This is a genomic window from Pseudomonas sp. M5, assembly GCF_016907075.1.
GTDB classification, from domain to species: Bacteria; Pseudomonadota; Gammaproteobacteria; order Pseudomonadales; family Pseudomonadaceae; genus Aquipseudomonas; species Aquipseudomonas putida_E.
Map to the genome: position 1 here is coordinate 1,924,943 of NZ_JAFBBH010000001.1, position 114,131 is coordinate 2,039,073.

At 62.4% G+C, this 114,131-nt stretch carries 111 protein-coding genes (2 of these 111 running past the window's edge); 23 read left to right on the plus strand and 88 right to left on the minus strand.

Annotation, left to right across the window (positions count from 1 at the left end; all coding sequences use genetic code 11):
• On the minus strand, positions 1–610 hold the 5' portion of the coding sequence (locus tag JOE27_RS08635; protein WP_046785309.1) for a GntR family transcriptional regulator. Its footprint begins 146 nt before the window's first position; 610 of the gene's 756 nt are visible here — the first part of the coding sequence; it begins with the start codon at positions 608–610; its stop codon lies off the left edge, out of view.
• Between the two features lie 314 nt (positions 611–924).
• Between JOE27_RS08635 and JOE27_RS08640 the strand changes: the two genes are divergently transcribed.
• On the plus strand, positions 925–2,244 hold the full coding sequence (locus JOE27_RS08640) for an NCS2 family permease (protein WP_223255092.1): 1,320 nt from the start codon (positions 925–927) through the stop codon (positions 2,242–2,244).
• 299 nt (positions 2,245–2,543) lie between these two features.
• Here JOE27_RS08640 and uraH read toward each other — a convergent pair whose 3' ends face one another.
• Positions 2,544–2,897 carry a hydroxyisourate hydrolase gene (uraH, locus tag JOE27_RS08645; RefSeq protein ID WP_012315443.1) on the minus strand — a complete coding sequence of 118 codons (354 nt, stop codon included), beginning with the start codon at positions 2,895–2,897 and terminating at the stop codon, positions 2,544–2,546.
• 377 nt (positions 2,898–3,274) lie between these two features.
• On the opposite strand from uraH, the gene puuE reads away from it, so the two are divergent.
• The 7 genes from puuE (at position 3,275) to JOE27_RS08680 (ending at position 10,226) form a co-directional block, all read left to right on the plus strand.
• Positions 3,275–4,201 carry an allantoinase PuuE gene (puuE, locus tag JOE27_RS08650; RefSeq protein WP_012315444.1) on the plus strand — a complete coding sequence of 309 codons (927 nt, stop codon included), beginning with the start codon at positions 3,275–3,277 and terminating at the stop codon, positions 4,199–4,201.
• Entirely contained in the window at positions 4,201–4,716 is a 516-nt protein-coding gene (uraD, locus tag JOE27_RS08655) for a 2-oxo-4-hydroxy-4-carboxy-5-ureidoimidazoline decarboxylase (protein WP_012315445.1), read from the plus strand. The genes puuE and uraD overlap by 1 nt, the downstream gene beginning before the upstream one ends.
• 57 nt (positions 4,717–4,773) lie before the next feature.
• A complete protein-coding gene (locus JOE27_RS08660) occupies positions 4,774–5,277 on the plus strand; it encodes an ureidoglycolate lyase (protein WP_012315446.1) in 504 nt (167 codons plus the stop codon).
• Between the two features lie 43 nt (positions 5,278–5,320).
• The gene (locus JOE27_RS08665; RefSeq protein WP_046785311.1) at positions 5,321–6,649 is read left to right on the plus strand and encodes a urate hydroxylase PuuD; all 1,329 of its coding nucleotides are present in this window, start codon (positions 5,321–5,323) and stop codon (positions 6,647–6,649) included.
• A gap of 158 nt (positions 6,650–6,807) precedes the next feature.
• Positions 6,808–8,163, plus strand: a complete 1,356-nt coding sequence (locus JOE27_RS08670) for a nucleobase:cation symporter-2 family protein (RefSeq protein ID WP_039601600.1) — start codon at positions 6,808–6,810, stop codon at positions 8,161–8,163.
• Between the two features lie 141 nt (positions 8,164–8,304).
• The gene (locus tag JOE27_RS08675; RefSeq protein ID WP_012315449.1) at positions 8,305–9,090 is read left to right on the plus strand and encodes an outer membrane protein OmpK; all 786 of its coding nucleotides are present in this window, start codon (positions 8,305–8,307) and stop codon (positions 9,088–9,090) included.
• A 353-nt stretch (positions 9,091–9,443) separates the two neighbouring features.
• Entirely contained in the window at positions 9,444–10,226 is a 783-nt protein-coding gene (locus JOE27_RS08680; RefSeq protein ID WP_039601601.1) for an outer membrane protein OmpK, read from the plus strand.
• Positions 10,227–10,338: 112 nt separating this feature from the next.
• Here JOE27_RS08680 and JOE27_RS08685 read toward each other — a convergent pair whose 3' ends face one another.
• Positions 10,339–11,250: a DUF808 domain-containing protein gene (locus JOE27_RS08685; protein ID WP_119687522.1), complete on the minus strand. Its 912-nt coding sequence runs from the start codon at positions 11,248–11,250 to the stop codon at positions 10,339–10,341.
• Positions 11,251–11,382: 132 nt separating this feature from the next.
• Here JOE27_RS08685 and JOE27_RS08690 point away from each other — a divergent pair, with 132 nt between their 5' ends.
• On the plus strand, positions 11,383–11,994 hold the full coding sequence (locus JOE27_RS08690; RefSeq protein ID WP_039604598.1) for a TetR/AcrR family transcriptional regulator: 612 nt from the start codon (positions 11,383–11,385) through the stop codon (positions 11,992–11,994).
• 105 nt (positions 11,995–12,099) lie between these two features.
• Here the strand turns inward: JOE27_RS08690 and JOE27_RS08695 are convergent, their stop codons facing one another.
• Positions 12,100–12,540: a heme-binding protein gene (locus JOE27_RS08695; protein ID WP_012315453.1), complete on the minus strand. Its 441-nt coding sequence runs from the start codon at positions 12,538–12,540 to the stop codon at positions 12,100–12,102.
• 257 nt (positions 12,541–12,797) lie between these two features.
• Here JOE27_RS08695 and gcl point away from each other — a divergent pair, with 257 nt between their 5' ends.
• The 8 genes from gcl to JOE27_RS08735 all read left to right on the plus strand — a co-directional run bounded on the left by gcl (position 12,798) and on the right by JOE27_RS08735 (position 22,368).
• On the plus strand, positions 12,798–14,573 hold the full coding sequence (gene gcl, locus JOE27_RS08700) for a glyoxylate carboligase (RefSeq protein WP_115274207.1): 1,776 nt from the start codon (positions 12,798–12,800) through the stop codon (positions 14,571–14,573).
• Positions 14,574–14,641: 68 nt separating this feature from the next.
• Positions 14,642–15,424 (plus strand): hydroxypyruvate isomerase, encoded by a 783-nt coding sequence (hyi, locus tag JOE27_RS08705; protein WP_012315455.1) that lies wholly within the window; start codon positions 14,642–14,644, stop codon positions 15,422–15,424.
• 180 nt (positions 15,425–15,604) lie between these two features.
• Positions 15,605–16,498, plus strand: coding sequence for a 2-hydroxy-3-oxopropionate reductase (locus JOE27_RS08710; RefSeq protein WP_039603965.1), 894 nt, complete (start codon positions 15,605–15,607; stop codon positions 16,496–16,498).
• Positions 16,499–16,664: 166 nt separating this feature from the next.
• Complete coding sequence (locus tag JOE27_RS08715; protein ID WP_115274206.1) at positions 16,665–17,939, plus strand: glycerate kinase; 1,275 nt, start codon at positions 16,665–16,667, stop codon at positions 17,937–17,939.
• Positions 17,936–19,351, plus strand: coding sequence for a pyruvate kinase (gene pyk, locus JOE27_RS08720; RefSeq protein WP_125924714.1), 1,416 nt, complete (start codon positions 17,936–17,938; stop codon positions 19,349–19,351). Before JOE27_RS08715 ends, pyk begins: the two co-directional genes overlap by 4 nt.
• A gap of 190 nt (positions 19,352–19,541) precedes the next feature.
• The gene (locus JOE27_RS08725; RefSeq protein WP_115274204.1) at positions 19,542–20,411 is read left to right on the plus strand and encodes an urea transporter; all 870 of its coding nucleotides are present in this window, start codon (positions 19,542–19,544) and stop codon (positions 20,409–20,411) included.
• A 45-nt stretch (positions 20,412–20,456) separates the two neighbouring features.
• A complete protein-coding gene (locus JOE27_RS08730; protein WP_046785318.1) occupies positions 20,457–21,281 on the plus strand; it encodes an ion transporter in 825 nt (274 codons plus the stop codon).
• Positions 21,282–21,369: 88 nt separating this feature from the next.
• Positions 21,370–22,368, plus strand: a complete 999-nt coding sequence (locus JOE27_RS08735; protein ID WP_204918542.1) for a sulfate ABC transporter substrate-binding protein — start codon at positions 21,370–21,372, stop codon at positions 22,366–22,368.
• Between the two features lie 57 nt (positions 22,369–22,425).
• On the opposite strand, the gene JOE27_RS08740 is transcribed toward JOE27_RS08735, so the two are convergent.
• Both JOE27_RS08740 and JOE27_RS08745 read right to left on the minus strand, forming a co-directional pair.
• A complete protein-coding gene (locus JOE27_RS08740; RefSeq protein ID WP_204918544.1) occupies positions 22,426–23,361 on the minus strand; it encodes a class I SAM-dependent methyltransferase in 936 nt (311 codons plus the stop codon).
• Positions 23,362–23,459: 98 nt separating this feature from the next.
• The gene (locus tag JOE27_RS08745; protein ID WP_204918546.1) at positions 23,460–24,356 is read right to left on the minus strand and encodes a DMT family transporter; all 897 of its coding nucleotides are present in this window, start codon (positions 24,354–24,356) and stop codon (positions 23,460–23,462) included.
• A 133-nt stretch (positions 24,357–24,489) separates the two neighbouring features.
• Here JOE27_RS08745 and JOE27_RS08750 point away from each other — a divergent pair, with 133 nt between their 5' ends.
• From JOE27_RS08750 to JOE27_RS08760, 3 genes are all read left to right on the plus strand, one after another.
• Positions 24,490–24,927 (plus strand): Lrp/AsnC family transcriptional regulator, encoded by a 438-nt coding sequence (locus JOE27_RS08750; protein ID WP_039603292.1) that lies wholly within the window; start codon positions 24,490–24,492, stop codon positions 24,925–24,927.
• A 450-nt stretch (positions 24,928–25,377) separates the two neighbouring features.
• Positions 25,378–26,910, plus strand: coding sequence for an NCS1 family nucleobase:cation symporter-1 (locus JOE27_RS08755; protein WP_204918548.1), 1,533 nt, complete (start codon positions 25,378–25,380; stop codon positions 26,908–26,910).
• A 16-nt stretch (positions 26,911–26,926) separates the two neighbouring features.
• The gene (locus JOE27_RS08760; protein ID WP_119687529.1) at positions 26,927–27,655 is read left to right on the plus strand and encodes an aspartate/glutamate racemase family protein; all 729 of its coding nucleotides are present in this window, start codon (positions 26,927–26,929) and stop codon (positions 27,653–27,655) included.
• A gap of 122 nt (positions 27,656–27,777) precedes the next feature.
• On the opposite strand, the gene JOE27_RS08765 is transcribed toward JOE27_RS08760, so the two are convergent.
• The 15 genes from JOE27_RS08765 to ccmA form a co-directional block, all read right to left on the minus strand.
• Positions 27,778–28,440, minus strand: coding sequence for a hypothetical protein (locus JOE27_RS08765; protein WP_046785324.1), 663 nt, complete (start codon positions 28,438–28,440; stop codon positions 27,778–27,780).
• Between the two features lie 211 nt (positions 28,441–28,651).
• A complete protein-coding gene (locus JOE27_RS08770; protein ID WP_046785325.1) occupies positions 28,652–28,990 on the minus strand; it encodes an FKBP-type peptidyl-prolyl cis-trans isomerase in 339 nt (112 codons plus the stop codon).
• Positions 28,991–29,062: 72 nt separating this feature from the next.
• Positions 29,063–29,470: a GFA family protein gene (locus tag JOE27_RS08775; RefSeq protein ID WP_119687530.1), complete on the minus strand. Its 408-nt coding sequence runs from the start codon at positions 29,468–29,470 to the stop codon at positions 29,063–29,065.
• Positions 29,471–29,647: 177 nt separating this feature from the next.
• Entirely contained in the window at positions 29,648–30,436 is a 789-nt protein-coding gene (locus JOE27_RS08780) for a PhzF family phenazine biosynthesis protein (protein ID WP_204918550.1), read from the minus strand.
• A 51-nt stretch (positions 30,437–30,487) separates the two neighbouring features.
• Positions 30,488–31,426, minus strand: a complete 939-nt coding sequence (locus JOE27_RS08785; protein ID WP_204918552.1) for a 2-hydroxyacid dehydrogenase — start codon at positions 31,424–31,426, stop codon at positions 30,488–30,490.
• A 115-nt stretch (positions 31,427–31,541) separates the two neighbouring features.
• Entirely contained in the window at positions 31,542–31,961 is a 420-nt protein-coding gene (locus tag JOE27_RS08790; RefSeq protein ID WP_039601243.1) for a lipoprotein, read from the minus strand.
• A gap of 12 nt (positions 31,962–31,973) precedes the next feature.
• On the minus strand, positions 31,974–33,164 hold the full coding sequence (gene ccmI / locus JOE27_RS08795; protein WP_046785329.1) for a c-type cytochrome biogenesis protein CcmI: 1,191 nt from the start codon (positions 33,162–33,164) through the stop codon (positions 31,974–31,976).
• The gene (locus JOE27_RS08800) at positions 33,157–33,633 is read right to left on the minus strand and encodes a cytochrome c-type biogenesis protein (RefSeq protein WP_161872769.1); all 477 of its coding nucleotides are present in this window, start codon (positions 33,631–33,633) and stop codon (positions 33,157–33,159) included. Before JOE27_RS08800 ends, ccmI begins: the two co-directional genes overlap by 8 nt.
• Positions 33,630–34,166: a DsbE family thiol:disulfide interchange protein gene (locus JOE27_RS08805; protein ID WP_012315479.1), complete on the minus strand. Its 537-nt coding sequence runs from the start codon at positions 34,164–34,166 to the stop codon at positions 33,630–33,632. The genes JOE27_RS08800 and JOE27_RS08805 overlap by 4 nt, the downstream gene beginning before the upstream one ends.
• A complete protein-coding gene (locus JOE27_RS08810; RefSeq protein ID WP_174142120.1) occupies positions 34,163–36,136 on the minus strand; it encodes a heme lyase CcmF/NrfE family subunit in 1,974 nt (657 codons plus the stop codon). The genes JOE27_RS08805 and JOE27_RS08810 overlap by 4 nt, the downstream gene beginning before the upstream one ends.
• Positions 36,137–36,147: 11 nt before the next feature.
• Positions 36,148–36,603 carry a cytochrome c maturation protein CcmE gene (gene ccmE / locus JOE27_RS08815; protein ID WP_177010796.1) on the minus strand — a complete coding sequence of 152 codons (456 nt, stop codon included), beginning with the start codon at positions 36,601–36,603 and terminating at the stop codon, positions 36,148–36,150.
• Positions 36,600–36,776 (minus strand): heme exporter protein CcmD, encoded by a 177-nt coding sequence (gene ccmD, locus JOE27_RS08820; RefSeq protein ID WP_039601249.1) that lies wholly within the window; start codon positions 36,774–36,776, stop codon positions 36,600–36,602. Before ccmD ends, ccmE begins: the two co-directional genes overlap by 4 nt.
• Positions 36,776–37,540 carry a heme ABC transporter permease gene (locus JOE27_RS08825; RefSeq protein ID WP_204918555.1) on the minus strand — a complete coding sequence of 255 codons (765 nt, stop codon included), beginning with the start codon at positions 37,538–37,540 and terminating at the stop codon, positions 36,776–36,778. Before JOE27_RS08825 ends, ccmD begins: the two co-directional genes overlap by 1 nt.
• A gap of 46 nt (positions 37,541–37,586) precedes the next feature.
• The gene (ccmB, locus tag JOE27_RS08830) at positions 37,587–38,255 is read right to left on the minus strand and encodes a heme exporter protein CcmB (RefSeq protein WP_039601257.1); all 669 of its coding nucleotides are present in this window, start codon (positions 38,253–38,255) and stop codon (positions 37,587–37,589) included.
• Complete coding sequence (ccmA, locus tag JOE27_RS08835) at positions 38,252–38,884, minus strand: cytochrome c biogenesis heme-transporting ATPase CcmA (RefSeq protein WP_046785334.1); 633 nt, start codon at positions 38,882–38,884, stop codon at positions 38,252–38,254. The genes ccmB and ccmA overlap by 4 nt, the downstream gene beginning before the upstream one ends.
• 133 nt (positions 38,885–39,017) lie before the next feature.
• Here ccmA and JOE27_RS08840 point away from each other — a divergent pair, with 133 nt between their 5' ends.
• The 3 genes from JOE27_RS08840 to JOE27_RS08850 all read left to right on the plus strand — a co-directional run bounded on the left by JOE27_RS08840 (position 39,018) and on the right by JOE27_RS08850 (position 43,821).
• Positions 39,018–40,574 carry a flagellar hook-length control protein FliK gene (locus tag JOE27_RS08840; RefSeq protein WP_204918557.1) on the plus strand — a complete coding sequence of 519 codons (1,557 nt, stop codon included), beginning with the start codon at positions 39,018–39,020 and terminating at the stop codon, positions 40,572–40,574.
• Complete coding sequence (locus tag JOE27_RS08845) at positions 40,571–40,903, plus strand: EscU/YscU/HrcU family type III secretion system export apparatus switch protein (RefSeq protein ID WP_046785336.1); 333 nt, start codon at positions 40,571–40,573, stop codon at positions 40,901–40,903. Before JOE27_RS08840 ends, JOE27_RS08845 begins: the two co-directional genes overlap by 4 nt.
• Before the next feature lie 122 nt (positions 40,904–41,025).
• Positions 41,026–43,821, plus strand: coding sequence for a DUF6543 domain-containing protein (locus tag JOE27_RS08850; protein WP_196996816.1), 2,796 nt, complete (start codon positions 41,026–41,028; stop codon positions 43,819–43,821).
• A 107-nt stretch (positions 43,822–43,928) separates the two neighbouring features.
• Here the strand turns inward: JOE27_RS08850 and JOE27_RS08855 are convergent, their stop codons facing one another.
• The 67 genes from JOE27_RS08855 to flgE all read right to left on the minus strand — a co-directional run.
• On the minus strand, positions 43,929–44,324 hold the full coding sequence (locus JOE27_RS08855) for a DUF2802 domain-containing protein (protein ID WP_119687533.1): 396 nt from the start codon (positions 44,322–44,324) through the stop codon (positions 43,929–43,931).
• A 1-nt stretch (position 44,325) separates the two neighbouring features.
• A complete protein-coding gene (locus JOE27_RS08860; RefSeq protein ID WP_003254393.1) occupies positions 44,326–44,805 on the minus strand; it encodes a chemotaxis protein CheW in 480 nt (159 codons plus the stop codon).
• Between the two features lie 42 nt (positions 44,806–44,847).
• Complete coding sequence (locus JOE27_RS08865; protein ID WP_115274189.1) at positions 44,848–45,723, minus strand: CheW domain-containing protein; 876 nt, start codon at positions 45,721–45,723, stop codon at positions 44,848–44,850.
• On the minus strand, positions 45,720–46,511 hold the full coding sequence (locus tag JOE27_RS08870; protein WP_046785340.1) for a ParA family protein: 792 nt from the start codon (positions 46,509–46,511) through the stop codon (positions 45,720–45,722). Before JOE27_RS08870 ends, JOE27_RS08865 begins: the two co-directional genes overlap by 4 nt.
• Before the next feature lie 91 nt (positions 46,512–46,602).
• Complete coding sequence (gene motD / locus JOE27_RS08875; RefSeq protein WP_046785341.1) at positions 46,603–47,460, minus strand: flagellar motor protein MotD; 858 nt, start codon at positions 47,458–47,460, stop codon at positions 46,603–46,605.
• A 3-nt stretch (positions 47,461–47,463) separates the two neighbouring features.
• Positions 47,464–48,204, minus strand: coding sequence for a flagellar motor protein (locus tag JOE27_RS08880; protein WP_012315493.1), 741 nt, complete (start codon positions 48,202–48,204; stop codon positions 47,464–47,466).
• The gene (locus JOE27_RS08885; protein ID WP_046785342.1) at positions 48,204–49,334 is read right to left on the minus strand and encodes a chemotaxis response regulator protein-glutamate methylesterase; all 1,131 of its coding nucleotides are present in this window, start codon (positions 49,332–49,334) and stop codon (positions 48,204–48,206) included. Before JOE27_RS08885 ends, JOE27_RS08880 begins: the two co-directional genes overlap by 1 nt.
• Before the next feature lie 46 nt (positions 49,335–49,380).
• Positions 49,381–51,618, minus strand: coding sequence for a chemotaxis protein CheA (locus tag JOE27_RS08890; protein ID WP_204918559.1), 2,238 nt, complete (start codon positions 51,616–51,618; stop codon positions 49,381–49,383).
• Between the two features lie 12 nt (positions 51,619–51,630).
• On the minus strand, positions 51,631–52,419 hold the full coding sequence (locus JOE27_RS08895; RefSeq protein WP_039601990.1) for a protein phosphatase CheZ: 789 nt from the start codon (positions 52,417–52,419) through the stop codon (positions 51,631–51,633).
• A gap of 18 nt (positions 52,420–52,437) precedes the next feature.
• On the minus strand, positions 52,438–52,812 hold the full coding sequence (locus JOE27_RS08900; RefSeq protein WP_115274187.1) for a chemotaxis response regulator CheY: 375 nt from the start codon (positions 52,810–52,812) through the stop codon (positions 52,438–52,440).
• Positions 52,813–52,916: 104 nt separating this feature from the next.
• Complete coding sequence (gene fliA / locus JOE27_RS08905) at positions 52,917–53,657, minus strand: RNA polymerase sigma factor FliA (protein WP_012315498.1); 741 nt, start codon at positions 53,655–53,657, stop codon at positions 52,917–52,919.
• Positions 53,654–54,487 (minus strand): flagellar synthesis regulator FleN, encoded by an 834-nt coding sequence (fleN, locus tag JOE27_RS08910; protein WP_011534890.1) that lies wholly within the window; start codon positions 54,485–54,487, stop codon positions 53,654–53,656. Before fleN ends, fliA begins: the two co-directional genes overlap by 4 nt.
• A gap of 93 nt (positions 54,488–54,580) precedes the next feature.
• Positions 54,581–55,888 carry a flagellar biosynthesis protein FlhF gene (flhF, locus tag JOE27_RS08915; RefSeq protein WP_046785345.1) on the minus strand — a complete coding sequence of 436 codons (1,308 nt, stop codon included), beginning with the start codon at positions 55,886–55,888 and terminating at the stop codon, positions 54,581–54,583.
• Between the two features lie 11 nt (positions 55,889–55,899).
• A complete protein-coding gene (gene flhA, locus JOE27_RS08920) occupies positions 55,900–58,029 on the minus strand; it encodes a flagellar biosynthesis protein FlhA (RefSeq protein WP_046785346.1) in 2,130 nt (709 codons plus the stop codon).
• A 185-nt stretch (positions 58,030–58,214) separates the two neighbouring features.
• A complete protein-coding gene (locus tag JOE27_RS08925) occupies positions 58,215–59,264 on the minus strand; it encodes a D-alanine--D-alanine ligase family protein (RefSeq protein ID WP_119689075.1) in 1,050 nt (349 codons plus the stop codon).
• 255 nt (positions 59,265–59,519) lie between these two features.
• Complete coding sequence (flhB, locus tag JOE27_RS08930; RefSeq protein WP_046785347.1) at positions 59,520–60,662, minus strand: flagellar biosynthesis protein FlhB; 1,143 nt, start codon at positions 60,660–60,662, stop codon at positions 59,520–59,522.
• A 2-nt stretch (positions 60,663–60,664) separates the two neighbouring features.
• On the minus strand, positions 60,665–61,441 hold the full coding sequence (gene fliR, locus JOE27_RS08935; RefSeq protein ID WP_012315509.1) for a flagellar biosynthetic protein FliR: 777 nt from the start codon (positions 61,439–61,441) through the stop codon (positions 60,665–60,667).
• A gap of 7 nt (positions 61,442–61,448) precedes the next feature.
• Positions 61,449–61,718: a flagellar biosynthesis protein FliQ gene (gene fliQ, locus JOE27_RS08940; protein ID WP_012315510.1), complete on the minus strand. Its 270-nt coding sequence runs from the start codon at positions 61,716–61,718 to the stop codon at positions 61,449–61,451.
• Between the two features lie 21 nt (positions 61,719–61,739).
• Positions 61,740–62,507 (minus strand): flagellar type III secretion system pore protein FliP, encoded by a 768-nt coding sequence (gene fliP / locus JOE27_RS08945; RefSeq protein ID WP_012315511.1) that lies wholly within the window; start codon positions 62,505–62,507, stop codon positions 61,740–61,742.
• Entirely contained in the window at positions 62,507–62,962 is a 456-nt protein-coding gene (gene fliO / locus JOE27_RS08950; protein WP_046785348.1) for a flagellar biosynthetic protein FliO, read from the minus strand. Before fliO ends, fliP begins: the two co-directional genes overlap by 1 nt.
• Entirely contained in the window at positions 62,963–63,427 is a 465-nt protein-coding gene (fliN, locus tag JOE27_RS08955; RefSeq protein ID WP_012315513.1) for a flagellar motor switch protein FliN, read from the minus strand.
• A gap of 47 nt (positions 63,428–63,474) precedes the next feature.
• Positions 63,475–64,443 (minus strand): flagellar motor switch protein FliM, encoded by a 969-nt coding sequence (fliM, locus tag JOE27_RS08960; protein WP_012315514.1) that lies wholly within the window; start codon positions 64,441–64,443, stop codon positions 63,475–63,477.
• 9 nt (positions 64,444–64,452) lie between these two features.
• Positions 64,453–64,950 carry a flagellar basal body-associated protein FliL gene (fliL, locus tag JOE27_RS08965; protein WP_204918561.1) on the minus strand — a complete coding sequence of 166 codons (498 nt, stop codon included), beginning with the start codon at positions 64,948–64,950 and terminating at the stop codon, positions 64,453–64,455.
• A 122-nt stretch (positions 64,951–65,072) separates the two neighbouring features.
• Complete coding sequence (locus JOE27_RS08970) at positions 65,073–66,380, minus strand: flagellar hook-length control protein FliK (protein WP_204918563.1); 1,308 nt, start codon at positions 66,378–66,380, stop codon at positions 65,073–65,075.
• Between the two features lie 72 nt (positions 66,381–66,452).
• Positions 66,453–66,800 (minus strand): Hpt domain-containing protein, encoded by a 348-nt coding sequence (locus tag JOE27_RS08975; RefSeq protein ID WP_177010789.1) that lies wholly within the window; start codon positions 66,798–66,800, stop codon positions 66,453–66,455.
• 48 nt (positions 66,801–66,848) lie between these two features.
• Positions 66,849–68,543: a fused response regulator/phosphatase gene (locus JOE27_RS08980; RefSeq protein WP_204918565.1), complete on the minus strand. Its 1,695-nt coding sequence runs from the start codon at positions 68,541–68,543 to the stop codon at positions 66,849–66,851.
• 5 nt (positions 68,544–68,548) lie between these two features.
• On the minus strand, positions 68,549–68,854 hold the full coding sequence (locus tag JOE27_RS08985) for an STAS domain-containing protein (protein ID WP_012315519.1): 306 nt from the start codon (positions 68,852–68,854) through the stop codon (positions 68,549–68,551).
• 77 nt (positions 68,855–68,931) lie between these two features.
• Positions 68,932–69,384, minus strand: a complete 453-nt coding sequence (gene fliJ / locus JOE27_RS08990; RefSeq protein ID WP_115274184.1) for a flagellar export protein FliJ — start codon at positions 69,382–69,384, stop codon at positions 68,932–68,934.
• 6 nt (positions 69,385–69,390) lie between these two features.
• Entirely contained in the window at positions 69,391–70,749 is a 1,359-nt protein-coding gene (fliI, locus tag JOE27_RS08995) for a flagellar protein export ATPase FliI (protein WP_046785353.1), read from the minus strand.
• The gene (gene fliH, locus JOE27_RS09000) at positions 70,739–71,503 is read right to left on the minus strand and encodes a flagellar assembly protein FliH (RefSeq protein WP_119687541.1); all 765 of its coding nucleotides are present in this window, start codon (positions 71,501–71,503) and stop codon (positions 70,739–70,741) included. The genes fliI and fliH overlap by 11 nt, the downstream gene beginning before the upstream one ends.
• A gap of 118 nt (positions 71,504–71,621) precedes the next feature.
• Positions 71,622–72,641, minus strand: a complete 1,020-nt coding sequence (gene fliG / locus JOE27_RS09005; RefSeq protein ID WP_012315523.1) for a flagellar motor switch protein FliG — start codon at positions 72,639–72,641, stop codon at positions 71,622–71,624.
• The gene (gene fliF, locus JOE27_RS09010) at positions 72,634–74,412 is read right to left on the minus strand and encodes a flagellar basal-body MS-ring/collar protein FliF (protein WP_115274182.1); all 1,779 of its coding nucleotides are present in this window, start codon (positions 74,410–74,412) and stop codon (positions 72,634–72,636) included. Before fliF ends, fliG begins: the two co-directional genes overlap by 8 nt.
• Positions 74,413–74,427: 15 nt before the next feature.
• Positions 74,428–74,760, minus strand: a complete 333-nt coding sequence (gene fliE / locus JOE27_RS09015; RefSeq protein ID WP_012315525.1) for a flagellar hook-basal body complex protein FliE — start codon at positions 74,758–74,760, stop codon at positions 74,428–74,430.
• A gap of 140 nt (positions 74,761–74,900) precedes the next feature.
• On the minus strand, positions 74,901–76,277 hold the full coding sequence (locus JOE27_RS09020) for a sigma-54 dependent transcriptional regulator (RefSeq protein WP_196998245.1): 1,377 nt from the start codon (positions 76,275–76,277) through the stop codon (positions 74,901–74,903).
• The gene (locus JOE27_RS09025) at positions 76,277–77,494 is read right to left on the minus strand and encodes an ATP-binding protein (protein ID WP_204918567.1); all 1,218 of its coding nucleotides are present in this window, start codon (positions 77,492–77,494) and stop codon (positions 76,277–76,279) included. Before JOE27_RS09025 ends, JOE27_RS09020 begins: the two co-directional genes overlap by 1 nt.
• 234 nt (positions 77,495–77,728) lie before the next feature.
• The gene (gene fleQ / locus JOE27_RS09030) at positions 77,729–79,204 is read right to left on the minus strand and encodes a transcriptional regulator FleQ (protein WP_115274180.1); all 1,476 of its coding nucleotides are present in this window, start codon (positions 79,202–79,204) and stop codon (positions 77,729–77,731) included.
• A gap of 165 nt (positions 79,205–79,369) precedes the next feature.
• Entirely contained in the window at positions 79,370–79,666 is a 297-nt protein-coding gene (locus JOE27_RS09035) for a flagellar protein FliT (RefSeq protein WP_119687542.1), read from the minus strand.
• Positions 79,667–79,679: 13 nt separating this feature from the next.
• Positions 79,680–80,075, minus strand: a complete 396-nt coding sequence (fliS, locus tag JOE27_RS09040; protein ID WP_039603508.1) for a flagellar export chaperone FliS — start codon at positions 80,073–80,075, stop codon at positions 79,680–79,682.
• A gap of 201 nt (positions 80,076–80,276) precedes the next feature.
• Complete coding sequence (gene fliD / locus JOE27_RS09045) at positions 80,277–81,692, minus strand: flagellar filament capping protein FliD (protein WP_119687543.1); 1,416 nt, start codon at positions 81,690–81,692, stop codon at positions 80,277–80,279.
• Positions 81,693–81,774: 82 nt separating this feature from the next.
• Positions 81,775–82,128, minus strand: a complete 354-nt coding sequence (locus JOE27_RS09050; RefSeq protein WP_119687544.1) for a flagellar protein FlaG — start codon at positions 82,126–82,128, stop codon at positions 81,775–81,777.
• Between the two features lie 71 nt (positions 82,129–82,199).
• Positions 82,200–83,054, minus strand: coding sequence for a flagellin domain-containing protein (locus tag JOE27_RS09055; protein ID WP_012315533.1), 855 nt, complete (start codon positions 83,052–83,054; stop codon positions 82,200–82,202).
• A gap of 218 nt (positions 83,055–83,272) precedes the next feature.
• Positions 83,273–83,521, minus strand: coding sequence for a hypothetical protein (locus tag JOE27_RS09060; RefSeq protein WP_125924739.1), 249 nt, complete (start codon positions 83,519–83,521; stop codon positions 83,273–83,275).
• On the minus strand, positions 83,518–84,810 hold the full coding sequence (locus JOE27_RS09065) for a 6-hydroxymethylpterin diphosphokinase MptE-like protein (RefSeq protein WP_125924740.1): 1,293 nt from the start codon (positions 84,808–84,810) through the stop codon (positions 83,518–83,520). Before JOE27_RS09065 ends, JOE27_RS09060 begins: the two co-directional genes overlap by 4 nt.
• A gap of 53 nt (positions 84,811–84,863) precedes the next feature.
• Positions 84,864–85,808: a ketoacyl-ACP synthase III gene (locus JOE27_RS09070; protein WP_119689077.1), complete on the minus strand. Its 945-nt coding sequence runs from the start codon at positions 85,806–85,808 to the stop codon at positions 84,864–84,866.
• Positions 85,809–86,088: 280 nt separating this feature from the next.
• A complete protein-coding gene (gene pseI / locus JOE27_RS09075) occupies positions 86,089–87,141 on the minus strand; it encodes a pseudaminic acid synthase (RefSeq protein WP_204918569.1) in 1,053 nt (350 codons plus the stop codon).
• 3 nt (positions 87,142–87,144) lie between these two features.
• On the minus strand, positions 87,145–88,620 hold the full coding sequence (pseG, locus tag JOE27_RS09080; protein WP_204918572.1) for a UDP-2,4-diacetamido-2,4,6-trideoxy-beta-L-altropyranose hydrolase: 1,476 nt from the start codon (positions 88,618–88,620) through the stop codon (positions 87,145–87,147).
• Positions 88,617–89,342 (minus strand): pseudaminic acid cytidylyltransferase, encoded by a 726-nt coding sequence (gene pseF / locus JOE27_RS09085; protein WP_119687548.1) that lies wholly within the window; start codon positions 89,340–89,342, stop codon positions 88,617–88,619. The genes pseG and pseF overlap by 4 nt, the downstream gene beginning before the upstream one ends.
• On the minus strand, positions 89,335–90,516 hold the full coding sequence (pseC, locus tag JOE27_RS09090) for a UDP-4-amino-4,6-dideoxy-N-acetyl-beta-L-altrosamine transaminase (RefSeq protein ID WP_204918574.1): 1,182 nt from the start codon (positions 90,514–90,516) through the stop codon (positions 89,335–89,337). The genes pseF and pseC overlap by 8 nt, the downstream gene beginning before the upstream one ends.
• Positions 90,513–91,514 carry a UDP-N-acetylglucosamine 4,6-dehydratase (inverting) gene (gene pseB / locus JOE27_RS09095; RefSeq protein ID WP_119687550.1) on the minus strand — a complete coding sequence of 334 codons (1,002 nt, stop codon included), beginning with the start codon at positions 91,512–91,514 and terminating at the stop codon, positions 90,513–90,515. The genes pseC and pseB overlap by 4 nt, the downstream gene beginning before the upstream one ends.
• A gap of 136 nt (positions 91,515–91,650) precedes the next feature.
• On the minus strand, positions 91,651–94,548 hold the full coding sequence (locus tag JOE27_RS09100) for a TIGR00180 family glycosyltransferase (RefSeq protein WP_204918576.1): 2,898 nt from the start codon (positions 94,546–94,548) through the stop codon (positions 91,651–91,653).
• A 54-nt stretch (positions 94,549–94,602) separates the two neighbouring features.
• Positions 94,603–95,337 carry a cephalosporin hydroxylase family protein gene (locus JOE27_RS09105; RefSeq protein ID WP_119687552.1) on the minus strand — a complete coding sequence of 245 codons (735 nt, stop codon included), beginning with the start codon at positions 95,335–95,337 and terminating at the stop codon, positions 94,603–94,605.
• A gap of 6 nt (positions 95,338–95,343) precedes the next feature.
• Positions 95,344–96,429 carry a class I SAM-dependent methyltransferase gene (locus tag JOE27_RS09110; RefSeq protein ID WP_119687553.1) on the minus strand — a complete coding sequence of 362 codons (1,086 nt, stop codon included), beginning with the start codon at positions 96,427–96,429 and terminating at the stop codon, positions 95,344–95,346.
• Positions 96,419–97,276, minus strand: coding sequence for an NAD(P)-dependent oxidoreductase (locus JOE27_RS09115; protein ID WP_204918578.1), 858 nt, complete (start codon positions 97,274–97,276; stop codon positions 96,419–96,421). Before JOE27_RS09115 ends, JOE27_RS09110 begins: the two co-directional genes overlap by 11 nt.
• Positions 97,277–97,281: 5 nt before the next feature.
• Entirely contained in the window at positions 97,282–98,505 is a 1,224-nt protein-coding gene (locus tag JOE27_RS09120) for a class I SAM-dependent methyltransferase (RefSeq protein WP_204918580.1), read from the minus strand.
• Complete coding sequence (gene rfbC, locus JOE27_RS09125; RefSeq protein WP_119687556.1) at positions 98,502–99,062, minus strand: dTDP-4-dehydrorhamnose 3,5-epimerase; 561 nt, start codon at positions 99,060–99,062, stop codon at positions 98,502–98,504. The genes JOE27_RS09120 and rfbC overlap by 4 nt, the downstream gene beginning before the upstream one ends.
• Positions 99,059–100,141: a CDP-glucose 4,6-dehydratase gene (gene rfbG / locus JOE27_RS09130; RefSeq protein WP_174142101.1), complete on the minus strand. Its 1,083-nt coding sequence runs from the start codon at positions 100,139–100,141 to the stop codon at positions 99,059–99,061. The genes rfbC and rfbG overlap by 4 nt, the downstream gene beginning before the upstream one ends.
• A complete protein-coding gene (gene rfbF / locus JOE27_RS09135; protein WP_119687558.1) occupies positions 100,123–100,896 on the minus strand; it encodes a glucose-1-phosphate cytidylyltransferase in 774 nt (257 codons plus the stop codon). The genes rfbG and rfbF overlap by 19 nt, the downstream gene beginning before the upstream one ends.
• Positions 100,897–101,021: 125 nt before the next feature.
• Positions 101,022–104,603, minus strand: a complete 3,582-nt coding sequence (locus JOE27_RS09140; protein ID WP_204918582.1) for a glycosyltransferase — start codon at positions 104,601–104,603, stop codon at positions 101,022–101,024.
• Between the two features lie 118 nt (positions 104,604–104,721).
• Positions 104,722–106,296: a flagellar hook-associated protein 3 gene (locus JOE27_RS09145; protein ID WP_119687560.1), complete on the minus strand. Its 1,575-nt coding sequence runs from the start codon at positions 106,294–106,296 to the stop codon at positions 104,722–104,724.
• Positions 106,297–106,309: 13 nt separating this feature from the next.
• The gene (gene flgK, locus JOE27_RS09150; RefSeq protein ID WP_119687561.1) at positions 106,310–108,358 is read right to left on the minus strand and encodes a flagellar hook-associated protein FlgK; all 2,049 of its coding nucleotides are present in this window, start codon (positions 108,356–108,358) and stop codon (positions 106,310–106,312) included.
• Between the two features lie 12 nt (positions 108,359–108,370).
• Positions 108,371–109,537: a flagellar assembly peptidoglycan hydrolase FlgJ gene (flgJ, locus tag JOE27_RS09155; RefSeq protein ID WP_119687562.1), complete on the minus strand. Its 1,167-nt coding sequence runs from the start codon at positions 109,535–109,537 to the stop codon at positions 108,371–108,373.
• A gap of 11 nt (positions 109,538–109,548) precedes the next feature.
• Positions 109,549–110,658, minus strand: a complete 1,110-nt coding sequence (locus tag JOE27_RS09160) for a flagellar basal body P-ring protein FlgI (RefSeq protein WP_046785428.1) — start codon at positions 110,656–110,658, stop codon at positions 109,549–109,551.
• A gap of 12 nt (positions 110,659–110,670) precedes the next feature.
• Positions 110,671–111,366, minus strand: coding sequence for a flagellar basal body L-ring protein FlgH (flgH, locus tag JOE27_RS09165; RefSeq protein ID WP_115274174.1), 696 nt, complete (start codon positions 111,364–111,366; stop codon positions 110,671–110,673).
• Positions 111,367–111,400: 34 nt separating this feature from the next.
• Positions 111,401–112,186, minus strand: a complete 786-nt coding sequence (gene flgG / locus JOE27_RS09170) for a flagellar basal-body rod protein FlgG (RefSeq protein WP_012315556.1) — start codon at positions 112,184–112,186, stop codon at positions 111,401–111,403.
• Positions 112,187–112,233: 47 nt separating this feature from the next.
• Positions 112,234–112,974, minus strand: a complete 741-nt coding sequence (flgF, locus tag JOE27_RS09175) for a flagellar basal-body rod protein FlgF (RefSeq protein WP_119687563.1) — start codon at positions 112,972–112,974, stop codon at positions 112,234–112,236.
• A 283-nt stretch (positions 112,975–113,257) separates the two neighbouring features.
• Complete coding sequence (locus tag JOE27_RS09180) at positions 113,258–113,443, minus strand: hypothetical protein (RefSeq protein WP_012315558.1); 186 nt, start codon at positions 113,441–113,443, stop codon at positions 113,258–113,260.
• 73 nt (positions 113,444–113,516) lie between these two features.
• On the minus strand, positions 113,517–114,131 hold the final stretch of the coding sequence (gene flgE, locus JOE27_RS09185; RefSeq protein ID WP_204918584.1) for a flagellar hook protein FlgE. The gene runs 741 nt beyond the window's last position; only the last 615 of its 1,356 coding nucleotides appear in the window; its start codon lies beyond the right edge, outside the window; its stop codon occupies positions 113,517–113,519.

Below are 114,131 nucleotides of genomic sequence, written 5' to 3' on the forward strand. Positions count from 1 at the left end.
CACGCGCCTCGATGGCATCGATCAGTTGCATGTGCTCGTCGTAAGAGCAGTGCGAGCGGTTGCCGCTTTCGTACTGGGCAATGATCAGCGACGTCTGCGACACCAGGCTGCGCTGGAAGCTGACCAGCGGGGCATTGCCGGCCGCCTCGGCCAGCTTCAGGTGAAACTCGCCGGACAAACGGATGCCGGCACCACGGTCGCCCCGCGAGAAGCTGTCACGCTCTTCACGCACCATGTGCCGCAGTTCGTTGAGCTGCTCGAGGGTGGCATGCTGTACGGCCAGTTCGGTGATGGCGCGTTCGACCATGCGCCGGGAGAAGAACACCTGGCGCGCCTCTTCGACCGTCGGGCTGGCCACCACGGCACCGCGGTTGGGCCGCAGCAGCACAACGCTTTCGTGGGCCAGGCGCGACAAGGCACGACGGATGATGGTACGGCTGACGCCGAATATCTCGCCCAGCGCTTCCTCGCTCAACTTGGTGCCCGGTGCGAGTCGCTGCTCGAGGATCGCCTCGAAGATATGCGCATAGACGATATCGTCCTGGGTACCGCTGCGGCCAGCCTTGCCGGTACGTGCAGGTTTCTTCAGAGGTTGCAGCTGTTCGTTCATGGGCTCTCGAGGCACGAAGGAAAGTATGGCGGCATTGTACACAGGCTGAGCCGTTTCTGCAGGTGGGCTTTTAGCTATATAGCCGATGCGCGGCATATTGTGCGCACAAAAGATAAAACATTATTTGCTTTCTTTGTACACAAAAGCATAATCCATCGAGCAACTTCTTGACCCGTAAGTCAACAAAGCGGCGTCAGACGTCTGCCATCCCTCGCGGAGCCACCAAGTGCATTGCGCAGGTCACTGGCTCCAAGAACAACAAGAAAGACTTGAGGAGTACCGCTGTGGAAAGCCGCAAATCCGACGCACCTACGCTGGATCTCGCTCCGCCGCTCGAAACGAGCTGGCTGGAGCGGATTTTCAAACTCAAGCAACACGGCAGTACCGTCAAAACCGAAATGATCGCCGGGGTGACCACCTTCATCACCATGGCGTACATCATCTTCGTCAACCCCAACATCATGGCTGACGCCGGCATCGATCACGGCGCAGCATTCGTCGCCACCTGCATTGCCGCAGCACTGGGCTGCCTGCTGATGGGCCTGTACGCCAACTGGCCGGTGGGCCTGGCGCCGGGCATGGGCCTCAACGCGTTTTTCACCTACACCGTGGTCGGGACCATGGGCTACAACTGGGAGACAGCGCTGGGCGCGGTATTCGTATCCGGTGTGCTGTTCATGTTTCTGACCCTGTCCAAGGTCCGCGAGTGGCTGCTCAACAGCATCCCGGTAAGCCTGCGACATGCCATGGGGGCCGGCGTCGGATTGTTTCTCGGGCTGATCGGCCTCAAGACCGCAGGCATCATCGTCGACAGCCCGGCCACGCTGATCAAGCTGGGCTCCATGCATGAACCAGGCCCGCTGCTGGCGGCCCTGTGCTTCCTGTCGATTGCCATCCTCAGCTACAAACGCGTGTTCGGCGCCATCCTGATCAGCATCATCGGCGTCACGCTGGCAGGCTGGGGCCTGGGCCTGGTGAAATTTGGCGGCGTGATGTCGATGCCTCCGAGCCTGGCCCCCACCTGGATGGCCATGGACGTGGCCGGCGTGTTCAACGTGAGCATGATCAGCGTGGTGCTGGCGTTCCTCTTCGTGCACATGTTCGACACCGCCGGCACCTTGATGGGCGTCGCCCAGCGGGCCAACCTGGTGGCACCGGACGGCCGCATCGAAGGCCTGTCGAAGGCATTGAAGGCGGACAGCGCATCCAGCGTGTTCGGTGCCGTGGTCGGGGTGCCGCCGGTAACCAGCTATGTAGAAAGTGCCGCGGGTGTTGCCGCAGGTGGCCGCACTGGCCTGACCGCGGTGGTGGTTGGCCTGCTGTTCGTGGCGGCGATGTTCTTTGCACCGCTGGCCGGGATGATTCCAGCCTACGCGACTGCAGGTGCACTGATTTACGTGGCCATGCTGATGATGGGCAGCATGGCGCACATCCATTGGGATGAAGCCACTGACAGCATCCCGGCGATCGTCACGGTGATCATGATGCCGCTGACCTTCTCGGTGGCAGACGGTATTGCCATGGGCTTCATCACCTATGTGGCGCTGAAGGCCGGTACCGGCAGGTACAAAGAGATTTCGGCCAGCCTGTGGGTGCTGTGCGCGATCTTCATTGCCAAGTTCGTGTTCCTCTGAGCTGACAATTGCACCAGAACAGGGCGCTTCGGCGCCCTTTTTGTGCTGTTAGCACCGCCCTCATCGCCGGCAAGCCGGCTTCTACTGGAGTGGCGTCAGCTTTAGAAGTTGAATAGGTCAGTGCCCGGGAGAGTGGCGAAATCGCTTGGATGCCATTCGATAAGGCCGGCGCCGTACCTTTTGTGGGAGCCTGCTTGCCGGCGATGAAGCCAGTGGAGAGAACACAAAACAGCAGACGAAAAAAAGCCCGCCAGTGTGAGAGCGGGCCAAGGACCTACGAAGATTCTTCTAGCGACCAACTAGCTCCCGCGATAGGTCGAATAGCTATACGGCGAGATCAGCAGCGGCACATGGTAGTGCTCCTGCTTCTCGTCGATGCCAAAGCGCAGCACAACAACATCCAGAAACGCCGGCTCCGGCAGTTGTACGCCGCGAGCACGGTAGTAGGCGCCAGCACTGAACTGCAGCTGGTAAACGCCAGTACGGTAATCGTCACCCTGCAACAGCGGCGCATCGACGCGGCCATCGCTGTTGGTCAGGGCAGTGTTCACCAGCTCAAGCTGCTGGCCTTCGACACGGTACAGCTCGACCTTGATCGCGCTGCCCGGGCAGCCGTGAGCTGCATCCAGTACGTGTGTAGTCAAACGTCCCATTGCTTGTCGCCTCTTGTTCAATCTGTGGGCAAAAAATACACAGCCATTCGCACGGCAAGGAACCTGCGATGGGCGGGAATGCCGTTATTAAGACATTTCGTCGGCAGATTGTACACAATTTTTTGAGCCCTTCCGTCGAGGCCCGCTCGAACGGGTCAATAGTCGCAAATACAGGCGCTGTGCCGACGCCAATCTCATTAACTGACCAATCAGGCAGGTTTCTTGCAACAGATTCTCAGGCGACAAAAGGGAAGAAATGCGGAAAAACAGGCTTACAAATGATTTCAGAAGTTGTATACAATCAGCCCATCCGGTGGTGCGACATCCCGACGCGGCCCGCCCACCCCCCGCACTAACGCACAAGAAGGAAGACTGCAGTGAGCGCTGACTATCCTCGCGACCTGATCGGTTACGGCAACAACCCACCTCACCCGCAATGGCCGGGCAATGCCCGCATCGCGCTGTCTTTCGTCCTGAATTACGAAGAAGGTGGCGAGCGCAACATCCTGCACGGCGACAAAGAATCCGAAGCCTTCCTGTCCGAGATGGTCGCTGCCCAGCCGTTGCAGGGCCAGCGCAACATGAGCATGGAGTCGCTGTACGAATATGGCAGCCGGGCCGGCGTATGGCGCCTGCTCAAGCTGTTCAAGGACAGCGGCGTGCCGCTGACCGTGTTCGCCGTGGCCATGGCTGCCCAGCGCCATCCGGACGTGATCCGCGCCATGGTCGAAGCCGGCCACGAGATCTGCAGCCACGGCTACCGCTGGATCGACTACCAGAACATGGATGAGGCCCAGGAGCGCGAGCACATGCTCGAGGCCATCCGCATCCTCACCGAACTGACCGGCGAACGCCCGGTAGGCTGGTACACCGGCCGCACCGGCCCCAATACCCGCCGCCTGGTCATGGAGGAAGGTGGCTTCCTCTACGACAGCGATACCTACGATGACGACCTGCCCTACTGGGAACCGAACAACCCGACCGGCAAGCCGCACCTGGTGATCCCCTACACCTTGGACACCAATGACATGCGCTTCACCCAGGTACAGGGCTTCAACTGCGGCGAGCAGTTCTTCCAGTACCTCAAGGACGCCTTCGATGTGCTGTACGCCGAAGGTGCCGAAGCGCCGAAGATGCTTTCCATCGGCCTGCACTGCCGGTTGGTCGGCCGCCCGGCGCGCCTGGCCGCGCTCAAGCGTTTCGTCGACTACGCCAAGAGCCATGACCAGGTCTGGTTCGCCCGTCGCGCGGACATCGCCCGCCACTGGCACGCCACCCACCCGTACAAGAAAGAGAACGCCTGATGACCGCCTTCAAGACCCTCAAGCCATCGACCTTGGACCGTGACACCTTCGTCAAGGTCTTCGCCGACATCTACGAGCATTCGCCATGGGTCGCCGAAAAAGCCTACGACCTGGGCCAGCTGGACGAGTTGAACGAGATCGAAGCGCTGCACCAGCGCATGAGCGACATCCTGCTCAGTGCCAACCACGCCGACCAGTTGGCGCTGATCAACGCTCACCCGGACCTGGCCGGTAAAGCCGCCATCCAGGGCGAGCTGACCGAATCGAGCACTAACGAACAGGCCGGCGCCGGTATCCACCAGTGCACCGCCGAAGAGTTCGCCCGGTTCACCGAACTGAACGATGCCTACAAGGCCAAGTTCCAGTTCCCGTTCATCATGGCAGTCAAGGGCAGCAACCGGCACCAGATCCTCGCCGCTTTCGAAAAGCGCATCCACAACGACACCGATGCCGAATTCAAGGAAGCCCTGGCGCAGATCAACCTGATCGCCCTGTTCCGTCTGCTGCAGCTGTAACCGGCGCGGCAACGTTAGAGCCTTATCCAGAACAACGAACATAGAAGAGATAACCGCATGCGCACCCTGATGATCGAGCCCCTGACCAAAGAAGCCTTCGCCCCCTTCGGTGACGTGATCGAAACCGATGGCAGTGACCACTTCATGATCAACAACGGCTCGACCATGCGCTTCCACAAGCTCGCCACGGTCGAGACCGCCGAGCCTGAAGACAAAGCGATCATCAGCATCTTCCGCGCCGACGCGCTGGACATGCCGCTGACCGTGCGCATGCTGGAACGCCATCCGCTGGGCAGCCAGGCTTTCATCCCGCTGCTCGGCAACCCCTTTCTGATCGTGGTCGCGCCCGTTGGCGATGCACCTGTATCAGGCTTGGTCCGTGCCTTCCGCAGTAATGGCAGGCAGGGCGTCAATTACCATCGCGGCGTTTGGCACCACCCGGTGCTTACGATCGAAAAGCGGGATGATTTCCTGGTGGTTGATCGCAGTGGTTCCGGCAACAACTGCGATGAGCATTACTTCACCGAGGAACAGATGCTGATCCTCAATCCCCACCAATAAGAAAAGGTCGATCATCGTTCGGTGATCGGCAGAGGTACATACTGTGGAAGCACACCTTCACGAATGGCTGAACCTGAGCATTCGCTGGGTTCACATGATCACCGGCGTGGCCTGGATCGGTGCATCGTTCTACTTCGTCTGGCTGGAAAACAACCTGAACCGGAGCAATCCGCGTGACGGGCTGTCGGGTGACCTTTGGGCCATCCACGGCGGTGGTATCTACCACCTTGAGAAGTACAAGCTGGCGCCGCCGAAAATGCCCGAGAACCTGCACTGGTTCAAATGGGAAGCCTACTTCACCTGGATGTCCGGTATCGCCCTGCTGTGCGTGGTGTTCTACTGGAACCCGACCCTGTACCTGCTGGCCCCTGGCAGCACCCTGAGCGGTGCCGAGGGCGTGGCCATCGGTATCGGTTCGCTGGTGGCCGGCTGGTTCATCTACGACCTGCTCTGCGATTCGCCACTGGGCAAACGCCCGGCACTGCTTGGCGCCGTGCTGTTCGTACTGATCATCGCCGCCTGCTGGGGCTTCAGCCTGGTGTTCAGCGGCCGTGGCGCGTACCTGCACACTGGCGCGATCATCGGCACCATCATGGTCGGTAACGTGTTCCGCATCATCATGCCGGCCCAGCGCCAGCTGGTGGCAGCGATCGAGAACAACACCACCCCCGACCCGCGCCTGCCGGCCAAAGGCCTGCTGCGTTCGCGTCACAACAACTACTTCACCTTGCCGGTGCTGTTCATCATGATCAGCAACCACTTCCCGAGCACCTACGGTAGCCAGTACAACTGGCTGATCCTGGCCGGCATTGCCGTAGCCGCGGTACTGATCCGCCACTACTTCAACACCCGCCACGACAGCAGCAAGTACGCCTGGACCCTGCCGGCCGGTGCCCTGGCGATGATCTGCCTGGCTTACGTCACCGGCCCGAAACCGATGGCTGTTGCCCCTGAGCAGGCCGCAGCGAAGGTCGAGTACCAGCCACTGCCAGCGACGGCAGTAGGTGGCAAGACCGCTGCCGAACAGCGCGCCGAGGACGCTGCCAAGGCGGCCCAAGCGCCTGCCGCACCGGCTCAAGCCCCAGCCCAGGCGACTGCGCAGGCCGGTGGCGGCGCCTTCGACAAGATCCACACCGTCATCCAGGAACGCTGCACAGTGTGCCACTCGTCGAAACCGACCAGCCCGCTGTTCAGCACCGCCCCTGGCGGCGTGGTGTTCGACACCCCGCAGCAGATCCAGGCCCAGGCCGCGCGCATTCAGGCGCAAGCGGTCGCCAGCCAGATCATGCCGCTGGGCAACATCACCCAGATGACCGTCGAGGAGCGCAAGCTCGTCGGTGACTGGATCGCCAAAGGTGCCCAGGTCAACTGATCGAAGCCGCACGCTTCAAGCTTCAAGCTGTAAGTCCCAAGTAACAAGCAAGCATCGAGCGTCAGGCTCCAACGCGGATCACCAAGCTTCTTCCTGAAGCTTGCCGCTTGGAGCTTGCCGCTTGGATCCGAGAATAAAAACAAAACTCGAGGTGCTGCATGTCCGAGTCACGCAAGGCGTACATTCCTGTGGCGCCACCGCGCGAACCTCTGCCCCTGTTCCAACTGATCCTGGTCGGCCTGCAACACGTTCTGCTGATGTACGGAGGCGCGATTGCCGTGCCTTTGATCATCGGCCAGGCAGCCGGATTGTCCCGTGAAGAAGTCGCTTTCCTGATCAACGCCGACCTGCTGGTCGCAGGCGTAGCCACCATCATCCAGTCGTTCGGTATCGGCCCGGTAGGGATCCGCATGCCGGTGATGATGGGCGCCAGTTTCGCTGCCGTCGGCAGCATGGTGGCCATGGCCGGCATGCCTGGCGTAGGCCTGCAGGGGATCTTCGGTGCGACCATCGCCGCCGGGTTCTTCGGCATGCTCATCGCGCCGTTCATGTCCAAGGTCGTACGCTTCTTCCCGCCGCTGGTCACAGGTACCGTGATCACCTCGATCGGCCTCTCGCTGTTCCCGGTCGCAGTCAACTGGGCCGGTGGCGGCCATGAGGCAGAAGCCTTCGGCTCGCCGATCTACCTGATGGTGGCAGGCCTGGTGCTGGCCGTGATCCTGTTGATCAACCGCTTCATGCGTGGCTTCTGGGTCAACGTATCGGTGCTGGTAGGCATGGGCCTGGGTTACATCCTGGCCGGTTCCATCGGCATGGTCGACCTGTCCGGCCTGAGCCAGGCACCGTGGCTGCAAGTGGTGACGCCACTGCACTTCGGCATGCCGACCTTCAGCCTGGCACCGATCCTGTCTATGTGCCTGGTGGTGGTGATCATCTTCGTCGAGTCCACGGGCATGTTCCTCGCCCTGGGCAAGGTGACCGATCGCGAAGTCACCCCAGGGATGCTGCGCCGGGGCCTGCTGTGCGATGCCGGCGCGTCGTTCATCGCCGGGTTCTTCAACACCTTCACCCACTCCTCGTTCGCCCAGAACATCGGCCTGGTGCAGATGACCGGGGTACGCTGCCGCTATGTCACCGTGGTGGCAGGCGCGCTGCTGATCCTGCTCAGCCTGCTGCCCAAGGCGGCTTACCTGATCGCCTCGATTCCGCCTGCAGTGCTGGGTGGTGCGTCCATTGCCATGTTCGGCATGGTCACCGCCACCGGGATCAAGATCCTTCAGGAGGCAGACATCGGCGACCGCCGCAACCAGCTGCTGGTTGCGGTCAGCGTCGGCTTCGGCCTGATCCCGGTGGTCCGCCCGGAGTTCTTCGCACAGATGCCGCAGTGGATGGAACCCATCACCCACAGTGGTATCGCCATGGCCACGGTCAGTGCCTTGGTGCTGAACGTGCTGTTCAACATCCTCGGTGGTGCCGACCGCGCGGCGCACAACGACGCCTGTCACCAGCATTGAGCCAAGCGGGGCGGCGCCGTGCGTCGCCCCTGCTCTTGTCCGTTGTAACTGCCACACCGTCGGCCCGCCGGAATGGGCCGCCCGGGGCGCCTGCGCGCCAAAAAATCCGCCAACAAAAACAATAAGTCCGGGAATCACAACATGAAGCGCATCGCATCAACCCTGTTGCTGGGCAGCAGCCTGCTGGCCACCCTCCCCTCGCATGCAGGCGAATGGCTGCTGTGGCACGGCGAAAGCCTGACCTATCTGTATGGCAAGGACTTCAAGGTCAACCCAGACATTCAGCAGACCATCACGTTCGAGCACGCCAACAAATGGAAGTACGGCGACACCTTCCTGTTCGTCGACAAGATCTTCTACAACGGCAAGCCCGATGCCAGCAAAGGCGTGACCACCTACTACGGTGAGTTCAGCCCGCGACTGTCGTTCGGCAAGATCTTCGACCAGAAGCTCGCCTTCGGCCCGATCAAGGACGTGCTGCTGGCAATGACCTACGAGCGTGGCGAAGGCGACAACGAGGCCTACCTGATCGGCCCCGGTTTCGACCTGAACATTCCCGGCTTCAACTATTTCACCCTCAATTTCTACCTGCGCAACACCGAAGGCGGCCGCCCTGGCGATGACGTCTGGCAGATCACCCCCGGTTGGTCGTACACCATTCCCGTGGGCAGGTCGGACATTCTGATCGACGGCTACATGGACTGGGTGCCCGACAACGACCAGAACAGCCGCGGCACCTATCACGCCAACCTGCACTTCAACCCGCAGGTCAAATACGACCTGGGCAAGGCGCTCAACCTGGGCGCCAAACAGCTGTATGTAGGCTTTGAGTACAGCTACTGGAAGGACAAGTACGGCATCGACAGCCGCGGCAATCTGGAGAGTAACCAGAGTGTCGCCAGCGCCCTGATCAAGGTACATTTCTGAAAACCTGATCAAACGCCCAAGTTTGATACACGCTGCTCCAGGACGGAGCACTTGAGGCCAGGCGCGCAAGCCAGTAATCTGCGCGCCCCCTCGAACAGGGCAGGATGGATCCTGCCCGCGTTTACTGACCGCTCAGTCAATGAATTCGGGCGGTTGGCCAACGCGTTGCCAGCCGGAAATACCCATTTTCAGCCGTTCAGAACGAGTCGAGCAGGAAGGTTGTAGCCAATCTGGGAAGTTGGCGCAGCTCTTGCCAAACAACTGTGGCCAATCGAAAAAAGCTGACTCAAAAGACAAAAAAAGCGCCAATACCGAGCGCTGACAACAGACCAATCAAGGGAGCGACACTCGCAATGCGTACCATCAATAGCCTGATTCTCGCGGGCGGCCTGCTGGCCTGCGGCACCACCTACGCCGATGACCTGCTGCAGTGGCAGAACAACAGCCTGACCTACCTGTGGGGCAAGAACTTCAAGGTCAACCCGGCGATCCAGCAAACCGTCACCTTCGAGCACGCCGATGGCTGGAAGTACGGCGACAACTTCGTCTTCGTCGACAAGATCTTCTACAACGGCAAGAAGGACTCGGGTAACGGCGACAACACCTACTACGGTGAAATCAGCCCGCGCCTGTCGTTCGGCAAGATCTTCGACCAGAAGCTGGCATTCGGCCCGGTCAAGGACGTGCTGCTGGCAATGACCTATGAGTTTGGCGAGGGTGATACCGAGTCCTACCTGATCGGCCCTGGCTTCGACCTGGACATCCCGGGCTTCGACTACTTCCAGCTGAACTTCTACCAGCGCACCACCGACGGCAGCCGGGCCGGTGACAACGTCTGGCAGATCACCCCGGTGTGGTCGTACACCATCCCTGTGGGCTCCTCCGACATCCTCATCGACGGCTTCATGGACTGGGTGGTCGACAACGACGAGAACCGCCGCGGTACCTACCAGGCCAACCTGCACTTCAACCCGCAGGTCAAATATGACCTGGGCAAGGCGTTGCACCTGGGCGAGAAGCAGCTGTATGTGGGCTTTGAGTACGACTACTGGAAGAACAAGTACGGCATCAAGGATTCCGACGGGTTCACCACCGACCAGAACACTGCAAGCTTCCTGGTCAAGGTTCACTTCTGATCCTGGGGGCTGCTGTGCAGCCCCATCGCGACACAAGGCCGATCCTACAATGATCGCCGTAGGAGCGGCCTTGTGTCGCGAAAGGGCCGCAAAGCGGCCCAATTCACCTTCATCAAGCCGGGCGCAGTACCCGCCACAACTTGCCCAATCCGCTGACCACCGCCAACACCACGGCCCCCGCAACAATCCCCACCCCACCATTGAGCAACGCTCCAGTAAGCGCCCCACCCCGCCCTTCACTGAACGCCTCGATGGCATGATGCAGCGGCGCAACACCGTGTACCAGAATCCCGCCACCGACCAGGAACATCGCCGCAGTCCCGATCACCGACAGGCTTTTCATCATGTAGGGCGCCGCCCGCAGAATGCCGTTGCCCACCACCTGGGCCGCTTTCGAGGCTTTCTGAGTCATCCACAAGCCCAGGTCATCGAGCTTGACGATACCGCCCACCAACCCATAGACACCCACGGTCATGACGATCGCAATGCCCGACAGCACGATGATCTGCTGAGTCAGCGGCGCATCGGCCACAGTGCCCAAGGTGATGGCGATGATTTCTGCCGATAGGATGAAGTCGGTGCGCACCGCCCCCTTGATCTTGGTCTTCTCAAAGGCCACCAGGTCGACGTTCGCATCGGCAACGGCTTCGCTGCGCGCACTGTGCTCGGCAGCATCCTCCTCCTTGCTGTGCAAGAACTTGTGCGCCAGCTTTTCGAAGCCTTCGAAACACAGGTACGCACCACCGATCATCAGCAGCGGCGTCACCGCCCATGGGATGAACGCGCTGATCAGCAGCGCCGCCGGCACCAGGATCGCCTTGTTGACGAACGAGCCCTTGGCCACCGCCCACACCACCGGGATCTCGCGCTCGGCGCGCACACCGGTGACCTGCTGGGCGTTGAGTGCCAGGTCGTCGCCCAGCACACCTGCGGTTTTCTTCGCCGCCACCTTGGTCATCAAAGAGACATCGTCGAGTACCGTGGCAATGTCGTCGATCAGTACCAGTAAACTGCTTCCTGCCATGTCTGCCTGTTTCCCGTGAAATGAATGGGCCGGAGTCTAGCCCAAAGTCGCTGCCTTGAGCGCCCCTCGAGCCCGGTGCTACCATGCCCGATCCCTCTTAGAGGTGGCCAGACACGAGGAAGATCCCTGACCATGAGCACCATTCGCGAGCGCAACAAGGAACTGATCCTGCGCGCGGCCAGCGAGGAATTCGCCGACAAGGGCTTCGCCGCCACCAAGACCAGCGATATCGCGGCCAAGGCCGGCCTGCCCAAGCCGAACGTGTATTACTACTTCAAGTCCAAGGACAACCTCTACCGCGAGGTCCTGGAGAGCATCATCGCGCCGATCATGCAGGCGTCCACGCCGTTCAATGCCGACGGCGACCCCAAGGAAGTGCTGAGTGCCTACATCCGCTCGAAGATCCGCATTTCGCGCGACCTGCCGCATGCCTCGAAGGTGTTCGCCAGCGAGATCATGCACGGTGCGCCGCACCTCTCGCCCAACCAGGTGGAACAGCTCAACGAGCAGGCCCGCCACAACATCGAGTGCATCGAGCGCTGGATCGAGCGCGGGCAGATTGCCAAGGTCGACGCGCACCACCTGATGTTCAGCATCTGGGCGGCGACTCAGACCTATGCCGATTTCGATTGGCAGATTTCGGTGATCACCGGCAAGGCCAAGCTGGCCGACAGTGATTACGAAGCAGCAGCCGAGACCATCATTCGGCTGGTGCTCAAAGGCTGTGAACCCGAGGCGGCCTGACAAGGCCAGTGGGGCTGCTCTGCAGCCCTCTCGCGACACAAGGCCGCTGTAGGAGCGGCCTCGTGTCGCGATAGGGCCGCAACGCGGCCCCGGCAATTTAAAGCCTTACGCAGCTACACCGGCATCCGCCGTCAACCCCGCCTCTTCGATCGCACTGATCGCACACTGCTCGTCGATATCCGACGTATCGCCGCTGATCCCTACGGCACCCAGCACCTTGCCGTCCTGATCGCGGATCAGCACGCCACCTGGTGCCGGCACCACCGGCCGCTCACCCACACCATTCAACGCAGCAAAAAACGCCGGCCGCTGCTGCGCATCCAGCGCCAGCAAGCGCGAGCCCTTGCCCAGGGCAATCGCGCCCCAGGCCTTGCCCGTGGCCACCTCAGGGCGAATCAGGCTGGCGCCATCTTCGCGCTGCAGGGCCAGCACATGCCCACCGGCGTCCAGCACCACCACCGTCAACGGCGCAGCATTGATCTTGCGGCCCGCCGCCAGCGCTGCGTTCACCAGGCTGACAGCGACTTTCAGGTTCAAAGCGTTCATGGAAAGGTCCTCTTCTTGTTGTGAGAAGCCCGGAGGGCAGTTGAAAATCGATCACTCAAATAGAACACAACTGCAACCACTTTTGTATACAATAAATTGAAACGATCGTATGCGATGACGCAAATCGCCGTTTTCATGGGCGCTCGGACGAAAGCAACCTCCCCCGATGAAAACCCATTGACCTGAACCGCCAGCCGTGAATACACTCTGGCACAAAGCAAGTTGTATACAATTACAAAATCGATGAGGCACAACCCATGAGCAAAATGAGAGCAATCGATGCAGCCGTTCTGGTCATGCGCCGTGAAGGTGTAGATACCGCGTTCGGCATCCCAGGGGCTGCCATCAACCCGTTGTACTCGGCCCTGAAAAAAGTCGGTGGCATCGATCACGTCCTCGCTCGTCACGTTGAAGGCGCCTCGCACATGGCCGAGGGTTACACCCGCGCCAACCCAGGCAACATCGGCGTGTGCATCGGCACCTCCGGCCCCGCCGGCACCGACATGGTCACCGGCCTGTACAGCGCATCGGCCGACTCCATCCCGATTCTCTGCATCACCGGCCAGGCGCCACGTGCCCGTCTGCACAAAGAAGACTTCCAGGCTGTCGACATCACCAGCATCGTCAAGCCCGTCACTAAGTGGGCGACCACCGTTCTGGAACCAGGCCAAGTGCCTTATGCCTTCCAGAAAGCCTTCTACGAAATGCGTACCGGCCGCCCAGGCCCTGTGCTGATCGACCTGCCGTTCGACGTGCAGATGGCCGAAATCGAATTCGACATCGACGCCTACGAGCCGCTGGTCGTCAACAAACCGTCCGCCACTCGCGTACAGGCTGAAAAAGCCCTGGCCCTGCTCAACGACGCCGAGCGCCCGCTGCTGGTGGCCGGTGGCGGCATCATCAACGCCGACGCCAGCGACAAGCTGGTGGAGTTCGCCGAACTGACCGGCGTGCCCGTGATCCCTACCCTGATGGGCTGGGGCACCATCCCGGACGACCACGCCCAGATGGTCGGCATGGTCGGCCTGCAGACCTCGCACCGCTACGGCAACGCCACCCTGCTCAAGTCCGACCTGGTGTTCGGTATCGGTAACCGTTGGGCCAACCGCCACACCGGTTCCGTTGACGTTTACACCGAAGGCCGCAAGTTCGTTCACGTCGACATCGAGCCCACCCAGATCGGCCGCGTGTTCACCCCGGACCTGGGTATCGTTTCCGACGCAGGCCTGGCGCTGGACGTGTTCATCGAAGTGGCCCGCGAGTGGAAAGCCGCCGGCAAGCTGCAGTGCCGCAAGGCCTGGCTGGAAGACTGCCAGCAGCGTAAATCGAGCCTGCAGCGCAAGACTCACTTCGACAACGTGCCGGTCAAGCCGCAGCGCGTTTACGAAGAGATGAACCAGGTGTTCGGCAAGGACACCTGCTACGTCAGCACCATTGGCCTGTCGCAAATTGCCGGTGCACAGTTCCTGCACGTGTACAAGCCACGTCACTGGATCAACTGTGGCCAGGCCGGCCCGCTCGGCTGGACCATCCCGGCGGCACTGGGTGTGGTCAAGGCCGACCCGAAACGCAAGGTTGTGGCACTGTCGGGTGACTACGACTTCCAGTTCATGATCGAAGAGCTGGCCGTGGGCGCGCAGTTCAACCTGCCGTACGTACACGTGCTGGTGAACAACGCCTACCTGGGCCTGATCCGTCAGGCGCAGCGTGGCTTCGACATGGATTACTGTGTACAACTGGCGTTCGAGAACATCAACTCCACCGACGCCGCCACCTACGGTGTCGATCACGTCGCCGTGGTCGAAGGCCTGGGCTGCAAAGCCATCCGTGTCTTCGAGCCAGGTGAGATCGCCCCGGCCCTGCTCAAGGCACAGAAGATGGCCGAAGAGTTCCGAGTACCGGTCGTGGTGGAAGTGATTCTGGAGCGTGTGACCAACATTTCCATGGGCACCGAGATCAACGCGGTCAATGAGTTCGAAGACCTGGCGCTGGTCGGCAACGACGCGCCAACCGCCATCTCGATGCTGGACTGATCGCCTGACGCCCCCGTGCTGCGCCCTACCTGAGGGCGCCGGGGGCCTTCATCGCAAGGAGACACATCATGCCTCGCTTCGCTGCCAACCTGTCCATGCTGTTCACCGAACAGGACTTCCTGGCCCGCTTCAAGGCTGCCGCCGATGCTGGTTTCAGCGGCGTCGAATACCTCTTCCCGTACGACTTCAGCGCTGCCGAAATCAAGCAGCAGCTCGACGCCCACGGCCTGACCCAGGTGCTGTTCAACCTGCCGGCCGGTGATTGGGGCAAAGGTGAGCGCGGAATCGCCTGCCATCCCGACCGCGTCGAAGAATTCCGCGCCGGTGTCGACAAGGCCATCGAATACGCCAAGGTACTGGGCAACACCCAGGTCAACTGCCTGGCCGGCATTCGCCCGCAAGGCCTGCAGTGCGCCGACGTGCGCAAGACCTTTGTCGACAACCTGAAGTTCGCTGCCGACAAGCTCAAAGCCGCTGGCATTCGCCTGGTCATGGAAATGATCAACACCCGCGACATCCCGGGCTTCTACCTGAACACCACCCGGCAGGCCCTGGAAATCCAGGCCGAAGTGGGCAGCGACAACCTGTTCCTGCAATACGACATCTACCACATGCAGATCATGGAAGGTGACCTGGCTCGCACCATGGAAGCCAACCTGAAACTGATCAACCACATCCAGCTGGCCGACAACCCGGGCCGTAACGAACCGGGTACCGGCGAGATCAACTACCGCTTCCTGTTCGAACACCTGGACCGCATCGGTTACCAGGGTTGGGTAGGCGCGGAGTACAAGCCGCTGACCACCACCGAAGCAGGCCTGGGCTGGCTGAAGACACACAACGCAATCTAAGAACGCTCGCAGAACCTGCTGTAGGAGCGGCCTTGTGTCGCGAAGGGCTGCAAAGCAGCCCCGGCAGATTGCCTGCGCAACTGAGATCGAGGGGCCACTGCGCGCCCCTTCGCGACCCAAGGCCGCCCCTACAGGGGGCCGAGTCGCCTGCTTACATAAATATAAAAGAGGTAATTTCTCATGGCTAAAATCGGTTTCCTCGGCACCGGCATCATGGGCAAGCCCATGGCTCAGAACCTGCAAAAAGCAGGTCACAGCATTTTCGTTTCCACCCACCACGAGGCCGCACCGGCTGACCTGATCGCCGCTGGCGCAGTGGCGCTGGCCAACCCGAAAGAGGTTGCCCAGGAAGCCGAGTTCATCATCGTCATGGTGCCGGACACCCCGCAGGTCGAAAGCGTACTGTTCGACCAGAACGGTGTCGCCGAAGGCGTGGGCCCGAACAAGGTGGTGATCGACATGAGCTCGATCTCGCCGACCGCCACCAAGGCCTTTGCCGAGAAGATCAAGGCCACCGGTGCCGCCTACCTCGACGCACCAGTGTCCGGTGGTGAAGTCGGTGCCAAGGCCGCGACCCTGAGCATCATGGTCGGTGGCTGCCCGAACGCCTTCGAACGCGCCCTGCCGCTGTTCGAAGCCATGGGCAAGAACATCACCCGCGTCGGCGGCAACGGTGACGGCCAGACGGCCAAGGTCGCCAACCAGATCATCGTCGCCCTGAACATCCAGGCCGTCAGCGAAGCTCTGCTGTTCGCGGCCAAGAACGGTGCAGACCCTGCCAAGGTGCGTGAAGCGCTGATGGGCGGCTTCGCCTCCTCGAAGATCCTCGAAGTGCATGCCGAACGCATGATCAAAGGCACCTTCGACCCAGGCTTCCGCATCAACCTGCACCAGAAAGACCTGAACCTGGCCCTGCAAGGCGCCAAGGAGCTGGGCATCAACCTGCCCAACACCTCCAACGCCCAGCAAGTGTTCAGCACCTGCGTGGCACTGGGCGGCGGCAACTGGGACCACTCGGCGCTGATCAAAGGCCTGGAGCACATGGCCAACTTCTCGATCCGCGGCGAGAAATAAGCTTCAAGCTGTAAGCCTCAAGCGGCAAGTAAAAGCAGGTCTGCTTTTACTTGCGGCTTGTAGCTTGAAGCTTGCAGCTCTGGGGACCGCCCCTGGTTCGGCCTGCACGGAGGCAGTTCCAGGGGCGTTTTCGATTCTGCAGAACAACAATAATTGGGAGCCTGCCATGTCGGTCGATCCGCAAAAACTTCTCCGCGACCTGTTCGACACAGCCATCGCTGCCGCCCACCCCCGTCAAGTCCTCGAACCCTACCTGCCCGCCGACCGTAGCGGCCGGGTCATCGTCATCGGCGCCGGCAAAGCCGCAGCGGCCATGGCCGAAGTGGTCGAGAAGAGCTGGCAGGGTGAAGTGTCCGGGCTGGTGGTCACACGTTACGGTCATGGCGCCAACTGCCAGAAGATCGAAGTGGTCGAAGCCGCCCACCCGGTCCCCGACGCCGCTGGCCTGGCCGTGGCCAAACGTGTGCTGGAACTGGTCAGCGACCTGAACGAAGACGACCGCGTCATCTTCCTGCTCTCTGGCGGTGGTTCGGCCCTGCTGGCGCTGCCAGCCGAAGGCCTGACCCTGGCCGACAAGCAACAGATCAACAAGGCGCTGCTCAAATCCGGTGCCACCATCGGCGAGATGAACTGCGTGCGCAAGCACCTCTCGGCGATCAAGGGCGGCCGCCTGGCCAAAGCCTGCTGGCCCGCCACTGTCTACACCTATGCCATTTCCGATGTGCCCGGCGACCTGGCTACGGTCATCGCCTCCGGCCCCACCGTGGCCGACCCGAGCACCTCGGCCGACGCCCTGGCGATCCTCAAGCGCTACAACATCGAAGCGCCCAAGGCCGTCATCGACTGGCTCAACAACCCCGCCTCGGAAACCGTCAAGGCCGATGACCCGGCCCTGGCCCGCAGCCACTTCCAACTGATCGCCAAGCCCCAGCAATCGCTTGAAGCCGCTGCAGTGCAAGCCCGCCAGGCCGGCTTCAGCCCGCTGATCCTCGGCGACCTGGAAGGTGAATCGCGCGAAGTGGCCAAGGTGCATGCCGGTATCACCCGGCAGATCGTCCAGCACGGGCAGCCGCTCAAAGCACCTTGCGTGATCCTTTCTGGCGGCGAAACCACCGTCACCGTACGCGGCAATGGCCGTGGCGGGCGCAATGCGGAGTTTTTGCTCAGCCTCACCGAAAGCCTGAAGGGCCTGCCGGGCGTGTACGCCCTGGCTGGTGATACCGACGGCATCGACGGCTCGGAAGAAAACGCCGGCGCCTTCATGACGCCAGCCAGCTTCGCCCGCGCCGAGGCACTGGGCCTGTCGGCCAGTGACGAGCTGGACAACAACAACGGCTACGGCTATTTCGCCGCACTCGATGCGCTGATCGTCACTGAGCCGACCCGCACCAACGTCAACGACTTCCGCGCCATCCTGATCCTTGAGACTGCACAATCATGACGCCTGATAAAAAAGTCAAAATCCTCGCCACCCTCGGCCCTGCGATCAATGGCATCGACGATATCCGCCAGCTGGTAGAAGCCGGGGTGAACATCTTCCGCCTCAACTTCAGCCATGGCGAACACGCCGACCACGCCCTGCGCTACCAGTGGATCCGCGAGGTCGAGCAGCAACTGAACTACCCACTGGGCATCCTCATGGACTTGCAGGGGCCCAAGCTGCGCGTTGGCCGCTTTGCCGAAGGCAAGGTGCAGCTGCAACGCGGCCAGGCGCTGCGCCTGGACCTGGACAAGGCCCCGGGTGACAGCCGCCGGGTCAACCTGCCGCACCCGGAGATCATCGCCGCGCTGGAGCCCGGCATGGACCTGCTGCTGGACGACGGCAAGCTGCGCCTGCGGGTGACCGCCAAGCACAGCGATGCCATCGACACCGAAGTGCTGGCCGGTGGCGAGCTGTCCGACCGCAAGGGTGTCAACGTGCCGCAAGCGGTGCTTGACCTCTCCCCGCTCACCGAAAAGGACCGCCGCGACCTGGCCTTCGGCCTGGAACTGGGCGTGGACTGGGTGGCGCTGTCGTTCGTGCAACGCCCCGAAGACATCCTTGAGGCCCGCCAGCTGATCGGCGACCGTGCCTACCTGATGGCCAAGATCGAAAAGCCGTCGGCCGTGGAGCAGCTGCAGGCGATTGCCGAACTGTCCGATGCAATCATGGTGGCGCGTGGCGACCTGGGTGTGGAAGTGCCGGCCGAGAGCGTGCCGCAGATCCAGAAACGCATCATCGGCACCTGCCGCCAGCTGGGTAAACCGGTGGTGGTGGCCACGCAGATGCTCGAATCCATGCGTTTCTCGCCAGCCCCGACCCGCGCCGAAGTCACCGACGTCGCCAATGCCGTTGCCGAAGGTGCCGATGCGGTGATGCTGTCGGCCGAGACCGCCTCGGGTGACTACCCACTGGAAGCCGTGCAGATGATGAGCAAGATCATCCGCCAGGTGGAGAACGGCCCGGATTACCAGGCCCAGCTCGACGTTGGCCGGCCCAAAGCTGAAGCCACCGTGTCGGACGCCATCAGCTGCGCGATCCGCCGGATCAGCGGCATCCTGCCGGTGGCGGTGCTGGTCAACTACAGCGAGTCGGGGGCTTCGACCCTGCGCGCCGCACGCGAGCGGCCACGGGCACCGATCCTCAACCTGACGCCGAACCTGGTCACTGCCCGCCGCTTGAGCGTGACCTGGGGCGTGCACTCGGTGGTCAATGACCGTTTGCGCCAGGTAGATGAGGTGGTCTCCACCGCACTGGAAATTGCCCAGGCCCAAGGCATGGCCAGCCGTGGTGACACATTGCTGATCACTGCCGGTGTGCCGTTCGGCAAGCCAGGCTCGACCAACAGCCTGCGGATCGAGACCTTGGTCTGAGATTGCCGGGGGCGCTTTGCGCCCCTTTCGCGACACAAGGCCGCTCCTACCGGCGAACGCGAAACCCTGTAGGAGCGGCCTTGCGTCGCGAAAGGAGGGCAAAGCCCTCCCCTTGCCCCCAACAACAGACACGCGGAAAACCGAGGCCCAAAGAGGCCCACCGCTCTTCCATCAACCTTACCGACTGCCCATGTACACCAAAAATTTTGTCAACCCGTGCCCCGACTGGGCCACGGCGCTACTCAACGGCTTCAGCCAGGTACTGCTGCTGCGCAGCCCCCTGTGCGGCCTGTGCTGCCTGCTGGCCATCCTGCTGACCGCCCCCGACCTGGTCGGCGGTGCCCTGCTCGGCGCCCTCGCCGGCCTGCTCACCGCACAGCGCCGCGGCTATGACCGCGCCGACCGCCAGGCCGGGCTTTACTGCTATAACGGCGTGCTGATCGGCATCCTGATCTGCGCGGTACTGCCCTGGTCGGCAATCATGCCGCCGCTGATCATCGCTGCCGGTGGGCTGTCCAGCATCATTACCCACCAGTGGCGCAAGCGCGGGGGCAAACTGCTGATCGCCTACACCGCCCCTTTCGTGCTGCTGGGTTGGGGCACACTGCTGCTCGCCAGCCCCTCACCCAGCGGCTTCGTCGAAGCCGACCCTCTGTATGCTCTGGCGCGGGGCGTAGGCCAGATTTTCCTGCTCGACCAGCCATTGGCCGGGTTGCTGATCATCTTAGGCATGTTCATCGCCAACCCCTATGCCGCGATGTGGGCGGTGATCGGCTCGGCCATCGGTGGCAGCGTAGCCTTGTTTGCCGAAGCGCAATCTGCCTGGCTGGGTCTGTACGGCTTCAACGCGGCACTGGCGGCGCTGGCCTTCAGCAGGCAGGGTGAAAAGCCTTGGGTGACCCTGCTGGCGATTGCCCTGGCTCTACTGCTGCAACCGCTGTTCAAGCTGCTACCGGTGCCCGGCCTGACCGCCCCGTTCGTCGCCGCCTGCTGGCTGATGCACTTGGGCAGCCACCTGGCCCAGCCCAGGCAGCGCAATGCCAGGCGCTTGCACAGCTGAAACGCAACCCCTAGGCTCAGCCCATCGCTTTTGTGGAACGAGCCCATGAACAACCCTGCGAGCCTGCGCGAACGGCTCTACGTCATCGTATTCCAGACCGACACCGTCGCCGGCCGGCGCTTCGACAAGACCCTCCTGCTGATCATCCTGGCCAGCTTGGTCACGGTGATCCTCGACAGCATCGACGAGATTCACCAGAACTACGCAGGCCTGCTGGCCGGTATCGAATGGGGCTTCACCGCGATCTTCCTGGCCGAGTACATCACCCGCCTTTACTGCTCGCCCAAGCCCATGCGCTACGCCTTCAGCTTCTACGGCCTGGTCGACCTGCTGGCGATCGTGCCGGGGATCATCGCCCTGTACTACAGCGACGCGCAGTACCTGCTGATCATCCGGGTGATCCGCATGCTGCGGATTTTCCGTGTGCTCAAGCTCGGCCAGTACCTGAACCAAGCGAATTACCTGATGGCGGCACTGCGTGGCAGCAAGCAGAAGATCATCGTGTTTCTGCTCAGCGTGTCGACCCTGGTCACTGTGTTCGGCACCTTGATGTATGTGATCGAGGGCCCCGAGCACGGCTTTACCAGCATCCCCAAAGGCATCTACTGGGCCATTGTCACGCTCACGACCGTGGGCTTTGGCGATATCGTGCCGAAAACACCGCTGGGCCAGGTACTGTCCTCACTGGTGATGATCACCGGTTATTCGATCATTGCCGTGCCCACAGGGATTTTCACCGCCGAACTGGCCAATGCCATGCGCGCCGAACAGTTGCAGCACGACTGCCCAAGGTGCAGCAAAAAGGCCCATGAACACGGCGCTGCATTTTGCTCGCGCTGCGGTAACCTGCTGTTCCCGAAAACAGAATAAGCAAAGAGCCATTTGGTCTTTAGTCGTTCAATAACGAAACGCTATAGTCGCGCATAAGTTACCAAACACTCCGGAACAAGGACGCATCGTGAAAAAACTCTTCACTGCTTCGCTGCTGGCCGCCGGCCTGGCGTACGGCACCCTCGCTCAGGCCGCTCCGACCCTGCTCAACGTTTCCTACGACGTGATGCGCGACTTCTACAAGGATTACAACCCAGCGTTCCAGAAACACTGGGAAGCCGAGCACGACGAGAAGGTCAACGTGCAGATGTCCTTCGGCGGTTCGAGCAAACAGGCACGTGCAGTGATCGATGGCCTGCCGGCCGATGTCATCACCATGAACATGGCCACCGACATCAATGCGCTGGCCGATATCGGCAAGCTGGTGCCGGACAATTGGGTTACACGCCTGCCCAACAACAGCGCCCCGTTCACCTCGGCCACTGTGTTCATCGTGCGCAAGGGCAACCCCAAGGCACTCAAAGACTGGCCTGACCTGCTCAAGGATGGTGTACAGGTCATCGTGCCCAACCCCAAGACGTCAGGTAACGGGCGCTATACCTACCTGTCGGCCTGGGGTTATGTGCTCAAGCAGGGCGGTGACGAGAACAAGGCCAAGGACTTCGTCGGCAAGCTGTTCAAACAGGCACCGGTACTCGATACCGGTGGCCGCGCCGCGACCACGACCTTCATGACCAACCAGATCGGCGATGTGCTGGTGACCTTCGAGAACGAAGCCGAAATGATCGCCCGCGAATTCGGCCGCGACCAGTTCGAAGTGGTCTACCCGAGCGTGTCGGCCGAAGCCGAACCACCGGTGAGTGTGGTCGACAAAGTGGTAGCGAAGAAGGGTACCCAGGCCGTGGCCGAGGAATACCTCAAGTACCTGTGGTCGCCGGCAGCCCAGGAAATCGCCGCACAGAACTACCTGCGTCCGCGTGATGCAACCGTACTGGCCAAGTACACCGACCGCTTCCCGAAGGTCGACTTCCTGTCGGTGGAGAAAACCTTCGGTGACTGGCGCACCGTGCAGAAGACCCACTTCAACGATGGTGGGGTGTTCGACCAGATCTATACCGGTCAGTAATTGAGTTCTACCTTCACTTGTGCGCCACCATTGCGCCCAAGTGAAGGTTCCCCAGCATCAGGCTGGTGATTTACTGCGGAATACCAAGGCCTTCAAGCCCCCCGCCGGATCGGCATCCGGAAACTCCGGCGGGTTGTCCAAGCGCTCGACAAAGGCCAACGCCGGGGCCTGCTCAGCCATGCCCTCGATCAGAAACTCCGGCCCGATCGCCGGATCATTCACGCACGCCAGCACAGTCCCACCCTCGGTCAGCAACTCTGGCAAGCGCCGCAAGATCTTCGCGTAATCCTGGGTCAGCACGAAACTGCCACGCTGGAAGGTTGGCGGGTCGATGATGATCAAATCGTAGGGTCCGTACTTGCGCACCTTGCCCCACGACTTGAACAGTTCATGCCCCAGGTACGCCACCCGCGATGCATCGTGGCCATTGAGGCGATGATTGTCTCTGCCACGGGACAGCGCCGACTTGGCCATGTCCAGGTTCACCACCTGCTCGGCGCCCCCGGCAATCGCTGCCACCGAGAAGCCGCAGGTGTAGGCGAACAGGTTCAGCACGCGCTTGCCCGCCGCCTGCTCACGCACCCAGCGTCGGCCGTAGCGCATGTCGAGAAACAGGCCGTTGTTCTGCCGCACGCCCAGGTCGAGCAGATAGGTCAGGCCATCTTCGACCACCTCGCGCTGCTGGCACGGCTCGCCCCACAACCACTGGCCCGGGCTGTCCGGCAGGTAACGGTGCTGGATGAGGATCGCTTGGCTGGCCCACTGTGGACGCTCGGCGAAGTTGCGCAGCATGGCCTCTAGCTCTGCCAGCTGGCCTTCGGGTGGCTCACGGAACAACGCTACCGACAGCACGCCCTGCAGCCAGTCGACGGTGACCTGCTCCAGCCCCGGCCAGCAACGGCCGCGACCATGGAACAGGCGGCGGGTTTCCTGCGGGGCGGGGTCGAGGGCGGTGAGCAGATGCTGTTCGAGGGTGTGGATCGGCGAAGTCATGGCGGGTCGCAAGCAGATAAAAGGGAGCATTCTACCCCGCGAGGCCGCTGCGCGCCCTATCGCCGGCTTGTTCGGCGATAGGTCATACAGCATCCTCACTAGCCTTTGGCAATGATCGGCGCCGAACGGAACCACCACCCTTGCTGCATGCCCGCCGCCGCCAGCAAGATCAGCGCCACACCGAGCCACTGCAGTGGCGCCAGGCGGTGCCCGAAGGCCACCCAGTCGACCAGGATCGCGGCAATCGGGTAGATGAATGAAAGGGCACCGGTCAATGCCGTGGGCAGGCGCTGGATGGCGCTGTACAGCAGCACGTACATCAGCCCCGTGTGCACCATGCCCAAGGTCACAAGGCTGGCCAACGCCGAAGGCTCGCCAGGCAACCCACCCAGCTTGACCCACGGCGCCAGCAGCATTACGCCGGTCGCTACCTGGATCAAGGCAATGAGGTGCGGCGGCGTGCCGTTCAGGCGCTTGATGATCAACGCGGCAGTGGCATACAGAAACGCCGCCCCCAGCGCCAGCGCAATGCCCATCAGGTACTCTTCACCGCTGCCCTGCCCTGTGCCATGGGCGCTCACGATGGCCAGCATGCCAAGGAACGCCACGCTCAGCCAGGTGACCTTGGCCACAGTGATCTTCTCGCCCAGAAACACTGCCGCCAGCCCCACCAGCAGGAACGGCTGCACGTTGTACACCGCTGTGCCGATGGCGATCGACGCCCGCGAATAGGAAGCGAACAGCAACACCCAGTTGCCGACGATGGCCACGCCGCTGGCAATTGCCAAGAGGAAGGCCGTGCGGCTGATCACACCGGGCTTGAGGACCCCGAACGCCGCGCAGATCACCAGCAACGTGCCGGTACCGAACACGCAACGCCAGAACACCACGTCCAGCACCGGCTGCCCGGATACCAGCACGAACCAGCCGATAGTCCCGGAAATCAGCATGGCAGCGACCATTTCCAGCGAGCCACGGCGCAACGAACTGTCCATCTCAAACCTCCCATTGATGATGGCCACAGTATGCAGAGGCTCTCGATCAACCTACCAGCGGATAACCAAGGCAAAATGGCCAGTGCGCCTTTACTATCAAGGGAAAATCTCTCCTTAACCTAATGAGGCGTATATGACCGATGCCATCGACCAACTCCTGATCAACGCCCTGATGGAAGATTCCCGCCGCTCACTGAAAGCACTGGCGCAGATCAGTGGCCTTTCTGCACCCAGCGTCAGCGAGCGCCTGCGCCGTCTGGAGGAGCGCGGCGTGCTGCGGGGTTACACCGTGGATGTCGATGCGCGCAGCTTTGGTTACCAATTGCAGGCCATCGTGCGCATTCGCCCGCTGCCGGGGCAGTTGCAGGAGGTGGAACGGCAGATTGTCGCGATTCCCGAGTTCACCGAGTGCGACAAGGTAACGGGCGAGGATTGCTTCATTGCCCGGCTGCATGTGCGGTCGATGGAACAGCTCGACGCCCTGCTTGACCGTATCAATGTGCTAGCTGACACCAACACGGCGATCATCAAGAAGAGCCCGGTAAAGCGGCGCTTGCCGCCTATGGACTGAGGCGCCTGGAAAACCTGACCCACCTCTGTACACACAAATGTCACCTTAGGTGCCATTTTTGTGTGCATAAGTGCTAGCAATGCCCCATTACGTTACACAGTTCGCGCAACTAAATCTGACCAAATGATCAACTAATTATTCAAACAAAAAATTAAACCTGTTCAATTGGTCAATTTATAGTTTCTTTAATTCATCAACTTAGCTTTCAGAGAGACAGATTCAAGATAGTGATAACTCGAAGTACGGTTTATGGGTGGCATGGAACTCGCTTTTGTGTGTTCGTGTTTTGTATACAAGTTAAACAAAACATAAATACACAAGAACCCGCGACGCCGCCCCAAACCGGCCGCCGCGCCCAGAACCCAGTGATGCCAACGCTGCACTGACGAGATGGCGAGCCCGTGCGCATGCCCGCTCATCGCAGTCCATGTGCATCAGGAGCCTGCCGGAATGAGTACCAGCCTCGACCTTGCCCCTGAACTATCCGTCGCCAGCACCAACCCTTCTTCCTCCCTGGCCGGCCATGCGCCACAACTTGAACTGAGCCCGCGCCTGCATAACCGCGACCTTGCCCCGACGCGCATAGAGGGCCGCCGCTGGGGGCGCTACAGCATCTTCGCGCTGTGGACCAACGATGTGCACAACATTGCCAACTACTCATTCGCCATGGGCTTGTTCGCCCTGGGCCTGGGCGGCTGGCAGATACTCTTGTCATTGGCGATCGGCGCCGCGCTGGTGTACTTCTTCATGAACCTGTCCGGCTACATGGGGCAGAAGACCGGCGTGCCGTTCCCGGTGATCAGCCGCATCGCCTTCGGCATCCATGGCGCGCAGATCCCTGCGCTGATCCGTGCAGTGATTGCCATCGCCTGGTTCGGCATCCAGACCTACCTGGCCTCTGTAGTGCTGCGCGTGCTACTCACGGCCGTGTGGCCGCAACTCGCCAGCTATGACCAGGACAGCATCCTCGGCCTGTCGAGCCTGGGCTGGGTGTGCTTCGTGGCGATCTGGCTGGTGCAACTGGTGATCCTCGCCTACGGCATGGAGATGGTGCGCCGCTACGAGGCATTCGCCGGCCCGGTGATCCTGCTGACCGTGGCCAGCCTGGCGGTGTTCATGTACTTCAAGGCCGATGCGCGCATCGCCTGGTCGGTGGCCGAGCCGCTGACCGGTTACGAGATGTGGCGCAACATATTCGCCGGCGGCGCGCTGTGGCTGGCGATCTACGGCACCCTGGTGCTCAACTTCTGCGACTTCGCCCGTTCCTCGCCGTGCCGCAAGACCATCCGCGTAGGCAACTTCTGGGGCCTGCCGGTGAACATCCTGGTCTTCGCGGTCATCACCGTGGTGCTGTGCGGCGCACAGTTCCAGATCAATGGCCAGATCATCGACAGCCCGACCCAGATCGTTGCCAGCATCCCCAACACCGCTTTCCTGGTGCTCGGTTGCCTGGCCTTCCTGATCGTCACCGTTGCGGTGAACATCATGGCCAACTTCGTCGCCCCGGCCTTCGTGCTGAGCAACCTGGCGCCGCGGCACCTGAACTTTCGCCGCGCGGGGTTGATCAGCGCCACCCTCGCCGTGTTGATCCTGCCATGGAACCTCTACAACAGCCCGCTGGTGATCGTCTACTTCCTGTCCGGCCTGGGCGCCCTGCTGGGCCCACTGTACGGGGTGATCATGGCCGACTACTGGCTGCTGCGCAAAGGCTGCATCAACGTGCCGGAGCTGTACAGCGAACACCCGGCCGGGGCCTACCACTACAGCAAGGGCATCAACCTGCGGGCGGTCGCCGCGTTCCTGCCGGCCGCGCTGCTGGCCATCGTCCTGGCGCTGGTGCCCAACTTCCATGCCATCGCGCCTTTTTCCTGGCTGATCGGTGCCGGCATCGCCGCTGCGCTGTACCTGCTGATCGCCCCGCGCAACCGCCATTACGCTGATGTCAGCGGCGAATGCATCGCCGTCGACCACAGCAGCCACTGATCAAGGAGCAGTGTTCATGCGTATTCTGATCGCCAACGTCAACACCACCGAAGCCATCACCGAGGCCATCGCCGAACAGGCCCGCAGCGTGGCGTCGCCCGGCACGCAGATCATCGGTCTGACCCCATGGTTCGGTGCCGAGTCGGTGGAGGGCAATTTCGAGAGCTACCTGGCCGCCATTGCCGTGATGGACCGCGTGCTGGCCTACGAGGGCCCGTACGATGCCGTGATCCAGGCCGGCTACGGCGAACATGGCCGCGAAGGTCTGCAGGAACTGCTGAACGTGCCGGTGGTGGACATCACAGATGCCGCCGCCAGCACTGCGATGTACCTGGGCCACGCCTACTCGGTGGTGACCACCCTGGACCGTACCGTGCCACTTATCGAAGACCGCCTGAAGCTTTCGGGGCTATACGACCGCTGCGCCTCGGTGCGCGCCAGTGGCCTGGCCGTGCTGGAACTGGAGGCAGACCCGCAGCGTGCGGTACAGGCCATCGTCGAACAGGCCGAACGGGCGGTGCGCGAAGACAAGGCCGAGGTGATCTGCCTTGGCTGTGGCGGCATGGCCGGGCTGGACGAGCAGATTCGCCAACGTACCGGGGTGCCGGTGGTCGATGGCGTGAGCGCGGCGGTGACCATTGCCGAATCGTTGGTGCGGATGGGGCTGAGCACGTCCAAGGTGCGGACCTATGCCACCCCGCGGGCGAAGAAAGTGGTGGGCTGGCCGATGCGGTTCGGGCGGTAAAGCCTCAGGGGTCTTCGCCGGCCCTATCGCCGGCAAGCCGGCTCACACAGGTTGCCCCGCTGCTCTCAAATTCAGCTCAACCCAGTGGGAGTCGGCTTGCTTGCCAAGACAGTAACAGCAGATCAGGTCGGACAGCTATGCGCACCGCCATCCAGGCCCTGGCGTATGTTGCGGCTGAGCAGGCTGGCCTTGCCGTCGCGCCAGGTCAAGGTCAGAACATACAGGGTGTCGAAGTCATCGCCCTGCCAATCTTCGGTGATCACCCGGTCCTCACCCAGCGCCTTGCCGGCGACAGTATTGATCAGCTCCGGCAGGTAACCATGGGACCAGGCAGTGTAGACGGTGGCGTTGCGGTACTTGCCACTGAGCAATTCATCGGCTAGCTCATCGGTGTCGTTTGCACCGTAATCGATATTCACCGGCAGGCCGAGACGTATCGCACTCGGGGTGATGGTCATCAGTGGCCGGATGTAGCTGTAGCTCTGGTCACTGCTGCCTTCCTCGACCTCTCGTGTCGGGTTGGCTGCGAAGACGAAATCGGCGTTGCCGAAGCGCTCGGGCAGCAGCGTGGCCAGGTCCAATGCACGGTTGAGGCCTTGACAGTTCAACTGCCCCAACCCTTCGCCGGGTTTCTCGGCATGGCGCAGAAACACCAGGGTCTGGGTGCCATCGACCGGTTGAGCGCGGCTTTCGACCACTTCCAGTGCCAAGGGCACCGCCGCAGCGACGAGTGCGAGGCTCAGCAGCAGGTGGCGACTACGGCGAACAAACGGTGGCAACTTCATGTAGGCAGGCTCTTGTGGCAGACAGTTTCGGGTCGACCCGCCACATTGCCCTGAGGCTCAAGCCGCAAGGCATCCTTGTAGTGAATGCCATCCCTGGCCAACGAGTAGGGGTCAGAGTGCCCTCAACGCGTTTGGTTCCTCCCTGGGCAAGACTTACGTTAAGGCATACATGTTGCCGAATTATTTAAAGCCTGCCGGCCGCATCCGACACTCAGTCATCCCGTGTCAACACCTCGAGCAATTCGATCTCGAACGTCAGGTCTGAATTCGGCGGGATCGCGCCCACGCTACGTTCGCCATAACCAAGGTGCGCCGGCACCTGCAGCGTGCGTTTGCCCCCCACGCGCATGCCCATCAGGCCTAGGTCCCAGCCCTTGATCACGCGGCCCGTGCCAATCACGCACTGGAACGGTTTGCCGCGCGACCAGGACGAGTCGAACTCGCTGCCATCGGCCAGCCAGCCGGTGTACTGGGTGGTGATCAGGGCGCCTTTGACGGCGGCCTTGCCGTCGCCTTCGACGAGGTCGGTGATTTGCAGTTCGCTGCTCATGGGCATGCTCCAACGCTGAAATTCAAGGCCGCCCTTTTCTCAGGAATGCACGGATTTGGCAAGCCGCCAGGCTCAACCCAACTGCTCGAAGGCTTGCTGTCCAGTCAATTCCTTGGTTTGGTTGGCAAAGCAGTACCAGGCAGGTTTCTGCTCGACGAATATCTGCAGGTCGAAATCCCAAGCCTCATCGCCGTCCAGCAGGCCCACCGGCACCGCGTAGAAATCGTTGGCCTTGAGCCGGTAATACAGGTGAGTGCCGCAGCGCCCGCAAAAGCCGCGCTGGGCCCAGTCGGATGAATCGTAGACGCCGGGCGAACGCCCTTCGATGACCGGCGGCTGGCTGCAGTGAACGACCAGCAACGGCCCACCGGTCCACTTGCGGCACATGCTGCAATGGCAGGCACTGATATGGGTGTTGTCGAGGGTGACCGTGAGCTTCGTGGCGCCGCACAGGCAGGTGCCTTGTTTCTCCATGACCATGGGGTGCTCCATTAGCGAGGATTGGGCCCGCAATTATAGATGCCAGGTAGGAGCGGCCTTGTGTCGCGATCAGGCCGCAACGCGGCCTCTCGAGTTACGCAATCATCATTAAACCAGGGGGCTGCTTTGCAGCCCATCGCGACACAAGGCCGCTCCTACAGTGGACTACACAAACGTCTAGATGTAGACAGTACCGCGCAGGTACAACGCCGCCCGCCCGCTGATGATCACTCGGCCATTACCTGGCACCTCACAGTGCAGCTGGCCCTTGCGCGCGCCGCCCTGCTCGCAGGTCAGGGTGCGCTTGCCCAACCGCTGCGCCCACAAAGGCGCAAGCGAGGTGTGCGCAGAACCTGTGACCGGGTCTTCGTTGACACCGACTCGCGGGCCGAACCAGCGCGTGACGAAATCGTATCCGCGCCCGGGCGCGGTCACGGCGATGCCACGCACATCGAAGGCCGACAAGGCGACGAAGTCAGGCTGCAGCGGGTCCAAAAGCGAGGCGTCATCGATCATCACGACATAGTCGTCGGACTGATACACCGCACTCGCCCCGCTCAACCCCAGCGCCTTCAGCAAACCGGCGGGCGCCTCGACGGCCAGCGGCTGCTTGGCCGGGAAGTCCATGGCCAGCAAGCCGTCGGCCCCGCGGCTAACCCGCAATTCACCGCTGCGGGTGTTGAAGCGCAGTACTTCTGCCTGCTCGCCCAACTGCTCGAACAGCACATAGGCCGACGCCAAAGTGGCATGGCCACACAGCTCGACCTCCACCGCCGGGGTGAACCAGCGCAGGTCGAAGTTTTCGCCATTGCGCACGAAATAGGCGGTTTCGGAGAGGTTGTTCTCTTCGGCGATACGCTGCAGCACGTCATCAGGCAGCCAGCTTTCAAGCGCGATCACTGCTGCCGGGTTGCCACCGAACGGTTCGGCGGAAAAGGCATCGACCTGGAAGATCTCGAGTTGCATGCGAACACTCCTTGTGGCCCGGGCAGCGCCGGGCAGAAACTTAAACGAAGGTTACGGATGGACTGGTGTGAGTACCGGTTCGCCGGCAAAGAAGGCCTGTAGATTGCGCAGGACCAAGGCCACCGTGTCGCGCGCCGCTTCAGGGGATTGCCCGGCCACATGCGGGGTGAGCACCGTATTGCCGAGGGCCTTGAGGGCATCGGGCACGGCCGGTTCGTCATCGAACACATCAAGTGCTGCACCCGCAAGTTGCCCGCGCTGCAGCGCGCCAACCAGGGCCTGGGTATCCACCACGCTGGCACGGGCGATGTTCACCAAATAGCCCTCGGGGCCCAAAGCCTCGAGCACCCGAGCATCGACCAGATGGTGCGTATTGGCACCGCCTGGGGTGGCCACGACCAGAATGTCGACGGCATCGGCCAGGTGCAACGGGCTGTCGTACCAGGTGTAAGGCACGCCCTGGCGCGGCGTGCGGCTGTGGTAGCTGATGTTCATGTCGAAGCCGAGGCTGGCACGTTTGGCGATAGCCAGGCCAACTGCGCCCAGGCCGAGGATGCCGAGGCGCTTGCCACTAACCGAGGGGCTGATGACCCGGTGCCACTCGCCGCGGCGGATACCGGTATCGGCGCGGGGAATGTCGCGCAGCAGGGTCAGCAGCATCGCCAGGGTGTGGTCGGCCACGGCGGCGGCATTGGCACCCGCGCCGTTGGTGACGGTAATGCCACGGGCAGCGGCGGCGGCCAGGTCGACGTGTTCGTAACCGGCGCCGATCACGCAGATGATCTGCAAGTTGGGCAACGCTTGGATTTCCACAGCGGTCAGGCCCAGCGGGCCGCGGGTAAGCACCGCATCGATCTCAGCGCCTTGGCGCTGGATGGCGTCGGCACGCAGTGGCGCGGACGGTGCACGGATCAGCCGGTAGCCGGCCTGTTCGAGCAGGGGCAGGTAATCATCGACGGTTTCCACCAAAACCAGGACTGTCTTGCTCATGCACCCCTCCGGCTCAAATTCGAAGGGGCATTATGCGGAGTCGGCGGGCGGTACAGTCAATCTGTAAATCGCGGGTCAACTGTACTGTATCGGTTGGCCGAAAACGGCAAAACCATTACTGAGCGAACGCCCGGCCCAGCCCACCGGGTACACCACTGCTGTCGGTCTCCTGCCACGGGCCATCCGGGCTCAAAGACCAGCTCCAGCCATTGTCATAACGGTAGTAGGTGCGCTGCCGATAGAACGTATTGGGCTTCTTCTCCAATACATAAACACCCAGTTTCGGATCCCAATGGCTGGCGCCCCCCGGCGGCGGTGCAAAGCTTGCGGAGGTCCGCGGCATCGGTTTGGGGGTCGCTGCCGGTTTGCTCGGCTGCGTGGCCGGTTGGCCGCCAGGCAGTGGCTTGACCACCGGCCCCTTGTGCGGCGGCACCGTTTCGATCGGTGGCGCCGGCTGTTCGTACGGCTCGCGCACCGTACACGCAGACAAACCCAGGGCCAGGGTGATCAGGGTCAGGCGGACGGCGTTTCGCATGGCAGGGTTCTCTTACGGGTCGGGGCTGTCGATGGTCAGGAGCTGGGTGGCCTGGGTCTTGCTGGGCAGCGGTGCGCCCTGGCCGATCCACTCACCATGGGTGGGCTGGCCTGCGCGCGATACCCTTGCAACCAGTTGGACTTCGGCGAAGTCGGACAGTTTCATCTGCGGCATCATCGCATCGGCGTCAGACAATTCTACCTCCAGCGGCAATTGGGCAACGGTCACCCGTTTGGCCGCCAGCGGCATGGGCGGGCCGCTGGTGGCGCGGGCGAAGATGAACACAGTGTCGTCGGGCTTGACCTTGTCCTTGAGCGCCGGTGCAAGCTCTACCCGCACCTTCAGGCGTGCCGCCACCGGGGTCTCGGGCTTGCCGGTATTGCCACCCAGGCGCTCTGCCGCACGGTCGATGCCGCCTTGCAAAGCCGCCCGCGAGGCATCGCCTTCAGGCAACTGCGCCAGCAGGCGGTTCCAGTAGTCGATGGCTTCCTGGTAGCGCTCGCCCTCAAAGGCCGCAATGCCGCGCAGGCCAAGGCTGGTCACTTCGTTCGGGTCGGCCTTGAGCGCCTCGTCGGTCAGCGCCTGCACCTGTGCGCTCCACTGCTTGTTGGCAGCGAAATACAGGGCCTGGGCCCATTGGCCGAGCAATTCGGGCTGGCGACCGGCCAGGGCCACGGCGCGCTCGTAGGCCTTGGCCGCATCTGCCGGGCGCTGCTCGGCCATGTAGGCGCGGCCCAGGAAATACAGGCCTTCGGCCGAATCCGGCTGAGCCTGGACGGCGCGCTCAAGGCGCGTGGTCATTTCTTCCATCGTCTTGGGCGCAGCAGCGAACTCCTGAGTCAGCTCCACTTTGTCCGCAGCACCAAAGTGCAGATACAGACCAAGCGCCACCACCGGCACCAGTACTGCGGCCAGCAGTGGCAGCACCTTGCCCAGGTGCCCCTGGCGCGGCGCTTCGGCGCCTTCGGTGTCCGCCAGCAGTTCACGGGCGGCCTCATCGCGGCCGCTGGCCAGTTGCGCGTCATCCAGCACACCGGCGGCCTGTTGGGCAGCCAGTTCGGCGACACGTTCCTGATACAGCGCCACGTTCAGCGCAGTACGGTCTTCTTCCTGCTGCTGGCGACGGCCACGCAGGGTCGGGATCAGCAGAAAGCCGAGGGCGGCGAGCAGCAGCAGGCCCGCACCAAGCCAGAATTCAGTCATGGTTCTGTTCTTTATCCAGCAGTTTGGCGAGACGCTCGCGTTCTTCGAGAGACAACTCGTGCGAGCCTTGGGTAGCCGGCACACGGCGGCGGCGGACAATCACCGCCAGCACCGCAAAGCCACCGACCAGCAGAATGCCCGGGCCGAACCAGAGCAGCCAGGTACGCCCAGTGAGGGCAGGCTTGTAGCGCACGAAGTCGCCATAGCGGTCGACCATGAAGTCGACGATCTGCTGATTGCTCTTGCCTTCGCCCAGCATGCGGAAGATCTCGCGGCGCAGGTCGGCGGCAATCGGTGCGTTGGAGTCGGCGATATCCTGGTTCTGGCACTTGGGGCAGCGCAGTTCCTTGGTCAGTTGCTGATAACGCTCACGCTCGGCGTCGTCGCGGAACTGGTAGGTATCGATGGCCGCCCTGGCCATGCCGGCAACACTCAAACCCAGTACTACGGCCGCAAGCCAGCGCCTCATGGCTTGGCCTCGTCGACCAGGCCCTGATACAGCGGTGCCAGTTGCTCGCGCCACACGGTGGCATCGACGACGCCCACATGCTTGTAGCGGATGATGCCCTTGGCGTCGATCAGGAAGGTTTCCGGCGCGCCATAGACGCCCAGGTCCAGGCCCAGGCTGCCCTGCTCGTCGCGAATATCCAGCTGGTACGGGTTGTGGAACTCGGCCAGCCACTTCAGGGCGGCAGCATTGTCGTCCTTGTAGTTGATGCCGTAGATCACCACGCCCTGCCCGGCAAGCTGGTTGAGGTAAGGGTGCTCGACCTTGCACGACGGGCACCAGGTGGCCCATACGTTGACCAGCGCCGGGCGGCCTTGCAGGTCGGCCTGGGTCAGGGTGCGATCGCCCTGGGTCGAGGCCAAGGAAAACGCCGGGAACGGCTTGCCGATCATTGCCGAGGGCAGCTCGTCGGGCTTGAGGAACAGGCCCTTGTAGAGGAAAACGGCCAACAGCAGGAATACCGCCAGTGGCACCACCATGATCCAACGCTTCATGCAGCTGCTCCAGACACGCCCAGGACATCACGCACCCGGGTCTTGACCTTGACGCGGTAGCGCCGGTCGAGGGCCGCCAGCAAACCGCCCAGGCCGGTCAGAAGACCGCCCAGCCAGATCCAGCGGACGTAAGGCTTGATATGCACGCGCACGGCCCAGGCGCCGTTGTCCAGCGGCTCGCCCAAGGCAACGTACAGGTCGCGGGTGAAACCGGCATCGATGCCGGCCTCGGTCATCATCGACTGCTGCACGGTATAGAGCCGCTTCTCGGGGTGCAGCGTGGTCACTTCACGGCCATCGCGGCTGACGACGACGGTACCCTTGTCGGAAATGAAGTTCGGCCCTTCGAAGTGCTTGGCGCCCTGGAACAGGAACTGATAACCACCCAGCTCCACGCTTTCACCCGGGGCCAGGCGCAGGTCACGCTCGGCACTGTTGTTGCTCGACAGCACCACGCCAAGGGCGCACACCGCAAGCCCCAAGTGCGCCAGCTGCATGCCCCAGTAGCTGCGCGTCAGGCCACGCACGCCTTTGGCCAGGCCCTTGTGGCGGGTCTTGTCGAAAATGTCGCGCAACCCGCTGAGCACTACCCAGGCTGCCAGGGCAAAAGCGGTAAGGGTCGGCCAGTCGAAGTCCTCGACGATGAACCCGGCCACTGGCGCCAGCACTGCGCTCGCGATCAGTACCGGCGTCATCATGCTCGCCAGCCACTTGCCTGGGGTGTCCTTCCAGCGCACCACCACACCGATGCCGAGCACCACCATCAGCAGTGCCATCAGCGGCAGGAACAAGGCATCGAAGTACGGCGGACCCACCGACAGCTTGGCCCCGGTCAGGGCATCGAGCACCAACGGGTAGAGGGTGCCGAGCAGGATCATCGAAGCCGCCACCACCAGCACCAGGTTGTTGGCCAGCAGCAGCGTCTCGCGCGACCACAGGGCAAAGCCCACCTGGCTTTTGACCACTGGGGCACGCAGGGCGAACAGGGTCAGCGAACCACCGACCACGAACAGCAGGAAGATCAGGATGAACACGCCACGTGAAGGGTCGGAGGCGAAGGCATGCACCGAGGTCAGCACGCCGGAACGCACCAGGAACGTCCCCAGCAGGCTCAGCGAGAACGCGGCAATCGCCAGCAGCACGGTCCAGCTCTTGAACACGCCGCGTTTTTCCGTCACCGCCAGCGAGTGGATCAGTGCCGTGCCCACCAGCCAAGGCATGAAAGAAGCGTTTTCCACCGGGTCCCAGAACCACCAGCCGCCCCAGCCCAGTTCGTAATAGGCCCACCAGGAGCCCAAGGTGATGCCCACGCCGAGAAACGCCCAGGCAATGATGGTCCAGGGCCGCGACCAGCGCGCCCACGCAGCATCCAGGCGCCCGCCCAGCAGCGCGGCGATGGCGAAGGCGAAGGCCACCGAAAAGCCCACATAACCCATGTACAGCATCGGCGGGTGAACGATCAGGCCAAAGTCCTGCAGCAGCGGGTTGAGGTCGCGGCCATCGGTCGGCACTTGCGGCAGCAAGCGCTGGAACGGGTTGGAGGTGATGATCAAAAAGCTCAGGAAGCCCACACTGATCATGCCCATCACCGCCAGCACCCGCGCCAGCATCACTTGCGGCAGCTGGCGCGAGAACACCGACACGGCGAAGGTCCAGCCACCGAGAATCAGCGCCCACAGCAGCAACGAGCCTTCGTGCGCGCCCCACACGGCACTGAACTTGTAGTACCAGGGCAAGGCGCTGTTGGAGTTGCTGGCCACGTACGCAACCGAGAAGTTGTCGGTCATGAAGGCGTGGGTCAGGCAAACGAAAGCAAAGGCCAGGAAGGCAAATTGGCCCCAGGCCGCCGGGCGTGCCAGGCTCATCCACAGGCTGTCGCCGCGCCAGGCGCCGAGCAACGGCACGGTCGCCTGCACAACGGCGAAACAGATCGCCAGGATCATCGCCAATTGGCCCAGTTCAGGGATCACCAACGCCGCATTCATGGTTTGGCCTCCGCGCCACTGGCGGCCTGGCCGCTTTCCTTCAGAGCCTTGGTGACTTCCGGCGGCATGTATTTCTCATCGTGCTTGGCCAGCACTTCATCGGCCACCACCACACCCTCGGCATTGAGCTTGCCCAGGGCGACGATGCCCTGCCCTTCGCGGAACAGGTCGGGGAGGATGCCGCGGTAGGTGATTGGCACCGACTTGTTGAAGTCGGTGACCACGAAACGCACATCAAGGGAGTCGCCCGAGCGCTGCAGCGAGCCCTTCTCGACCATGCCGCCTGCGCGGATGCGGGTGTCCAGCGGCGCCTCGCCATTGGCGATCTGCGTCGGTGTGTAGAACAGGTTGATGTTCTGTTGCAGGGCGCTCAGGGCAAAGCCGACGGCAACCGCCACCCCGACCAGCAGGCCGAGTATCAGGAACAGGCGTTTCTTGCGCTGCGGATTCACTGGTTGTTCTCCCGGCGCAGACGGCGCGCCTCATCTTGCAGATAGCGACGGCGGGCCAGCAACGGCGCGGCGACATTGACCGCCAGCACTGCCATGCAGATGGCGTAGGCCGACCAGACATACAGGCCATGGTGGCCCATGGCGAGGAAATCGCCGAATGAAGAAAAGCTCATCACACGTCCCTCCGGCCCAGGCTGTTCAATACTTCTTCCCTGACCCAGCTGGCACGCGCTTCGCGCTTGAGTACTTCAAGGCGCATGCGCAGCAACAGCACGGCGCCGAAGAAGCAGTAGAAGCCCAGCGCCGTGCACAGCAGCGGCAGCCACATCTCGGCGGGCATGGCCGGCTTTTCGGTCAGGGTGAAGGTGGCGCCCTGGTGCAGGGTGTTCCACCACTCCACCGAATACTTGATGATCGGGATATTGATCACCCCAACGATGGCCAGCACGGCACAGGCCTTGGCCGCGCTGTCACGGTTACTGATTGCCTGGCCCAGGGCGATGATGCCGAAGTACAGGAACAGCAGAATCAGCATGGACGTGAGCCGCGCATCCCAGACCCACCAGCTGCCCCAGGTCGGCTTGCCCCAGATGGCCCCGGTCACCAGCGCCACGGCAGTCATCCAGGCGCCGATGGGCGCTGCGCACTGCAGGGCCACATCCGCCAGCTTCATCTTCCACACCAGCCCCACCACGCCAGCCACCGCCAGCAGCACGTAGCACGATTGTGCAAGCATGGCCGCCGGCACGTGGATATAGATGATGCGGAAGCTGTTGCCCTGCTGGTAGTCCTGGGGGGCAAAGGCCAGGCCCCAGATCACCCCCGTCACCAGCAGCAGGATGGCCGATACGGTCAGCCACGGCAGCATGCGGCCGCTGATGGCATAGAACCATTTTGGGGAGCCAAGCTTGTGGAACCACGTCCAGCTAATTTTCATCAGGGTACATCCAGGGTATTAGCCGGGCTTGAGAGCCCGGGACTCGTTATTCACCGACGCTGATCTTCAGGCCGGCCGCTATCGCAAAGGGTGCCAGTGTCACCGCCAGGGCCGTAAGGCTGGCCAGCCAGAGCAGATGGCCGGTCGCCGGCATATTTTGCAACGCCGCCTGCAACGCACCACTGCCCAGGATCAATACAGGGATATACAACGGCAGAATCAGCAATGCCAGCAGCAACCCACCGCGCTTGAGGCCAACCGTCAGCGCCGCACCTACCGCACCCAGCAGGCTCAGCACCGGCGTGCCCAGCAACAGCGAGCCCAGCAGCACCGGCAGGCAATGGCTTGGCAGCCCCAGCATCAGTGCCAGCAGTGGCGCCAACAATACCAGCGCCAGCCCGGAAAAGATCCAGTGCGCCAGCACCTTGGCCAGCACCAGCACTGCCAGAGGGTGCGGCGACAGCACCCACTGCTCCAGCGAGCCGTCTTCGAAATCGCTGCGAAACAGGCCATCGAGCGACAGCAGCACTGCCAGCAGGGCCGCCACCCAGACCAAACCGGGCGACAAGGTTTGCAACAATTGACTTTCCGGCCCAACCGCCAGCGGGAACAGCGCCACCACGATAGCGAAGAACACCAAAGGGTTGGCCAGTTCCGCCGGGCGGCGGAACAACAGGCGCGCTTCACGGCGCAATAACAGAATAAATACGCTCATGCCGCCCATTGCCCCAGGTTCAGTTCGCGATAGCCGGAGGGCTTTTGGTCAAGCGTGTGGTGGGTGGTCAGCACCACCGTGCCGCCGCGCTCGCAATGGCGTGCCAGATGGGCCTCCAACTGCGCGACCCCTTGCTTGTCCAGCGCGGTGAAGGGTTCATCGAGGATCCACAACGGCGGGCTGTGCAAGTACAGCCGGGCAAGCGCTACACGGCGCTGCTGCCCGGCAGACAGGGTATGGCAGGGAACATCTTCGAAACCGCGCAAGCCGACCGCTTCCAGAGCAGCCCAGATCGCTTCGGCTGTGGCAGGCTGGTGCAAGGCACACAGCCAGGCCAGGTTTTCTTCAGCGCTGAGCAAGTCCTTGATACCGGCAGCATGGCCGATCCAAAGCAGGATGCTGGCCAGCGCATGGCGTTGTTCGGCCAACGGCTTGCCGCCCAGCAGGATCTGCCCGGCAGTCGGCTGCATCAGCCCGGCCAACAGGCGCAGCAGGCTGGTCTTGCCACTGCCGTTGGGGCCGCTGATCTGCAGCATGTCGCCTGGCCGCAGCTCGAAATCCAGGTGCTCGAACAGCAGGCGCCAGTCGCGCTCGCAGGCCAGGCCCACGGCTTGGAGGTGAAGGGTCACGGTTTCGCCTTATCCAGTTTACGGCTCAAGTCGCCCCCCTGGCTGCCGTTATACTGGCAGTGGCGGACGGCCGGCATTATTACATGCGCTGCCCCGCTGCCAAGAGGGCGGGCTCGACAGGTTGTATACAATCATGACTGAAATCAATAGTCTCGGCGCACAAAACGTCGTCAACCCGCAGGCGATCAAGGCGGCGCTGACCGGCGAGCTGCTGAACCTGACCCAGGCGCAACCCGGGCTGCTCAAGCCTGGCGAGACCGCCCAGGCCGAGGTACTGACGCTGCGCCAGTCAGGTGGCGAGTTTCAACTGGTGCTCAAGCTGATCCAGGCCAACGGCAAGCAGAACCAGCTGCAGGTCACCACCAGCCAACCCATCCCTCAAGGCAGCCAGATCACCGTCAGCCAGCCAGAGAGCAACCGCCTCGCGGTAATGGTGCAACAGGCCAGCGCCAGCAACGTCACCCTCCTCACTCAACTCGATACCAGCAAGGTGCCTGTCGGCACCCTCCTGCAAGGCAAGGTCCTGACCAACCAGGCACTTGCCCTTGGCCCTGGTGCCGCCACCAGCTTTCGCGCGCTGGTGAGCTTGCTCAACAGCGCACAGGCAGGCGCCGTCCTGACCATCGACAGCCCGCGCCCGTTGCCGGTCGGCAGCCTGCTCAGCGCGCTGGTGCAAGGCGACCAGTCGCTACGCTTCGTGCCGCTCAGCGGCCGTCAGGAGCAATTGAACATCGCCCAGCAGCTGCTCACCCAACAGGGCCGCCAGGCCTCCTTGCCCGGCCTGCTCAACGCTTTGCAGCGAATAGCCAGCGACCCGAGCGGCAACGGCGAACTGCGCACCAGCGCCGAGCGCCTGCTGGCCAGCCTGCCGGACGCTCGCCAACTGGGCGATGGCAAAGCGTTTGCCCAGGCCTTGAGCAACAGCGGGGCATTCCTTGAAGCGAAACTGCTTGGCGGCCAGAGCACACACGTGGCAACCGACCTGAAGGCCCATCTGATCAGGCTGGTGGCCCAGGCCTCGGCGTACGCACCGGCAAGTCCAGCCGTCGCCTCCACCACCTTGGCCCAGGCTTTGCCAACCATGGCACGCGGCGCCCTGGGCATGCTCGAGCGGGCGAGCCCGAAGCAACAGCCAGGCGGGTTTCCGCTGCCCTCCCGGTTGCTGCAGGCCATGGAACACGAAGGCGACCTGCAGCAGCTGCTGCGCCTCGCCGCCGCGGCCATCTCGCGCCTGCAAAGCCACGCCCTGAGCAGCCTGCAACAATCCGGCAGCTTGGAAAACGGCAACCTGCAGACCACCTGGCAAACCGAGATACCCGTGCGCCATGGCCTGGATTTCATCCCGCTTCAGGTCAAGCTGCAGCGCGAGGAAACCGCACAGCAACAAGCTGACCGGGAGCGTGAACATCAGGACCCACTGCAGGCGCTGTGGCGCATCGACCTGGCCTTCGACCTGGCACCGCTCGGCCCCCTGCAGGTGCAGGCGCAACTGAGCCAGGGCCGGCTGTCCGGCCAGTTGTGGGCTGAACGTGAACAAACCGCCCGGCTGATCGACAGCCAGCTCGGCGCGCTGCGTGAACGCCTTCTGGCCCGCGGATTGGACGTTGGCGACCTCGAATGTCATCCCGGCATCCCGCCTCAAGGGCCGCGCACACGTGTGGAACAACGCTGGGTGGACGAAACCGCATGAGCAGCAAGCAACCGCGTCAGGCCATCGCCCTGAGCTACGATGGCCAGCAAGCCCCCACCCTGAGTGCCAAAGGCGACGATGAACTGGCCGAGGCCATCCTGGCGCTGGCACGTGAACATGAAGTGCCGATCTACGAGAACGCTGAGCTGGTGCGCCTGCTGGCTCGCCTGGAGCTGGGCGAGCAGATTCCCGAAGCGCTGTACCTGACCATCGCCGAGATCATCGCCTTCGCCTGGCAATTGCGCGGCAAAGTCCCTGTTGGCTTCGACGACGAGCCAGCCCCAAGCCGTGATATCACCCCGCAAACATTGCGTCTGCCCTCGGGTTGATACGGTCAGGCGCGCGGGCGCATCGGTAAAGGCCGGTGAACAACCCCACAATTAATTAGCCCCACCCCCCTCTCTGCACAAGTCACTTTTGCCAGCCCTTCCCCGCTGCGAAAGTGAATACCATGAAGAACCAATACGTAAATGCCAAGGGTGTGCAATATGTGCGCGACAGCCTCGCCGGTTTTCCGCGCCCGGACCGGGCAGCAGCCGACGCCATACGCCAGTGGGCCAAAGAACGCGCCATAGACCTTGACCCTGACAGGGTCGATGCCGTCACGCTGCACTGCCAGTTCAACCCCAAGCTCGGCTGGGTTGCCGTCATTGCGCAGAAAATGACACTGACCCAAGCGGTGCTGTCGAACTGGCAAGGTGAATCGGCCAACAACTGGCTGGGCGCGGCAATCGGTGCGCCTTGGGCCGGACATCTACCCGATGGCCCGCTGACCATCGTCGACAGCCTGCGCGACCAAAGCCTGCTGGGCAACCACTCACCGTATGGCGTCTACAACGGCCTGTTCAGGCATAGCGACAAGCAGCAATACAACGCCAGCACCCATGTACCACTGGACGCCGAGGCCTTTGAGTCCTTTATCTGGGAACTGGACTTGCACGAGCATTACAAGTCGATGCTCGACAGCTACTGGGATGCTCACTTCGACCACTACCGCATCGGTGCAAAAATCAACTTCATCGCCGCCTGCAACAAGCAAGTGGCCGAAGGCAGCCTCACTGACGCTGGCAGGCAACTGGCTTGGCAGGCATGCGGCCTGGAAGCTGCGGCCCCGGTACTGCGCAGCGACGGCACGGCCAGCAGCAAACCGAGGGTGCGGGCCAGGCTGCTGAATGTGTACGGTTATGCGGCCACCGACCTGCTGTGTATCAACGACGCCGTCAGCGACCTGGTTCTGCTCTACATTCCGGGCAACGCTTCGCCGCTGCATGAGTTCAGGGGCAAACAGGCCCTGCTGGACTGGTTCGCCGAACAATGCCGCGCACCCGACAAACGCGATGCACTTCAAGCCCACTTCACGCTCGCTGACCGCGAAGACGGCTTGAGCTACAGCGGCCTTCACACTGCCCTGTGCGGCCTTGGCAGCTATCCAGAGCCTTATCACCTGGACAGCAACCGCCCCGGTTTCACGGCAGAAGGCATCTGGCCACCAAAGGACTACATCAACTACAAGGCCAAGGACTACAGCCCGCTGATCCAGGGCGACCTGTTCCTTACCTTGGCCAAACGCCAGAAGCAGCGCAGCTACCAGGATGCGAGTTTCATCATCACCAGCGACCGTGAGGTGACCAAGGCCAGGTGGCGCGGCTACCTGAACTCAGCGATCAACCTGCTGGCCCCTCTGGCTTTGGTGGTACCCGAGCTGGCCCCGCTGTTCGCCCTGGGCGGCGTCGCCCAGTTTGGCCTGGGCCTGGACCAGGCCATTGAAGGCAAGAGCGCACAACAGAAAGCCGAAGGCGTCAGTACGTCGGTCTTCGGGTTGCTCAATGCCGCGCCGCTGATCACTGCCGGCTTGTCCGAAGCCCCCACGCTGCTGCGCATCAAAAACGATGGTTTCGTGCTACCCAGCAGAGTAAACGGGAAACTTGGCTACCCCCTGAGCCCCACCACGCCACCCCACCTGCCGCTGGCCGAAGTGGCTGATTATTTCCATATACCGGACCCTATTGCTCCGCTTGCTGAGGCAAACACTGACGTTGCCGGGGCGATTGTCAGGACGCCTCGCTACGACGGCACGCCTGACCTGCTCGCAGCAATGATCGGTGGTTACCACGCAGAAGTGATTTATGACATGGAGGCTGATGCCTTTCGCCTGGAAAGCGATCTGAATGAGGTCGAGCCGACCTATTACATCGCAACGCCGGGCTCGCTCAACCTGGTTGAAGTAGATGTGCGAACGCGTCCGGTCACCAATGCCATGCGCATGGCAACCCTGCGTGCATTGGGCGTGGACTTGGAGCTCCCCATCGATTTGCCCGCGCCACACGCCGCAGACCTGCGCCCGATCCCCAAGCAGATCCTCAACGTGTGGGTGGGCGACAAGGTCATTCCGGACTTGTTGATCGACAACGTCGCCAGCAACGCCCTGAAAGTGCAGGATACGCAGTACGCGCTGCGTCTCTATCTTTCCAGGGCCGAGCCTGCTGCCTTCCAGGAAAACCTGGCTCGCCTGACAGCGCATGCCCCGGGGGTCGAGGTACTGGCACTTGAAGACCAGCCGTTCTATGCAAGCTTGCGGGGCAGCGACAACTACACCCAGTATCAGGCGGCGATCGACGGGAACGGCGGCGTGGCCAGCAACTTTGCCTCCGCCGCAGACATCTTGCGCTTTGCCCTGCTAGAGCACGAGGGAGGCTTGTACATGGACATCGACGATGCATTGCTGGCACCGGGTGAGTACCCTTCGGTCATCGACGGTGTACCCAGGGGGCAGCCGGGTGAGCGGCTTGATGACGTGACACTCGCCACCACCGAAAGCGGCCTGCTGCTCTACCCCCCTGTGTCCAATGAAAAAATGGGCATGAACACCCTCTATAACAGCAGCCTGATAGGCAGCCATGCGGGTAATCCGACACTAAGGGCAATCCTCGAAGAGATGCATGCGCGCTACCTGGAGGAACCAGGCTTCTACGACAGCAAGCCTACCCTGCAAACTGACCCGCACGGCTTCTATCAATATGCCCAGACCCTTTGCCGCCTCACCGGGCCGAGGCTGCTCACCGACATGGTCGATCGCCACCTGCCAGAGCTCGGCGTCATGCGCCAGATCATCAACCTGTACGCCTTCCCCCGAACCCACTCATGGCAGTTCGTGAACCTTACTGACTTGCGGGCGGTGCAAAGGCAGATGCTCCCGCTTGACCGGATTGCCAGGATCGGCGGATTCAATTCCTGGGTCAGGCCCTGAGCGGCATATTCATTGGGGTTTGTGTGAGCCGCAGACTGGCTTGAACGAGCCGGTACAGAAAAGGAAAAGGCGACCTGGGTCGCCTTTTCAACTACTCGCTGCTTCAACTACTCGCTGCGATGCAACTTGCTCATCAGCTCGGCCTCGGCTTGCGTCAATCCGCAGCTTTCGGTCAACTCCGACACACTCGCCCCCATCCCTACCAGTTTGGCCGCCTGGCTGAAGGTGACATTGCTCGGGTCGCGTTGCTCCAGACGCTCCAACCGGTCTGGCAAGGTGGCCACCACCGCGCGCAACTCATGGATGGCTTCACCCATGCGCACGGTACCGTTCTGGTAGTCATCCAGGCGCTTGGCCAGGTCCTTGATGCGCTGGTCACGCACCGCATCGCCCAGGGCCTGCTGGGCAGCGAGTTCGCGCTGGCGCTTGCTGTAGTTGAGGAAGAACCACAGGCTCAGCGCCCACAACAGCGCCAGGAAGATGACAGCAACCTCGAAAATCAACTCAGATGTTCTCCAGCTCGGACCACTCTTCCTCGGTCATCATCTTGTCCAGCTCGACCAGGATCAACAGTTCTCCATTCTTGTTGCATACACCCTGGATGAACTTGGCCGACTCTTCGTTACCCACGTTCGGCGCAGTCTCGATCTCCGACTGACGCAGGTAGACCACCTCGGCGACGCTATCGACCAGGATGCCGACCACTTGCTTGTCAGCCTCGATGATGACGATACGGGTGTTGTCGGTCACCTCGGTAGGCATCAGGCCGAAGCGCTGACGGGTATCGATCACTGTCACCACATTGCCACGCAGGTTGATGATACCCAGCACGTAGCTCGGCGCACCCGGTACCGGGGCGATCTCGGTGTAGCGCAGGACTTCCTGCACCTGCATGACATTGATGCCGTAGGACTCGTTGTCCAGACGGAAGGTTACCCATTGCAGAATCGGATCTTCCGAACCTTGTGCAGACGACTTTTTCATTCCCCTAGCCCTCAAATTCCGCCGATGGCGGTGTGTTCGCAGTTATTTGTGTTTGGCATGCAACTGCTTGACCGCGCCACTGGCGATCAGCTCGGCCAATTCGGCGACGTCCAGCAGCGCACACATGTGTTCGATCACCGTGCCGGCCAGCCACGGTCGCTGGCCACGTTGGCTGCGCCATTTGATCTCGGACGGGTCCAGGCGCAGCGAACGGCTGACCTGATGCACCGCCAGCCCCCATTCGTAGCCCTGAACGGAAATGACGTAGTGCAGGCCCTGGCGGAAATCGTCCCGGTAGCGATCCGGCATGACCCAGCGCGCCGTGTCCAGCACCTTCAGGTTGCCCGCCTGACAGGTGAGGATGCCAAGGAACCAGTCCGGCTGGCCGAACAGCGGCGTCAGCTCCTGGCCCTCCAGGCTGTAGATAGAGCCCAGGCACACCAGCGGCACCGCCAGCGTCAGCCCGGCGACGTCGAACAGCAGGCACTCGAAGGGCTCGGCCGCCCAGGCCGGGCGACCATCGACCGTTGCCGGTGGCACGGGCGCACTCGGCGCGGGCAGGTTGACTTCAACCAGCGGCGCGACGGGCTCGGGCGATTGAACCTGGGTCAGTACAGGAATGGCGGCTTCGGCCACCACCTTGGTCTCGACCACCGCCACGACCGGCGCTTCGACCGGCAAGACGGTCGCAAGCACCCCGGCCTGCGGTTCGGCAAAAGGCCTTGCCGGGATGCTGACTGCAGGGCTCTGGACCTGCGGCTGCGCATCTCGGGCCTGTTCTTCGCGCACGGCAGCGGCAAATTCGTCGCTCGCAGCCGGCAGGTCAAGAATGCCCTCAGCCTCGGTGGCTTCCTGCAGCAGACCATCCAGATAGGATTGCAGGGCCAGTTGCGGCCGGGTACCGGTCTTCACCGTCATGAAGCCACCTGTACTGCAGTCTTGTAGGTGAGCAGGTGCTTGAGCAGTGCCCGGTAAGCGATCACGCCGCGGCTCTTGCCATCGAACTGTGACGGCGTGACGCCGTTGCGGCTGGCATCGCGCAGGCGCGTATCGACCGGAATGTAGCCCTGCCATACCTGATGCTCATAGGCATCACGTAGCACTTTCAGCGTACCCAGCGAGGCCTGGGTACGGCGGTCGAACAGGGTCGGCACGATCTGGTACGGCAAGGCCTGCTTGCGCGAACGGTTGATCATGGCCAGCGTGCCGATCATGCGTTCCAGGCCCTTGACCGCGAGGAACTCGGTCTGCACCGGAATCACCAGTTGCTGGCTGGCGGCCAGTGCATTGACCATCAGCACCCCGAGCAGCGGCGGGCTGTCGATCAGGGCGAAGTCGAAGTCCTGCCACAGCTGCGCCAGACTCTTGGCGATCACCAGGCCCAGGCCACTCTGCCCCGGCGACTGACGCTCCAGCACCGCCAATGCGGTACTCGAGGGCAGCAGCGAGATACGCTGGTCGCTGGTGGGCAGCAGCAGTTGCCCGGGCAAGCCGTCCGGCACCTGGCCCTTGTGCAGGAACAGGTCGTAACAGCTGTGCTCCAACGCATCGGGGTTGTGCCCGAAATAGCTGGTCATCGAACCATGCGGGTCGAGGTCGACGACGACCACGCGCTTGCCCGCCTCGGCCAGCAAACCGGCCAGGGCGATAGTGGTGGTGGTCTTGCCGACCCCGCCTTTCTGATTGGCTACTGCCCAGACTCTCATAGGACAACTCTTGATTCATGGAGGCCGCTGACCCCTGTGCGATCCGGTTTTCCGGACCGCAATGGGTTTGCGGTGACAGAGAATTGACGAGTCACTGCCCCGCCATCGCTGCTGGGGTTGCCGGTGCACTTTGTGTGCCAGCGCGGCGCAAGGCAGCGTCCGGTGTGGCGTTGGCACTGCCGGAGCCGGTCAGGCTGCGGCGTACTTCAAGGTTGCGGGAGATCACCAGCACCACACGGCGGTTTCGCGCCCGGCCCTCAGCAGTGTCATTGCCGGCCACAGGCTGATATTCGCCATACCCCACCGAGGCCATGCGCGCCGGGTTGACGCCTTCCATCGCCAGCAGGCGGACGATGCTCGCCGCCCGCGCCGAAGACAGCTCCCAGTTGGTCGGGTATTGCGCGGTACGGATCGGCAGATTGTCGGTAAAGCCTTCGACATGCACCGGGTTGGCGAACGGTTTGAGAATATTCGCCACCTTCTCGATGATGTCGAAAGCCTTGTCGCTGGGCATGGCATCGCCACTGCCGAACAGCAGCGAGGAATTCAGCTCGATCTCCACCCACAGCTCGTTTCCGCGGATGGTCATCTGGTCGGACTTGATCAGGTCACCGAAGGCATCGCGTACGTCGTCACTGATGGCTTTGAGTGGGTCGACGCTGCTCTGCGCAAGGCCTGCGTCGGTCTGCTCGCTGTCCTTGATCAACGGCTCGGCCGGCTTGATGCTGAGCGGTTGCTCATCGCCGATAGGGATTGGCTTCATGCTCCGCTCAGGGTCGTTGAACACCCCGAGCAGTGCTTGCGAAATGACCTTGTACTTGCCCTCGTTGATCGAGGAAATCGAGTACATGACCACGAAAAAAGCGAACAGCAAGGTAATGAAGTCGGCGTACGACACCAGCCAGCGCTCGTGATTTTCGTGTTCTTCGGTATGGCGACGGCGACGCATGGGTTACTCCATGAAGCCTTGCAGCTTCAACTCGATCGAACGCGGGTTCTCACCCTCGGCGATCGACAACAGGCCTTCGAGCAGCATTTCGCGGTAGCGCGACTGACGCATGACAATGGCCTTGAGCTTGCTGGCGACCGGCAGCAGGATCAGGTTGGCACTGGCCACGCCATAGATGGTGGCAACGAACGCCACAGCGATGCCGTTGCCCAGCTGCGACGGATCGGCCAGGTTGCCCATCACGTGGATCAGGCCCATCACCGCACCGATGATACCGATGGTCGGCGCATAGCCACCCATGCTTTCGAACACCTTGGCAGCCTGGATATCGCGGCCTTCCTGGGTGAGAAAATCGACTTCGAGGATACTGCGGATGGCCTCGGGCTCGGCGCCGTCGACCAGCAACTGCAAGCCCTTGCGGGCATACGGGTCGGGCTCGCCATCGGCCACACCCTCCAGGCCCAGCAGGCCTTCCTTGCGTGCGGTCAGGCTCCAGTTCACCACCCGGTCGATACCGCCAGCCAGGTCAACCCGTGGCGGGAAGATGATCCAGCGCAAGATCTGCAAGGCACGCTTGAACGATGACAACGGTGACTGCAAAAGCGCCGCCGCCAGGGTACCGCCCAACACGATCAGGGCTGCCGGGCCATTGAGCAGCGCCCCGACATGGCCCCCTTCGAGAAAGTTGCCACCGACGATGGCGACGAAGGCCAGGATCAGACCGATCAGGCTAAGGACATCCATCAGACACACGCCTCGACCAAGTGCTTGCCGATCTCATCCAGGCTGTACACCGCATCGGCCAGGTTGGCCTTGACGATGGCCATGGGCATGCCATAGATCACGCAACTGGCTTCATCCTGGGCCCACACGGTGCTGCCACCCTGCTTGAGCAGGCGCGCGCCCTCACGGCCGTCGGCGCCCATGCCGGTAAGCACCACCGACAGCACCTTGTCACCGTACGACTTGGCTGCCGAACCGAAGGTGATGTCCACGCAGGGCTTGTAGTTCAAACGCTCGTCACCGGGCAGGATCTTCACCGTGCCCCGGCCATCGATCATCATCTGCTTGCCACCGGGGGCCAACAGGGCCAGGCCTGGGCGCAGCAAGTCGCCGTCCTCGGCTTCCTTGACGCTGATCTTGCACAGCTTGTCCAGGCGCTCGGCAAAAGCCTTGGTGAACGCCGCCGGCATGTGCTGGATGAGCACGATCGGCGCCGGGAACCCGGCAGGCAGTTGCGTCAGTACCCGCTGCAGGGCGACCGGGCCGCCGGTCGACGTACCGATAGCCACCAGTTTGTAGGGCTTGCGCTTGGGCGCTGGCGAATGGGTTGACGCCGGTGCCGCCGCCGCACGGGCAGGCGCCACGCTGCGCGTTGGCGCCGGGCTGGCCAGGCTGCTGGTGGCGGTGTGCGCAACGCTGGCAGGTGCCGGCGCAGCCGCCGCAGCGGGGCTTGCGTAACCACCGAAACGGCGGTTGCTGCGCGAAAGGGTGTGAACCTTCTCGCACAGCATCTGCTTTACCTTCTCCGGGTTGCGGGAGATGTCCTCGAAGTTCTTCGGCAGGTAATCCACCGCACCGGCATCCAGCGCGTCGAGGGTCACCCGGGCGCCTTCGTGGGTCAGCGAGGAGAACATCAACACCGGCGTCGGGCAGCGCTGCATGATGTGCCGCACTGCGGTGATGCCATCCATCATGGGCATTTCGTAGTCCATGGTGATGACATCGGGCTTGAGCGCCAGCGCCTGGTCGATCGCTTCCCTGCCGTTGGTCGCGGTACCGACGACCTGGATCGTCGGGTCCGCCGAGAGGATTTCCGAGACGCGGCGGCGGAAGAAACCCGAATCATCCACCACCAGGACCTTGACTGCCATAAACACTCCATTAGGTGGCGCAGCCGGCAAGGGCGCGCCACCGAAATCAAATACGCCGCGCCGCGTAACGCTTGAGCATGCTCGGTACGTCGAGAATCAGCGCAATGCGACCGTCGCCGGTGATGGTGGCGCCGGACATGCCCGGGGTGCCCTGCAGCATCTTGCCCAGCGGCTTGATCACCACTTCTTCCTGGCCCACCAGTTGGTCGACCACGAAGCCGATGCGCTGGGTGCCCACAGACAGAATCACCACGTGGCCCTCGCGCTGCTCCTCATGCACCTGGCCCTGAACCAGCCAGCGCTTGAGGTAGAACAGCGGCAGCGCCTTGTCGCGTACGATCACCACCTCCTGGCCGTCGACCACGTTGGTGCGCGACAGGTCCAGGTGGAAAATCTCGTTGACGTTGACCAGCGGGAAGGCGAACGCCTGGTTGCCCAGCATCACCATCAGGGTCGGCATGATCGCCAACGTCAGCGGCACCTTGATGACGATCTTCGAACCCTGGCCTTTGGCCGAGAAGATGTTGATCGAGCCGTTGAGCTGGGAAATCTTCGTCTTGACCACGTCCATACCGACACCACGGCCGGACACATCGGAGATTTCCGTCTTGGTCGAGAAGCCCGGAGCGAAGATCAGGTTGTAGCAGTCCGACTCGCTCAGACGGTCGGCGGCATCCTTGTCCATCAAGCCCTTTTCCACGGCCTTGGCGCGCAGAATGTTAGGGTCCATGCCTTTGCCGTCGTCGGAAATCGACAGCAGGATGTGGTCGCCTTCCTGCTCGGCCGACAGCACCACGCGGCCGGTGCGCGCCTTGCCCGAGGCTTCACGTTCTTCAGGCATCTCGACACCGTGGTCAACCGCATTGCGCACCAAGTGCACCAGCGGGTCGGCCAATGCCTCGACCAGGTTCTTGTCCAGGTCGGTCTCTTCACCGACCAGTTCCAGGTTGATCTCTTTCTTCAACTGGCGGGCCAGGTCGCGGACCAGGCGCGGGAAGCGGCCGAAGACTTTCTTGATCGGCTGCATGCGGGTCTTCATCACCGCAGTCTGCAAGTCGGCCGTGACCACATCGAGGTTCGACACGGCCTTGGACATGGCCTCGTCACCGCTGTTCAGGCCCAGGCGCACCAGGCGGTTACGCACCAGCACCAGCTCGCCGACCATGTTCATGATCTCGTCCAGGCGCGCAGTGTCGACGCGCACGGTGGTTTCCGCTTCGCTTACCGCGTGTTTTTCGGCAGCCGGTGCGGGCGCGCGGGCCGGCGCGGCAGGCTTGGCCGCAGCAGCAGGTGCCGGTGCCGGTGCCGGTGCCGGTGCCGGCTTGGCCACAGGCTGGGTTTGCGGCTTGGCGGCGACAGGGGTGGCAACGGCGGCGGGCGCTTCAGCGGTCACGGCATCGCCGGTGAACTTGCCTTTGCCATGCAACTGATCGAGCAATGCCTCGAACTCGTGCTCGCTGATTTCATCGCCGCTACCGGCAGCTGGCACTTCACCGGCCACCGGAGCAACGGCAGCAGGCAGCGCGTCCGCCTGGAACGTGCCCTTGCCGTGCAGCTGATCCAGCAGCGACTCGAACTCTTCGTCGGTGATTTCGTCGCTGGCTGGCGCGCTGGCTGCAGCGGCCACCGGCTCTGTGGCAACGACTTCGGCCGAGAACTGGCCCTTGCCGTGCAACTGGTCAAGCAACGACTCGAATTCGTCGTCGGTGATCTCGTCACCGGAGCCGGCCAACGTTTCGCCCTGCAGCTGCTGTTCGGCAGCCGCTGCTTGGGCTTTGACCGCATCGAGCGAATCGAGCAACTGCTCGAATTCGGTATCGGTGATGTCTGCCTCGGCGGCAGGCTCGGCCTGCGCAGGCGCAGCCTCGGCCACCGGCGCAGGAGCTTCGGCGCTACCCGGCTCGGCCAGGCGGGCCAAGGCCGCCAGCAACTCGGGCGTAGCCGGGGTCACTTCACTGCGCTCGCGCACCTGGCCGAACATGCTGTTGACCGTATCCAGCGCTTCGAGCACCACGTCCATCAGTTCCGCGTCGACCCGGCGCTCACCTTTGCGCAGGATGTCGAACACGTTCTCGGCGATATGGCAGCACTCCACCAGCTCATTGAGCTGGAGGAAGCCGGCGCCCCCTTTTACAGTGTGGAAACCGCGAAAGATCGCATTGAGCAGGTCGGCATCATCGGGCCGGCTTTCCAGCTCGACCAGTTGCTCGGACAGTTGCTCAAGAATTTCGCCGGCTTCTACCAGGAAATCCTGAAGGATTTCTTCATCGGCGCCGAAGCTCATTAAACGTGCTCCTTAAAAACCCAGGCTGGACAGCAGATCATCGACATCGTCCTGACCGGACACAACGTCTTCACGCTTATCGGCATGAATCTGCGGACCTTCACCCCGAGCCGGATATTTTTCTTCATCTTTTTCAGCGCGCAGCTGTTGGTGGTCATGTTCGATACCGGCAAAACGGTCGACCTGACTGGCCATCAGCACGAGTTTGAGCAGATTGCTTTCGACTTCGGTCACCAGCGCGGTCACCCGCTTGATCACTTGGCCGGTCAGGTCCTGATAGTCCTGAGCCAGCAGAATGTCATTGAGGTGGCCAGATACCTTGCGGTTACCTTCAGCGCTGTGCGTCAGGAAACTGTCGACACGCTTGACCAACTCGCGGAATTCCGGCGCAGCGACTTCGCGGCGCATGAAGCGCTGCCAGTCGACACTCAGGTTCTGCGCCTCAGCGGCCAGGTCGTTGAGCACGGGCGTGCTCTCCTCCACCAGGTCCATGGTGCGGTTGGCGGCGCCTTCGGTAAGCTTGACCACATAGGACAAACGTTCGGTGGCGTCGGTGATCTGCGAGACTTCCTCGGCCTGCGGCATGCGCGGGTCGATCTGGAAGCTGACGATCGCACTGTGCAGCTCGCGGGTGAGCTTACCGACTTCCTGATACAAGCCGCGGTCGCGGGTCTGGTTGAGCTGATGAATCAGCTGCACCGCCTCGCCGAACCGCCCCCGTTCCAGGCTTTCGACCAGTTCCTGGGCATGCTTCTTCAGGGTTGACTCAAACTCCCCCAAAGACGTTTGTGTTGATTCCATGGCGCCCCCTGACTTTGTTCAGCCGTTGACGCGTTCGAAGATCTTCTCGATCTTTTCTTTGAGCACCTGGGCGGTGAACGGCTTGACCACATACCCATTCACGCCGGCTTGAGCCGCTTCGATGATCTGGTCGCGCTTGGCTTCGGCCGTCACCATCAGTACCGGCATGGCCTTCAGGCGGTCGTGGGCACGTACCTTGCGCAGCAAGTCGATGCCGGACATGCCAGGCATGTTCCAGTCAGTCACCAGGAAGTCGTAATGGCCGCTTTCGAGCATCGGCAATGCCGTGGTGCCGTCGTCGGCTTCGTCAGTATTGGTGAAGCCCAGATCACGCAACAGGTTCTTGATGATCCGCCGCATCGTCGAAAAGTCGTCAACGATGAGGATTTTCATGTCTTTGTTCAATTAGACCTCCAAGCAGTCTCAAACGCGCTCGGCCCCGAGCGCGCATTCAATCAATTCGGTACAACGTGAAAACGACTGCAACGACCCCGGGCTCAACGCGCCCGCCATTCCCCAAGACGGCTGCGCAAACGCGCGGCGCATTGGCTGTGCAGCTGGCTGACACGCGATTCGCTGACCCCCAGTACCTCACCGATTTCCTTGAGGTTCAGCTCTTCGTCGTAGTACAGCGCCAGCACCAGCCGCTCGCGCTCCGGCAGATTGGCAATGGCATCGGTCAGGGCAGCCTGGAAGCGCTCGTCTTCCAGGTCGCGCGAAGGCTCGACCTGGCCACTGGCGCCCTCCTCGTGCAACCCTTCGTGCTCGCCGTCCTGTAACAGGTCGTCAAAGCTGAACAAGCGGCTACCCAGGGTATCGTTCAAAATCCCGTAGTAATCATCGAGACTCAACTTGAGTTCGGCCGCAACTTCATGATCTTTAGCGTCGCGGCCGGTTCTTGCTTCCACAGCGCGCATTGCGTCGCTGACCATACGCGTGTTGCGGTGCACCGAACGCGGTGCCCAGTCACCTTTGCGCACCTCGTCGAGCATGGCGCCGCGGATGCGGATGCCGGCGTAGGTTTCAAAGCTGGCACCCTTGCTGGCGTCGTATTTATTGGCCACCTCAAGCAAGCCGATCATGCCGGCCTGGATCAGGTCTTCCACCTGCACGTTGGCAGGCAGGCGCGCCAGCAGGTGGTAGGCAATGCGCTTGACCAGCGGCGCGTAGCGTTCAACCAGATCGTACTGGGCGTCCTTGGACGCCTTGCTGTACATCTTGAACCCGCTCGCACTCATAGGACCGGCCCTGCGCTGGTGGGCTGCACCAAGCGCTCGACGAAGAACTCCAGATGCCCGCGCGGGTTGGCCGGCAACGGCCAGCTGTCGACCTTCTGCGCAATAGCCTTGAAGGCCAGCGCACACTTGGAACGAGGGAAGGCTTCGTAGACTGCCCGCTGCTTCTGCACCGCCTTGCGCACACACTCGTCGTAAGGCACGGCGCCGACGTATTGCAGGGCAACGTCGAGGAAGCGGTCGGTGACCTTGGTCAACTTGGCGAACAGGTTGCGCCCTTCCTGCGGGCTCTGCGCCATGTTGGCCAGCACGCGGAAACGGTTCATCCCATAATCGCGATTGAGCAGCTTGATCAGCGCGTAGGCATCGGTGATCGAGGTCGGCTCGTCGCACACCACCAGCAGCACTTCCTGGGCCGCACGGACGAAGCTGACCACCGAGTCACCAATCCCTGCAGCGGTGTCGATCACCAGCACGTCGAGGTTGTCGCCGATCTCGCTGAAGGCCTGGATCAACCCGGCATGCTGGGCCGGGGCCAGGTGCACCATGCTCTGGGTGCCAGAGGCCGCCGGCACGATGCGCACCCCGCCCGGCCCCTGCAACAGCACATCGCGCAGCTCACAGCGCCCTTCAATGACATCGGCCAGGGTGTGTTTGGGGGTCAGGCCCAGCAATACGTCGACGTTGGCAAGGCCCAGGTCGGCGTCCAGCAGCATGACCCGGCGGCCGAGCTCGGCCAGCGCCAGAGACAGGTTCACTGAAACGTTAGTCTTGCCGACGCCACCTTTGCCACCGGTTACGGCGATCACCTGTACGGGATGCATGCTACCCATGTTCGTTGTTCACCTTGTCTCGCTTGGACCCAAGCCACACGCGGGGCATCACTGCGGCCCCCTTGGTGTAGGTATTTTGCATACGCTTGATCATCAACCCGCTCTCCTTGGGTTGTGATAGAGATCAGCGAACATGTCGGCCATGGCCTCTTCGCTGGGCTCGTCCTGCAACTGCACATTGACCGCGCGGGTAACCAGCTGGTGCGCCCGCGGCAAGTGCAGGTCGTCAGGAATGCGCGGGCCATCGGTAAGATAGGCAACGGGCAGTTCATGACTGATGGCCAGGCTCAGCACATCGCCGAGGCTCGCCGTTTCATCGAGTTTGGTCAGAATGCAGCCGGCCAGCCCACAGCGTTTGTAGCTGTGATAGGCAGCCGTCAGCACCTGCTTCTGGCTGGTGGTGGCCAGCACCAGGTAATTCTTCGAGGCGATGCCGCGGCTGGCGAGGCTTTCCAGCTGCATGCGCAGGGCCGGGTCGCTGGCCTGCAGGCCGGCGGTGTCGATCAGCACCACGCGCTTGCGCAGCAGCGGCTCCAAGGCCTGGGCCAGCGACTGGCCGGGGTCTACATAGGTCACCGGCACGTTGAGAATGCGCCCCAGGGTCTTGAGCTGCTCCTGGGCACCAATGCGGAAACTGTCCATGCTGACCAGGGCCAGGTTCTGCGGGCCGTACTTGAGCACATAGCGCGCCGCCAGCTTGGCCAGGGTGGTGGTCTTGCCCATGCCGGCGGGGCCGACCATGGCGATCACACCACCCTCTTCGATCGGTTCGATCTCAGGCACTTCGATCATGCGTGCCAAGTGCGCCAGCAGCATGCGCCAAGCCTGGCGCGGCTCCTCGATTTCGGCGGTGAGGTCAAGCAACTCGCGGGCGATCGGCCCGGACAGGCCAATGCGCTGCAGCCGGCGCCAGAGGTTGGCCTGCGCCGGCTTGCTGCCTTGCAGCTGGCTCCATGCCAGCGAGCCGAGCTGCACTTCAAGCAGCTCGCGCAGGCCCGACAGCTCAGAGCGCATGGCATCGAACAGGCGCGGGTCGACCGGTGCCGGTGCAGCAGGTGCTGCAGGGGCAGGTACATCCACATGCGGTTCGATCAACGGCTGCGAGGCGGTCAGCGACTGGCCGGCGAACAATTGGCGGCTGCCTTCGGTGGCATCACTGCGGTTGTCCAGCTCGGCCTGGGCAGTGGCGATGCGCGTCTGGGTCTTGCGCAGCTCGTGCTCGAGCTCGGCATTGGGCACGCGCGGGGCCAACGCGGACAGTTTGTAGTCCAGCGCGGCCGTCAGTTCGACACCGCCAGCGATGCGCCGGTTACCGATGATGGCGGCGTCGGAGCCCAGCTCATCACGGACCAGCTTCATGGCCTGGCGCATATCGGCGGCGAAAAAACGCTTAACTTGCATAACCCACTACCTCAGCCGTTGGGGCCCACGGTGGCAACGATGGTGACTTGCTTGTTATCCGGTATTTCCTGATACGCCAGAACATGCAAATTCGGTACAGCCAGGCGGCCGAAGCGCGACAGCATGGCACGGATCGGGCCGGCAACCAGAAGGATGGCCGGCTGGCCTTGCATCTCCTGACGCTGGGCCGCTTCGATCAACGAACGCTGCAGCTTTTCGGCCATGCTCGGCTCCAGAAGAACACCGTCTTCCTGACCTTGCCCGGCCCTTTGCAGACTATTGAGCAAAATCTGTTCCAACCTTGGTTCAAGGGTGATCACAGGCAGCTCGGACTCAACGCCGACAATGCTTTGCACGATGGCGCGACACAATCCGACGCGCACTGCCGCCACCAGCGCGGCGGTATCTTGACTCTTGCCAGCATTATTGGCGATGGCCTCGGCAATGCTGCGGATGTCACGCACCGGCACCTGCTCGGCGAGCAGTGCCTGCAGGACCTTGAGCAGCCCCGACAAGGAAATGACACCAGGCACCAGCTCTTCGGCAAGTTTAGGCGAAGCCTTGGCCAGCACCTGCAGCAGTTGCTGCACTTCCTCGTGGCCGATCAGTTCATGGCAGTGCTTCTGCAGGATCTGGTTGAGGTGGGTGGCAACCACGGTACTGGCGTCGACCACGGTGTAGCCCAGCGACTGCGCCTGGGCGCGCTGGCCAATATCGATCCAGACCGCTTCCAGGCCGAAGGCCGGGTCACGGGCGGCGATACCGTTGAGGGTGCCGAATACCTGCCCCGGGTTGATGGCAAGCTCGCGGTCCGGGTAGATCTCGGCCTCGGCCAGAATCACGCCCATCAGCGTCAGACGGTAGGCACTGGGCTGCAGGTCGAGGTTGTCGCGAATGTGCACGGTGGGCATGAGGAAGCCCAGGTCCTGGGAGAGCTTTTTGCGCACCCCCTTGATCCGGGCCAGCAACTGCCCACCCTGGTTGCGATCGACCAGCGGGATCAGGCGGTAGCCGACCTCCAGGCCGATCATGTCGATCGGCGTCACGTCATCCCAGCCAAGCTCCTTGGTTTCCATCGCGCGTTGCGGCGACGGCAACAGGTCCTGCTGGCGTTGCACCTCTTGCTGCGCGGCGAGCTTGGCCTTCTGCTGCTTCTTCCACACCAGATAGGCACCACCGCCGGCCAACAGGCCAAGGCTGATGAAAGCGAAGTGCGGCATGCCCGGCACCAGGCCCATGACGATCATCAAGCCTGCCGATACCGCCAGCGCTTTGGGCGAATCGAACATCTGCCGGTTGATCAGCTTGCCCATGTCCTCGGAGCCGGAGGCACGGGTCACCATGATCGCAGCAGCGGTAGACAGCAGCAGTGATGGCAATTGCGCCACCAAACCGTCACCGATGGTCAGCAGCGCGTAGACCTTGCCGGCCTCGCTGAAGGACATGTTGTACTGGAGCATGCCAATGAGCATGCCGCCGATGAGGTTGATGAACAGGATCAACAGGCCGGCGATGGCGTCACCGCGCACGAATTTGCTGGCACCGTCCATCGAACCGTAGAACTCGGCCTCCTGAGCGACCTCAGCGCGCCGCGCCTTGGCCTGGGCCTGATCGATGAGGCCGGCATTGAGGTCGGCGTCGATCGCCATCTGCTTGCCGGGCATGGCGTCGAGGGTGAAACGCGCGCTCACTTCAGAGATGCGCCCGGCACCCTTGGTGACCACCACGAAGTTGATGATCATGAGGATGGCGAACACCACCGCACCGACCACATAGTTGCCGCCGATCACCACATCACCGAAAGCCTGGATCACTTGGCCTGCGGCACCATGGCCCTCCTGGCCATGGAGCATGACCACGCGCGTGGAGGCGACGTTCAACGCCAGTCGCAGCAGCGTCGCGACCAGCAAAATGGTGGGGAAGGCGGCAAAATCAAGTGGCCGCAAGGCATACACGCAGACCAGCAGGACCACGATCGACAGCGCGATGTTGAAGGTGAAGAACACGTCGAGCAGGAACGGCGGTATCGGCAACATCATCATTGCCAACATCACCAGCAGCAACAGCGGCACACCCAGGTTGCCCCGGCCCAGGCCGGCCAGGTTGTGGCGTGCGTTGTTGATTAACTGACTGCGATCCACCGAGAGCCCTCTTCAAGCAAAACTTTGACGCCCAAGGGGCGCTTGGGCGTGGCTTTGCAAGAAGCTTTCCAACTTTGATTTTTTTGCATTTTCGAGGCAGGCCCTCGCGGGCATCCAGGCAGGTTTCCAATACACCTCTGGGCTGGCCACATCAGCCGGAGCGGGTTCGCTTGCGAAGAGCTGATTCAGGCCCTCGCCTTTTTCATGGCACTGCTCAGCAATGCGGCAATAATCTTCTCCGGTGTATACCCAACACATTCAAATACCTTGGGATACATGCTGGAATCAGTAAAACCCGGCAATGTATTGACTTCGTTAATGATGACCGCCCCTTCTGATGTGTAGAAAAAATCCACCCGCGCAAAACCATCCAGACCAAGGCACCGAAAGGCCGCCTTGGATATCTTTTGGATTTCAGTTTTGACGTTCAACGGCAGGTCGCAAGGAACCCTGAGATTCTCTCCACACTGAGCCTCATATTTGGCTTGATAGGTGTAAAAATCATGACCAGTCACCGGCATAACCTCGCCTAACTCCGAAACAATTAGCTCCCCATCAACCTCCAGCACACCACATTCGATCTCTCGACCCCGAACCTCAGGTTCCAACAAAACTTTAGCATCAAGCTGGACAGCTACTGCAAAAGCTTGCGCATACTCTGCGGCGCTTCGAACGCGGAACACACCCACAGAAGAACCTGAAGAAGCAGGCTTCAAGAACAAACTGTCATTGCCTAACGCCTCTACAATATCTCCCCAGCTTCTAAGCGTGCGCAGTACCAGCCAAGGGACGACGCTAATCCCATTAGCTTTGAGCAAGCGCTTGGCGAAGTCTTTGTCCATTGAAACCGCCGACCCCAGGACACCCGCCCCCACACAAGGCAGCGCACACATCTGCGCAAGCCCCTGAATCGTTCCATCCTCACCCCAGCGACCATGCAGTGCTGGATACAGCAAATCAATTGTGAGTTCAGAGGGCGGCCGCCCGCGAACGTGAACAAAAAGTTTTCGTTTACCTGGCTGTATAGTCACATACGGAGCGCCGGTATCGACACAATCGGGGAAAGAGCTAAAAGCGCTGTGATACCTCCAGTTACCTTCTTTATCTATCCCCACGCAGTGCACTTCATGGCCCAATGCGGCCAGCGCCTTGTGAATCGTACTCGCGGTCTTAATTGAAACCGCGTGCTCCGCACTTCTACCCCCAAAAACAAGCGCTACCGAAAGTTGACTCATTCTCCACCCCACTATGACCAACTGATCGAGCGTAAGTCGCTGCACGCAGCCCGGCAACTGCTCAGAAGGTCTGGAGTAGATTTTGGGAAAAGTACTACAGAAAAACATTACTCATAGAGACAAGCCCCCACGAAGAGGCGGTTTCTGGTCCGACGCTTTTGCGGCGCAGCCCGCCCTACAAGCTGTCGCCGAACTTCAGGCCTGCAGCTAAGCTTTGGAAGCGGGCGCTCCCCGCGAAGAGGCAAGAAGCCACTCTCAACCATCACGCCGCAAATCCGGCGGTATCGGCAGATCTTCCTTCAACGGCTCCGGCCGCTTGCCCTTGCCGGACCGGTACTGACGGATCTGGAACACATACGCCAGCACCTGCGCCACCGCGAGGTACAACCCTGCTGGAATCTCCTGCTCGACTTCGGTGGAGTAGTAGATCGCACGCGCCAGCGCAGGCGACTCTAGAATCTGCACCTTGTGCTCGACCCCGATCTCGCGAATTTTCAAGGCAATGAAATCCGTACCCTTGGCCAGCAGCAGCGGTGCCACCCCACCCTTCTCGGGGTCATACTGCAGCGCCACGGCATAGTGGGTCGGGTTGGTGATGATCACATCCGCATCGGGTACGGCAGCCATCATGCGCCGCTGCGACACCTCGCGCTGCAACTGGCGAATCCGTTGCTTGACCTCAGGCTTGCCTTCGCTGTCCTTGTACTCGTCCTTGACCTCCTGCTTGGTCATCTTCAGCTTCTTGTGCGTCTGCCAAAGCTGGAACGGCACGTCTGCCGCGGCAATCAGCAACAGCCCCGCCGACATCCACAATGCACTCCACCCCACCACCTGGACGCTATGGATGATCGCCTGGTCCAGCGGCTCGTTGGCGATCGCCAGCAACGCCTGGCGGTCGTTGGCCAGCACCACCAACGCCACCACCAGGATGACGACGAACTTGGCAACGGCCTTGAGCAGCTCGGTCAGCGCATTCATAGAGAACATGCGCTTGATCCCCGCCAGCGGGTTCATGCGGCTGAATTTTGGCTGCAGCAGGCTGCCGGAGAACAGAAAGCCGCCCAACGCGATGGGCGCAATGAACGCCACCACGAACAGCAAGATAAGCACCGGCTGCACTGCCCAGATCGCCATCTTGCCCGAGGCCAGCAAGAAGGCGCCCATGGCACCCTCGTCGACGATCACTTCACGGGTCAGGCTGAAGTTGAGGCGCATCATTTCCAGCAGCGTCTCGGCCAGGTGCCCACCGAACGCCAGCAAACCGCCGGCACCCGCCAGGGTCACCGCCACCGTGTTCAGCTCCTTGGACCGGGCGATCTCACCTTTTTCGCGCGCGTCGCGCTTGCGTTTGTCGGTGGGGTCTTCTGTCTTGTCCTGACCACTCTCGCTCTCAGCCATGCTCAGCGCGCCCTCGCCAGTTCACGCAGCCATTGCAGCGCTTCGCTGGCCAATGCCTGGTAGTGGGAAAGAACATCGGCCAGGCCCACCCAGAAGATGCCCATACCCAGCACCAGTGTCAGCGGGAAACCGATAGAGAAGATGTTCAACTGCGGCGCGGCGCGGGTCATCACGCCAAAGGCGATGTTCACCACCAGTAGCGCGGCGATTGCCGGCAGGATCAGTAGCAGACCGGCACCAAATACCCAGCTAAGGCGCCCAGCCATCTCCCAGAAGTGGTTGACCACCAGCGCGTTGCCCACCGGCAAGGTGGTAAAGCTTTCGGTCAGCACCTCGAACACGACCAGATGGCCGTTCATCACCAGGAACAGCACGCTCACCAGCATGGTCATGAACTGGCTGACCACCGCCACGTTTACGCCGTTGGCCGGGTCGACCATCGATGCGAAGGCCATACCCATCTGTATCGCGATGATCTGCCCGGCGATGACGAACGCCTGGAACAGCAACTGCAACGAAAAACCGAACAACGCCCCGACGATGATCTGCTCACCGCACAACAACAGGCCGCGCAAGCTCAGCGGGTCGAATTCAGGCAACGGCGGTAACGCTGGCACGATCACCACGGTAATGGCCACTGCCGCGTACAGGCGAATGCGCGCCGGCAGCATGCGGGTACCGAAGATAGGCATGGTCATCAGCACCGCGGTCACCCGGAACAGCGGCAGGATGAAGGTGGCGACCCAGGTGCCGATCTGTGCGTCGGTCAGCTCCAGCATGGCCGCCTCAACCGATCAGCTGCGGGATGCTGGTGTACAGGCCCGTGATGTATTCCATGAACTTCTGCGTAAGCCACGGCCCGGCGACGATCAGTGTCACCAGCATCACCAGCAGGCGCGGCAGGAAGCTCAGGGTCTGTTCGTTGATCTGCGTGGCGGCCTGGAACATCGCCACCACCAGGCCGACCAGCAGGCTCGGCACCACCAGGATGGCCACCATCAGCGTGGTCAGCCACAGGGCGTCGCGGAACAGGTCGACGGCAACTTCAGGGGTCATGCAAGGCTCTCCTTGACGGCGTCAGACGCCGCCGAAACTGCCGGCCAGGGTGCCCATGATCAGCGCCCAGCCATCGACCAGAACGAACAGCATGATCTTGAACGGCAGCGAGATGATCAACGGCGACAGCATCATCATACCCATGGCCATCAGCACGCTGGCGACCACCATGTCGATGATCAGGAACGGAATGAAGATCATGAAACCGATCTGGAACGCCGTCTTGAGCTCCGAGGTGACGAACGCTGGCACCAGGATGGTCAAAGGTACCTGATCAGGCCCGGCGATATCGGTGCGCTTGGACAGGCGCATGAACAGGTCAAGGTCGCTCTGCCGGGTCTGCGCCAGCATGAAGTCCTTGAGCGGCCCCTGGGCCTTGTCGATCGCCTGCTGGGCGGTCATCTGCTCCTTAAGGTACGGCTGCAGTGCATCCTGGTTCACCCGGTCGAACACCGGGGCCATGATGAACATCGTCAGGAACAGCGCCATGCCGGTCAGCACCTGGTTCGACGGTGTCTGCTGCAAGCCCAGGGCCTGGCGCAGGATCGAGAACACGATGATGATTCGGGTGAAGCTGGTCATCAGGATGACGAACGCAGGTATGAAACTCAGCGCCGTCATGATCAACAGGATCTGCAGGCTGACCGAGTATTCCTGCTGCCCGTCCGGGCCGTTGGACAAGGTAATGGCCGGGATCGACAGCGGGTCGGCGGCCAAGGCCAGCGGCGCGGCCAACAGCAGCGCCAGCATCAACAACAGGCCCGACAGGGTACGTAGCGCGCCGCTCATCACTTCTTGTCCTTATGATCCTTGCCCATCAGCTCCATGAGGCGCTGGGCAAACTCCGGCGTCGCCTGGCGGGCGCTGGCAGGTACTTCCACGGGCTCGGCCAGCACATGCAAGGCCTCGATGCTGCCCGGGGTATGGCCGATGAGGATCTGCTCCTTGCCGACCTGCACCAGCAACAGCCGGTCACGCGGGCCGATGGCGCGGCTGCCGATCACTTCGATAACCTGGCCACCCTTGGGTGCCGCGCCCTGCATACGGCGCAGCAACCAGGCCAGGAAGAAGATCAGGCCCACCACCAGCAGCAAGCCCAGCACCATTTGCGCCAGTTGCCCACCCAGGCTGCCGGGCGCCGCAGCTGGCGGCGTGGCCACCACGGCCGGCGCGGCAGCGGCGATCACCACTTCGCTGGCGAGCAGCGCGGCAAGGGCCGTGACGGCCCGTATCGTGCCCTTCACTCAGCGCAGCTTCTTGATACGTTCGCTGGGGCTGATCACGTCAGTCAGGCGGATGCCGAACTTCTCGTTGACCACAACCACTTCGCCGTGGGCGATCAGGGTGCCATTGACCAGTACATCCAGCGGCTCGCCGGCCAGGCGGTCGAGCTCGATCACCGAGCCCTGGTTGAGCTGCAGCAGGTTGCGGATGTTGATTTCGGTGCTGCCCACTTCCATGGAGATGTTCACCGGGATGTCCAGGATCACGTCCAGGTTCGGGCCTTCCAGGCTGACGTTTTCTTTCGGCCGTGGCGAGCTTGCGAACTCTTCCATCGGCAACCGGCCGGCACCGGCGCTACCGCCGTCGCCACCGAGCAGCGCATCGATGTCAGCCTGGCCGGCATCACCGGTTTCTTCCAGCGCCGCCGCCCATTCATCGGCCAGGGCCTGGTCTTCCGGGGAGGTGATCTCGTTTTCGTTAGCCATGATGTCCTCGACAGGCATTCAATTCGTAGTGAGCGACCGGCACGCCGTCAGCGGCGTTCGATCGGGTCGATGATCTGCAGGGCCAGGTTGCCCTTGTGCGAACCCAGGCGCGCCTTGAACGACGGTACGCCATTGGCACGCAGCACAAGGTGCTCCGGCAGCTCCACCGGGATCACGTCACCCGGTTGCATGTGCAGCACATCGCGCAATTTGAGTTGGCGGCGGGCAACCGTGGCACTGAGCGGTACGGAAACGTCCAGCACGTCTTCGCGCAGGGCCTTCACCCAGCGCTCGTCCTGGTCGTCCAGGTCGGACTGGAAACCGGCATCGAGCATTTCGCGCACCGGCTCGATCATCGAGTAGGGCATGGTCACGTGCAGGTCGCCGCCGCCACCGTCCAGTTCGATATGGAAGGTCGACACCACCACTGCTTCGCTCGGCCCGACGATGTTGGCCATGGCCGGGTTGACTTCGGAGTTCATGTACTCGAAGTTGACCGGCATGATCGCCTGCCAGGCTTCCTTGAGGTCGATGAAGCACTGATCCAGCACCATGCGCACCACCCGCAGCTCAGTGGGGGTGAACTCGCGGCCTTCGATCTTGGCGTGACGACCGTCACCACCGAAGAAGTTGTCCACCAGCTTGAACACCAGCTTGGCGTCCAGAATGAACAGCGAAGTGCCGCGCAGCGGCTTGATCTTGACCAGGTTGAGGCTTGTCGGCACGTACAGCGAATGCACGTACTCACCGAACTTCATCACCTGCACCCCCCCAACCGCCACGTCGGCGGAGCGGCGCAGGAGGTTGAACATGCTGATACGGGTGTAGCGGGCGAAACGTTCGTTGATCATTTCGAGGGTCGGCATGCGCCCCCGCACGATCCGATCCTGGCTGGTCAGGTCGTAGCTTTTGATGCTGCCAGGCTCGGCAGCGCTCTCGGTCTGTACCAGCCCATCATCGACGCCATGCAACAGGGCGTCGATCTCATCCTGGGACAGCAGGTCCTGTACGGCCATTGCGGACTCCTACTGCAATACGAAATTGGTGAACAGCAGCTGGTCTATCACCGGCTTGCCGACTTCCTTTTGCGCCACTTCCTGAACCACTGCGGTGGCTTTCTGGCGCAGCATCTCCTGGCCCACGGAGCTGGCGGCCAAGGTGTCGAAGCCCTGCCCGGAGAACATCATCACCAGGTTGTTGCGGATCACCGGCATATGCACCTTGAGGGCATCAAGGTCGGCCTGGTTGCGGCCCTGCAGGGTGATGCTCACCTGCATGTAGCGCTGGCGGCCGTTCTGGTTGAAGTTGACCACGAAGGCCGGCGCCAGGGGCTCGTAGATCGCCGCATGCTTGACGTTGGCCGCTGCCGGGTCGGCCGCGGGCGCCGACTCGCTCTTGTGCATGAAGAACCAGGTCGCGCCTACCGACAGGCCGACCGCCAGCAGAAGGGCCAGCACCAACAGCAGGATCAGCTTGAGTTTGCCTTTAGTGGCGGGGTCTTTCACTGCGTCGCTCTTCGCCATGCCAATAATCCGTCGTCCATCGGGGTTTCAAATGAGGATGACGTGGCTTGAGCAAGTGTTATGCCAGATTGGGAATTTTTGCCTGTACCGGCCCTATCGCCTGCGAAAGGGCCATCAGCAACTCACGCGTAGAAATCGACCGCACTGTCGCCAACGACCACCTGCTGCTCCACCGGCCGTGAGGCATCGGCAAGCTCACCCTGCTCGGTACCACCGCCATTCTGCGCCCGCCGTGCGGCAACGCCGGACAGCTGTGAACCGTCCTGCTGGGCTTGCTGTTGCTGCCCGCGCGACTGGTCAGCCACGTTGACGTCCGGCTGCGCCAGCCCCTGCTGGGCAAACAGCTCGCGCAGGCGATGCACCTGGCTGTCCAGCGCATCGCGCACGCCCGCATGGCCGCTGATGAAGGTCACCTGGGTGGCCTGGTCGGCCGCCACGTTGACGCGGATATCCAGGCGGCCAAGCTCGGCCGGCTCCAACTGGATGTCCGCCGACTTCAGGTTCTGGCTGGACAGGTACATGACGCGGTTGACCAAACCTTCGGCCCAGGCGTTCTGGTTCATCGGCAACGGCTGATGCAGCGGATTGCCGGTCACCGGTACGGCATTGGCCGTCTTGGCCGTGGCAGCCTGGGTCAGGCTCGCCAAGCGGTTGGCGAAATCGTCGATTCGGGTATCACTGGAGGCGCTCTTGGTGTCTTTGAGGCCATCTTCGAGCAACGCACCAAACGCCTTGTCCCCGCTCTCCGATTGCCCTGCCTCGGCCTCGACCTTGTCCATCAAGGTCGCCAAGGGATTGACGGCTGGCTGACCATCCTCGGCGCCGGCCTGGGAAGGATCGGTGGCGTGGGCCGAGGTCGTGCCCTTGGCCTGGGCAGTTTGCTCCAGCGCCAGGCGCAGGGTCGGCAAGTTGGCCAATGGGTCGGCATCAGGGTCGAAGGCCTGCGCTGCCGGGTCCTCGGGCAGCTCTTCGGTTGTCGGGGCTTGCGGTAACTGGACCGCTGCCTGAAGCACCGGCGCCACGGCTTCAGCCTGGGCTTGCAGCAACTGCGCCCCCGGCTGCGCATCGGTCACCTGGCCCGCCACCAGGCTGGCGTCCAGCGAGGTCGATTCACTGCCAGGTGCGCTATCGGCACTGGCTTGCGTCTGATCGTCAGCTGGCAACTTATTGCCGTCATCGGCAACCGCCGGTTTGTCGGCAGCCTCTTTCTTGCCGCCTTGGGCGACCTCGGGTTTGTCTTTGGACTTGGCCTGGGCAACCTTGTCATCGCGTACCGGCGCTTTGTCATTGCCCTGCTTGGCCATTACCTGATCGAAGCCGCTGCCCTGCCCGCCCGAGGCCTGCAGCGGCTTGTCCACCTGCGAGGCACCCGCACGCGACGGCTTGCTCAGCGTACTGGTTTGCAACAAAGGATTAGGTGCGACAGGCATTGAAGGGTCTCCGCGCCAGAAACAAAGGTATCGTTCAGGCACATACAGGCAAAAGTCGAGCCAACTGGCCGATCAGCCTGCGGAAACCCGCTTGCGCTCGCCCTGATAGAAACGCTGCACCTCAAGATACTCCTGGTCGATGCGGTTGATCAGCTCTTCTATGCCATGCAGCGAGCGCTGCTTGACCCGCTCCTCCAGTTGATGGCAAAGCTGCGCCAGCCCGACCGCACCCATGTTGCTGCTGCTGCCCTTGAAACTGTGCGCAGCCACGCCCAACTCATCGGCGTTCCTGGCGCCATGAAGTTCGTCAAGACGCCGCCCGGAATCTTCCAGAAAGGTTTCCAGCAGTTGCAGGTAGCCATCTTCCATGACCTCCTGCAGCTCACTGAGCACCCTGTGATCAATATGCATGTCAGTCACTTGCTCACTCCTTGATCAAGCAGAATTATGCCTCAAGCGCCAAACAGCTCACCAATCGAACTGCACCCATGCGCAACGGCCACCGTCCCGCCACCCGGCACTACTACCAAGGCGCCGTACCAGGTGCAACCCTCGACCACTCAATCCATGCTCACGGGAAGGACGCGCCAGCACCCGCTGCACATCGAACCCAGCACCACTGTCACGAACTTCGATCATCAGACGACCGCCTGCAGCCATCGGTTCCACCTTCAGATCGATGCGCACGCTGCCCTCGGTCAACACACCGAGCCTGCGGGTGCGTTCCTGATAATAGTCGGCAAACCCATGCACATCGCGCTTGAGCCGCGAATCCAGGCCCAGCACACCGTGCTCCAGCGCATTGGAATACAGCTCGCTTAGCACGCTGTGCAGGGCGCCGGTGCGGGGCCGCAAACCGTGGATTTCCTGCAGCAACTGCACAAGGTACGGCACCGGGTTGAAACGTTTGAGGCTCTCACCGCGCAACTCGAAGCCCAGCGACCAGTCCAGCGGGCTGGAGCGCCCACTATCAGAATAGATGGTTGGGGCCGGCACCCGCTCCTGCGCAGTGAACATGCGGATATCGCACAGGCTGATGTCATCTCTGGGACACCCGCCGAAGCGCTCCAGCGCCTCCATCACCTCGTCGAAAAGCCGCGCCGGGTCACGATTGGCCGCCAGCACCGCGCGCAAGCGCTCGACACCGAACAACGTCTGCGCTTCGTCGGCTGTATCCACAACGCCATCGGACAGCAGTAGCAGCCGCTCCCCCGGCGCCAGCGGCAACACCTCGGTACTGTCATCGAAGCGCTCCGGCGCCAGGATGCCCAGCGGAAGGTGGCGCGAACCCAGCATGGAAAGCACCTCGCCGCCGGCCGACAGCCGGTAACCATCCGGCATGCCTCCGTTCCAGACCTCCACCGAGCCGCGCTGCACGCTCAGGCTGAGGAGCTGTGCGCAACAGAACATGTCTACCGGCAGGATGCGCTTGAGCTTGGCATTCATCTCGCGCAGCATCTGCGCCAGGCCGTAGCCCTTGGCAGTCATACCGTAGAACACTTCTGCCAGGGGCATGGCACCGACTGCGGCGGGTAGCCCATGCCCGGTAAAGTCACCCAGCAGCACATGCATGTCGCCGGATGGAGTGAACGCGGCCAGCAGCAAGTCGCCGTTGAATAACGCGTAAGGCGACTGCAGGTACCGAATGTTCGGCGCCGTGATGCAGCCAGAATGGGCAACCTTGTCGAACACTGCCTTGGCCACCCGCTGCTCGTTGAGCAGGTGATGGTGATGCCGGGTGATCAGGTCACGCTGCTCCAGCACCGTGGCCTGCAACCTGCGCAGGCGGTCCATGGCGCGGATCTTGGCACCAAGGATCACCGCACTGTAGGGCTTGGCCATGAAGTCGTCACCACCGGCCTCCAGGCAGCGCACCAAGGCCTCTTCCTCGTTGAGCGAGGTAAGAAAGATGATCGGTACCAGGGCCTCGCCGGCCAATGCCTTGATCTGCCGCGCAGCTTCGAAACCGTCCATGACCGGCATCAGGGCATCGAGCAGAACCAGCTGCGGGCGCTTTTCGGCAAACAGCTCAACGGCCTGCTGGCCGTTTTCGGCGGTATACACGTGATGCCCCTGGCGCCGGACGATCTGGGCCAGCAACAGCCTATCCGTGGCCCCGTCTTCGGCCACCAGCACAGTCAACGGCTGTTCGGCCGGCGTCATGACGCTCAACTGATAGCGAACAGTTTGTCGAAATTGGAGATGGCAAGGATCTTGCGCACATCTGAACTGGCATGCACCACGCGCACGTCCGATTCATCGCCACCGGCGTGATCACGCAGCAGCAGCAACATGCCGAGGGCGGAGCTGTCCAGGTAAGTGGTGTCTTTGAGGTCGACCACCACCGAGTCCGGGCGCTTGGGCTGGCGCTCGTAGGCATCGCGAAACTCCTGATGCTTACCGAAATCGAAGCGGCCTTTGATCTTGATCGTCAGCTTTTTCTCGTCCTGCGAAAAATCAGTCTCGACTGCCATGCTAGCGATTCCTTCGATGATGGCGAATGCAACAATTCAAGGTTTAGCAGGCGGGGGGCAGAGCTGCAAGCTGCAAGCTAGATGTGGCCTTGCCTTGGCAACCGCTGTGACAATTCATCCAGCAAGCGCTGCTCGCGTTTGTCCTCGGCGCGCCGCGCCTCTTCCAGGTAACGCTGCACCAGTTTGCGCAGGCCCTCTACCCGGGCATAGGCTTGCTGCCAGGTGCCCCTGGCGTTCTTCAGGTTGTTCTGGTGCCATGTCAGGCTTTGGCGCTGCTGGGTCATGGCCGCTTCAAGCTGCCCCAGAAAGCGCTGGTAGTTGACCAGCCAGCTGCCATTGACGCCTTGGCCACCGCGGTCGATCCATTGCGCCTGGTAACCCTCACGAAACGACTCGAGCTCAGCCAGCTTGGCCTGGGCCTGAGCCACCAACTGCTGAAAGTGCCCCAGCCGCTGGGCTGCCTTGCGTTCGGCCTCCTCGGCCATCTGCACCACTGGCGCCAGGCGCGCGGCACGGCTAGGCGTACTCATGGCCTATCAACCGTTCGCCGGAGGCGTGAAGATCGCCCCCAACTGCTGTCGGCTCTGGTCCATGCCGACATTTTCGTCCAGCCCTTGGCGCAGGAAGTCCACCAGTTTTGGCTGCAGGGCAATGGCCAGGTCGGTTTCAGGATCGCCGCCTGCCACATAAGCGCCGACACTGATCAGGTCGCGGCTTTGCGACAGGCGCGACCACAGCTGCTTGAATTTTTGCGCCTGGCGCAGATGATTGGCATCGACCACCTGGGGCATCACCCGGCTGATCGAGGCTTCGATGTCGATAGCAGGGTAGTGGCCTTCCTCGGCCAGCCGCCGGGACAAGACGAAGTGGCCATCGAGCACGCCCCGCGCCGAGTCGGCAATCGGATCCTGCTGGTCGTCACCTTCGGACAATACGGTATAGAAGGCCGTGATCGAGCCACCACCCGGCTCACCGTTACCGGCGCGCTCCACCAGCTTGGGGAGCTTGGCGAACACTGATGGCGGATAACCACGGGTAGCGGGCGGCTCGCCGATTGCCAAGGCAATTTCACGCTGGGCCTGGGCAAAACGGGTCAGCGAATCCATCAGCAACAGGACGTTCTTGCCTTTGTCGCGGAAGTACTCGGCAATGCGCGTGCAATACATGGCCGCGCGCAAACGCATCAACGGCGCGTCGTCGGCCGGGGATGCGACCACCACCGATCGCTTGAGCCCCTCTTCACCCAGAATATGCTCGATGAACTCCTTCACCTCGCGGCCCCGCTCGCCAATCAGGCCAACCACGATGATTTCGGCTTCGGTGAAGCGAGTCATCATGCCGAGCAACACCGACTTACCGACACCGGTACCGGCGAACAGGCCCAGGCGCTGGCCCCGGCCGACGGTGAGCAGGCCGTTGATGCTGCGAATGCCCACGTCCAGTGGCTGGCTGATAGGGTCGCGGTTGAGCGGGTTGATGATCGGGCCGTCCATCGGCACCCAATCCTCGGCCTTCATCCCGCCCTTGCCGTCCAGGGCGCGACCGGCGCCATCGAGCACCCGGCCGAGCATACTCATGCCCATGGGCAAACGGCCGCTGTCGTCCAGTGGCACCACCCGCGCCCCGGGCGCGATACCGGCGATGCTGCCGACCGGCATGAGGAAGATCTTGCTGCCAGCAAAGCCCATGACTTCGGCTTCGACCTGCACCGGGTGGTACGAGTCGTCATTGATCACCAGGCAGCGTGCGCCCACTGCGGCGCGCAGCCCCTCGGCCTCCAGGGTAAGGCCGACCATGCGCAGCAGGCGGCCTTCGACCACCGGCTGCACGGGCAGCTTGATCGTCTCGGCGTAGCCACCCAGGCGTTTGCCGAAGCTGGTGCGGTCAAGGCGCATCGTTGGCGCCCAACTCGATCGATACATCCGGCGCCGCCGGGTGCAGGGACTGGTCGTGCAACTGGTCGAACAGCTGGGCCACGGCCTTTTCGATACGGGTTTCCATGGTCGCGTCAATGCGACTGTGCGCAGTCTCGATGCGACAACCCCCTGGCAACAGGGCATCATCCTCAAGCAGCTTCCAGCTCTCCTCGTGGCGTTCGCGCAGGGCCTTGGCCAGCTCGAAATCCTGGGGATTGAGGTGAATGCGGATATTGTCCGCCCCCATGGGCAGCAGCTTCAACGCTTCACGCAGTACTTGGGTGATCTGACTGGAGTCGCTATGCAGTTCGCGACCGATCACCTGGCGCGCCATGTGCGCCACAAGGTGAACGAGGGTCTTCTCGATCTGTGTGTCCTGTTCGGCGATAGGCTCGAGCAGGTGTGCCATCAGTTGTTCCAGGTCAGCCAGCCGGGCATTGAGCGCCTCCTCAGCCTCCTGTCGCACCTTCAACTGGGTGCTGTGAAAACCCTCGCGCTCGCCGGTGGCGAAACCTTCGTTGTAGGCCTCCTGCCGGATCGCTTCGAGCTCTTCAAGCGTCAGTGGCTGGACTTCCTCCAGCGGCACTTCCTCGACCTCTTCCTCGATGATTTCGGGTTCCGGTTCCGGCTCCGGTTCCGGCTCAGGGTCGAAGCTGGGCAGTGCCCACACATCGACGCCTTCCAGGTCACGTGCACGAATCAGGTCGCTGGGGTGAGTTTCTTTGCTGGACATTGGCATGCCTGGTGTTGAAAGCGGGATGAGCTGCAAGCTGTTAGCTGCAAGCTGCAAGAAGAAGCAGGCTGTGCAGCGTCTGGCTTTCCCTTGTAGCTTGCAGCTTGTGGCTTGCCGCTTAAATCATTTCCTCGGCGCCCTTGCCGCCGAGCACGATCTCGCCGGCCTCGGCCATGCGTCGGGCAATGGTGAGGATTTCCTTCTGCGCCGTTTCCACGTCGCTGACGCGCACCGGGCCCTTGGCCTCGAGGTCGTCGCGCAGCAGTTCCGAAGCACGCTTGGACATGTTCTTGAAAATCTTGTCCTTGACGCGCTCGTCGGCACCTTTGAGCGACACCACCAGCACATCGGAGGACACTTCGCGCAGCAGCGCCTGGATGCCGCGGTCGTCGACATCGGCCAGGTTGTTGAAGACGAACATCAGGTCTTCGATCTGCTCCGACAGGTCGTTGTCGACCTCGCGGATCGAGTCCATCAGCGCACCTTCCACAGAGCTGTCGAGGAAGTTCATGATGTCGGCGGCGCGCTTGATGCCACCCAGGGTGGTGCGTGCGGCATTGGAGTTCCCCGAGAACTGCTTCTCGAGAATCTGGTTCAGTTCCTTGAGCGCGGCAGGCTGAACGGTGTTGAGCGACGACACGCGCAGGATGATGTCCAGGCGCACCTTGTGGTCGAAGTTGCTCAGCACTTCGCCAGCCTGATCGGGGTCGAGGTAGGCGACCACGATGGCCTGAATCTGCGGGTGCTCGAAGCGGATCACATCCGCCACCGCCCGTGGCTCCATCCACTTGAGGCTGTCCAGGCCGCTGGTGTTGCCGCCCAGCAGGATGCGGTCGATCAGGCCGTTGGCCTTGTCCTCGCCCAGGGCCTGGTTGAGCATCTTGCGGATATAACCGTCGGAACCTACGCCCAGGCTGGTCTGGTCGCCGACGATCTCGACGAACTCGCTCATCACCTGCTGGACCTGCTCGCGGTGCACGTTGCCCATCTGAGCCATGGCCACACCGACCCGCTGCACTTCTTTGGGGCCCATGTGCCGCAGTACCTGGGCGGCATCGGTCTCACCCAGCGAGAGCAAAAGGATTGCCGCCTTGTCGGTGCGGCTCAGCTTGGCGGTAACGGCTCGGTTATCACTCATCGGCGTTGATCCACTCTTTCACGACCTGGGCGACACGGCCCGGGTCTTCGGCCACCAGGCCTTTGATTGCGTTGAGCTGTGCCTCGTAACCCTCGCTCGGGCTTGGCAACAGAATGCTTGTCGGGCCACCCAGGCTGACGCGGTCGTTGGCCAGTTCGCCATCCAGACCGATCATGCCGCCCAGCTCCATGTCGCTGTCCGTTGCAGCAGCCTGCTTGCCGCCGCCAGTGATGTTGTTGAGTACCGGGCGCAGCACGCCGAACACCAGTACCAGGATGAACACCACGCCCATCACCTGCTTGACGATGTCCCAGAACCAAGGCTGCTGGTAAAACGCGATGTCGGCGATTTCTTCGCCCCGGTCGGCGGCGAACGGCACGTTGATCACCGTCACGCTGTCGCCACGGCTGGCATCGAAGCCAACGGCGTCCTGTACCAGGCGGGTGAAGCGCGCCAGGTCTTCGGCGCCCCACGGCGCACGGGTGGTCTCGCCGGCGGCGTCGACCTTGACCTGGTCATCGACCACTACCGCCACCGACAGACGGGTCAGGCGACCCTGCTGCTGGCGGGTGTGGCTGATCGAGCGGTCCAGTTCGAAGTTCTTGGTGGTCTGCAGACGCTTGTCGGCCGGGTATGGCGCGAGCATTGGCTGGCCGGTGGCCGGGTCCATGATCTGCTGGCCATTGGCATCCACCAGCGGCTGGCCAGGCTGGATGGCACCGGCAGCAGGGGCTGCGGCGGTGGCGTTTTCAGGCGCTGCGGCACCTGCCGGCGGCTGGTTGCTCAGCGCGCCCGGCACACCTTGCGGCCCCGAACTGCTGGCGCGCTGCTCGTTGACCGACTGCTCGCTGCGCAGCGCCGGCTGGTCCGGGTTGAACTGCTCGGAAGTGGACTCCACTGCGCTGAAGTCAAGGTCGGCAGACACCTCGGCCTTGTAACGGTCGTTGCCCAAGACGGGTTGCAGGATGTTGTGCACACGCTGGGTGAGCATGCCTTCCATGCGGCGGCTGTAGTCGAACTGCTTGCCAGCCATGGTCAACGCCGTGTCCTGCAACTGGTCGGAGAGCAGGTTGCCCTTCTGGTCGACCACGGTGACCTGCGACTTGTCCAGCTCGGGCACGCTGGTGGCGACCAGGTTGACGATCGCCATCACCTGGCCGGCTTCCAGCGAACGGCCCGGGTACAGTTCGACCAGGACCGAGGCGCTTGGCTTGCGCTCATCGCGCACGAACACCGAGCTTTTCGGGATCGCCAGGTGCACGCGCGCCGCCTTGACGTTGTTCAGGCTGGAGACCGTACGGGCCAACTCGCCTTCCAGGCTGCGACGGTAACGGGTAGCTTCCATGAACTGGCTGGTACCCAGGCCCTGCTCTTTGTCGAGCAGTTCGAAGCCAACATTGCCGTCGCTTGGCGCAACGCCGGCGGCTGCCAGTTTCAGGCGCGCACGGGAGAGGTCGTCGGCCTTGACCAGCAGAGCACCGGAATTGGGCTCGACATTGTAGGGGATGTCTGCAGCGGCCAGGGTATCCATGACCTGCTTGGTGTCCATGCCCGCCAGGCTGCCATACAGCGGGCGGTAGTCCGGCTGTTGCGACCACAGCACCACGGCGAAGCCGATCGCCACGCTCGCCGCCAACCCGACCAGCAGGCCGACCTGACGCAGCATGGGCATCTGCGAGATGTTTTCCAGAAACGCCATGCCGAACAGCGGCGGTTTGGACGCTGGCGGGCCACTTTTGGCGGGGGCGTTATCGACGACTGCTTCAGCCATGACTTACTTCCGTCCTCAAACCGGCATCTGCATGATGTCCTGGTACGCCTGGACCAGCTTGTTGCGTACCTGGGTCAGCGCTTGCATGGAAACGCTGGCTTTCTGCGAGGCGATCATCACGTCGGTCAGATCGACACCACTCTTGCCGATCTCGAAAGCATTGGCGAGCTGGGTCGACGCCTGCTGGGTCTGGTGCACTTTGCCGATGGCCTGGCCGAGCATGTCAGCGAAGCTGCTCTGGCCTTCTGCCAATTCGGGGGCAGCAGTGGCTTTTGGCAGCGACATGGCATCGGCCTGCATGGCACGCATGTCCAGCATCAGACGATTGAATTCAACACCTTGGCTCATGAACTTCTCTCTCCGGCGGCCGCATTTTTTTGACACTCATGCGGCGGATAGCCTCTCTAAGCAACAACAGTGCCAGCCTTTGAAAGCTTCAAGCTTCAAGCCAGGCTGCGGTGCTCTTGCGCTTGCTTGTAGCGTGTAGCTCACCCGTACAGGCTGGCTTCCACGTCGAGCCCGGCATCGCGCATTTGTGCCAGCTTGTAGCGCAGGGTACGCGGGCTGATGCCAAGCCGCTCGGCAGCCTCCTTGCGGCGACCGCGCTCGGCGCGCAAGGTGTCGATGATCATCTGGAACTCATGGCGGCGCATGTCATCGCCCAGGCCACCGGCCTCACCTGCCGGCTCGACCGCCACGGGCAACGCCGCGGCTGGTGCAACCGCCGACAAGGGAATGGCGCCGGCCAGACAAAAATCCGCCGCCTCGATCACCCCGCCCTGCTGCAGGATCAGCGCCCGCTGCAAGGCGTTGTCCAGCTCACGCACATTGCCTGGCCAGGCATGGGCCTGCAGGCAGGCCTGCGCCGCAGCAGACAGGCGCACCGGCGCATGCTTCATCTTCGCCACATGCCGCGCCAGCAAGCGCTCGGCCAGCGGCAGGATGTCACCGGCACGCTCACGCAGCGGCTGCCAGGCCAACGGGAACACCGACAGGCGATAGAACAGGTCTTCGCGGAACCGCCCGGCCGCCACTTCACCGGCCATGTCGCGATTGCTGGTTGCCAGCACGCGGATGTCCAGGGCAATCGGCTTGCGCCCCCCTACCCGCTCGACCTCACGTTCCTGCAAGACACGCAACAGCTTGGCCTGCAGGCCCAGAGGCATTTCGGAAATCTCGTCGAGCAGCAAGGTGCCACCCTCGGCCTGCTCGAATTTGCCGGCCTGCGCCGCAATGGCGCCGGTGAAGGCTCCTTTCTCGTGACCGAACAAGGTCGCCTCGAGCATGTTGTCCGGGATGGCCGCGCAGTTGATCGCGACAAATGGCTGCGCTGCACGCGGCGACTGTTGGTGAATGTACCGCGCAAGCACTTCCTTGCCGGTGCCCGACTCACCCGAGATGAGTACGGTCGAATCGCTGCGGGCCACACGTGCAGCAAGCTCCAGCAATTGGCGGCTGGCAGGCTCGCTGGCCACCGGCCCTTCGTCCTCGACCGCACTCAGGCGCCCGGCGGCATGGCGCTCGACCAGGCTCAGCAGCGCCTTGGGCTCGAAGGGTTTGACCAGGTAATCCACAGCGCCCTGGCGCATCGCCTCGACAGCGCGCTCCACGGCAGCGTGAGCGGTCATCAGCAGCACCGGCAATTGCGGGTGCTGGCGACGCAGGTGCGCCAGCAACTGATGCCCATCCATCCCCGGCATGTTCACGTCACTAATGACCAGGCTGTACGCGTCGCTCTGCACCGCCTCCAGCGCTTCTTCCGCGCTGCCGACAGCACGATAGGCAAAACCGCCGATCTCCAGGGTATCGCCAAGCGCCTGGCGCAACGCGCGGTCATCCTCGACCAGCAGCACCTTGATGAGCATCATGCGACCTCCGCAGGCTGCCCGCCGATCAACGGCAACTCCACCCTGACGCAGGTGCCACGCCCTACCCTGGAGCGCAGCTGCAACTTGCCGTGGTGCGCCCGCACCACGGCCATGACCACCGCCAAGCCGAGCCCGGTGCCGGTAGCTTTGGTGGTCAGGAACGGCTCACCCAGCCGACCCAACAGGTCGGCATCGATGCCGCTGCCGGCATCGCTGACGCACAGGTGCAGGGTGTGCGCGCGCCGATACAGGTGCACTTTGAGCCGCGCAGCGCCAACGCTTGCCTGCAGGGCATTCTCGATCAGGTTGAGCATGGCACCGACCAGGGTGTCGCGATTGCACAGCAACTCACCCAGGTGGCTGTCGCACTGCCAACGCACGGCATGGCCCTGGACATGAGGCTGGGCAGCCTGCTGCAAGGACTGGAACAGGCCCTTTGGGCTCAACCGGTCACCCAGTGGCAGCTCGCCGCGGGCGAACACCAGCATGTCGCGCACCTGGTGCTCCAATTCGTGCAGACGTTCCTTGAGGCTGCCGGCGAAACGCCGGCGGGTCTGTGGCGCAAGCTCACGCTCGTCTTGCGCCAGGTGGCTGGCATAGAGCATGGCCGCCGACAGCGGCGTACGTATCTGATGGGCCAGCGAAGCGACCATGCGCCCCAGCGAAGACAGGCGCTCATGGCGTGCCAACTGGTCTTGCAGACGACGAGTTTCGGTCAGGTCGTTGAGCAGCACCAACTGGCCTGGCTCGGCATCCAGCGAACGCGTGGCAATGGACAGGCGACGGCCATCGCGCAGTGACACCTCATGCCCGTCATCCTTGCGCGGGGCGAAGCTGCGGGCGATCACCTGGCGCCACAACTGGCCGAGCAAGGGTTCACCCAACAGTTCACAGGCCGCCGGATTGGCTTCGCGCACCAGGCCCTGGTCATCGATGACGATCACCCCGCCGGGCAGCAGGGCCAGCAGGTTCTGCAAGCGATTGGCCAGGCGCTCTTTCTCGTTCAGCTCGGCCATGCGCTGGGCGCCGACCACCGCCAACTCGCCTTTGAGTTCGCTGACGCGGGCCTCGAGCATGCTGTAGGACTGGTTGAGCTGGGTGGAGACCTGGTCGAACAGGGCGAACGCCTGCTCAAGCCCCTGTCGACTCTCCTGTTCGACGGGGGTAGGCCCCTGCGGATCAGGGGCTCGGGAAACATGGGCGGCCTGGGGCATCGTGCTCTCTCGCGTGGCTGACCGTCATAAAAACGGTGTGGTGCCAGCGGTGTAGCAATAGCCGTGCCGGGGCTGGGGGTTTGTGCTGCCTGCTCGGGCCCTATCGCCGGCAAGCCGGCTCCCACCACGACCGCGCTGCTCTTCAGGTTTGCGCTTTACCTGTGCAAGCAAAATTTCTTAAAGCCGGCGCAAATCCATGTGGGCTTGCCGGCGATTGTGGCGGTACAGGCGAAGTCAATCTTCAGCCTGCTCCTCACCGCCCTGGCGGCTCATGCCGTACTTGCGCATCTTCTCCACCAAGGTGGTACGCCGAATACGCAAACGTTCAGCCGCCCGCGCCACGATACCGTTGGCGTCGTCCAGCGCCTGCTGGATCAGCCCCTGCTCCAGGCTGCCCAGGTAATCCTTCAGGTCCAGGCCCTCAGGCGGCAGCATGGCATGGTTGGCAAAGCTCGGCGCGTGGCCGTTGATCGCCACGCGCTCTTCGAGGTCGCTGCGCAGGCTGTCGACCAACTGCTCGTCTTCATCGTCGATGTAGCGGAATTTCTTCGGCAGCTCCGACACACCAATCACCCCGTACGGGTGCATGATCGCCATGCGTTCGACCAGGTTGGCCAGCTCGCGCACGTTGCCAGGCCAGCCATGCCGGCACAGCGACATGATCGAAGCAGAGTTGAAGCGGATCGAGCCGCGCTTCTCATGCTCCATACGCGAGATCAGCTCGTTCATCAGCAGCGGAATGTCTTCCACACGCTCACGCAACGGCGCCATCTCGATCGGGAACACGTTGAGGCGGTAGTACAGGTCTTCGCGGAAGGTCCCACCCTCGATCATGGTCTCAAGGTTCTTGTGGGTCGCGGCGATGATGCGCACATCGATGCTTTGGGTCTTGTTGCTGCCCACGCGCTCGAAGGTACGTTCCTGCAGCACACGCAGCAGCTTGACCTGCATCGGCAGCGGCATGTCGCCGATCTCGTCAAGGAACAGAGTACCGCCATTGGCCAGCTCGAAGCGCCCGGCACGGCTGGTGATGGCGCCGGTGAAAGCCCCCTTCTCGTGGCCGAACAGTTCGCTTTCCAGCAACTCGGCCGGGATCGCCCCGCAATTGACCGGCACGAACGGCGCTTCGCGGCGTTTGGAGTGGTAATGCAGGTTGCGCGCGACCACCTCCTTGCCAGTACCGGACTCACCAAGAATGAGCACGCTGGCGTCGGTATCGGCGACCTGCTGCATCATCTGCCGAACATGCTGGATGGCGCGGCTGGTGCCCACCAGGCTGCGGAACAGGTTGGGCTCGCGCTGACGGCCACGCTCACGGGCCTGGTCGTACATCTCGCGATAGACCTGGGCACGGTGCAGGGAGTCGAGCAGCTGGCTGTAGCTGGGCGGCATCTCAAGGTTGGCCAGCACGCGACGGCGAAGCTCTTCGGGGAAATCCGCAGAAGAAATTTCGCCGATCAGCAATACCGGAAGGAACTCATCCCACCCGGCCACTGTCTTAAGCAACCCAAGCACATTGCCTGGAGCATTCACGGTTCCGATGAGCACGCAGAGCACTTCACGGCTGGAAGACAATGCCCCCACCACCTGCTGCCAATCCAGGCTGGAGCAGGGCAGGTTTTCTTCGCCGAGGAAGTTCAGAACCACCGCCAGATCGCGGCGGCGGGCGCTGTCGTCATCGATCAGGAGAATCTTGGTTTCACGCCACATGCAATAGCAACTTCCCTAGTCATATCGGCGCCCGAGGGCGTGCTCGACATCATTCAGACTGAATGGTCAGTGTTCGGACGTCTGAAATTCGAAAACAGCCACTAGTAAAGTCAAAAAAAAGCATGCAGTCAAATTAATGGCGCATGGCTTTTAGGACATCTGTGGTCAAGTGAACAGATGGTATACCTTAGCGGCGTTTTTCGCCTGACGGATTTGCACCATCTCGTCGACTATCGATTGACGCTCACCGCTTGCAACTTCAATTAACTTCCCGTAGACCGCTAGCAGGCCCTCAAGGCTCGAGCGTACCGCGTCTTCATTGCTGAGCGCCTCAGCCAGAACGTCCTCGACACAAAGACGGCACTTCAGGTCAAGCTCACCTACCGCATCCCAGTCACGGCTGGCCAATGCGGCAAGCAACTCGCTGCGAGTCCGCTCGATACCCTCGATCACCTTGCTCATAAAACCTCCCGGCTCAGGGGACCATCGACTGTGGGCCGATCGCGTCCCAGCCTTCCTTGACAGTGCTCAGCAAGTCCCTGACCTCGTCCAGGATCGCCGGATCGTTCTGGATATTGGCCTCACTTAGACGACGAGTCATGTACAGGTAGAGGCTGTCGAGACGATTGAGCTCGTCAGTCATGTTGTCACGGTCCAGACCTTCGCGCAGGCCGCCAATGATGCCAATAGCCTTGCCTATCGCGATGCCCTTGCCGGCGATGTCCTTGCGCTGCATCGCGCCACTGGCCTGGGCAATGCGGTCCAGGCCACCCTCCATCAGCATTTGCACCAAACGATGCGGGCTCGCTTCAGAGGTCTGCGCCTGGGCGCCAATCTTCTGGTACTGCCGAAGGGCTAACATTGGATTCATGGGGTACCTCGTCACCACGGGGTTGCTGTATGACCGGGCTATCGGCGCGGCGTCAAAAAACTTTAGGGAGAATACAAAAAAGCCCGACCAAGCGTCACGCTTCGTCGGGCTTTTGGCGTTTGTTTACCGTGCCTACATCGTAACACGCGCGCGGCGCCATACAGTGTGACGCCGCGACCTTGCCATGAAGCCTCAGGCAGATCAGGAGTTCTTCTGTTGCGCTGCCATTGCTTCAAAAATGGAAACGACGCTGTCGCGCTGAGCATTGAGCTGCCCAACCAGGGTGTCCATGGTGTTGTACTTCTTGGTCAGCGACGCTTCCAGGTCCTTGATGCGGGCATCCAGAGAGCTCTGCTCCATGCTCAGGCTTTTCTTGGCAACCTCAAGCGACTTGTTGCGCTCATCCAGCACACCACCGGACGCAGAGAACGGCTCCATGGTCTTGACCATGCGATCGAGCAGGCCGCCGTCACCATTGAACAGGTTCTGCACCTCGCCACCAAGCTTCTGATCATTGATCGCCTTGGTGAACTTGGTGCTGTCGAACTCCAGCAGGCCGCTACTCTGAGCGGTATTGATCCCCAACTGCGAAAGTACCGTCAATTGCCCCGAACCACCGGTACCGGAGACCACCAGTTCATTACGCATGGCCGACAGCATGCTGCGCACTGCCGGGTCACCCGACAGAGCCGGAGTGTTCCAGCTGCCGTCTGCCGCCTTGGTCGACACACTCACACTGTTTATCGTATTCACCAACGCGTTATAGGCATCGACGAACGACTGCACCGACTTTTTCAGGCCCTCAGTGTTGGCAGCCACGGTGACGCTGACCGGGCTGAGCGTTTCGGTCTTGGACAGCAGTTCGAACGTCATGCCACTGATCGCGTTATCGACCTTGTTCGATTTGCTGGTGAGCTTCATGCCATCGATATCGAACTCTGCATCTTTTGCGAGTTCGCCGATACGGCCAGCACCGCCCGCATCGGCCATCTGCGTTGCCGGGTCGATGGTCAGGTCAGCGATCCCCGAAGTAGAGATGTCCGAACCTTCGCCCATGGTTTCGGAGCTCAACACCAACCGCGAACCGGTACCGTCGTTAACGATGTTGGCGGTGAAGCCCTTGCCGCTCGCCTGGGCGTTGATCGCATCACGCGCCTGCTGCAGCGTAGCGTTGGCCGGAATGGTCACATCGAAGTCGACGCTATTCTGGGTGATGGTCAACGTGCCACCACTGGCGGAAACAACCGAGCTGCTGTCGGTGAAACGCTGACTGGCTACGCGCGACGCCGTGGCCAGCTGGGTAACCTGGATCGAATAGCTGCCGTTGACTGCCGCACTGCCTGCCGTGGCCTTGACGTATTTGTCGTTGGAGGAGGCTGCCGTCGACCCGAGAAACGCAGGGTTGGCACTGTCGTTAAGCTTCTCCAGCGCCGTCTTGTAGGCGGTCAACGCACTTTTGAGGCTACCCACCGCCGAAATCGATGCGGTGTTCGCCGACGTGCGGCGGTCGAGCTGGCTCTGCTTGGGAGTCTTTTCGGCATCAACCAGGGCCTTCACAATGGCCGAGGTATCGAGACCGGAACCCAGCCCCAAACTCGGTAGAATTGGACTTGCCATTACATCCTCCTTTCTGGTTAACGCCCAAACGCAGAGTTGCCTGATCAGCGCCGGTGCAACAATTCAAATGACCGGCCGGCTGTCAGACTTTCTCATCGAAGAGCAAACTATTGACATCTTGCAGGCTTCGGGCCAGCTCCAGCGCTGTTTCCGACGGGATCTGACGGATCACCTCACCGCTATCGCGGGCAACGACCTTGACGATCCACCTGCCGGTGGAATCATCCACCGAAAACTCCAGGTTGCGCTGCAACGACTGGACAAAATCTTGAATTTCCTTGACGGCCGATTGTAACTCGGCCTCGCTCTTGGGAGCGTCTTGCTGCAGTGTCTTGCGCAGCTGACCTGAAACCTTGTCAGCAGCTGTATTGTGCTCGGTGTTGCCAACCAGCGACGACACCGGATACGACGGGCTTGACTTGACGCTTATGTCCATCGCACATCACCTTTAAAAAGTAAAAAGCGAGAGAGCGCATGAGCACTCCCTCGCCGAACTTCATCGCGCTATTACTGAAGCAGTTTCAGTACGGCGGATGGCAGCTGGTTAGCCTGAGCCAGAACAGAGGTCGAAGCTTGCTGCAGGGTCTGCTGCTTGGTCAGCTGAGCGGTTTCTGCGGCGAAGTCGGTGTCCTGAACTCGGCCCATGGCGGCAGCCGAGTTTTCGTTCATGCTTTGCAGGTTGTTGATGGTCGACTGGAAGCGGTTCTGGATAGCACCCAGGTCCGACTTCTTGGTGTCAACGGTCTGCAGAGCAGCGTCGATCGCGGTAATGGCGGCGTCGACGGAGGTGTGAACGGCGGAGTCGGAAGTACCCGAGATCGCCAGGGTGCCAGTGCCGACAGCCAGGGTCGAAGCAGCGAACGAGGAAGTCATCGAAACGCTCAGGATCTGGCTGGTACCAGTCATCGCGCCAACCTGGAACTCCATGGTGCCAGCGGTGCCGTTCAGCAGTTGCTTGCTGGTACCGAAGGTGGTGGAGGTCGCGATACGAGTGATCTCGTCGGACTTGGCCGCGAATTCTTTGTTCAGAGCAGCGCGTTCAGTGGTGCCGTTGGAGTCGTTACGTGCCTGCAGAGCCAGTTCACGCATACGCTGCAGGATGTTGGTGATTTCCGACAGCGCGCCTTCGGCGGTCTGGGTGATCGAGTTACCGTCGTTGGCGTTCTTGATGGCAACGGTGGTACCGGTAACCATGGTCTGCAGCTTGTTGGCGATCTGCTGACCAGCAGCATCGTCTTTAGCGCTGTTGATACGCAGGCCGGAAGACAGGCGAGTCATCGAAGTGCTCAGCGCGTCGGAAGCTTTGTTCAGGTTCTTCTGCACGCCCAGCGAAGTGGTGTTGGTGTTTACGGTTAAAGCCATGACGAATTCCTCGTTGGATGGATACTGCGGCTTCCGGCCCTGGCGTCCGCCGGGTGTGGCCTAGAGAACCTTCGTAATGGTTATCGTCGGGTTTGCAAGTTGCTTTAGGGCTTTTCCAAAAAAAAATGCCATCACCACGCCACCCCCTTGCAAACCGGGCTTTACAGCCGTTCCCCGCGATGCTTTCGCCAACCACGAAGTGTGATACAGCTCACACTTCAGCGCGAGGCCGCCTGCTCGATCAGATGCAGCAGCTCATATTCGAGGTAATCGGCCAGCGCCAGCCAGTCCTGGCGCTGCTGGGCATCGAGCATGGCCTGCATGACCACCGCCCCCGCTTTTGGATCGACCTGCGGCAATACCTCATCGAACAGCTCGACCATACGCAACGCCGCCTCCACATCCCGCCCAAGGCGTAACAGCGTGGCGCATTCGCGCGCCGCGCGCCCTTGATCGGCAGCATTCATGAACAGAACTCCGGATCGAAAGTGGTGCCGGCGATGTGCGCGCCGGCACGACTGGTGTTGTGGAACCGCACCTGGGGATGGCGCGCAATGAACCGCTCAAGCTCGATCAGGTAACTGCGGAAGTTAAGCTGGGTACGTGCCCGCTGGCCATGGCCATCCAGCACCCAGTGCTGCGCCGCCGCAATCGCCGGGCCGAGTACGCCATCGTCCCAGCCTGTGTGGGTGCGACCACCCGGGAAGGCGAAATCAGCGCCGAAAAACGTAATGCGCACGGCCCCCATCTTCACAGCCAGGTCCGTAGCAGGGTGAATCACGCTTCCCCCAACGAACAACTCGGCGCGCGGTATGGCTTGGCGCACCTGTGCATACAGCGCACTGCCGGAATAGGCTGTGTAGCGTGGCCCACGCCAATTACCGAGCAGCTCGACGTCCAGCATCGGCATGTAGACCAGGGTGGTCGCAGCCGAGTCTTGCGGCGGCAAGTGATGGAGGCGGATCTTATGGTCGACACTGACCACGATGTCAGGCTGGATTCCGGCGCGCAGCAGGGGGATATAAGCGGTGTCGACGCAGATGAACAGTGGCCGCTCGGCCTGAGCGCGCACCCTTGCCAATGCAGACAGGTGCCCGGCCAAGGTTGGCCCGGTGGCAATCACATAGCAGTCACGCCCGGCCTGGCTACCGAACAGCGCGGCCACATCAGGGTCGTGGCGCAACAACGGCAAACTGTCTTCGAGCAGCTTCTGCAAGCGCGGGTCGGCCACATCGAAAGCGCGATTGCTGTCTGCCAGGTGGGCCTCGCTGATCAGACGGTCGCGCACCTTCGCATTGAAGTCATCGGCCAGCACGCGTTCGGAAGGCAAGGCGAAGAACGGCAAGGCGATTTCCGCGCTGTCGCCGGCATAGGCCAGTTCGACGCGCGGGTCGGCAAGCCAGTCGGACTGATCCAGCAGTTGCAGCACCAGCTGGAACAATGCGCCATTGAGCAGGTACACCTGCAACCGCACGAGCCCAGGCCGCTCCAGCAGCACGCGCTGCAAGTCACCCAGCCCACTGCCATAGAGATGAAGAGTGGAACTGTCTTCAGGCAGGCTCGCGGCCTGCAGGCGCGCCTCGGCAAGACGATCGTGACGACTTGTGAGCTGGATGCCACACACGCTCAGGGTAGACCCCAGCCCCTCCACCAGCTCGACCTCGAGCGCACTACACGCCTCGCCTTGCAGGCGCTCGTACAGTGCCGGCCAGCGGGCCTGCAGCACTTCAGCGTTACGCTGGAAAAACTCGCTCATGGGTTGAGCTTCCCTTACCTGCGAAACACCGAAGAGTACCCGACTGGCAGCGCTTATTCAGCCTTGTAGAGAACCGCCGAGCCCCACGACAGGCCGACACCGAAGCCGCTAATGGCCACGCGCTTCCAGGCACTGTCGAACATGTGCTTCTGCAACAGCAGCGGAACGCTCGATGACACGGTATTACCGGTCTCCAGCATGTCCTTGATGAACTTGTCGGCCTGGGACTTTTCCGGGTCTTCCTCGAAGCGTCGTGCCACGGCATCGACGATCGCCGCACTGCCCTGATGGATGCAGAAGGCGTCGATATCCTTGTTTTCCAGCCCTGACTCGCGCAGCAGCTCATGCAGATGCGCCGGCACCTTGATCAGAGCGAAGTTGAAGACCTGACGACCGTTCATGAAGAACTCGCCATCAGTCACCTTCAGGTGCGGCGCACCAGCACCGTCGGTACCGAACTTCGCCTTGCCCAGTTGCCAGGTAGCGCCCTCACCCATCCAGGTGGCAGTGGCCGCGTCGCCGAACAACATGGTGGTATTGCGGTCTTCTGTGTTGACGATCTTGGAGTACGGATCGGCCGTCACCAGCAGGCCATTCTTCAGGCCTGCGGCTTCCATGAAGCCTTTGAGCGCGTAAATGCCATAGACGTAGCCGGAGCAGCCCAGGGAAATGTCGAAGGCCGCGACATGGGTCGGCAGACCGAGTTTGTGCTGGACGATGGCAGCGGTGTGAGGCAAGCCTTCCTCGTCACCGTTCTGGGTGACGACGATCAGCGCATCGATCGCCTCGCGCTTGAGTTGCGGGTTAGCGGCGAACAGGTTGTTGACCGCTTCGACACACAGATCGGAAGTCTCCTGCTCATCGTCCTTGCGCGGCAGGAAGCTTGCGCCGATCTTGCCGAACATGAACTCTTCGTCCTTGCCGAATTTCGCGCCTTGTACATAGTTGTCCAGGCCGGAAGCGGGCACATAGCTCGCGATGCTTTTAATGCCGATCATCATGGCTTCCCAATAAATAACAGCTCAATACCACCGCCCGGATGACTCGAGCGGCGCCTGAAGAACGGGATCTGCCGCCCAGGTGGAGTGGCGACAGGCAGGGTGGCAGGCGGCAATTGCACACCTGCCCCATTAACGGTTACAGAAGGAGATGCCCGCTCTGACCGATAGGTCACGAATATTTCAAGACAATCGCATATTTTGCCTGGCCGCGTCACGTCGTCATAGCGCTTGCGAGTTTGCCATGCAGGGCAAACCTGGCCCCGGCTGGAGCCAACTTTCAGTCGAGCAGTTGCCAGTCCAGGGGCGTACCGCGCTTGAGTGGTTGCCTGGCCTTGCGGCCAAGCACCGCATCGAGATGGCCTGGCGCCAGCCCCAAACCTGGGCGGATGGCGCGCACGTTGCTACGGTCGAAGACCTCGCCAGCAGCCATGTCACGCACTACATACAGCGAGCGGCGGAAACGCCGCGAGGCCTCCTCGGCCTGGGTCGCGCCATAGTGCACCCGCCCCAGCGAATGCCAGGCACGCTCGGTTTCCAGCACCAGCGCTGCCATTTCCTGGGGTTCCAGGGAAAATGCCGCATCCACGCCGCCATCGGCACGGTCAAGCGTGAAGTGCTTTTCCACCACCGTCGCCCCCAGGGCCACTGCCGCCACGGCAACCCCAACCCCCATGGAGTGATCCGACAGCCCGACCTGACAACCGAAGAGCTCGCGCATGTGCGGGATGGTCAGTACGTTGCTGTTCTGCGGGCTGGCCGGGTAGGTACTGGTGCACTTGAGCAGCACCAGGTCGCGACACCCTCCTTCGCGCGCCACCCGCACGGTACGTTCGAGTTCCGCGAGGCTGGCCATGCCGGTGGAAATGATCATAGGTTTACCAGTGGCCGCCACTTTGCGTATCAGCGGCAGATCGGTGTTCTCGAAGCTGGCGATCTTGTAGGCCGGCACATCCAGGCTTTCGAGGAAATCCACCGACGTTTCGTCGAACGGCGTGGAGAACACCAGCATGCCCAGCTCACGAGCGCGCTCGAAGATCGCTGGGTGCCACTCCCAAGGGGTATGGGCCTTTTCATACAGCGCATACAGCGATGAGCCAGACCAGAGGCTGTTCGGGTCGGCGATGAAAAACTCACCATGCGCCAGGTCCAGGGTCATGGTGTCGGCAGTGTAGGTCTGCAGCTTCAGCGCATGGGCGCCGGCGGCGGCGGCCGCTTCGACGATCTCCAGTGCGCGTGCCAGCGACTGGTTGTGATTGCCACTCATCTCCGCGATCACCAGCGGTGGCTGGTCCGGGCCGACACAGCGGTGCCCGATGTTGAATCTGTTCATGGGCTACTCCTGGAATACCCGCTCGAACGAGCACGGCGACTGAGCGAAGCCGGCACCCGCGAATAATTGCAATGACGCCTGATTGTCGGGCAGCACCTGGGCCTCGATCGCACGCAGGTCCGGCCAGAACTCACGCACGCAGGCCTCGCCACGGGCGAGCAACGCTCTGCCCCAACCCAGCCCGCAACGCCCCGCAAAGAGATACAACGACACCTTCGCCCGCTGCCCGGGCAAGCGGTCGTAGCGCACACAGCCCACCGGCCCGCCGGCTGCCTCGGCGATCAGCAGCAAACGCTGCCGATCAGCCAGCGTAGCAGCCAGCCAGGCCAGATGCCCCGCCCAGTCCAGCTCCCGCGCCTGCTGCGAACGGCGACGTACCTCGGGCGCGTTGCGCCCGTCGAACAAAAGCCGCGCGTCTTCACTGCGAGCCGGGCGTAGCGCAAGCCCTTCCCCCTGCAAGGCCACCGCCACCCGCTGCGCCCCCAGGCCATCGACCAGTGCCCGACTGCGCTCGGCGAAGCTCTGGCGCAGGGCCTGATTGCTCAGCAACAAGGCAATCGCCTGGCGCAGCGCAGGCACCTGGACCTGCCCAGCCTCACCCAGGTAAAGGTGCATGCCCGCCCGAGCCATGGCCTGGGCATTGGCCCGCTGGTTGTCTGCCACGCTCACGCACAGGCTCGGCAAGCCCAGCGCGGCGCGCTCCCAGGTAGTACCGCCGCCGGCGCCGATGAACAAGTCTGCCGCAACCATCCGCATTGGCAGATCGTCGACATAGTCATGCAGCTCCCAACCCGCCCGCGCGTCGCACAACTGGGCCAGCAGCTCACCCTGCCGATGCCCGAGCCCAGCGATGCAGGTGACCTGCAACCCTTCCAGCCCGGACAGCGCCTGCAAGGTCTTGGGCAGCATGCCAGCCACATCGAAGCCACCGAAACTCACCAGCACCCTTCGTGCCTGCAGGGGCGGCGATATCGCCGCCCCCTGAAACGCCGGCCCCACCAGCGCATAGCGTGGCCCCAGCAAGCGCCGGCACTCCGTTGCCAGCCGCGGCGCGTAGAGCGCCTCGCTGGCACTGAAATTCTGATCCAGCAGCAGGTCGGCGGCATGATCACGATCAGCCAGGTCATCGATGACCGCGATGCGCCGGGCGAACGCCCGGGCTGCCTGCTCCCAGCGGGCGTCCAAGGCGTAATGATCGACGATTAGCCAGTCGAATCGGGCCTGTGCCGGCAGCACATCACGCAGCGCCGCGATATCCGCGGCCCAGGGTTCGATGCCCGGTTTTTCCTCGCGCTGCGGCCATGCAAAGACCTTGAAACCCTCCTGCTCGATGGCGGCCCGGCGATGACCGTCAAGCAGGCAACAGGCAAAGCTCACCTGCGCACCGAGCTCTCGGAGGGCTTTGCCCAGCGTCAGGCAGCGCGCCGTGTGGCCGACGCCAATCGATGAAGATGCATCAGCACGTACCAGCACCTTCATGGCGCCAGCTCCCCGCCAGCTTTGAGCGCTGCGTACAGGTACTGCGCGCGCAACCAGTCTTCCTCGCTGTCGATGTCCTGAACCAGATGCCGGGGGATGATCACTGGCAAACTCCGCTCGGAATGAAGGGCCTCGTTCTGCAACCAGGCCTGCACCCGCCCCCAGTAAAACTGGCCAGCATCCTGATAGGCCGGTGCAAGGTCCTGAGACCGGGTCTCACGATACTGTGGGTACAGAGGCACAAGCGCACCCTGATCGTCGAGCGACAGCGCCCGCTGTACCGGGAAACCGAAGCTGCTCACCGAAAAGGCGAAAGAGCGCTCAGGGTGTTGCCGCAACAACGCCAACCCCTGCTGCAAGTAACGCTGCTGCACGAAAGGCGCAGTGGCGTAGATGCAACAGGCATGGGTCAGGACATGGCCCTGGCTGGCCAGTGCCTGCAGGGCGTGGCTGACCACAGCCTGGGTGGTGGCATGATCGTCAGCCAGGTGCGCCGGCCGACGGAACGGCACCTGCGCACCGTATTCCCGTGCCACCGCCTCTATTTCAGGGTCGTCGGTGCTGACCACCACCTGTTCGAACAAGCCACTGGCCAGTGCCACTTGGATCGAGTGGGCAATGATCGGCAGCCCGGCGAACATCTTGAGGTTCTTGCCAGGGATCCGTTTGCTGCCTCCACGGGCCGGGATGATCGCGACGTTGGTTTCCATTCGCTCAGGCATTCACGCAGCCCACCGGCAACTTCAGCAACCCGCACAGGCTGGCGATCACTTGATCCTGCTGAGCGTCAGTCAGCTGCGGGTACATTGGCAGGCTCAGGGCTTGTGCGTAGTAACTTTCGGCCTGCGGAAAATCACCCTGTTTGAAGCCCAGGTCGCGGTAATAGGGTTGCAGGTGAATGGGAATGTAATGAAGGTTGACCCCAACTCCTGCAGCCCGCATCCCATCGAAAATCTCCCGGTGTGAACGCGGGATACGATCACACTCAAGGCGCACCACGAACAGATGCCAGGCGGACTCGGCATCCTGCTGAGGTGCCTGGACGCTCACGGGCAGGTGCGCCAGCAAGCGCTGATAGCGAGCCGCCAACTCACGGCGACGGGCAAGGAACGCATCCAGCCGGGTCAGTTGAGACAGCCCCAGGGCAGCTTGCAGGTCGGTGATGCGATAGTTGAAGCCCAGTTCAAGTTGCTGGTAGTACCAGGCACCATGGCTTTCTTCGGTCATTTGGCCCGGGTCACGGCTGATCCCGTGACTGCGCAGCCTGCGCAAACGCACGGCCAGATCGTCACGCGCGGTAAGCACCATGCCGCCCTCGGCCGTGGTGATGATCTTTACCGGGTGAAAGCTGAACACCGTCATGTCGGCATATTCGCCACAGCCGACCGGCTTGCCCGCGTAACGTGCGCCGACCGCGTGGGCAGCGTCCTCGATAAGGGTAAAGCCATACTGCCGGGCCAGCACCGCGATCGAACGCATGTCGGCGCTTTGCCCGGCAAAGGCCACGGCGACTACTACCTTGGGCAGGCGCCCCTCCCGGGCGGCCTGCTCGAGTTTCAACGCAAGTGCCTGGGCGTCGATAGTCCAGGTGTGCGGGTCGATATCGACGAAATCGACACCGGCGCCGCAGTAGCGCCCACAGTTGGCTGATGCGACAAAACTGATGGGGCTGGTCCATAGCCAGTCCCCGCTCCCCAGGCCAGCGGCGAGGCAGGCAAGGTGCAGCCCCGCAGTGGCGTTGCACACAGCTACCGCGTGCGTTGCGCCACAACGCTGGGCCATAGCCTGCTCGAAGTGCTCGATCAGTGGCCCCTGAGTCAGCCAGTCGGACTGCAGCACCTCTACGACCGCGGCGATATCCGCCTGATCGATGCTCTGCCGAGCATAGGGGATCATGCTGGCAAGCCTGCGTGCAGGTCTGCCAGCTGGTCCACGGTGAGGAAGGCGGGATTGGTATCGGAACGGTACTCGAAGTCCTCGGCAACCCAGCGCCCGGTTTCACCCACGCAATCGATCGCAAAATCCACATCCGTATGGTTGAAGCGGATCGACGGAACGATGGTGAAATGATCACCAAACTCAAGGGTCATCCGCGCATCGTCCAGCGGGATCATCAGTTCGTGCAGCTTTTCCCCCGGGCGGATGCCGACCACGTTCTGCGGCAAGTGCCCGGCCATGCCGCGCGCCAGGTCGACGATGCGAATGGATGGGATCTTGGGCACGAACACTTCCCCCCCGTGCATGCGGGCAAAGCTGTCGAGCACGAACTGTACGCCATGGTCGAGGGTGATCCAGAAGCGCGTCATCCGCGGGTCAGTGACGGGGAGCTCGTGGGCACCCTCCTCGATCAGGCGCTTGAAGAATGGCACCACCGAGCCCCGGGAGCCCGCCACATTGCCATAGCGCACAACCGCAAAGCGGGTGTCCTGTTGGCCGGCAAAATTGTTGGCGGCCACGAACAGCTTGTCGGACAGCAGCTTGGTCGCACCATACAGGTTGATCGGGCTGGCCGCCTTGTCGGTGGACAGTGCGACGACCTTCTGCACGCCATTCTCGATCGCCGCGGCGATGATGTTTTCGGCACCATTGACGTTGGTGCGGATGCATTCGGTGGGGTTGTATTCGGCCGCGGGCACATGCTTGAGCGCGGCGGCATGAACCACATAGTCGATACCGCGCATGGCCTGGCGCACGCGCTCGGCATCACGGACATCGCCCAGGAAATAGCGCATGCACGGCGCGTTGAAACGCTGCTGCATCTCATACTGTTTCAACTCGTCGCGGGAGAACACCACGACGCGCCGCGGGCGGTAGCGCTCAAGCAACCGCTCGATGAAGCGGCGCCCGAACGACCCGGTCCCCCCGGAGATGAAAATGGACTTGTCGTCGAACATACCTGGTTCCTAGGGGCGGCGCCGTCAGCTGACGAAGGCGCCCGATTGCACTGTAAGGCAGGGCGCACAGCGTACAGATTTCTGACTCGCGCCCCCCAATGAACCAGCTCGAAGCAAGATGCAGGCCAGTGCTGCGTCAGGCGATCAGCCCGGCCCAGTCCAGCGCCGCCTTGCCGGGGGCAAGCACCTGGCTTTGGACTGTACCTTGCCACTGCGCCGACCATTTGGCGCGCAATGCCGCCAGCGCCGCCTCGTCCTCGGCGACCACGCCGGGGTGAATCACCTGCACCTGTGGCGTCCAGACTGTCAGCAGGCCGGCCGCGGCTGCTTTCAGGCACAGGTCGACATCACCATGGGCATGGGCGAACGTGGTTTCGTCGAGCCCCTCCAGAGCACGGAAGACTTCGCTACGGACCATCAGGCAGCTCGCCGAGACCGCTGGGCAGTTCTGCTCGACCGCCAGCCGATTCAGGTAACCCATGGCATTTGCGGCCTCACCGGCAAAAGCTGGCGCAACTGCGCCTTCGGCGTCCAGCAGCAAGCCCGCCTGGGCAAGCTTGCCGTCAGTATCGAGCAGCTTGGCACCGACCACGCCTACTTCCGGACGCTGCGCCTGGTTGAGCAACGCTTCGATCCAGTTGGCATTGACCACTTCGGCGTCCGCCGCCAGCAATATCAGGTATTGCCCCTTAGCCTCGGCACTGGCAGCGTTGCATAGCGCTGCCGCGCTCAGGCGCTCGGCACTTTGCAGCACGCGCACCTTGCCAACTTGCTGCTGCGCCAGCCATTCGAGCAACTGCGGTGACTGACTGGCGTTGTCGGCGATCAGTACCTCGTAGCGCGCATAGCGAGTGCGCTGCAGGATGCTCTTCAGGCAGCGCTGCAGTTCGTCCAGATTGTCCTCGCTGCGCAGCACGATGCTCACCAGCGGCCGCTCGACATGCCTGTAGTCGATACGCAAGGTGCCAGGCAGCGGCGTACTGACCTGGGCCTTGTAGCCACGGCCGGCCAAGTGTCGCATCAAGGCCTGGCGGGCATGCTCGCTGTCCTTGGCCTGCGGTGCCGGGGTGATCAGCATCGGCTCGTCGAGATGGGCCAGCCCGTTGAGGCCGCCCTGCTCGATCAGGCGCAGCAGCAGGTCGAACTCCAACGCCTCGGCAAAGTCCTTATCGAAGCCACCCGCCTCCACCAGCACCTCCCGACGCAGCAGCCAATGGCGTGCCATCAGCGCGGGATTGGCCTGCAGCAGGTCCAGGTTTACTCCCGGGCGCAGCAGCTCTCGCCAGGCACCATCGGCCTGTTGCTGGATCTCGTCTACCGCGACCGCTCGGCAATCGGGAGCGTTCAGCAGCTCGAGGCTGGCGCGCAAAAGACCGGTGGCGGTGAAACGGTCACCCGCATCAGCCAGCAACAGCCATTCGCAGGCCGTCTGCCGGGCGATCTGGTTGATCCGCTCGACGTAGTCTTCGCGGCTGACCTTGATGAAATGCAGGGTGTTCTGCAGCGAGGTGGCCACAGGCGGCTCGCCTGTGGTGAAGACCATGATCCGGAACGCCTTGCTCAGGCCGCCCAGCAGGCTGTCGAACGTGTCCTGGAGCTTGGCCATGTTGTTGTCCAGGTCCAACAGCAGGATGCCGAACTGCGGACCACCCTGATGCAGCGCCAGGTGCTCGTTGACCGCCGCTAGCGCGGCGGTGTCCGGCTTGCGCGCCTCCAGCCAGTCGAGCAGGCGACCCGAATGCATGCTCCCAAGCAGTTCGCGACCGCTTTGCTTCAATACGCCTTCAAGCCGTGCCAGCCAAGCGAACAGCGCCTCGCTCTCCTCGGTCTCATCACTGTCACGCAGGTGTCCGGCCAGGTGCCGCACCACCTCACGGTTGAACGCGTTGCACTGCAGTGCCTCCCACAAGCGGGTACGTACGGTGCCCGAAGTGTCGCTGGGCTGTGCCAGCAGCAGCTGTTCCTGGCGCAATAGCAGCGGCTCCAGTTGCTGCAACTGCAGGCGCCCGGCCGGCATGGCATGGATCAGAAACTCCAGTGCCGTAAGCTGATCGAAGAATGCCTGGTTGTAGAACGGCATTTCCACGTACTGGGACGGCTGGAAGGTACGCACCGGCGGGTTCAGCGGGTCGGTCCAGCTTGACTCCCAGATCAGCTCCAGGGTCATCGCCCGGCCTTTGAACAGCCCCTCGGCAGTGACTGCAAAGCTGTCCAGGGCCAGCTGGCGCCGCGCCTCGTGGTCCAGCCCCTCGATGGCGGTCGGCAGGCCGGCAAGGAAGTCGGCAAACTGTTCGCGCTCGGCCACCGACTTGGCGTCGGTGAAGGCCAGCACATGAATGACCTCGGTCTGATGCTCGGAGACACCGTAGTTGGTTTCACGTACCGCGTAGGGGATTGGCAGGATCCGCGCTTTGGCGTTGGTCAGCAGGAAGTACGCGTGGCCGATCTCCTGCCACTCGAAGCTCGTGCCCTCGGGCAGCAGCTCAAACCACTGGCGCAGCAATGCAGTGCGGGTGACAGCGAAGAAGGGCGGGATGAACTCACCCATGTAGTCCAGCAGGCGCTGTTCAGCGCGCGGAGCGTTGTAGTCCTCACGGACCTTCTTGTTACGCCGGTAGTACTTCACCTGGGTGGCTTCGGCCAGGTAGTTCAGACAGTAGCCATGGCACAGGCCGTAATCGGGGTTGGCCTCAAGGAAGTCCAGCGACTGGTTCAGCCCGTCGTACAGCAGGAAATCGTCATCAGCGGCGAAGGCCATGAACGGCGTGTTCACCCGGCCCACGCCATAGGCCAGCTTGGCCTGGAAGCCCTGGTAGGAAAACTGTGGCAGGTGCAGGTACTCGACGCCGGGGTACTGCGCGGCCATCACCTCGGCCGATTCGCCCGAGGAATCCAGCACGAGGATCGAGCACCGATAGCCGCTGTAATACTGCAGCGTGCGCTGCAGGAACGCCGGCCGGTTGTGCGTCATCAATACCAGCGTGAACCGCTCGCGCAGTGTGGCTGCCTGGTCTGCCGAGAAATTGCCTTGCATAGTCTTACCCACCATTGGCGTTGCCGCCGAAGAAATCGAACTCTGTTGAATGTCTCAGCGAACCCGGCGCAGGTAGCCGTCCGGTGCCACGGTGACCAGCAGCTTGTTCTGCAGCTGATAGTCGATTTCGAAGCTGTCGTTACCCTTGAGGTATTCCCAAACTGCGGTCTTGGGGTTGTCGCCAGGCCCCCACGGGCGATCGGGGAAGAAGTCTGCCGGCATGTCCTCGACCACGGTGTCCATCACCACGCAGTAACTGCCCACGGCCACCAGCGGCGCATACAGCTCCAGCTCCTTGAGCACGTGCTCATGCGTGTGGTTGGAGTCGAGCACCAGGATGACCTTCTTGCCTTCGGCGAGCGCCCTGACCTGCCCGGCGATCTCGGCATCGATGCTCGAGCCTTCGATCATGCGCACGCGCTTGCTCATCGGGTGCGCCTCGATGGCCTGGCGGTTGTGCGGGCGGATGTCGATGTCGATGCCAAGCACTTCGCCATGGCCCTGCAGCTCCAGCAGGGAGGCGTAGTAGAGGATCGAACCGCCGTGAGCGATGCCGCACTCGATGATCAGGTCAGGCTTGACCTGCCAGACGATCTCCTGCATCGCCATCATGTCCTGGGGCAACTGGATGATCGGCCGGCCCATCCACGAAAAATGGTAGCTGTACTTGTGCTCGGCGGACTTGTTGAAGAAGTCGCGAGACAGTTGCTGCAGCTCCTTGTCTTCGCCCTGGGAGGCGATCTGCGCGTTGCACTCGGCTTCGAAGGCTTTGATCGGCGTGTCGGTCATGGTTCTTTACTCGGTTGGCTGGTCGGTGAAATCGGCATTGTCGACGGCGTGATAGACAAAACGGCCATCGGTCATGCGGCGGATTTCCTCGAGGTAATTGGAATTCATCACGAACAGGTGGGCGCCATCCGGCAGGCTTTGCATCGCCTCTTGCGGCGATGACACCCGCGCGCCACTTAACGGCAGGTAGCGACCCTGCTTGGCAGGATTGATGTCGATAACCTGGTCCACCGGAGCCCCGGCACGCTGCAGGAACAGCGAATAGATCACGCCCTTGGACGATGCGCCCCAGATCGCCGAACCACGTCCGGCATCGCGGCGCACCAGACGTGCGGCATGCTGCAGGCTGGCACTGAAATCTGCCGGCAACGACAGCGGCGGCACGGGCTCGAGCGTGGTGCGCAGGCTGGCAAGGTCGGCAACGATGTACAGGTACTGGCCATCGAACAGGTGACCGGCCTCGGCGACCGTACCGAACAAGCGGCGCAGGTCGGCCAGGCGGAAGTAATTGACATGCTCGTAGAACAGGTCAAACCAGGCCTTGTGCTCGATGATCCAGTCCAGGCAGGGCACTTCGATGTATATCTGCCCTGCCCCGCCGTTGGCATCGGCGATGGCGGCAAGGAACGTGACCGGGTCCTGAATGTGCTCGAGCACATGGCGCAACACGATGGCTTCGGCCTGGCGGTTCAACTCACGGGTGAAGGGCGCTTTGACCACGTCCGGGTTGTCGCCCTCGTAGGCAGGGTCGATGCCGGTGACGGCATAGCCGCGCTCGCGCAACAGTTCGAGGAACCAGCCTTTGCCACAGCCCACTTCGATCAGACGCTGGCCCTTGAAGTGGCGGGCGATGACACCTTCGACATCGTCCAGGTGGCGCTGGAAGCGCGCCGAATGCGCCTGCTCGTTCTGATAGTCGCTGTCGTAGCTGAGCTTGTCGGCATCGAAAGCGTCGTTGTAGACCAACCCGGTGCGGCTGTCCTGCACCAGACGCATCTCGGCGCAGGCAGAGGTACGGGCCGACTGGGCATCGGCGAATGTGCGGTTCTGCAGCACCGGCAGGCCGGTAGCGCGATACAACTCATGTTTCATGGCGTGCTCCCAGCAGAGCCTGCAACTTGCGGGCATCGCCCCAGAACGCCATGGGTTCGTGGGCAGGATAAGGGTAATGGCCAAGATTCAGCGCAAGGGTGGCGTTGCGCTCGGCGATGCGGGCTTCCACCAGCTTGCGTACCGATATCGGCTGGCCGCTGCAGCAATTGACCACGCCGCTGAAATCGCGCTGCCCGAGCAGGTCGGCCAGGTATGTACTGGCGCTTTCGATGGCAAGGTAGTCGCGCAGTTGCTCGCCACCTGACATGTCGAAATGCGGCTGCCCCTGGTCGATTGCGCGGTCCAAGGCTGCCAGCAGGCTGCCTGGGTTTTGCCCCTCGCCAAACAGGTAGAACAAGCGCACCCACTGCAGGTTGAACGGTTGCTGGCGGGCCAGGCTTTCGAGGAACAGGCGCAAGCTGTGCTTGGCCAGCCCATAAGGGTTGGCCGGCTGGCAGTCCAGCGCCTCGTCCAGCGCGCCATTGCGCAGGCCGTATTCGAAACAGGTGCCGGCCACCTGCACCTGGCCGACACCGGCTGCGACGGCACGCTTGATGAAGGCATAGTCAGCCATCAAGTTGCGCTCCAGGTGGAACAGCCCTTGATAATTCGGCAGGCCTGGCCAGGCCAGGTGCACCAGCGCATCGATGCCATCGCACAACTGATTGACGTCCAGCTGCGGGTCATGCAGATCGGCGGCGACGAAATCGACCTGGCCGAACCACCGCATGGCTTGAGCCGGCTCCAGCCGACGTGCCAGCGCACGCACCCGGTGCCCGCGCGCCAGCAAGGCGGCGACCAGATGCCGGCCCACAAAGCCTGTGGCACCGGTGACAAGCACCTTCATCGCGGTCACAGGACGGTCAGCTCAGGCACGGCGATCACAAAGCGCCCACCCCATTCGCGGATGTGCGCCTGCTGCTCGCTGACTTCCTTGAGCAGGTTCCACGGCAGTACCAGCACATAGTCCGGCCGCTCGATGGCCAGGCGCTCGGGGGCGACCACGGGAATTCGGCTGCCCGGCAGGAACTTGCCCTGCTTGTGCGGGTTGGCGTCGGCCACCCAGGCCAGCAGGTCGGGCTTCACGCCTGCGTAGTTGAACAGGGTGTTGCCCTTTGCTGCGGCGCCATAGCCAACCACTCGCTTGCCTTCGGCCTTGGCCTGCAACAGGAAGCGCAGCAGCTGGTGCTTGATCCGCTGCGCCGCCGGTGCAAGGGTGCTGTAGAACGCCGCCGTGCTGACACCGACCCGCGCCTCGATGCCAAGCAGGTCGTCGACACTGGCCTGGCGTGGGCGCGGGCCATCGGCGCGCTGCACGAAAACCCGCAACGATCCGCCATGGGTCGGCAATTCGCTGACATCGAAGATCACCAGGCCGTTGCGAGCACAGAGCGTGTTGACCGCCGTAAGCGACAGGTAGGAGTAGTGCTCATGGTAAAGGGTATCGAACTGCTGCTCGGCCATCAGGCGCAGCAGGTGCGGAAACTCGAAAGTGGCCACACCATCGGCTTTGAGCAGGGTCGCGAAACCGCGCAGAAAATCGTTGATGTCCGGCACGTGGGCGAGCACGTTGTTGGCGGCCATCAGGTCAGCCGACCAACCTTCACTCGCCAGGTCACGGGCGGCCTGTTCGCCGAAGAACACCTCACGAATCTGCAGCCCTTTCTCCCGGGCCGCCTGCGCAGTGCTTCGGGTGGGTTCGACACCTAGGCACGGAATGCCGCGCTCGGCCACATACTGCAACAGATAACCGTCATTGGCGGCGATTTCCACCACCCGGCTCTCGCCGTTCAGGCCGAAACGCTCGACCATCTGCCCGACATAGTCGCGGGCATGGGCCAGCCACGAACTGGAATAGGAGCTGAAATACGCATAGTCGGCATCGAACAGCGTCTCGGCGCGGGTGTAATCCTCGGTCTGCACCAGCCAGCACTGCTCACACACCGCCACTTTAAGCGGCACCCAGGCCTCGGCCGCGGCCAGTTGGTCAGCGCGCAGGTAGGCGTTGGACGGCGGCGCAGTGCCAAGGTCGATCAGGGGCAGGCTCAGGCAGGTACCACAGCCACGGCAGTTCATGGACGCACTCCGGTAAACGACAGGTCCAGCCAGGGATGAGCGGCATCCCGGGCCGACAGATTCTTGACAGCGAGCGGCCAACAGATGGCCAATTTCGGATCGAGTACCGACAGCCCGCCTTCGCGGCCCGGCGCATAGTCGGCACTGTGCAGGTAAAGCAGCTCGGCATCCTCGCTCAGCACCTGGAAACCATGGGCAAAGCCGGCCGGTATCAACAGGCTGCGGCCATCGCCGGCCCGCAAGTGCTCGGCGTGCCAGTGCAGGAAGGTTGGCGAGCCTTCGCGAAGGTCCACTGCCACGTCCCACACCTCACCGCGCAGGCAGGTGATCAGCTTGGCCTCCGGGGTGTCGCCGGTCTGGTAGTGCAGGCCACGTACGCTACCTGAGCCCTGAGTGTGCGAGTGGTTGATCTGGCGCACATGGAACGGCGCACCCAGGGCGCCCAGGCTGGATTCGCAGAACAGCCGCGCGAACTGCCCGCGGGCATCGCCATGGCGCTTGTGCTGGACACTGAACAGGCCACCCAGTGGCAAGGCTTGCAGCAGCAGATCAGTCACGGCAACTCCGTGTACAGGTTCAGCTGGTGCAGCGTGACGGCGCGCATGTTGTCGCCACGCTGCCACGCCAGGTGCCAGTCGAGCGTGTGCTGCAGGCATTCGTGCAACGACCAGCGTGTACGCCAGCCCAGCACCTGGCGGGCGCGAGAGCTGTCCAGGCGTAGCAACCCGGCTTCATGCAACTCGCTTGGCTCGACCCGCACCCCTGGTGCCTGCGGCCATTGCCGGGCCAGGCGGTCGACCACCTCACCGACGCTGCACATGTCGCCTTCGCTCGGGCCGAAGTTCCACGCACCGGCGCAGGCCGGCCCCTGGGTATACAGGCGCTCGGCCAACTGCAGGTAGCCGGCCAGCGGTTCCAGGGCGTGCTGCCAGGGGCGCACGGCCTGCGGGTAGCGCAGGGTGACCGGCGACCCGGCCGACCAAGCCTTGAGCACATCGGGTACAAGCCGCTCTGCGGCAAAGTCTCCACCGCCCAGCACGTTGCCGGCGCGCGCGGTGGCCAGGGCCACGCCATGTTCTGCGTGCTCGGCGGCCGGGAAGAATGACGCGGCATAGGACTGCGCCAGCAGCTCGCAGCAGGCCTTGCTGCTGCTGTACGGGTCATGCCCGCCCAGGGCCTCGTTCTCGCGGTACGGCCAGGGCCATTCCTGGTTGGCATAGACCTTGTCGGTGGTGACCAGGACGCACGCACGCACCCCGCCAACCTGGCGCACCGCTTCAAGCAGGTTAAGGGTGCCCATCACGTTGCTGGAATAGGTACCTAGCGGGTCACGGTAGGCCTCGCGCACCAGTGGCTGAGCCGCCAGGTGCAGGACGATTTCCGGCTGGGCCTGGGCCACAGCTTCAAGCAGCGCGCCGAGGTCGCGCAGGTCGCCGCGCACGTCGGCAATGTCGCTGCCGACCTGGGCAAGTTCGAACAGGCTTGGTTCGGTGCCAGGGTCCAGCGCGAAGCCTGTGACCTGAGCGCCGAGCTCATGCAACCAGAGCGCCAGCCAACTGCCTTTGAAACCCGTGTGACCGGTGAGCAGAACACGCTTGCCCTGCCAGAACGCTGGACTCAGGCCCACTGCTTCCATGGAGCCTCCCCGCTTTGCCAGAGTTGTTCCAGATGGTTCTTGTCACGCAGCGTATCCATTGGATGCCAGAAGCCATCATGCTCAAAGGCGTTCAGTTGCGACTCAGCGGCCAGGCAGGCAAGCGGCTCCGACTCCCAGGAAGTCTGATCGTTGGCGATGTAGTCGAGCACCTTGGGCGAAAGCACGAAGAAGCCACCGTTGATCCAGCCACCGTCACCACGGGGCTTTTCGACGAAACCGGTGACGCTGTCGCCGTCGCGTGCCAGCGCGCCGTAGCGGCCAGGAGGCTGTACCGCAGTAACGGTGGCGAGTTTGCCGTGGGCCAGGTGGAAATCCACCAGGGCGCCGATGTTCAGGTCCGAAACACCGTCCCCGTAGGTGAAACAGAAGGCATCTTCGCCCTCAAGGTAGCGAGCGGCGCGGCGCAGGCGGCCACCGGTCATGGTTTCTTCACCGGTGTCGACCAGGGTCACGCGCCATGGCTCGCTGTAGTTCTGGTGCACGTCCATGCGGTTTTCGCGCATGTCGAAGGTGACGTCCGAGGTGTGCAGGAAGTAGTTGGCGAAGAAATCCTTGATCGCGTAGCCCTTGTAGCCCAGGCAGATCACGAAGTCGTGGATGCCGTGAGCCGAGTACTGCTTCATGATGTGCCAGAGAATTGGCTTCCCACCGATTTCGATCATGGGTTTGGGCTTGAGGTGAGACTCTTCGCTGATACGCGTGCCCAGTCCACCCGCCAGAATTACCGCCTTCATGTCGTCCCCTCGTGTTCGTCACCGGCCATAAGTCGTGTGGCTGCACGATTTATGGCGATATGACGGGGGGCTTGCAGGAAACGCGCCAGAAGGCGTTTTACTGGTGTCGCCCATACACCCCGCAGTCAGCCCGGCATCCAGCCGCTGTACCAATGCTGAACGTGCTCTTCGCGCAGCACATAGTCACGCAGCACTTCCTGCTTCAGACGGTCGCCTTGGCGGAAACTTTCGTCAGGGTCCGCCAGGTGCATGCGGATCGCCTCCAGCCACTCGGCGGTGCTGTTGGTCTTGATCCGCGTGCACGGCAAGTAGCCTTCATAGGCACGGGTATCGGTGACGATCACCGGGTACCCGCACGCGCCGTATTCCAGCAAGCGCAAGTTGCTCTTGCAGTCATTGAAGATGTGATACTCCAGTGGCGCCAAGGCCAGGTCCAGGTTCAGGCTGGCGAGCTTGGCCGGGTACAGCTCCAGCGGCACCGGCGGATGGAACTCGCTGATGTAGGGCCGCAATGCCGGCGGACACATACCGAAGAACACCCATTGGACTTCGTTCGCCAAGGTCTTGACCACCTCGGCAATCACTTCCAGGTCGCCGGTATGGCTGGTGCCACCGCCCCAACCCACCCGCGGCTTGCGCGCGCTGCGGCGCTGGCTACGCAAACCGGCCCAGAGCTGCTCGGCCAGCATGTTCGGCATTACCCGGATATCGCTATGGGTGTCATGCAGGGCATCCGCCAGCGCCTGGGTCGACACCACCAGCCGATCACAGCGTTCGATACCTCGGCGCAGGGATTTTTCCAGATCTTTTGGCGTGTGCTTGAGGTGCCCGTTCTTCTTCGGCACATCAATCACGTAGTCGTCCAGCTCGTAGATGCAAAAGCCCTTGGAGAAGGTCTTGAGGCGCTCGATCTCCTTGACGAACCCTTCGGTATAACGCCCCTGCAGAATTGCCACATCCGGCGAGCTGCGTTCCAGCTCGACGTTGCTCGGTATCTCGAAGTACTGCTGCTGGGTCACCCAGCCAGCCTTCTCCAGCTCGACCAGCGGCTGGATCACCCGGTAATGCCCGACCGCAGTCTTGTTCATTGGCAACGCCAGCACATGGGGCAGTGGACGGCTGACGAAAGGCGTCCAGGCGGCCTTGAGGCCCGGATCCAGGCAGAAGCTGGAGCCGTTCAGGGACAGGTTGATATTGTAAGCGGGGTCACGCGCTACCACCGGCATCCAAGCCTTGAAGAAGGCATCATGCTGCTGCGCCAGCCGGGCCTGGCGCTCGGCTTCAGCCTGCGCATCGATCGCCGCCGGCGCTGGCGGGTCCAGTACCAGCCGGGCATCCGGCGCCCACACCACAAGGTACCCGGCTTCGCCCAGGCGCAGGCCCAGGTCGATATCGCTGAAGGCCAGGCTGAAGACGCTTTCATTGAGCCCGCCCAACGACAGGAACAGCTCTTTGCGCACCAACAGGCAATCAGCCCCGACAGCAGAATAATTCTGCGCCACTTGCAAGCGCTGCATGTAACCGCCCGCCTCCATCGGCTCGCCCACGAACGGCGACCCCACGGCGCCACGCAGGCCCAGCACGCCGCCCGCATGCACGATCAGACCGTGGGCGTTGCAGAGCTTGGCACCCACCGCTCCGACTTCAGGGCGCTGGCCATGGCTGAGCAGTGCGTCGAGCCAGTCTGGCTCGGTGACCACAGCGAACGGGCTCAGCATCAGCAGGTATTCACCCCGGGCGTGTTGCGCGGCAAGGTTCTGCACAGCGGCGAAGCTGGCCTGCTCGCCCAGCGTCAGGACCCGCAACTTGTCTTCGCCCAGCTGTTGAAGGGCGCTGAGCCAGGCGTGAGTCTCGGCACCTTGACTGGCATTGTCGACAATCAGCACTTCGTAGTGACCGTAGGCGGTCTTCTCAAGCACGCTTTCCAGGCAGCGCTCGAGGGCAGGCAACTGGTCCTGGGCACTGATCACCAGGCTTACCAGTGGCTGGGTGGCGTGCAGGTAGCGGACCTGGTTGATTGCCCCGCCACTGTTCTGCAGCCGGTAGGTCACGCCCAAGCGCCTGAGGTGGGCATCCAGCAGTTTCGGATTTTCCTCAACCACTGCCTGCGAAGACAGCCAGGCAGCGTAGCTGAACGCGCTTTCGGCCAGCACTTCCGGAATGTGCTCGATGGCATGGGGGCCGCGGCTTTCCACAAGACGCCAGAGCAGATCGTGCGGCGCCAGCTCGCGATATCCGGGCGTGAAACCGCCCAGTGCCCGCAAGGCGTCAAGCGAGAACGCCAGCATGCGACCGGTATAGGGGTAGCCACGCATCAAATCGAGGTTGAAGTCGGGCTTGAACACCGGCTCTACGGACGCCTCATCCCGCACGCCCCCCTCATCGCCATAGCAGCAGGCGATCTGCGGGCGCGATACGACCCGCTCGGCCAGGAGCATCAGGCTGAAGGCATTGAGCCGGTCGCCAGCACGCAGCAGGTAGATCCAGTCCACCTCGCCCAACTGGTCAAACGCCGTGTTCAGTTGTTCAGCCCAGTCGGCCTGCAATGGCTGGTGGACCCTGCGAACATCTGGGCCGCCTGGCAGCGGCGCGCTGGACAATACCAGCGTCATCTCTGCGCCATAGGCCTGGCGCTCAATGCTGTCCAGGGTAACCTGCAGAGCTTGTGCATCACCCTCGCTGTCGATAACCACGGGCACGATACGCGGACGAGTTGGCCAGTGCTCGCTAAGGCGCATCAGACGCGCGAGCACCAGCGGATCCTGTCGGCAGGCCAGCCATTTGCTGTACAGCTCGGCAAAACTGTCGCTGTCGCTGCCGACATGAGATTCCTGGATCGCCTGCAAGCAGCGCAGGGTATGGATCAGGAACAGGTTCTCCCAGATACGCTGGGTATCGCCCTCGTCGCCCTGGAGGATTTGCACCCGCACCCAACCGGAGAACGGCTCACGTACTGCAGTGCGCGCGGCGAACATGTCGCGCAGGTGTTGTGATTCACTGGTAGCGGCAGCCTTCACATCGCTCTGGCGACGCAGTTGGTCGGGATGAACCCGCTCGACACAGTGCACCCCGGCGGTCACGCCCAGATGGCCGCGACGCAGCAGGCACACGAACAACACGAAATCGAGCATTGCCACAAAGCCCGGCGCCAGCGCAGGCAGCAATTCACGCAGATCGCGGGTACGCACCAGCACGCTGCTCAGCCCGCCGATGAAGTTGAGCTGGCGGGTCTCGAAGAAATCCAGCAGGTCGTCACCGTTGAACAGTGTGTCGCCAAACGTGACCGGGCTGGTTTCCAGACGCTGCGGCAAAATGTGATCTTCAGCATCGACCAGGTGGCGCCTGGCCGCGACCAGGCTGACATCGTCATGGGCCTGGAACAGTCGCACCTGGCTGGACACGCAATCGGCCATCAGGCGGTCATCGTCACAGAGGAACTTGATGTAGTCGCCCTGGCTCTGCTCCAGCCCGTGTTGCAGATTCCCGGCAAAACCCAGCGGTTGCGGGTTACGCAAGTAAATCAGTGGATGACGTGCAAGACTGCGCAGCTCATCGACCACCGCCTCTATCTGCGTACCTGGGCTGTCGTCGCAGACGATGACTTCGAGGTTTGCGTAATCCTGAGCCAGGGCGCTGACCAGAGCAGTACGGAAGTAACGGGGGTTGCAGGCGGGAATGACGAGGCTGACTAGAGGGGCTGGGTTCACGAGGAAATCTCTCGACCGATGACTGCCCGCAGGGAATTCAGAACAGTCGATACTACGGGGAAATCAATGCGCCTTCACCGCGTACCCGAGGGGTAAGCGGTGAAGGCGACGGGCGCACTTAACCGATGGCGTTGAACAGGCTCAGCTGGCTGACACGTGCGAAAGCCGCCTGCGAAGCCTGAAGCAAGGTCTGCTGCTGGGTAAGGCGGACCAGCACGGTGGCAGGGTCCGAGTCACGGATCGACGACTGCGTGGTGCTGTTGGCAATGCTCAGACTCTCGTTGGTGTTTTGCTGGATTTCCAGCGCCTTGCCACGGGCACCGATATCGGTGACTGCCGTGTTGAGCGCGTCCTGACCGCTCTGGATATTGGCGATGGCCGAATCCAGGTCTGCACGCAGTTGCTGGTAGGCCGCGTTGTCGCCGTCGATCGGCTTGCTCAACGCCGTACGCAACTGGGCGACGGTGTCCAGAACGTTTTGGGTCTGGTGGTTGTCGACGTTCACCACGTACTGGTCACCGGACTGCTGCGCGGGCGTGCTGGTGAAGGTGAAGTCCACACCGGCAGCCGAGGCGACGTTGCCAGTCATGGCACCACTGGCCACCGGGCGGCTGTCAGCGGTCAGCGGTTGGGCATAGAGTTCGAAGTCCGTGGCGCTGGTGAACTTGATGACCGCACCGCCATTGGGAAACATCGCTTTGTACTGGGCCGGATCAGTGATGCTGATCGACGATACCTGAGCACTCGACGGGTTGCCCGGGCTACGGGTCGCAGTGATGGTATCGGGCTTGCTTTGCAGGGTGAAGGTATGACCTGCCACCGCTGCATCCGGAACGTCGCCGTCCTGAAGGTTGATGTTCAGCCGCATGTCCACACCACGGAAGCTGATCATCGATCCGCCTACGGTATCGGGATCGAATTTACCGCCCTGGGTGGCCTCGGCGGTCACATCGTTGCCCAAGCTGTCGGTGATGCTGAACTCGGTACTGCTGAGCATGGTGACTGTGTACGGCTGACCACTGCGGAAGCGATCGTTGTACGTGACGCTGCCGGACACTTGCCCATTGGACAGCTTCACGCGGCCATCATCCACCGCGGGGGCGCTCAGGCTGGTTTCGGTGCGGCTGGTGTTGAGGGCTTGCTCGAATACGCTATAGCCAGAGCTGTTGCCGGCCATCTTGAGCATGTCACCAACCTGCAACTCCAGCTGGGTCTGGTCACCCTGATAAGAGTAGGTACCATCGGCATTGCGCACGAACGGCGCGGTGTCGGTACTGGAACCGGCAAACAGGTACTGGCCGTTCTCATCACGGCTGTTCATGAGGCTCAACAGCTGGTCTTCCAACTGCCCCAGCTCGGCTGCCTTGGCCTTGCGTTCGGTGTCGGTGTAGCCGGCATTACCCGACTCGATCGCCAGCTCGTTGACCCGCGTCAGGATCGTGTTGATCGAATTGAGCGTGGTCTCGGTCTGGTTCAGCGAGTTGGTGATGTTTGTCGCGTTGGTCTTGTACTGGGCCAGCATGTCTGCCTGATTACCCAGCTGCAGCAGACGTGCAGCCCCCACCGGATCATCGGCAGCGGTATTGACCCTGACGAAGGAACTGGCCTCTTCGTTGGTCTTGATCAGGTTGGAATAGTTGCGCTGGTAGTTCGCCGCGCTGGTCTGGTAGAACTGGGCCGTGGAAATACGCATGGATCAATACTCCTTAAAGCGCAGCGATCAGGGTGTTGAAGATGTCCTGCGCCGTCTTGATGATCTGCGACGAGGCCGTGTAGTACTGCTGGTACTTGATCAGGTTGCTGGCTTCTTCATCCAGCTGCACGCCGGACAACGAATCACGGGCACCGGCAGCCTGGGTAAGGATGACGCCGGTTGCCTGGGTGTCCATCTGGCCCTGCTTGGCCTGGGCACCCACACTTTCCACCAGTTTGCCGTAGGCATCGGTAATGCTGATGCCCTTGGTCGAACCGATGTCCATCGTCTGTTTGGTCTGCAGCTCCTGCAGGGACAGTGCATTGCGGTTGTCCGAGGAGCCTGCGCCGGTCAACGATACGGTAAAGCTGTCGCCATTCTTGGGCGAGCCGGCTACATCCATCTCGAAGCTGAATGACTTCTGGACGCCGCTGGCGTCATTGATCGGGTTGCCCGAGGCATCGATCATTGGCACATCGAGCTTCAGGGTATTGCTTTGCCCCGGAATGAAGGTGCCGGTGCCAATACTGTTGCCCTTGGCATCGAAGGCTTCGTAGGTTTGCGGTGAGGTGGTTTCGTCACCGAACACCAGGCGCACCGGGGTGGAATACTTTATGCCGGTTTGCAGCTCCAGACGCTGGGCAGGGTCGGCGATGTCCAGCACCGAGGTCAGGACCGGCTGGGTGATGACACCGGTACCGGTATTGCCGCTGCCGGATGTGGCGGTCAGCGGTGCGGCCAAGGCCAGCCGCTTGGCGTCGGTAAGCACCACATCGATTTCTGCCGAGGCATTGCGGGTCGGGGTGATCTTGAAGCTGTCCCCCACTGCAGCAGTACCGCTCTTGAGGTCGATGCTGAAACCGTCGATCACCGGTGCCGGGTCGTCGTTGGTGCTGTAGGTGCCCATGTCCGTGCCGTCAGGCAGCTTCTTGACCTGGAACTTGTCCGCGGTCGGGCCAACGAACGTCACCTGATAGTCACTGGTGCTCAGCTTGCCGGTATCGCGGATGACAACGTTCAGGGCGGCGTCGCCAGCATTGCCAATCTTGGCAGTGCTGCGCGCAGACATGGCTTTGTCGCTATTGATGTCGCCAAACAGAGCAGCGCCGAACTCACCGTTCTTGTCGATACCTTGGCCGAGCTGCGAGTTGATCTGCTGCGACACCACCAGCGCGATACGACCCAGCTCGTTCATGGCCGGCGCCAGGGTTTCACTCCGGTAGCGCAACAGCCCACCCATTTCACCACCGGTGATGCTGTTGGTGATGTCCATGGTGGTGCTGCCACGATCGAGCTTGATCGCAAACTGCGTAGGGTCGGTGGCGCTGGGTTCAGCGCTCATCTTGTTGGTGGTCTTGCCCAGTACCAGTGACTGGCCGTTCTTCAGGTAGACGTCGATATTGCCGTCACGCTCGACGGTTTGCACGCCCACCAACTCATTGAGCTGGCGCACGGCCTCGTTGCGCTGATCGAGCAGGTCGTTGGGCTGACCATTGACTGCCGAAACCTTGGAAATCTGCTCGTTGTACTGCGCGATACTGGAGGTCAGCTCGTTGATCCGGGCGGTCATCGAGCTCAAGTTGCCATTGATGTTGGTGTTCTGCTCCTTGAACTGGGCAGACAGGCTGTTGAAGCGATTGGCCAACGCATCGGCATTGCTTAACAACAGCTGGCGGGAAGCATCTTCGGTCGGTTTGTTGGCGGCGCTCTGCAAGGCAGAAAAGAAGTTGGTCAGCGCGCCAGTGATACCGGTGTTGCTGTCAGACAACAAGTTGTTGAGCGGCGTGACCTGATTCAGGTAGGCGGTGCTGTCACTGTTGAGCGAGGTGGCGGTCTGCAACTGTGCATCCAGGAAGGCGTTGTACACCCGGCGCACATCCGCCAGCGTGGTACCGGTGCCCATGAACAACTGGCCTTCCTGGAGCGAGCCTTTGGCACGCTGGATGTTCTGCTGACGGGAGTACCCGGCGACATCGGCGTTGGCGATGTTGTTGCCTGTGGTATGCAGACCCGACTGGGAGGCCGACAACCCCGACATGCCAATGTTGATCAAACTCGCCATGTTTCCATACCCTTAAAGTGGTGTTGTGGTACCGAGCGATGCATAGCTCTCGTACGACTTCATCTGTCTTGCGATCTGCGAGATCTTGCTGGCGTAATTCGGGTCGGTGGCGTACCCGGCCTTTTGCAACTCTTGCACGAACTGTTCTGGCTTATCGGCCGCCTTCACCGCTTCTTGATAGCGGGAATTGTTCTGCAGCAGGCTCACCAGGTCGTGGAAGCTGTCCTGGTAGGAATCGTACGAGCGGAACGCTGCCGTCTCCTTGACGAACTGGCCGTCACGGAACTCGCTGGTGATCGCCCGCGCCGAATCGCCTTCCCAATTGCCCGTGGCCTTGATGCCGAACAGGTTGTGGCTGCTGCTGCCATCGCTGTTGCGCATGACCGACTTGCCCCAACCGGTTTCCAGCGCGGCCTGGGCCACCAGGTAACGCGGGTCGACACCGATACGCTTGGCGGCCTGTTCGGCCATCGGCAGCATGGTGGCGACGAACGCGTCGCTGTCGGCGAACGCTTTTTTCGGCGCCAAAGGAGGCTGCGCCACGGCACGGCCGGTGATGCGCAGGCCGCGTTCGGGCACGGCAAAGCTCTGCGCGACCTGCTGCCCATCGCGGGCCGGCACGGCGGCGGTATTGGTGGCTGCCGCCGGAGTGTCCGCCGAGGGCACGATACCGGCCAGCAAACGGTCGGTCAGCTTGCCCGGCAACGCCAGGCGCCGTGAATTGAGCGCGGCAACGTCGTTGCGGCTGGCAGCCGACTGTGCGGCATGTACCGGCTCGGCCACCTTGTTGCCCCACAGCGCCGGCGCACTGCCCTCGATACGCGGGAACGGGCTGGTGTTGACCGGCGCGCTCTTGTTCTTCGACAGCTGGCGCACCAGCACGTCCTGCAGGCCGATACCGCCGCCCTCGCGGGACATGCTCACGGCCAGCTGCTGGTCGTACATGTCGCGGTACTGCTTGACCGTCGCGCTGTTCATCGGGTTGTCATCGGCCAGTACATCACTGGCCTTGCGCGAGGCCTTGAGCATTTCGCTGATGAACAGCGACTCGAACTCCTGGGCCACCTTGCGCACGTTGGCGTCGCTGTCGCGATCACCGTGCTTGAGCGAGCTCAGGCGATTGAGGTCGGTGTAGGCGCCGCTGTCGGCCGCGCTGGAAACCAGGCTTTTCGAGTTCATGCGTGGCGTCCTCAGATCACGATCAGGTCGGCCTGCAAGGCGCCGGCCTGTTTCAGGGCTTCGAGGATGGCCATCAGGTCGCTGGGCGCTGCGCCCACCTGGTTCACCGCACGGACGATTTCATCCAGCGTGGTGCCCGGGCCGAACTTGAACATCGGCTTGGCTTCCTGTTGCGCGTTGACCCGCGAGCGCGGCACCACGGCCGTCTCACCATTGGAGAACGGCCCCGGCTGGCTGACGATCGGGTCTTCGGTGATGGTCACGGTCAGGCTGCCGTGGGTCACCGCGGCCGGCGAGACCTTGACGTTCTGGCCGATCACGATGGTGCCGGTACGCGAATTGATGATGACCTTGGCAACAGCCTGGCCCGGGTCGATCTCCAGGTTTTCAAGGATCGACAGGTAGTCCACACGCTGAGTCGGGTCCATCGGCGCGCTGACGCGCACCGAGCCGCCATCCACGGCCTGGGCCACGCCTGGGCCCAGCAGTTCGTTGACCTTGTCGACGATACGCTTGGCGGTGGTGAAGTCGGGCCGGTTGAGGTTCAACGTCAGACTATTGCCCTGGTTGAAACCACTCGGTACTGCACGCTCCACCGAAGCGCCACCCGGGATACGGCCAGCTGACGGAACGTTGACGGTGATCTTCGAGCCATCGCGGCCTTCGGCATCGAAGCCGCCGACCACCAGGTTGCCCTGGGCGATCGCATAGACGTTGCCGTCGATACCCTTGAGCGGCGTCATCAGCAGGCTGCCGCCGCGCAGGCTCTTGGAGTTGCCGATCGAGGACACGGTAATGTCCACCACCTGGCCGGGCTTGGCGAATGGCGGCAGGTCGGCATGCACCGACACCGCAGCGACGTTTTTCAGCTGCACGTTGCCGGAGCCGGCGGGCACTTTGATGCCGAACTGCGACAGCATGTTGTTGAACGTCTGCAGGGTGAATGGCGTCTGGGTGGTCTGGTCACCCGTGCCGTTGAGCCCCACCACCAGGCCGTAACCGATCAACTGGTTGGAACGCACGCCCGAGATACTGGCGATGTCCTTCAGGCGCTCGGCATGGGCGCCGAACGCACAGGACAGAAGCAAGGTTGCGGCAATCAGTTGCCTGACGTTGAACATGTTCATCCGTACTCAGAAGGGCCAAAGCGGGCTGAGGAAGAAACGGTCCAGCCAACCAGGCTGGCTGGCGTCGGCGAAGGAACCGGTACCCGAATAGGTGATGCGCGCATCGGCCACACGGGTGGACGGCACTGTGTTGTCGGTGGCGATGTCGTCGGCGCGGATCAGGCCGGCGATGCGCACCAGCTCTTCGCCGGTGTTCAGGGTCATCCACTTCTCACCACGCACGGCGATGATGCCGTTGGGCAGCACTTCAGCGACGGTGACAGTGACCGAACCCGTCAGCGTATTGCCTTGGGTAGCCTTGCTGTCGCCCTTGGTGGCGCGCTCACCGCTGTAGCCCGCTTCCAGCGACAGATCGCCGCTGCCGAACGGGTTGTTGGTGCTCGGCGTGGCACCGAACAGCGAGGTCAGGCCGATGTTGGCGCTGCTGTCCTTCTGGATCTGCGAACCGGCATTCTTGCTGGCCGAGGTGCGTTCGTTGAGCGTGATGGTGATGATGTCACCGACGCGGAACGCCTTGCGGTCGCTGTACAGGTTCTGCTCGAAACCGGCCTGGTAGATCGAACCGTTGTTGGCCGCTGCCGGCAACGGGGTGCGCGGCAAAACCGGCGCGTAGTACGGGTCGTTGGGCTTGGCCGTCGGCGCGACGCAACCAGCCAGCAACACCGCCCCCCCCAGGGCGAACAGGGACAACAGACGATTCATGACGCTTACCTCACGGTGTAACAGGGACTTGGGCTTACAACTGCTGGGTGACAAACGACAGCATCTGGTCGGCGGTGGAGATGACCTTGGAGTTCATCTCGTAGGCGCGCTGAGTGGTGATCATGTTCACCAGCTCTTCCACGGTGCTGACGTTGGAGTTTTCCAGGGTCTGCTGCAGGGTGGTGCCGAAGCCGTTCAGGCCTGGGGTACCGACCTGTGGGGCACCACTGGCAGCGGTTTCCAGGAACAGGTTGTCGCCGATCGCCTGCAGGCCGGCCGGGTTGATGAAGTCGGCGGTCTGGATGTTGCCGATCACCTGCGCTGCCGGGTTGCCCGCAGTGGTGATCGACACGGTGCCGTCCTGGCCGACGGTGAAGGTCTGGGCGTCGTTCGGCACGACCACCGCAGGCTCCAGCGCAAAACCATTGGCGGTGACGATCTGGCCGTCGGAGTTCAGGTGGAAGGTACCGTCACGGGTATACGAAACCGTTCCGTCCGGCTGCAGCACCTGGAAGAAACCACGGCCGTTGACCGCCATGTCCAGCGGGTTTTCGGTGGTCTGCAGGCTGCCGGTCTGGAAGTTTTTCTGAGTGCCGACGATGCGCACACCGGTACCGACCTGCAGGCCCGACGGCAGTTCGCTGTCCTGGGTGGACTGCGCGCCTGGCTGGCGTTTGATCTGGTACAGCAGGTCCTGGAACTCGGCGCGGTCACGCTTGAAGCCGGTGGTCGACACGTTGGCCAGGTTGTTGGAAATGACCGTCAGGTTGGTGTCCTGGGCGGACAGGCCGGTTTTAGCGACCCAAAGAGCCGGAAGCATCAGTATTCTCCTCGTGCGCCTGTTTTACGGCACCCGTTCAAGTGTGGTTAGCCGAGTTGCAAAACACGCGCCATGGCTTCGTCGCCTTCCTTGGCCGCGTTCATCATTTTCACGTGCAGTTCGAATTGGCGAGAAAGCGCCAGCACCGACGTCATCTCTTCGACGGCATTGACGTTGCTGCCCTCCAGGAAGCCCGATACGACCTTGACGTTGACGTCGGCAGCAGCCGGCTGGCCGCTGGCGGTGTGGATCAGCCCGTCCAGGCCCTTGGTCAGGCCTTTGGTGTCCGGGTTGACCAGCTTGATCCGGTCGACTTCAGCCATCACCCGCGGGTCTTCACCCATGGAGCGGATGCTGATGGTGCCGTCAGCGCCGACTTCGACCTTCTGCTCTGGCGGAATGGCGATCGGGCCGCCGTTGCCGATCACCGGCATGCCATTGCCGGCGCGCAGCACGCCGAGGGCATCGATGTTCAGGCTACCGGTACGCACGTAGGCTTCGCTGCCATCGGGGGCCTGCACGGCAATGAAGCCCTGCCCCGCCACCGCCACGTCCAGGTCACGCCCGGTCTCGACCATGGGCCCTTCACTGAAGTCGGTGGCAGGACGCTCGGTCATGGCATACGCCCGCGACGGAAAGCTGTCACCAAACACCGGCATCGAGCGCGCCTGCTCCAGGTCACGCTGGAAACCATTGGTGGAAATGTTCGCCAGGTTGTTGGCATGGGCCTTCTGCGCCAGCGCGTTCTGGCTGGCACCGGTCATGGCCACATAAAGCATCTTGTCCACAGTCATCCTCCGCTGCACTGGCGATTGCTTGCCGCTCGCCGTTGCTGTGCAGGCACTCAAGCAAGTTCCGAACCAACTTTTTGAAATCGTGGAATAGCCCGTAAATACAGGCTTTGAGGGGAGCTGCCGACCATGAGAACGCCGGTTATCCGGCGCCGGGTTGCCGGTAGCGGCAAAGCAGGTGCTTGCACCGGCCTCATCGCCGGCAAGCCGGCTCCCGCGATATCCGCAGCTCAGAACCCTGTGGGAGCCGGATTGCCGGCGATGAGGCCGGTGCAGGCAATCACCGATCGCGGCAACCGCCATTGTTGTAAGGCCCGGCAAAACGCTTCCAGCCATCCCCCGGCGACCATTGAGAGCACACCAAGCGCCCATCCACCTGGCTTTCCCAGCGCCACCAGGGCGCAGTACCGGCCTGCGCCTGATACAGGCAGAAGGCAGCGAGCAACGCGACAAGCAACCTTTTCATGAAACACTCCTGCAAAAACGACAAACCCCTTCACGACAAAGGGGTTCGCCTTCACACCATTAACCCGCGACCATCAAGTCATCTGAATGATGGTCTGCATGATGGTGCTTTCGGTGGAGATGGTCTTGGCGTTCGCCTGGTAATTGCTCTGCGCCTTGATCAGCTCGACCAGCTCCTGGGTCAGGTTGACGTTCGAAGCCTCCAGCGCATTGGACTCGACGCTACCCAGCGTACCGGTCTTGGGCTCATCGATGCCGGGAATGCCGGAAGAGAAGGTTTCGGTCCAGCGGGTGCCACCGATCTGCTGCAGCCCCTGCTCGTTGGCGAAACTGGCCAGTGCCACCTGGCCAATGGCGCGCGACTGCTGGTTGCTGAAGCTGGCGAACAGCACACCAGTGGAGTCGATGCTCAGGCTCGAGAGGATACCGGTGGCGTAGCCATCCTGGGACTGCGACATGCGCGCGGTCTCGGTGTTGTAGGACGTGGTGCTGTTCATCGACAGTTTCATGCCGTCGGCGTTGCCGGCAGCGCCATTGGACGCCCAGTTGCCCGCCGCATCTTCCACCGCCGGCACCCAACCAGTCATGGTGAAGGTGTTGTTGGTCACGGTGAACGATGCACCCGCCGGGTGCCCTGTGTTATCGGCAGTCATGCTGCTGACAGAACCATCGCTGCTGAAACTGATGGT

What these genes read in the sequence shown, in the direction of transcription:
- JOE27_RS09115 (WP_204918578.1), bottom strand. Translation starts at nt 97,276, where the DNA reads ATGAAGGTGCTTGTCACCGGTGCCACAGGCTTTGTGGGCCGGCATCTG.
- fliN (WP_012315513.1), bottom strand. Translation starts at nt 63,427, where the DNA reads ATGGCTAACGAAAACGAGATCACCTCCCCGGAAGACCAGGCCCTGGCC.
- JOE27_RS08740 (WP_204918544.1), bottom strand. Translation starts at nt 23,361, where the DNA reads ATGACTTCGCCGATCCACACCCTCGAACAGCATCTGCTCACCGCCCTC.
- JOE27_RS08730 (WP_046785318.1), top strand. Translation starts at nt 20,457, where the DNA reads ATGAACAACCCTGCGAGCCTGCGCGAACGGCTCTACGTCATCGTATTC.
- ccmB (WP_039601257.1), bottom strand. Translation starts at nt 38,255, where the DNA reads ATGAGCGTATTTATTCTGTTATTGCGCCGTGAAGCGCGCCTGTTGTTC.
- JOE27_RS08805 (WP_012315479.1), bottom strand. Translation starts at nt 34,166, where the DNA reads ATGAAGCGTTGGATCATGGTGGTGCCACTGGCGGTATTCCTGCTGTTG.
- JOE27_RS09145 (WP_119687560.1), bottom strand. Translation starts at nt 106,296, where the DNA reads ATGCGTATTTCCACGGCCCAGTTCTACCAGACCAGCGCGGCGAACTAC.
- JOE27_RS09035 (WP_119687542.1), bottom strand. Translation starts at nt 79,666, where the DNA reads ATGAGCAAGGTGATCGAGGGTATCGAGCGGACTCGCAGCGAGTTGCTT.
- JOE27_RS08780 (WP_204918550.1), bottom strand. Translation starts at nt 30,436, where the DNA reads ATGCAACTCGAGATCTTCCAGGTCGATGCCTTTTCCGCCGAACCGTTC.
- JOE27_RS08775 (WP_119687530.1), bottom strand. Translation starts at nt 29,470, where the DNA reads ATGGTCATGGAGAAACAAGGCACCTGCCTGTGCGGCGCCACGAAGCTC.
- JOE27_RS09105 (WP_119687552.1), bottom strand. Translation starts at nt 95,337, where the DNA reads ATGACCGACACGCCGATCAAAGCCTTCGAAGCCGAGTGCAACGCGCAG.
- JOE27_RS08760 (WP_119687529.1), top strand. Translation starts at nt 26,927, where the DNA reads ATGCGTATTCTGATCGCCAACGTCAACACCACCGAAGCCATCACCGAG.
- JOE27_RS08925 (WP_119689075.1), bottom strand. Translation starts at nt 59,264, where the DNA reads ATGAGTCAACTTTCGGTAGCGCTTGTTTTTGGGGGTAGAAGTGCGGAG.
- JOE27_RS08770 (WP_046785325.1), bottom strand. Translation starts at nt 28,990, where the DNA reads ATGAGCAGCGAACTGCAAATCACCGACCTCGTCGAAGGCGACGGCAAG.
- JOE27_RS08850 (WP_196996816.1), top strand. Translation starts at nt 41,026, where the DNA reads ATGAAGAACCAATACGTAAATGCCAAGGGTGTGCAATATGTGCGCGAC.
- JOE27_RS09120 (WP_204918580.1), bottom strand. Translation starts at nt 98,505, where the DNA reads ATGAACTGCCGTGGCTGTGGTACCTGCCTGAGCCTGCCCCTGATCGAC.
- pseC (WP_204918574.1), bottom strand. Translation starts at nt 90,516, where the DNA reads ATGATCCCCTATGCTCGGCAGAGCATCGATCAGGCGGATATCGCCGCG.
- uraH (WP_012315443.1), bottom strand. Translation starts at nt 2,897, where the DNA reads ATGGGACGTTTGACTACACACGTACTGGATGCAGCTCACGGCTGCCCG.
- JOE27_RS08695 (WP_012315453.1), bottom strand. Translation starts at nt 12,540, where the DNA reads ATGAACGCTTTGAACCTGAAAGTCGCTGTCAGCCTGGTGAACGCAGCG.
- pyk (WP_125924714.1), top strand. Translation starts at nt 17,936, where the DNA reads ATGACGCCTGATAAAAAAGTCAAAATCCTCGCCACCCTCGGCCCTGCG.
- fliP (WP_012315511.1), bottom strand. Translation starts at nt 62,507, where the DNA reads ATGAGCGGCGCGCTACGTACCCTGTCGGGCCTGTTGTTGATGCTGGCG.
- JOE27_RS09020 (WP_196998245.1), bottom strand. Translation starts at nt 76,277, where the DNA reads ATGCTCATCAAGGTGCTGCTGGTCGAGGATGACCGCGCGTTGCGCCAG.
- JOE27_RS09025 (WP_204918567.1), bottom strand. Translation starts at nt 77,494, where the DNA reads ATGCCCCAGGCCGCCCATGTTTCCCGAGCCCCTGATCCGCAGGGGCCT.
- ccmD (WP_039601249.1), bottom strand. Translation starts at nt 36,776, where the DNA reads ATGAGCTTTTCTTCATTCGGCGATTTCCTCGCCATGGGCCACCATGGC.
- JOE27_RS08885 (WP_046785342.1), bottom strand. Translation starts at nt 49,334, where the DNA reads ATGGCAGTCAAGGTCCTGGTGGTGGATGATTCGGGTTTCTTCCGCCGC.
- gcl (WP_115274207.1), top strand. Translation starts at nt 12,798, where the DNA reads ATGAGCAAAATGAGAGCAATCGATGCAGCCGTTCTGGTCATGCGCCGT.
- fliE (WP_012315525.1), bottom strand. Translation starts at nt 74,760, where the DNA reads ATGAGCCAAGGTGTTGAATTCAATCGTCTGATGCTGGACATGCGTGCC.
- JOE27_RS08660 (WP_012315446.1), top strand. Translation starts at nt 4,774, where the DNA reads ATGCGCACCCTGATGATCGAGCCCCTGACCAAAGAAGCCTTCGCCCCC.
- JOE27_RS08675 (WP_012315449.1), top strand. Translation starts at nt 8,305, where the DNA reads ATGAAGCGCATCGCATCAACCCTGTTGCTGGGCAGCAGCCTGCTGGCC.
- motD (WP_046785341.1), bottom strand. Translation starts at nt 47,460, where the DNA reads ATGCGTCGCCGTCGCCATACCGAAGAACACGAAAATCACGAGCGCTGG.
- JOE27_RS09065 (WP_125924740.1), bottom strand. Translation starts at nt 84,810, where the DNA reads ATGAGCGAGTTTTTCCAGCGTAACGCTGAAGTGCTGCAGGCCCGCTGG.
- JOE27_RS09180 (WP_012315558.1), bottom strand. Translation starts at nt 113,443, where the DNA reads ATGAAAAGGTTGCTTGTCGCGTTGCTCGCTGCCTTCTGCCTGTATCAG.
- fliJ (WP_115274184.1), bottom strand. Translation starts at nt 69,384, where the DNA reads ATGAGTACGCCTAGCCGTGCCGCGCGCCTGGCGCCAGTGGTGCAGATG.
- JOE27_RS08860 (WP_003254393.1), bottom strand. Translation starts at nt 44,805, where the DNA reads ATGAAAAAGTCGTCTGCACAAGGTTCGGAAGATCCGATTCTGCAATGG.
- JOE27_RS08745 (WP_204918546.1), bottom strand. Translation starts at nt 24,356, where the DNA reads ATGGACAGTTCGTTGCGCCGTGGCTCGCTGGAAATGGTCGCTGCCATG.
- fliH (WP_119687541.1), bottom strand. Translation starts at nt 71,503, where the DNA reads ATGTCCAGCAAAGAAACTCACCCCAGCGACCTGATTCGTGCACGTGAC.
- JOE27_RS08825 (WP_204918555.1), bottom strand. Translation starts at nt 37,540, where the DNA reads ATGAAAATTAGCTGGACGTGGTTCCACAAGCTTGGCTCCCCAAAATGG.
- flgH (WP_115274174.1), bottom strand. Translation starts at nt 111,366, where the DNA reads ATGAATCGTCTGTTGTCCCTGTTCGCCCTGGGGGGGGCGGTGTTGCTG.
- fliF (WP_115274182.1), bottom strand. Translation starts at nt 74,412, where the DNA reads ATGGCTGAAGCAGTCGTCGATAACGCCCCCGCCAAAAGTGGCCCGCCA.
- fliI (WP_046785353.1), bottom strand. Translation starts at nt 70,749, where the DNA reads ATGCGCCTTGACCGCACCAGCTTCGGCAAACGCCTGGGTGGCTACGCC.
- pseI (WP_204918569.1), bottom strand. Translation starts at nt 87,141, where the DNA reads ATGAACAGATTCAACATCGGGCACCGCTGTGTCGGCCCGGACCAGCCA.
- JOE27_RS09060 (WP_125924739.1), bottom strand. Translation starts at nt 83,521, where the DNA reads ATGAATGCTGCCGATCAAGGGCGCGCGGCGCGCGAATGCGCCACGCTG.
- JOE27_RS08890 (WP_204918559.1), bottom strand. Translation starts at nt 51,618, where the DNA reads ATGAGCTTCGGCGCCGATGAAGAAATCCTTCAGGATTTCCTGGTAGAA.
- JOE27_RS08900 (WP_115274187.1), bottom strand. Translation starts at nt 52,812, where the DNA reads ATGAAAATCCTCATCGTTGACGACTTTTCGACGATGCGGCGGATCATC.
- JOE27_RS08980 (WP_204918565.1), bottom strand. Translation starts at nt 68,543, where the DNA reads ATGACGCCGGCCGAACAGCCGTTGACTGTGCTGGTGGCCGAAGACGGG.
- fliQ (WP_012315510.1), bottom strand. Translation starts at nt 61,718, where the DNA reads ATGACCCCTGAAGTTGCCGTCGACCTGTTCCGCGACGCCCTGTGGCTG.
- JOE27_RS08680 (WP_039601601.1), top strand. Translation starts at nt 9,444, where the DNA reads ATGCGTACCATCAATAGCCTGATTCTCGCGGGCGGCCTGCTGGCCTGC.
- fliA (WP_012315498.1), bottom strand. Translation starts at nt 53,657, where the DNA reads ATGAGTGCGAGCGGGTTCAAGATGTACAGCAAGGCGTCCAAGGACGCC.
- flgK (WP_119687561.1), bottom strand. Translation starts at nt 108,358, where the DNA reads ATGGCGAGTTTGATCAACATTGGCATGTCGGGGTTGTCGGCCTCCCAG.
- fliD (WP_119687543.1), bottom strand. Translation starts at nt 81,692, where the DNA reads ATGGCAAGTCCAATTCTACCGAGTTTGGGGCTGGGTTCCGGTCTCGAT.
- flhB (WP_046785347.1), bottom strand. Translation starts at nt 60,662, where the DNA reads ATGGCTGAGAGCGAGAGTGGTCAGGACAAGACAGAAGACCCCACCGAC.
- JOE27_RS08840 (WP_204918557.1), top strand. Translation starts at nt 39,018, where the DNA reads ATGACTGAAATCAATAGTCTCGGCGCACAAAACGTCGTCAACCCGCAG.
- JOE27_RS09070 (WP_119689077.1), bottom strand. Translation starts at nt 85,808, where the DNA reads ATGATCGGCATTAAAAGCATCGCGAGCTATGTGCCCGCTTCCGGCCTG.
- JOE27_RS09050 (WP_119687544.1), bottom strand. Translation starts at nt 82,128, where the DNA reads ATGGACATAAGCGTCAAGTCAAGCCCGTCGTATCCGGTGTCGTCGCTG.
- JOE27_RS08800 (WP_161872769.1), bottom strand. Translation starts at nt 33,633, where the DNA reads ATGAGGCGCTGGCTTGCGGCCGTAGTACTGGGTTTGAGTGTTGCCGGC.
- JOE27_RS08715 (WP_115274206.1), top strand. Translation starts at nt 16,665, where the DNA reads ATGTCGGTCGATCCGCAAAAACTTCTCCGCGACCTGTTCGACACAGCC.
- JOE27_RS08725 (WP_115274204.1), top strand. Translation starts at nt 19,542, where the DNA reads ATGTACACCAAAAATTTTGTCAACCCGTGCCCCGACTGGGCCACGGCG.
- JOE27_RS08895 (WP_039601990.1), bottom strand. Translation starts at nt 52,419, where the DNA reads ATGGAATCAACACAAACGTCTTTGGGGGAGTTTGAGTCAACCCTGAAG.
- JOE27_RS08710 (WP_039603965.1), top strand. Translation starts at nt 15,605, where the DNA reads ATGGCTAAAATCGGTTTCCTCGGCACCGGCATCATGGGCAAGCCCATG.
- JOE27_RS08750 (WP_039603292.1), top strand. Translation starts at nt 24,490, where the DNA reads ATGACCGATGCCATCGACCAACTCCTGATCAACGCCCTGATGGAAGAT.
- pseB (WP_119687550.1), bottom strand. Translation starts at nt 91,514, where the DNA reads ATGTTCGACGACAAGTCCATTTTCATCTCCGGGGGGACCGGGTCGTTC.
- pseF (WP_119687548.1), bottom strand. Translation starts at nt 89,342, where the DNA reads ATGCCTGAGCGAATGGAAACCAACGTCGCGATCATCCCGGCCCGTGGA.
- fleQ (WP_115274180.1), bottom strand. Translation starts at nt 79,204, where the DNA reads ATGTGGCGTGAAACCAAGATTCTCCTGATCGATGACGACAGCGCCCGC.
- fliG (WP_012315523.1), bottom strand. Translation starts at nt 72,641, where the DNA reads ATGAGTGATAACCGAGCCGTTACCGCCAAGCTGAGCCGCACCGACAAG.
- fliR (WP_012315509.1), bottom strand. Translation starts at nt 61,441, where the DNA reads ATGCTGGAGCTGACCGACGCACAGATCGGCACCTGGGTCGCCACCTTC.
- JOE27_RS09100 (WP_204918576.1), bottom strand. Translation starts at nt 94,548, where the DNA reads ATGCAAGGCAATTTCTCGGCAGACCAGGCAGCCACACTGCGCGAGCGG.
- rfbF (WP_119687558.1), bottom strand. Translation starts at nt 100,896, where the DNA reads ATGAAGGCGGTAATTCTGGCGGGTGGACTGGGCACGCGTATCAGCGAA.
- pseG (WP_204918572.1), bottom strand. Translation starts at nt 88,620, where the DNA reads ATGAAGGTGCTGGTACGTGCTGATGCATCTTCATCGATTGGCGTCGGC.
- fleN (WP_011534890.1), bottom strand. Translation starts at nt 54,487, where the DNA reads ATGGGTAGCATGCATCCCGTACAGGTGATCGCCGTAACCGGTGGCAAA.
- JOE27_RS08690 (WP_039604598.1), top strand. Translation starts at nt 11,383, where the DNA reads ATGAGCACCATTCGCGAGCGCAACAAGGAACTGATCCTGCGCGCGGCC.
- fliL (WP_204918561.1), bottom strand. Translation starts at nt 64,950, where the DNA reads ATGGCGAAGAGCGACGCAGTGAAAGACCCCGCCACTAAAGGCAAACTC.
- JOE27_RS08670 (WP_039601600.1), top strand. Translation starts at nt 6,808, where the DNA reads ATGTCCGAGTCACGCAAGGCGTACATTCCTGTGGCGCCACCGCGCGAA.
- JOE27_RS08755 (WP_204918548.1), top strand. Translation starts at nt 25,378, where the DNA reads ATGAGTACCAGCCTCGACCTTGCCCCTGAACTATCCGTCGCCAGCACC.
- JOE27_RS08845 (WP_046785336.1), top strand. Translation starts at nt 40,571, where the DNA reads ATGAGCAGCAAGCAACCGCGTCAGGCCATCGCCCTGAGCTACGATGGC.
- flhF (WP_046785345.1), bottom strand. Translation starts at nt 55,888, where the DNA reads ATGCAAGTTAAGCGTTTTTTCGCCGCCGATATGCGCCAGGCCATGAAG.
- JOE27_RS09110 (WP_119687553.1), bottom strand. Translation starts at nt 96,429, where the DNA reads ATGAAACATGAGTTGTATCGCGCTACCGGCCTGCCGGTGCTGCAGAAC.
- JOE27_RS09055 (WP_012315533.1), bottom strand. Translation starts at nt 83,054, where the DNA reads ATGGCTTTAACCGTAAACACCAACACCACTTCGCTGGGCGTGCAGAAG.
- flgJ (WP_119687562.1), bottom strand. Translation starts at nt 109,537, where the DNA reads ATGAACTCGAAAAGCCTGGTTTCCAGCGCGGCCGACAGCGGCGCCTAC.
- rfbG (WP_174142101.1), bottom strand. Translation starts at nt 100,141, where the DNA reads ATGGAAGCAGTGGGCCTGAGTCCAGCGTTCTGGCAGGGCAAGCGTGTT.
- flgG (WP_012315556.1), bottom strand. Translation starts at nt 112,186, where the DNA reads ATGCTTCCGGCTCTTTGGGTCGCTAAAACCGGCCTGTCCGCCCAGGAC.
- JOE27_RS08870 (WP_046785340.1), bottom strand. Translation starts at nt 46,511, where the DNA reads ATGAGAGTCTGGGCAGTAGCCAATCAGAAAGGCGGGGTCGGCAAGACC.
- JOE27_RS08790 (WP_039601243.1), bottom strand. Translation starts at nt 31,961, where the DNA reads ATGCGAAACGCCGTCCGCCTGACCCTGATCACCCTGGCCCTGGGTTTG.
- JOE27_RS08985 (WP_012315519.1), bottom strand. Translation starts at nt 68,854, where the DNA reads ATGGCAGTCGAGACTGATTTTTCGCAGGACGAGAAAAAGCTGACGATC.
- JOE27_RS09160 (WP_046785428.1), bottom strand. Translation starts at nt 110,658, where the DNA reads ATGTTCAACGTCAGGCAACTGATTGCCGCAACCTTGCTTCTGTCCTGT.
- fliS (WP_039603508.1), bottom strand. Translation starts at nt 80,075, where the DNA reads ATGAATCCAATGTTAGCCCTTCGGCAGTACCAGAAGATTGGCGCCCAG.
- JOE27_RS08970 (WP_204918563.1), bottom strand. Translation starts at nt 66,380, where the DNA reads ATGCCTGTCGCACCTAATCCTTTGTTGCAAACCAGTACGCTGAGCAAG.
- ccmI (WP_046785329.1), bottom strand. Translation starts at nt 33,164, where the DNA reads ATGACTGAATTCTGGCTTGGTGCGGGCCTGCTGCTGCTCGCCGCCCTC.
- JOE27_RS08685 (WP_119687522.1), bottom strand. Translation starts at nt 11,250, where the DNA reads ATGGCAGGAAGCAGTTTACTGGTACTGATCGACGACATTGCCACGGTA.
- JOE27_RS08865 (WP_115274189.1), bottom strand. Translation starts at nt 45,723, where the DNA reads ATGACGGTGAAGACCGGTACCCGGCCGCAACTGGCCCTGCAATCCTAT.
- fliM (WP_012315514.1), bottom strand. Translation starts at nt 64,443, where the DNA reads ATGGCCGTACAGGACCTGCTGTCCCAGGATGAGATCGACGCCCTGTTG.
- JOE27_RS08765 (WP_046785324.1), bottom strand. Translation starts at nt 28,440, where the DNA reads ATGAAGTTGCCACCGTTTGTTCGCCGTAGTCGCCACCTGCTGCTGAGC.
- JOE27_RS08785 (WP_204918552.1), bottom strand. Translation starts at nt 31,426, where the DNA reads ATGAGCAAGACAGTCCTGGTTTTGGTGGAAACCGTCGATGATTACCTG.
- JOE27_RS08880 (WP_012315493.1), bottom strand. Translation starts at nt 48,204, where the DNA reads ATGGATGTCCTTAGCCTGATCGGTCTGATCCTGGCCTTCGTCGCCATC.
- uraD (WP_012315445.1), top strand. Translation starts at nt 4,201, where the DNA reads ATGACCGCCTTCAAGACCCTCAAGCCATCGACCTTGGACCGTGACACC.
- hyi (WP_012315455.1), top strand. Translation starts at nt 14,642, where the DNA reads ATGCCTCGCTTCGCTGCCAACCTGTCCATGCTGTTCACCGAACAGGAC.